The organism is Dyella sedimenti (assembly GCF_022760995.1).
In the GTDB taxonomy this organism is placed as follows: domain Bacteria; phylum Pseudomonadota; class Gammaproteobacteria; order Xanthomonadales; family Rhodanobacteraceae; genus Dyella; species Dyella sedimenti.
In genome coordinates this window covers 57,672-173,014 of record NZ_JAKWJO010000007.1, presented here as the reverse complement: position 1 = coordinate 173,014, position 115,343 = coordinate 57,672, and the positions used below count along the sequence as shown (strand labels likewise).

Below are 115,343 nucleotides of genomic sequence, written 5' to 3'. Positions count from 1 at the left end.
GTGGCGCGCTCGTTGGGATCGGGTAGGGCGGCGCGGCGCGCCGGCTCCGCGAAGCCGGCGAATGCGGCGAATTCGGCGCGCCGGCCCTCGCGCACCTGTGCCGCCAAGGTGCCGTGGTAGTCGGTGAAGTACAGGAACGGCGTGTCGCACGCCCATTCGTCGCCCATGAAGAACATCGGGATCATCGGGCACAGCGCCACCAGCGCCATCGCCGCGCGCCACCGCTCGCGCGCCACCAGGGTGACCAGGCGCTCGCCGAGCGGCCGGTTGCCGACCTGGTCGTGGTTCTGCAGGAACAGCACGAACGACTCGGGCGGCAACATGCCGCTGGGATGGCCGCGCCGGCGTCCCCGCAGGTCGCGCTGGCCCTGGAACACGAAGCCCTCGGCCAGCATGCGCATGACGTGTTCGAGCGGGCGGCGCGCGAAGTCGGCGTAATAGCCTTCGCTCTCGCCGGTGAGCAACGCGTGCAGCGCGTTGTGGCCGTCGTCGTTCCATTGCGCGGTATAGCCCGCGCCGAGCAGGCGCGCGTCGTTGCGTTCGTTCTCCAGCAACAGGTGCACATGCCTGTCCGCCGGCAGACGCGAGCGGACGCGGTCGGCGAAGCCGCGCAGGAACGACGCTGGATGGATGGTGTGCACGGCGTCCAGCCGCAGCCCGTCGAAACGGTAGTCGCGCAGCCACATCAGCGCATTGTCGATGCAGAACTCGCGCACGCGCGGACGCCGATAATCGATGGCCGGGCCCCACGGCGTGGGAATGTCGGTGCGGAAGAATCCCGGGGCATAGCGCGGCAGATCGTTGCCGCTGGGCCCCAGGTGGTTGTACACCACGTCCAGCAGCACCATCATGCCCAGCCCGTGCGCGGTGTCGACCAGGGTCTTGAGTTCCTCGGGCGAGCCGTAGCTGGCTTCCGGCGCATACGGCAGCACGCCGTCGTAGCCCCAGTTGCGCGATCCGGGGAACTCGCCCAGCGGCATCAGTTCGACGGCGGTATAGCCGGCGTCGCGCAGGGCGGGCAATTGGCGCGTCACCGCCGCGAAGCCGCCCAGGCAGCCGACGTGCAATTCGCAGATCACCGCCTCGTGCCAGGGACGCCCGCGCCATGCCGGGTGGGACCATGCGTGGTCTCCATGGTCGATCACCAGGCTGGGACCGTGCACGTCGCCCAACTGCGCGCGCGAGGCCGGATCGGGCACCGCCGCCTCGCCATCGATCAGGAAGCGATAGGCCGCACCCGGGGCAGCGGGCGCGCGCCGCGCGAACATTCCATGGCGCAAGGCACGCATCGGCAGTGTCTCGCCGTCGAGCAGCAGGGCCACCGTGCGTGCGGCCGGCGCCCACAGGCGAAATTCGGTGGTGCCATCCGCCTGTGGCCACGCGCCCCAGCTCGCGGCCGCCATCAGGCATCCTCCGCGCGGAGGATCAGGGTGGCCAGCGGCGGCAGCCTCAGCGTCAGCGATTGCGCGTAGCCATGGCTGGGCTGGGGCAGGGTGGACACCACGCCGCCGTTGCCGACGTTGGAGCCGCCGTAGAACGCGCTGTCCGTATTGCACAGCTCGCGCCATCGCCCCGGCTCGGGCACGCCCACGCGGTAGTCGTCGCGCGGCTGCGGGGTGAAGTTGCTGACGGCGAGCATGGGCGGCGCGCCTTCATTGCCGTAACGCACGAAGGCATACACGGACTGCATGGCGTCGTCGGCCACGATCCAGGCGAAGCCGCGCGGGTGGTCGTCCTCCTGGTGCAGGGCCGGTTCGTTCACCAGCAGGCGGTTGAGGTCGGCGACCAGCCGGCGCACGCCTTCGTGCATGGGATCGTCGCGCAAGCTCCAGTCGAGCTGGCCGTCGTGGTCCCATTCGCGCCAGGCCGCCAGCTCGTCGCCCATGAAAAGCAGCTTCTTGCCGGGGTGCGCCCACATGAAGCCGAAGTAGGCGCGGAGATTGGCGAAGCGCTGCCAGGCATCGCCGGGCATGCGCTGCAGCAGCGAGCCCTTGCCGTACACCACCTCGTCGTGCGAGAGCGCGAGGATGAAGCGCTCGGCATACGCATAGGTCATCCCGAACGTCAGGTCGTGATGGTGGAAGCGGCGGTAGATCGGGTTGCGGCGCAGGTAGCGCAGGCTGTCGTGCATCCAGCCCATGTTCCATTTGTAGGTGAAGCCGAGGCCGCCATCCTGCAGGCGCGCGGTGACGCCGGGCCAGGCGGTGGATTCCTCGGCGATCGTCAGCACGCCCGGATATTGTTCGGCGACCAGGCGGTTCAGTTCGCGCAGCAGGCCGATGGCTTCGAGGTTCTCGCGGCCGCCGTGATGGTTGGGAATCCACTGCCCCTCGCCGCGGCTGTAGTCGCGATAGAGCATGCTGGCAACCGCGTCGATGCGCAGGCCATCGACGTGGAAGCGGTCGATCCAGGACAGGGCGCTGCCGATCAGGTACTGCGCCACCTCGCGGCGGCCGTAGTTGTAGATCAGCGTGTGCCAGTCCTGGTGGAAGCCTTCCCGCGGGTCCGCATGCTCGTACAGCGCGGTGCCGTCGAAACGGGCCAGGCCATGCGGGTCGTCGGGGAAATGCGCGCCTACCCAGTCCACGATGATGCCCAGGCCGGCCACGTGGCAGGAATCCACGAAGCGCGCGAAGGCTTCCGGGTTGCCCAGCCGCGCGGTGGGCGCGTAGATGCCCAGCGGCTGGTAGCCCCACGAGCCGCCGAACGGATGCTCGCTTACCGGCAGCAGTTCGATATGGGTGAATCCCAGTTCCTGCACGTAGGGGATCAATTCCCTGGCCAGTTCGTCCCAGTCGGGAGGGGCGCCCTCGTGGTGATGGCGCCAGGAGGTGGCATGCACTTCATAGATGGAAAGCGGCGCGTCGCGGCGCTGGTGGCTGGCGCGCTGCGCCAGCCAATGCGTGTCGTGCCACTTGACCGACAGCGGCCCGGCCACGATCGACGCCGACGCCGGCGGGTGTTCCATCCGCAGCGCATACGGGTCCGCCTTGAGCGGCAGCAGGCTGCGCTTGCCGTCGAGCAGCTCGTACTTGTAGCGCGCCCCCGCTTCCGCGCCGGGGATGAAGATCTCCCACACGCCCGCGCGGTGGCGCAGCCGCATCACGTGCCGGCGCCCGTCCCAGCCGTTGAAGTCGCCGACCACCGAGACGCGGTGCGCATTCGGCGCCCATACGGCGAAACGCACGCCGTCCACGCCGTCCAGCGTCATGGGATGCGCGCCGAGGTGCGATTCCGGACGGTGCAGGCGGCCCTCGTGGAACGCCTGCAACGTCGCCTCGTCCAGCAGCGGCGCAAAGGCATAGGGATCGAGCAGGCGCTGGCTGGCTTTCTCCCACTGCACATGCAGCGCGTAGCGGCCCGGCGCTTCGTCGGCCGTGGCGACGAACACGCCATCGGCTGCTTCGGCGGCGGTGCCCCAAAGGCTGCCGTCCATGCGCATCACTTCCACGCGGCGCGCGAACGGCAGGCATGCCCGTACCACCCAGCCGCGCGGTGTGCGATGCGGCCCCAGCCAGGCGAAGGGGTCCGGATGATCGCCTACCGCGATGCGCGCCAGCTGGGCGGCCTCGGCGCTTTCCCGCGATGGCGCAACGTCCATGCGTGTCACCATGGTCAGGCCGCCGCGCGCCGCGCCGCCGCCTTCGCGTATAACGCACTGTACTGGCGTGCCGGCCCCTCCCAGTCGTGCCGCTGGGCCATGGCCGCGCAGCGCATGGCGTCGAGCAGTTCCGGCTCGCCGTAGATGCGGAACGCGCGCTGCAGGGCCTGGCGCAGGTCGGCGGCGCGCGGCTGCGCGAAGAGCAGGCCGGTAACGCCGTTCTCGATGGTGTCCACCAGGCCGCCCGTCGCGTGCGCGATGGGCAGGCTGCCGTAGGTCTGCGCATACATCTGGCTCAGCCCGCACGGCTCGAACCGCGACGGCATCAGCAGGAAGTCGGAACCGGCGAACATGCGCCGCGCCAGCGGTTCGCTGAAGCCGATGCAGGCGGCGACGCGGCCGCGGAAGCGCCGCGCGAGCCGCATGACCGCCGCCTCCATGTCCGCATCGCCGCTGCCGATGATGGCCAATTGCCCGCCGGCCGAGACGATCTGCGGACCGACCTCGCACACCAGGTCGATGCCTTTCTGCGCGACCATGCGCGCCACGAAGCTGAAGATCGGCCCCTCGTGGTCGTCCAGTCCCAGCTCATGCCGGAGCTGCATGCGCGCACGCTGGCAGATGGATCTCGGGTCCCCGTCGCCATCCGCCGGTAGGGCCGGATCGGTGGCCAGGTTCCAACTGCCGTCGATGCCGTTGGTGATCCCCGTCAGCCTGCCCTGCGAGGCCCGCCGCGATAGCAGCGTGTGCAGTCCCATGCCGTGCGTGGGCGTGGTGATCTGCTCGGCGTAGGTGGCGCTGACCGTGGTCAGCAGGTCCGCATGCATGAGCCCGGCATGCAGGAAGGAAATCTGCCCGTGGTAATCGGCGTCGCTGGAGCGCGCCGGGATGCCGAGGTTGGCGCGGCAGGACGCTGGGAACAGCCCCTGGTGGGCCAGGTTGTGGATGGTCAGCACCGAGGGCGTGCGGCAGCCGCTCCACCGCAGGTAGGAAGAGGCGAGCGCGGTGGGCCAGTCGTTGAGGTGGAGCAGGTCCGGGCACCAGTCGATGCCGGTGGCGCCCATCGCCATCTGCGCCGCCGCCATCGAGAGCAGGGCGAAGCGGGTGGCGTTGTCGCTCCAGTCCACGCCGGTGGGCCCGACGTAGGGCGAGCCGACGCGCTCGAACAGCGACGGCTGCCGCAGCACGTAGACATCGAGTCCGTCCCCAGTGCGCGCATGCCCGATACGGGCGGCGGGCAGGCCCGCGAAGGGCCGTGTTGAACCGACCCAGCGCAGGCTGCGGCAGCGCTCCAGCACCGCGGGATAACCGGGGATCAGCACGCGGATGTCGTGCCAGCGGGCGAGCGCGCGCGGCAGCGCCGCCGAGACGTCGCCCAGCCCGCCGGTCTTGACGAAGTCGGTCATCTCGGTGGTGACGAACAGGGCGCTGCCCTGGCCATGCCGCGGACGGGCAGGCCGGTTGGGACGGCGCTCCGGTATGCGTCGCATCGTCCCCTGGACGGCGGCGGGAGTTCGGAACGGGGTGGCGTGGGTCATGGCGCAGGGTTCTCGCACCGGTGTGCCGCATCCAGGCGACAACCGGTTTCCGTGGAAGTAGGAGCGCAGCCCGGATGCTCAAAGGGAGTGCCGAGGGCTGCGCGGTGCTGAACCCGACGCTAGGAGTTGAGGCATCAAGTGAACGTATAAGCCAGCCATAGGGAGCGTTAGTGCATGCGCATGGCTTGATGCACGCGCGCGCGACCGGCACGTCGTCGGCAACATGGCCAGCCTCGGCGTCAGGCGCCCTGCCGGCATGGACCGCGACAAGCGGCTGGTCGGCATCGTGTCCTTGAGCATCATCGCCCTGCTGGGCGAGCAGGGTGCCAGGGACACCCTTGCTGGGCGGGGTCGCCAGGGCCCATCGACGGATGGCCGACACCGCGGGGGCAGCCTGTTGCCACAGCCACGAAAACGCAGGCAACGATGCGTTGCGCTCTGTTACGTCGCCTTCCTGGCATCCTGGCCAGGCCGACTTGTCAGGATGGCGCTCGTAATGAGATGAACCAGATGATCGGCCCGTGGCGCGAATGAGGGTTGGTCGACCGCCCAGCCGAGCGCCGTTATCAGGGCGAACAGATCGTCCCCATTCATATCGGCGCGCGCCGTTCCCTCGTCCTGGGCACGGCGCAGCAGTCGCGCGCCTGCCGAGTGCACCGCCTCGCACGAGGCATAAAGGGCGGAGTCCGGGTTCGTGTGGGCGGCCGCCATCATGGCGACGACGCCCTTATAGCCTTGCGCGAAGGCCACCAATGCTCGAAACCAGGTAAGAAGTGCTTCGTCAGCCGGAGCCGACGCTTCGAGTTCGTCTGCCTTCCGCGTCAATGCGTCCAGATGGGTACACAGCAACGCTTCGAACAAGGCTTCCCGCGTGGGGAAATGACGAAGCAGCGTGGCCAACCCGACGCCGGCCCGGCGGGCAATATCGCGCATCGACGCGTCGGCACCATGCTCGGTGACGACATCGCGCGCGACCGTGAGGATTTGACTGCGATTCTTTTTTGCGTCGGCTCGCATGACTACCTTGACAAGCGGATCACTGGTCCATATATTCGGATCAGTGATCCATTTGATCGACTTGGGATCTGGATCAGTGATCCAAAAGATACAGCCTCCTTGTGTCCATGGGAACAGGGAGCCGTCCGACACAATCAAAGGTGACAGTCATGGGAAAGCTCGAAGGTAAGGTCGCGGTCATCACCGGTGGCGCTACCGGCATCGGCCGCGCCGCGGCAAAGCGGTTCATCGAGGAGGGCGCTTTCGTCTTTATCTTCGGTCGCCGGCAGGAAGCGCTCGACGCCGCCGTGGCCGACCTTGGGCCCAAGGCCCGTGCGGTGAAGGGCTCGGTCTCCGATCTGGCCGACCTAGACCGGCTCTATGCGGCGGTGAAGTCCGAGCATGGAACCCTCGACATCGTCTTCGCCAATGCCGGGGCGGGAAGCCCGCTTCGGCTCGGCGAGATCACCGCCGAGCACATTGACGAAATCTTCGACACCAACGTGAAGGGTTCGATCTTCACGGTCCAGAAGGCACTGCCCCTGATGGGCCAGGGCGGCTCGATCATCCTGACCGGATCGAGCGCCGGCACCACGGGCGCCCCGGCATTCAGCGCCTACAGCGCGAGCAAGGCGGCCGTGCGCAACCTCGCACGGACCTGGGCGGAGGACCTGAAGGGCACCGGCATCCGGGTCAACGTGCTGTCGCCCGGGCCGACGGCGACCGAGCTGGCGAAGCAAGCGCTGGGCGAGGAAGGCGTGAAAGCCTTCGGCTCGATGACTCCACTCCGGCGCATGGCCGACCCGGCTGAAATCGGGGCGGTGGCCGCCTTTCTCGCGTCGCCGGACAGCAGCTTCATGACCGCCAGCGAGGTCGCCGTCGATGGCGGCCTGGCCCAAATCTGAGAAAAATCGAATGGCACAATCACTGAATGGCAAAACCGCTCTCGTTACCGGGGCATCGCGGGGCATTGGCCGCGCCATCGCCGAACGTCTGGCAAAGGAGGGTGCGACGGTCGCGCTGACCTACAACGCCAGCAAAGCCGGCGCGGACGAGGTGGTCGCGGCCATCGGGAAAGCGGGAGGCGCGGCATTCGCGATCCACGCGGACCTCGTTGACCCGGCGACCGTCCCGTCCCTGTTCGAGAGACTCGACGACGAGTTCACCACGCGGAACGGAAGCAAAGCGCTCGACATCCTGGTCAACAACGCCGGCAATTCCGGCTGGGTCGGCTTCAAGGACGCGACGCCGGACAGTTGGGACACCCTGATGGCGGTCTATGCCCGCGCGCCCTTCTTCATCGTCCAGGCCGCCCTGGATCGTCTCGCCGATGGCGGGCGCATCATCAACATCTCTTCCGCCGCCGCCACGAAACCCGTGACAGCCGCGCCCGTCTACTCGATGGCCAAGGCGGCCATCAACAACCTGACCCAAGCGCTCGCGTCCGAGCTGGGGCCGCGCGGAATCACCGTGAATGCCGTAGCGCCGGGCTACACCCGAACGGACGTGAACGCCGCCCTCCGGGAGAATCCCGAACTCGTCAAGGCGGTCGAGGCCGAAATCGCGCTGGGACGCTTTGGCGAGCCTTCGGAAATCGCCGCCGTCGTGGCGTTCCTGGCTTCCGATGATGGCCACTGGGTGACCGGCCAGACGATCGAGGCGAGCGGCGGCTACAAGCTCTGACCGCATCGAAAAACCGAAGGAGAACATATGAGCTACGCCATCATCGGCTTCGGCAAGATCGGCCACGCGCTTGCCAAGGCGTTTGCCCGCAACGGTATCGAAGTATCCGTGGCAACCACGCGCGACCCGGCCAGCTTTGCCTCCGATGCGGCCGCGATCGGACCTACGATCATTCCCAGAACCTTGGCGGAAGCCGCCAAGGCGGACATCATCTTTTTGGCCGTCCGCTTCGAGTCGCACCCGGAGGTCGCGCAGGCGCTGCCCAACTGGAAGGGAAAGACCATCGTCGACGCGATGAACACGTTGGCCCCGCTCGGGGAACTGGATGGTCTCCCGTCCTCTGCCGTCGTCGCGAAGGCGTTCGCCGGAGCCAGGCTGGTGAAAGGCTTCAACCACCTGGTCGCTGCCGTCCTTGAGCAGGATCCGGCCGTGCATGGTGGCAGGAGGGTCGTATTCCTGGCGAGCGACGATGACGCCGCCGCCGCGGAGATCGGTGCGCTTGCGGAAAATCTCGGTTTCGCGCCGATCCAGCTTGGCAAGCTTTCGGAAGGTGGACTGCTTGTGCACGCGCGCGGCAATAGCTGGGGTCACCTGATCTTCAAGGACCTGGTCAAGTTCGACCCATGAACCCTGGCCGCAAATTTCGAAGCGATCCTGCCCATTCAGCAGGACGGGGCGTCATGGAACGGCCCGGCTCCCAAGGGTTTGAATGAAACGAAAAAGGCCACCCTGGAGGTGGCCTTTTTGCTGAGCTTGTTGGTGGGCGATGCAAGGATCGAACTTGCGACACCTGCCGTGTGAAGGCAGTGCTCTACCGCTGAGCTAATCGCCCGCCGAGCGCGCAAATATACGGGGTGCCGGATGCCAGGTCAAGCCTTGGGGGGCGGCAAAGCCGGGGCTTGGCAGTTGGCTGAAAGGTGGACGCGTACAATACCCGGTTTCCCCGTCATTCGGTCGCCGGCCATGGACCTGCTGCAGCATGAACTCAACCATATCCTCGAGGCCCTGCACCGCTTCGAGTTCACGCCCTGGAAGATGGTGGGTTACCTGGGCTCGGTGATGTTCACCAGCCGCTGGTTCGTGCAGTTGTACTACACCCGCAAGCTCGGCCGCGTGGTGATGCCGCTGTCGTTCTGGTGGCTGTCGGTGGTCGGCAGCGCGTTGCTGCTGTCCTACTTCATCTTCGGCAAGAACGACTCGGTGGGCATCCTGTCGAATTTCTTCCCGGCCTTCGTGTCGATCTACAACCTCGTCGTGCACATGCGCGAGGTACGGCGCCGCTCGCTGGTGGAAAGCGAAGTCTGAGCAATCACGCATCTGCTCTTCCTGTGGGAGCTTTGCTGTGGGAGCGCACTTTGTGCGCGACGGCCGCACGCCATCGCTCCGCAGGCTTGTCGCGCACAGGGTGCGCTCCCGCAAGAGCGGGTCAATCCGGGTCGTAGTCGAGATTGGGCGCCAGCCAGCGCTCGGCTTCCTCGCGGGTCCAGCCCTTGCGCTTGGCATAGTCCTCGACCTGTTCGCGGGTGAGCCGGCCCACCACGAAGTACTGGCTGTCCGGGTGCGAGAAATACCAGCCTGACACAGCGGCCGTGGGGTACATGGCGAAGCCGTCGGTCAAAGCGATGCCGGTGCGGGCGGTGGCGTCCAGCAGGCGGAACAGCGTGGCCTTTTCGGTGTGGTCCGGGCACGCCGGGTAGCCGGGCGCTGGACGGATGCCGCGGTAGGCCTCCTCGATCAGCGCCGCGTTGTCCAGCGTCTCGTCCGGCGCATAGCCCCAGAATTCGCGGCGCACTCGCTGGTGCAGGCGTTCGGCGAAGGCTTCCGCCAGGCGGTCGGCCAGGGCCTTGAGCAGGATCGCCGAGTAATCGTCGTGCGCGGCCTCGAAGCGCGCGACATGCGCATCGATGCCGACGCCGGCGGTGACGGCGAAGCCGCCGACCCAGTCGTGCTTGCCGGCGCTCTTGGGCGCGATGAAGTCGGACAGGCAGAAGTCCGGGCGCTCGACCGGCTTGTCGGCCTGCTGGCGCAGGTGATGCAGCACGGCGGCGCTGCCGTCCTCCTGCCGGATCTCGATATCGTCGCCCACGGAGGCGGCGGGCCAGAAGCCGATCACGCCGCGCGCGGTGAGCCACTTCTCGGCAATGAGCGTGTCCAGCATGGCCTGGGCATCGTCGAACAGCTCGCGTGCCTGCTTGCCCACGATCTCGTCGTCGAGGATGGCCGGATAACGCCCGGCCAGTTCCCAGGCGTTGAAGAACGGCGACCAGTCGATATACGCACGCAGTTCGGCAAGGTCGTAGTCGTCGAACACGGTGAGGCCGGGCTGGCTCGGCTGGGGTGGTTCGTAGCCGGCCCAGTCGGTGGTGAAGCGCTGGGCGCGGGCCTTCGACAGCGGCACCAGCGGCTTGCCGCTGCCGCGCTGGCGATGGCGCTCGCGCACTTCGGCGTATTCGGCGCGCACCTTGGCGATGAAGGTGTCCACAAGGTCCTTGCTGACCAGCGACTGGGCGACGCCGACCGCGCGCGAGGCGTCCTTCACCCATACGGTGGGTGACTTGTAGTGCGGCTCGATCTTCAGCGCCGTATGCGCGCGCGAGGTGGTGGCGCCGCCGATCATCAGCGGGATGGAGAAGTTCTGCCGCTGCATCTCGCGCGCCACCTGGCTCATTTCCTCCAGCGAGGGCGTGATGAGGCCGGACAGGCCGATGATGTCGGCGTTCTCGGCGATGGCGGTATCCAGGATCTTCTGCGTGGGTACCATAACGCCGAGATCCACTACGTCGAAGTTGTTGCAGCGGAGCACCACGCCGACGATGTTCTTGCCGATATCGTGCACGTCGCCCTTGACCGTGGCCATGACGATCTTGCCGTTGGACTTGCCGGCATCGCCCGTGCGCGCCTTCTCTTCCTCGATGTAGGGGATGAGATGCGCCACCGCCTTCTTCATCACGCGGGCGGACTTGACCACTTGCGGCAGGAACATCTTGCCGGCGCCGAACAGGTCGCCGACCACGTTCATGCCGTCCATCAGCGGGCCTTCGATCACGTCCAGCGGGCGCTTGGTCTCCCGGCGGGCGGCTTCGGTGTCCTCGACCACGTACTGGTCGATGCCATGCACCAGCGCGTGGCTGAGGCGCTCGCGCACCGGCTTCTCGCGCCAGGCCAGGTTCTCGACGACCACCTCGCCCTTCTTCGCCTTGTACCTGTCGGCGATCTCCAGCAAGCGTTCGGTGGCGTCCGCACGGCGGTTGAGCACCACGTCCTCGACGCGCTCGCGCAGTTCGGCCGGCACGTCGTCATAGATCATCAGCGCGCCGGCGTTGACGATGCCCATGTCCATGCCCGCCTTGATGGCGTGGTAGAGGAATACCGAATGGATCGCCTCGCGCACCGTGTTGTTGCCGCGGAACGAGAACGACACGTTGGAGACGCCGCCGGAGATGTGGGAATCCGGGAAGCGGCGCTTGATCTCGCGGGTGGCCTCGATGAAGTCCACCGCGTAGTTGTTGTGCTCATCGATGCCGGTGGCGATGGCGAAGATGTTGGGATCGAAGATGATGTCCTCGGGCGGGAAGTCGAGCCTGCTGGTGAGCAGTTCGTAGGCGCGCGAACAGATCTCGACCTTGCGCGCGCAGGTGTCGGCCTGGCCCTGTTCGTCGAAGGCCATCACCACCACGGCGGCGCCGTACTGCTGCACCTTGCGGGCGTGCTCCAGGAACACGTCCTCGCCCTCCTTCATCGAGATGGAGTTGACGATGCCCTTGCCCTGCAGGCAACGCAGGCCGGCCTCGATCACGCTCCACTTGGAGGAGTCGACCATCACCGGCACGCGGGCGATGTCCGGTTCGGCCGCGATCAGGTTGAGGAAGCGCGTCATCGCCGCCTCCGAATCGATCAGGCCCTCGTCCATGTTCACGTCGATGATCTGCGCGCCGCTGGCCACCTGCTGGCGCGCCACGTCCACCGCTTCCTCGTAGCGCTCTTCCTTGATCAGCTTGCGGAACTGCGCCGAGCCGGTGACGTTGGTGCGCTCGCCGACGTTGACGAACAACAGGTCGGGCGTGAGCACCAGCGGTTCGAGGCCGGCGAGTCGGGTGTAGCGAGGCATCATGTGTTGTCCTCCTCTCCCCGGCGGGGAGAGGATCGAGGTGAGGGGGCAGGGCTGGCGATGGAATTCATCCGGGCGCGCATGAAGGGGAGCGCGAGGCCAGGTTGACCCCTCGCCCCAGCCCTCTCCCCGGAAGGGAGAGGGAGTTTCATGCAGCCTCCTGCCGCTCGGCGGGCAGCCTGCGCGGCGCGACGTCGTGCACCGCCTCGGCGATGGCCTTGATATGCGCGGGCGTGGTGCCGCAGCAGCCGCCGACCAGGTTCAGCAGGCCATCGCGGGCGAAGCCGCCGATCACGGTGGCCATGTGCTCCGGCGTCTCGTCGTACTCGCCGAAGGCATTGGGCAGGCCGGCGTTGGGATGCGTGCTGACGAAGCAGGTGGCCACGTTGGCCAGGGTCTGCACGTGCGGGCGCAGGTCGGCCGCGCCGAGCGCACAGTTGAGGCCCACCGAGAGCGGCCGCGCGTGCTGCACGGAGTAGTAGAACGCCTCGGCGGTCTGGCCCGAGAGGGTGCGGCCGGAACGGTCGGTGATGGTGCCGGAGATCATCACCGGCAGGCGCGCGCCGCGCTGGCGGAACAATTCGCTCAGCGCGTACAGCGCGGCCTTGGCGTTCAAGGTGTCGAAGATGGTCTCGACCATGATGAGGTCGGCGCCGCCGTCCATCAGGCCGCCGGCCGATTCGGTGTAGTTGCCCACCAGCTCCTCGAAGGTGACGTTGCGGAAGCCCGGGTCGTTGACGTCCGGCGACAGCGAGGCGGTGCGGCTGGTGGGGCCGAGCACGCCGATCACGAAGCGCGGCTTGCCGGGCGTCCTGGCTTCCCATGCGTCGCAGGCGGCGCGGGCCAGGCGGGCGCCTTCCAGGTTCAGCTCATAGGCCAGGTGTTCCAGGTGGTAGTCGGCCTGGCTGATACGGGTGGAATTGAAGGTGTTGGTCTCGATCAGGTCCGCGCCGGCTTCGAGATAGGCCTCGTGCACGCCACGGATGATGTCCGGGTTGGTCAGCGTGAGCAGGTCGTTGTTGCCCTTGAGGTCGCAACTGCCCGGATGGTCGTGCGCGTGCGCGCTGTCGTGGCCATCCACGAAGCGCTCGCCACGGAAGGCGGTCTCGTCCAGCGCATGGCGCTGCAGCATGGTGCCCATGCCGCCGTCGAGGATCAGGATGCGTTCGCGCAGCCCGCTTTCCAGTAGGGCGACGCGCTCGGGATGCAGCCAGGGAAGCGTGCTCATGGAATGTCTCGCTTGGAATGCTTCAGGGTTTGCGTGCGAGCAGGCTGATCACTTCGAAATGCGGCGCCTTGCGCTCGCGGCTCAGGCGCGTGCAGCTGAGGACATCCAGTCCGGCGGCCTCGGCGAAGCCGCGCAGTTCGTTGGCGGCGAAGCCCAGGTTGCGATGGTCGAACGGCTCCACCACCGCGCGGTGGTCGTGCTTGCCCAGCGTCACCGCCAGCAGGCGGCCGCCGCTGCGCAGGCGGCTGGCGGCCTCGGCCACCGCCTTGGCGGGGTGTTCGGCGTAAGTGAGGGCGTGCTGCATCAGTACAAGGTCGAAGCGGCGATCGCCCAGCTCCAGCGCATGCATGTCGCCACGGCGCACTTCCACGTTGGAGAAGGACTTGAGGCGCTGGGTGGCCGCTTCCACCACGCGCTCGCTGCTGTCCACGCAGACGATGGAATGCGCGTGCGGCGCCAGCAACTCGGCGGTGATGCCGTCGCCGGAGGCGATGTCCAGTACGTCGCCGGTTTCCAGCAACTGCAGCAGGGAGCGCGCCAGGGTCTCCCAGGTGCGGCCGGGCGAGTAGTGGCGTTCCATGTCGCCTGCTACCGTGTCGGCCCAGCCAGCTTCCCGTGCGCGCTGGGACAGCACGCCGGGCAGGCGGTCGGCATCCTCGCGCAACAGGGCGTCGTCGATGCCCTCGCGCAGCGAGCCGAGCAGCGAGCGCAGGTGCTCGTCGGTCTCGCCGTTGGCGCGGTAGTAGGCTGAAACGCCCGCGCGGCGGTCGCGCACCAGGTCGGCTTCCTTGAGCTTGGCCAGGTGGGTGGACACGCGTGGCTGGGCCAGGTGGAGCACGGCGGCCAGCTCGGCCACGGTCAGCTCCTCGCGCTCCAGCAGGGCGAGCAGGCGCACGCGGGTGGGATCCGCGAGCAGGCGCAGCACGCTGGAAGCGGTGGCCAGATCCATCAGGCATCCTTATATCGCGATACAGAGATGCAATAGGCTAGGCCTGGCCGCACGGCGCGTCAAGTTCCAGGGTTTCCCTATGGTCTCCCTGTAGGAGCGCACCCAGTGCGCGACCGCGGCGTTGAAGCGTGGCAGCGGTCGCGCACTGGGTGCGCTCCTACAAAAAGCGGGCAAAGCACGGCAGCGCCGTGCTGCACCCGCACAGAGGCTTTGGGCGGGGCGGGCTAAAATGTCCGGCTTCCTCCTTTCCCCTTGGAGCCGTTCATGGATTTCCGCTTTACCGAAGACCAGCTGTCCATCCAGGCGATCGCCCGTGACTTCGCGCAGAAGCGCATCGTGCCGGTGGCGGCGGAACTGGACGCCAAGGGCGAGTTCCCGCTGGACAACATCCGCGAGATGGGCCAGCTCGGCCTGATGGGCATCGAGGTGCCGGTCGAGTATGGCGGCGCCGGCATGGACCCGATCGCCTACGTGCTGGCGATGATCGAGATCGCCGCGGCCGACGCCGCCACCGCCACCGTCATGTCGGTCAACAACTCACTGTTCTGCAACGGCATCCTCAAGCACGGCACGGAAGAGCAGAAGCAGAAGTACGTGCGTGCCATCGCGCAGGGCGAGGCGATCGGCGCTTACGCGCTGACCGAGCCGCAGTCCGGCTCCGACGCCTCGGCCATGCATACCCGCGCCACCCGGAACGCGGATGGCGACTGGGTCATCAACGGCAAGAAGAGCTGGATCACCTCCGGCCCGGTGGCGCGCTACATCATCCTGTTCGCCATCACCACGCCGGGCATCGGCGCCAAGGGCGTGTCGGCCTTCATCGTCGACACCCAGCTGCCCGGCTTCCATGCCGGCAAGAGCGAGCCCAAGCTGGGCATCCGCGCCTCGGCCACCTGCGAGATCGAGTTCTCCGACTACGTGCTGCCGAAGGAAAACCTGCTGGGCGAGGAGGGCAAGGGCTTCGCCATCGCCATGGGCGTGTTGGACGCCGGCCGTATCGGCATCGCCTCGCAGGCGGTGGGTATCGGCCGCGCCGCCTACGAGGCGACGCTGCAATGGGTGCGCGACCGCAAGGCGTTTGGCCATCCGATCGGCAGCTTCCAGATGACTCAGGCCAAGATCGCCGACATGAAGTGCCGGCTGGACGCGGCCACGCTGCTGACCCTGCGCGCGGCCTGGACCAAGGGCGAGGCGGAAAGGAACGGCGGCCGCTTCGGCACCGAGGCCTCGGTGGCCAAGCTCACCGCGTCCGAGGCGGCGATGTGGATCGCCCACCAGGCCGTGCAGATCCACGGCGGCATGGGTTATTCCAAGGAACTGCCGCTGGAGCGTTATTTCCGCGATGCCAAGATCACCGAGATCTACGAAGGCACCAGCGAGATCCAGCGCATCGTGATCGCCCGCGCGGAAACCGGCCTGCGCTGAACTCTACTTAATGTGGGAGCGCACCCTGTGCGCGACAAACCTACGGAGCGGCAACGCCGTAGCGCCGCAGTCGCGCACAGGGTGCGCTCCCACAGCGGAGGCAACCACCGACGGCACTTGGTGGGCGACGACGCGCGCGGTTTCGTCAAGGCGCGTCGGGAACTGACCGAGGAGGGCTACGTCGATTTCATGCGGTCACACTTCCGCACCGCGCAGGGCGCGCCGGCGTGGCGTTTGGCGCCCGGGGCACGATGGTTGCTTGGCATCGCGGGATAACCCTTCATCCCGAGCCGACGCCCTCATGTCCGATACCGAAGCAAAGCTGGAAGACGAAAGCATGGTCTACAAGACCCTGCTGGAATCCACCAAGGCCATTCCCTGGCGTATCCACTGGGACAGCGCGACCTTCTCCTATATCGGTCCCCAGATCGAGGCCCTGCTCGGCTGGGAACCGGCCAGCTGGGCCAGCGTGCAGGACTGGGCCGACCGCATCCATCCCGAGGACCGCGAGTGGGCGGTGAACTTCTGCGTGGCCCAATCCCAGGCCGGCGTCGACCACGAGGCGGACTACCGGGCCCTGTGCAAGGACGGCAGCTACGTGTGGATCCGCGACGTGGTGCACGTGGTGCGTCGTGAGGATGGCAGCGTGGAGGCGCTGGTCGGCTTCATGTTCGACATCAGCGAACGCAAGCGCACCGAGCAGCGCCTGATCGAGCTGCAGCGCGAGCTGGAGGCGCTGTCGTTCAAGGACGGCCTCACCGACATCGCCAACCGCCGGCGCTTCGACGCGGTGTTCGATGAGGACTGGGACGCCGCCCGGCGCAGCGGCCAGCCGCTGTCGCTGCTCATGCTCGATATCGACTACTTCAAGCAGTACAACGACCACTACGGCCACGTGCAGGGCGACTACTGCCTGAAGATGGTGGCCAAGGCGCTGGAGAAGGCGGTGCGCCGCACGCACGATTTCCTGGCGCGCTTCGGCGGCGAGGAATTCGTGCTGGTGCTGCCCGAGACCGACGCGGCCGCCGCGCGACGGGTCGCCGTGCGCTGCCAGGAGCTGATGGCGCAGGAGTGGATACCGCACGAGCGCTCGATGGCGGGCAAGGCGATCACGCTCAGTATCGGCGTGGGCACGGTCGTGCCGATGCCCAGCGACGACCGCCTGGCCTTCCTGGAACTGGTCGATCGCCGCCTCTACCAGGCCAAGCAGCGCGGCCGCAATACCGTGGTCAGCGCCGACGGCTGACGTCAGGCGCGCGCTGGCGGCGCGTCTGTGTCGCGCAGCGGCAGGATCAGGCGTGCCGCCAACAGCCCCAGCGCGCCGCCGAGCAGCGTCTGCCAGATGCGCGCGCTGAGCAGCGCCACGGAATGCTCGCCCGAGGCGGCGAGCGTCACGATCAGGGTGAAGGCGAACGCCGCGCAGGCGACGTCGTAGCGCTCGGGCAAGGCCATGGCGTAGATCACCATGGCCAGTGCGGCCAGCGTCCAGATCACCAGCGGCGCATGTTCGGCCAGCGGCAGGCAGGCCAGTCCGAGCGGCACGCCGACCAGGGTGCCGACGATGCGGCGGCGCACGCGCTGCGCGGTGCCGGTGGCGCTGCCGGCCACGACGTAAGTGCATGCGGTGATGGCCCAGGCCGATTCGCGCAGCTCGAATCGCGCATTGAGCGCCACCACGACCAGCGAGGCGAAGGCGGCCTGTATGCCCATGACGAGCGGCGCTGAAAGATGCCGGCGGCCCATGCCCACCGGCGACAGCGCGGCGACCTCGGCCGGACGCTCGGCGGGCCCGGACAGCAGGCGCGGCACGATGGACGCCACGGCGGCGATGCCGCCCGCCGCCAGGATGGCCGGCCAGTCCGTCGCCTCGGGCTGCATGCCGTAGGCCAGCAACTGGCCGATGTAGACCTGCGAGCCCAGGCCCGCGCCCAGCATGCCGTAGCGCTTGAGATAGCTGGCCAGGAAGGCGCCGCTCACCAGCACCAGCTCAGGAACGCCCCTGCCCAGCGGGGCCAGCACGGGCGATAGCAGGGCCTGCGCCAGCGAACCCAGCGTCGCGGCCAGGCAGAGCAGGGCAAGATCACGGCTGGATTGGGGCCGCGAGTGGCCCGCCTCCGACACGCTGGCCCACAAGGCGAAGCCCGCCGCCAGCGAGCCCACGGAAAGCGTGGTGTCGAAGGTGTGCGCCACGTCGTGCAGCGAACCAAGCGCCGCCGCGATGCCATAGGCAGTGACCAGCCGCAGCCCCTTGATCCGGCGATGCGTGCCGGGATCGATCCGTGCCAGCCAGTCGACGAATGGGCGCATGGAAGGCTCAAGCCGGGAAAGGGGGCCATTATGGGCGCATCGGTGACCCGGGTGCTTCTGGGCCTGCCCGAAGTCGCCGTGTGACCACAAGCTCTCTCCCTGCCCCCCTTATCTCTTGGAAATTTGAGAGGGTAGCCACCCTCGCGGAGCCTTTGAACAGACTATCAAGACTAACCCTACAACCCGGCCCCCGATACGCCTTCTCCATGTCAGGCAAAGATCGACTGGTCGCGGCCAGGGAACAAGATAGCCTCGCAAGCCACCCGGACTTGCCAGGACACGACGCGCATCGGCGAATCGTTCCATTGGCGACACGCCTACCTGCCGGGACCGTTCCATGGACAAAGAGGGGCAGAAAGCATGGAGGCTCTGTCAGGCACCCGAGACCGGGGCAGGGAGGCGCCACCGGAAAACGGCCAGCCCGCCTTCTCCGCCACCGAGGACCAGGCCCTGCAGGGCCTGGTACTGCTCGCCCAATTCCACGGCATCGCCGCCAGCGCCGAGCAACTGCGCCATGAGTCGGGCCTGGGAACCCGGCCTTTCGACGATGCCGCCCTGCTCCTTGCCGCGAAAAAGCTTGGCCTCAAGGCAAAGGTAATCAAGCAGCCCGCCGAGCGCGTAGCGCGTACGGCCCTGCCAGCGCTTGCCTTGCTGGAAGGGGCGCGTGCCTTCGTGGTGGCCAGGGTCGATGCCGACAAGGTGCTGGTTCACGATCTCGGCCTTGGCCGCCCCGTCGTCTGGACGCGAGAGGACTTCACCGCGCATTACGGTGGACGGCTGCTGGTGGTGGCCTCGCGCGCATCCGTGCAGGCGGATATGGCCAAGTTCGACTTCAGCTGGTTTATTCCGGCCGTGGTGAAGTACCGCAAGTTGTTGATCGAGGCACTGGTCTGCTCGCTATGCCTGCAACTCTTTGCCTTGGTCACGCCATTGTTTTTCCAGGTCGTGATGGACAAGGTGCTGGTACACCACGCCCTGACCACGTTGACCGTCATCACCATTGGGCTGGTCGCCATCAACCTGTTCAACGTGGCCTTGTCCGCGTTGCGCACCCACGTGTTCGCGCATACCACCAGCCGCATCGACGTCGAGCTGGGCGCCAGGCTGTTTCGGCATGTACTTGCCTTGCCGCTGGCCTACTTCGAATCCCGGCGCGTCGGCGACACCATCGCGCGCGTCAGGGAGCTGGAGAACATCCGCAACTTCCTGACCGGCCAGGCGCTGACCTCGCTGCTGGATCTGTTGTTCACCTTCGTCTTTATCGCGGTCATGCTTTTCTACAGCGGCTGGCTGACCCTGGTCGTCGTCGTCTCGCTGCCGCTCTACGCCCTGTGGTCCGCAGCCATCACGCCCGCCTTGCGCGCCCGCCTCGATGAAAAGTTCGCCAGGGGCGCCGATAACCAGTCCTTCCTGGTGGAGACCGTGTCGGGCATGGCCACCGTCAAGGCCATGGCCATCGATCCACGCATGACGCGGGCCTGGGACAACCAGTTGGCCGGTTATGTCAGCGCGGGATTCCGGGTGACACGCCTGGCCAACATCGGGCAGCAGGGCGTTCAACTGCTGCAGAAGCTGGTCACCGTCGCCATTCTCTATGGCGGCGCCCGGCTGGTGATCGATGGTTCGCTCTCGGTCGGCCAGCTCATTGCCTTCAACATGCTGTCCGGGCAGGTGGCCGCGCCCATCGTGCGCCTGGCGCAGCTTTGGCAGGATTTCCAGCAGGTCGGCATTTCGGTCGATCGCCTGGGCGACATCCTCAACACGCGGACAGAGCCGGGCGGCAGTCGTCTGGCCATGCCGCGCATCCAGGGCCGGATAACGTTCGACAACGTGGGTTTTCGCTATCGCCCCGATACGGCGGAAGTGCTGTCGGGCATCCAGCTCGACATACGGCCCGGCGAGGTCGTCGGCATCGTGGGGCGGTCCGGTTCCGGCAAAAGCACGCTTACCAAGCTGATCCAGCGCCTCTACGTACCCGAACGCGGCCGCGTGCTGGTGGATGGCACGGACCTGGCACTGGCCGATCCCGCCTGGTTGCGGCGCCAGCTCGGAGTCGTGCTGCAGGAAAACTTCCTCTTCAACCGCAGCGTGCGGGAAAACATCGCCCTGGCCGATCCAGGCATGCCGATGGAGCGCGTCATGCAGGCCGCCCGGTTGGCCGGCGCGCACGACTTCATCGTGGACCTGCCCCAGGGTTACGACACCATCGTCGGCGAGCATGGTGCAAGCCTGTCCGGCGGGCAGCGCCAGCGCGTGGCGATCGCCCGGGCCCTGGTGTCCGACCCGCGCATCCTCATCTTCGATGAAGCCACCAGCGCGCTCGACTATGAATCCGAGCGCGCCGTTATGACCAACATGCAGGCCATCTGCAAGGGCCGAACGGTGCTGATCATCGCGCACCGCCTCTCCACCGTTCGTCACGCCAATCGCATCGTGGTCATCGACAAGGGGCGCATTGTCGAAATGGGACCGCCGGCCGAGCTGCTGCGGCGGGCCGATGGCCACTTCGCACGCCTCTATCGGTTACAACAGGGGTGATGCCCATGGGCCTTCGCATCGATGCCCTGTCCGAAATATTGCGTCGCTATGGACAAGTGTTCCGCGACGCATGGCGCCAACGCCATAGCCTGCAACCAGTAAAACGCACGCGCGAGGAGCTTGCCTTCCTTCCCGCCCAGCTTGAACTGGTGGAAACGCCGCTTTCCCCGGCACCGCATTGGACCATGGGCATCATCATGGCGTTGTTCGCCACGGCCTTGCTGTGGGCTTGCCTGGGGCAGCTGGACATGGTCGCGGTGGCACCGGGCAAGACGGTCACCACCAGCCGGACCAAAACCGTACAGCCCGCGGAAACCGCCGTGGTACGGCGCATTCTCGTGCAGGATGGCCAGGTCGTGCGGCAAGGTGACCTGCTGATCGAGCTGGACACCTCGGCCACCGCCGCCGATAGCAGGAAAGCGGAGGAAGCACTGCTCAGCGCACGGCTGGCAGCGGCACGGTCTGGCGCCCTGATCGAAGCGATGGACACCGGCCAGCCACCGGCCATGGCCAACAGCGAAGGGTTGCCGGTGGAGCGCTTCGAGGCGGCACGCACGCTCGCGGCTAGCCAGTACGCCGCCTACCAGGCCAAGAAGCAGAGCCTGGAAGCGACGGTGGCGCAGAAACAGGCAGAGCTTCGTACGGTGGAATCGGCCATCGTGCCATTGGAGCAGTACCTGGAGATATCCCGGGCGCGGGTCAAGGACTACGAAGCCCTGCTGGAAAACAACTACGTTCCCAGGCAGGAATACATGCTGCGCAAGCAGGAGCGCATCAACGCCGAGCGGGACCTGGCCGGGCAGCTCAGCCGCCGGGAAGAACTGCGCTCGGCCATCGTCGGGGCACAAAGGGAACGGGTGGTCACCACCACCGACACGCGCAGGCAGTGGCAAGACGAGCTTCGCCAGGCTCAGGAACAGATTCGGCAGATGGAACCCGAGCTGGCCAAGGCGATGCAACGCGACGCCTGGATGCACCTGCGGGCTCCGGTCGACGGCACGGTGCAACAGCTCGCCATGCACACGGTAGGCGGCGTCGTGACGCCCGCCCAGCCCTTGCTTTCCATCGTGCCGGAAAACGAGCCACTGCAAGTCGAAGCCACCGTGCTCAACAAGGACATCGGCTTTGTCCGTCCCGGTCAGCGCGTCACCGTAAAGATCGAGAGCTTCCCCTACACCCGTTATGGCTATCTGGAAGGTGAAGTGGAGAGTATTTCGCATGATGCTATCAAGGACGAAAAACTGGGCCTGATCTACCAGGCCAACATTCGCCTGAAGCGCTCCACGCTCGTGGTGGATGGCGTCACCGTGAATCTCACTCCCGGCATGGCGCTGAGCGCGGAGATCAACACGGGCAAGCGACGGGTAATCGAGTTCGTCCTCGATCCCTTGGTCAGGGGCGTGTCGGAGTCGATGCGGGAGCGCTGAGGATGCTTGGTAAGGGGCCGATCATGTTGCCATCCGCGAAATGGTGTGCAGGCGCCATTTCATGGTTTGCCGTTGCCCTGTTGCTCGCCAGCTGCGGGAAGAAAGACCTCTCCCCGCCGGCAGTGAACGCCTCGCCGCACGAGAAGCTCGAATTAGTCGTAACCCCAGAAGGCGATGAGGGGGTTTACGCGGTAACTGTGAGCGCTCAATACGGAAACCTATCGAAGGATTGCAGCAATATCGATTACCGATATGGCTTGGGCGGAAATATTGATTATCCGAAAGGCAATGTGGCTATTTCGTGGAATAAGGGCACGTTTGAGATATATCGAGACTATTACGAGCCAAGAGTGACGTGCTCTTGGAAGTTGCTTGGTGTCGATATAACTATTCATGCTCTGAATGGACGCCATGCTAGTACTGGAATTTCGCAAAGAGACTTTCAAGCGGGCTTTCAATGGGAAGTCAAATGCATTTTTGGGCGATCTGACGTCGATTCATGTTTCCCTTTATCAGCTTCGCGTGAACACATGCCCGGCATTCATGTAGCCATTCGAGTGAAGTAATTAAACCAAGGAGAGATATTATGACTATTTCAACTAATGACTATGCGTATTTATCGTCAATTGTCTATAAGAACCTAACTGTTGGCCAGTTGGTGGCTGGGGTGGGAGATCGTTATGAGGTCCTCTATGTGACATCTCTTTCGACCGATGGTTATCAAGGAGCTGTTTTTAAAAATACTCGAACTGGTGAGCTCGTTGTATCCAGCCCTGGCACCGACTTCACCGACATCCACGACGTATTGGCTGACTTTGCGATGGCCAATGGCGAAGCGCCGACCCAATGGACTGATGCCAATGCCGCCATGCAATGGGCGCTCAACTACGCTGATCAAAACGGCATCAGTAGGGCGGACGTCAGCGCCACGGGACATTCCCTGGCTGGTACGGTGGCGCAGATGTTGGCAGCCGCTTACGGCGTGCATGCCGAGACCTTCAATGCCTATGGCGGCTACAACATCGCGGAGCGCTATGGCTTGAACCCCGACGCCGCCATGGGATTGGTAACCAATCATCGGGATATCTTCGATCCCATCTCGCGCCTATCTGATCAAATTGGCCAGGATGCGATGTATGCGAGCGCTGCCGAGGCCGCTGACCTATCAAGCTACGGGACGCTGAGTGAATGGCTCAAGCTTGCGGACATTGCCCGCGCACATGGCCTAGGAAACTTCTGGAACGATGCGGATGGCACACCAGGCCAGCTATTGACCAATAACTGGTGGGGCGATATCGAATCGGGCGCAATACCCGGCGCCCTTGATCGGCTTGCCAGCGACTTGAAGGCGCAGCTAGAGAAACTAGGCGGATGGCTGCCGGATATTTTCGGCTCGCTTCTTCCGCAGTTGGAAGTTGCCGCGGGCGCCATTATCTATGGCAAAACTTACCGCATCGAGCGCTACGATCCCTTGGCGCTAGACCTCGATGGCGATGGCAAGATCACGACGAGTGCCGAAAGCAACTGGGCTGGCGCCTTGTTCGACAACGACGGCGACGGTATCCGCACCGCGTCCGGGTGGGTCGGTAGCAATGACGGCCTGTTGGTGCGTGACCTGGACGGCAATGGTGCCATCGACAATGGGCGCGAACTGTTTGGCGACCAGACTGTATTGCGCAATGGTCAGCATGCCGCTACTGGCTTCGAGGCATTGGCCGATCTGGATAGCAACGGTGATGGCGTAATCGACGCATCCGACGAAGCCTTCGCCTCACTGCGCATCTGGCGCGACCGGAATGGCGACGGCATTTCCCAGGCCGGCGAGCTATCCACGTTGGACGAACTTGGCATTGTCAGCCTTTCGTTGGCGCACGCCAGCGCGAATACCTCGGTGGACGGCGGTGCCGTGGTGGGTATCGGCAGTTACACCCGCCGCAACGACGACGGCACCCTGGCCACGCAAGTGATGCAAGACTTCGAGTTCGACAACGATGCGTTGCACAGCAAGTTCGGCGATGCGGTGGAGATTCCGCCGGAACTGCAATCACTGGCGAGCATGCAAGGCATGGGCGGCCTGCGCGATTTGCGCGAAGCCTGCGCGCTATCGCCCGAACTTGCACAACTGGTACGCGGTTTTTCCGCCGTCCAAACCCGCGAAGGACAGCAAGCCCTGCTGGGCGACATCCTCCTGGCTTGGGCCGGAACCAGCCCGCTGTGGAGCAACCAGGGCATTACGCTGCATGCCTCCGGCGCCATCGAAAGCGCCAGTTCCGACAACGTCATCCGGCTGACGCCCAGCCAGAAAGTGGACCAGACAGTCACGGAGTTGGACGATGGTACCGTCCGCAAGATCCGCATCGCCCAAGTCCTGCTCGGCGAAACGCCTACCGCCGATCTGTGGTGGGGCCAAAGCAATGTCTCCGCCTACTTCAAAGTCTATGACACCTTCTTCAACGGGGCCTATCAGCAACTGGCCTTGCAGACGCGCCTGAAGCCTTACATTGATGCGGTGGGGCTGACCTTGGGCGCGGACGGTTTTGCCCTGGATTTTTCAGCGGTATTACCCCGAGTGGCGCAGGCATTCGCATCCGATAGCCTGCGCGCTACAGTCGACTTCATCGACCTATTGACGCTGGTGCCATCATTCACCGCCGATAAGGTCGATTACATGTCGGCACTAGCTTCGATGCTGGATCGTTTGGCTCAGCAGGGCCGATCGGAGGCTTTAGGGCAATCGTTTCCTCAGCGTCTGAGCCTTGGCGAATGGACCCTGATATTCGCCCCGGGAGACGGCTCTTCATTGAGTGGAGGGGCCAAGGATGATTTCCTGGTGGGTGGCGCAGGTAATGACATCCTCAACGGCGGCGCTGGCAATGATGCCCTGTATGGTGGAGCGGGTGCTGATGTACTGGATGGTGGTACAGGGCGTAATCGCCTATACGGTGGCGACGGCAACGACGTTTTGAAGGTGGACCGCTACGCCACCGACAATGTGCTGGAAGGTGGTAGGGGCGACGACACGATCTACGGCAGCGCCTATGGCGACACCTACGTGTTCAACCTGGGTGACGGCCGTGACACGATCACCGAGACGTATAGCTGGGGCGGCAAGGATGTCGTAGCGTTTGGCGAGGGTATTGTCGCCGACGATATCCAGGTCCTGCGTCGTGGCAATGACTTGCTGCTGACGCATATCAACGGTACCGACAGCATCACGATCGCCGGCTGGTTCGCTACCAGTTGGAACAGTACCGTCTTTATCGAACGCTTCGAGTTTGCCGACGGTACCGTATGGACGCCGGACACGCTGGCTGCGCGGGCCATCGTGCTTGCCGGCGCGGACGGCAGCGACACGCTGAACGGCTGGAACGGCAATGACCTTATCCAGGGCGGCGCCGGCGACGACAAGCTCAACGGCGGCGCGGGCCACGACAGCCTGTGGGGCGACGAGGGCAACGACACACTCACCGGCGGTGACGGCAATGACGACCTGCATGGCGGCATAGGCGATGATGTGCTGGACGGTGGTACAGGAAGTAACCGCCTGTACGGTGGCGACGGCAACGACACCCTGAAGGTGGACCGTTATGCCACCGACAACGTGCTGGAAGGTGGTAGGGGCGACGACACGATCTACGGCAGCGCCTATGGCGACACCTACGTGTTCAACCTGGGTGACGGCCGTGACACCATTGTCGAAACCAGTACGTACGGCGGTGTTACTGACGTGTTGGCCTTTGGCGAAGGTATCGGTGCCGATCAGTTGTGGTTCCGCCGCGACGGGCTTGATCTTGAGGTGAGTGTTATCGGTACGGACGATAGTGTGGCCATCAAGAACTGGTATTCGAGCACGAACAACCAGATCGAATGTTTCAAGACGGCCGATGGACAGGCGTTGTCGAGTGGCCAGGTGAATACGCTGGTGTCGGCCATGGCGTCGTTCTCGCCGCCGGCCATGGGGCAGATCCATTTGGCCTCGGATTATGCAAACACTCTGGCGCCTGTCATTGCCGCCAATTGGCATTGAAGGTGCGGTCATGTTGGGGGGCATGTTCACGATCTCGGCGTGACCACAAGCACCCCCTCCCAACCTCCCCCTGCACGCAGGGGTGGAGTGCCTGCACTGGCCTTGTTGGGCCTGATGTAAATGAAAAGCCCCGGTCTTGCGACCGGGGCTTTTGTCTTGCGGAAGATGCAGGTTCGATCAGGAGCCGCGGTGCGGGTCCGAGTCGAACGGTTGCATGCTGCCTGGCGCATTGCCGCCGCCGTTGCCACCTTGTGGCGGCGTGTTGCCTGGCGGTGGGTTGCCGTGGTCGCCGCCTTCGCCGCCGCCGTGCGCGTGGCGGATGCTCTGCGAGACCTCGTCCATCTTGTCGCCCAGCATGCGGCGTACCACCACGTAGAACACGGGGATCAGCAGCAGGCCCAGGAAGGTGGCGAACAGCATGCCGCCGATCACGCCGGTGCCGATGGCGTGGCGGGCGTTGGCGCCGGCGCCGGTGGAGATGAACAGCGGGAACACGCCCAGGATGAAGGCCAGCGAGGTCATCAGGATCGGGCGCAGTCGCAGGCGGGCCGCATGGACCACGCCCTCGCGCAGCGTCTTGCCTTCCTGTTGCTGCTCCACCGCGAACTCCACGATCAGGATCGCGTTCTTCGCGGCCAGGCCGATCACCGTGATCATGCCGATCTTGAAGTAGATGTCGTTGGGCAGGCCGCGCAGCATGGTGAACACCACCGCGCCCAGCACGCCCAGCGGCACCACCAGCAGCACCGACACCGGGATCGACCAGCTCTCGTACAGCGCGGCAAGGCACAGGAACACGATGAAGATGGACAGCACCATCAGCAGCATGGCCGCGTTGCCGGCGAGGATTTCCTGGTACGACTGGCCGGTCCAGTCGAAGCCGAAGCCCTTGGGCAGGTTGTCGTTGATGATGCCTTCCAGCACGCCCATGGCCTGTCCGGTGGAGTAGCCCGGACCCTCGTTGCCCACGATTTCCACCGCGGAGTAGCCGTTGTAGCGGGTCAGGGCCGGCGCGGCCATGTCCCACTTCGCCTTCACCACGCTGGCCAGCGGGATCATGTTGTTGGCCGTGGGCGAGCTGCTGGCGGTGGCGAGGGTGCTCGGCGTGTAGATGTGCTGCAGCGCCTCCGGGCCCATGCGGTAGGGCGCGTCGGCCTGCACCATCACGCGCTTCACGCGGCCGCCGTAGGAGAAGTCGTTGACGTACACCGGGGCCAGCGTGAGCTGGATCGCGTTGTAAATGTCGCTGACCGACAGGCCCATCGACTGCGCCTGCTGGCGGTCCACGCTCAGGTCCAGCTGCGGGGCGCTTTCCAGCGTGTTCGGACGCACGCCGACCAGGGCCGGGCTCTGCGCCGCCTTGGCCAGCAGGATGTTGCGGGCGTCGGTCAGTTCGTCGCGCGACTGGCCGGCACGCGCCTGCAGGTACATGTCGATGCCGCCGAACTGGCTGAGGCCGCGGATGGTGGGCAGGTTGACCACGAAGATCTGCGCGTCGCGGATGGCATGCAGCTTCATGTTGGCCTGCTGGATGAACTGCGCGGCGGTGACGTCGCGCGCGTCCCAGTCCTTCAGGCGGATGAAGTTCATGCCGGTGTTCTCGCCCTGGCCCACGAAGCTGAAGCCGGAGATCTGGAATACGCCGTCGACGGCCGGATCCTTCTGCAGCACGCCGCGGATCTCGTCCATCACGTGCTGCGTGCGCTGTAGGCTGGCGCCCGGGGGCAGCGAGACGATGGCCAGCGCATAGCCCTGGTCCTCGTCGGGCACGAAGCTGGTGGGCAGCTTGGTGAACAGGAAGCCGCACAGCAGGGCCACCAGCACGAACACGATCATCCAGCGCGGCGCATGCTTGATGGCACTGCCGATGTGGCCGGAGTAGGTGTGCGTCACCCGGTCGAACACGTTGTTGAACGCGCGGAACACGATGTTCTGCTTGTGCGTGTGCGTCGGCTTGAGCATGGTGGCGCACAGCGCCGGCGTGAACGACAGCGCCAGGAACGCCGAGAAGCCCATCGACACCGCGATGGTCAGGGCGAACTGCTTGTAGATCACGCCCGAGGCGCCCGGCTGCAGCGCGGACGGCACGAACACCGCCGCCAGCACCACGGTGATGGCCACCACCGCGCCGGTGATCTGGCCCATGGCCTTGCGCGTGGCTTCCTTCGGCGAGAGGTGTTCCTCGCTCATGATGCGCTCGACGTTCTCGATCACCACGATCGCGTCGTCCACCACGATGCCGATGGCCAGCACCATGCCGAACAGGGTCAGCTGGTTGATGGTGAAGCCGAGCGGCAGCAGGCCGAGGAAGGTGCCCAGCAGGGCGACCGGGATCACCAGGGTGGGAATCACGGTGGCGCGGATGTTCTGCAGGAACAGCAGCATCACCAGGAACACCAGGATGATCGCCTCGACCAGGGTGTTCACCACTTCCTTGATCGAGATCTTCACGAAGGTGGTGGAGTCGTACGGGGCGAACCAGGTCACGCCTTCGGGGAAGCTCTTGGCCAGCTCTTCCATCTTGGCGCGCACGGCGGTGGCCACGTCCAGCGCGTTGGCGCCGGGCAGCAGCTGCACGCCGAACGAGCCGGTGGAGATGCCGTTCCAGGTGGCGGCGAAGCCGTAGCTCTGCGGGCCGAAGTCGATGCGGGCGACGTCGCTGAGCTTCACCACCGTGCCATCGGGGTTGGCACGCAGGATGATGTTGTTGAATTCCTCTGGCGTGGTGAAGCGGCCCTCGGCCGACACGGTCACGCTGAAGCCCTGGCCATTGACCGCGGGGTCCGAACCCAGCGAGCCGGCGGCGAACTGCACGTTCTGCGCGCTCAATGCGTTGAACACGTCGGACGCGGACAGGCTATAGCCCTGCAGCTTGTCCGGGTTGATCCACACGCGCATGGCGTATTCGGCGCCGAGCTGGCGGGTGTTGCCCACGCCCGGGATGCGGCCGATCTGGTCGAGCACCTGCGAGGACACGATGTCGGTGAGCTTGTCGCCGTCGATCGCCGGGTTGGTCGAGGTCAGCGCCACGAACATCAGGAAGTCCGGGTTGCTCTTGGCCACCACCACGCCCTGCTGGTTCACCTCGGTGGGCAGGCGCGGGGTGGCCAGCGCCACCTTGTTCTGCACCTGCACCTGGGCGATGTCCGGGTCGGTGCCGGTCTCGAAGGTCAGCGTGATGGTCGCCGTGCCGCTGGAGCTGGACGAGGAGCTGAAGTACAGCAGGTGGTCGATGCCGGTGAGCTGCTGCTCGATCACCTGGGTGACGGTCTTTTCGGTGGTGTCCGCGCTCGCGCCCGGGTAGGTGGCGTTGACCGTCACCTGCGGCGGGGCGATGTTCGGATACGACTCGATGCCCATGTTCAGCACCGAGATGGTGCCGCACAGGCTGATCAGAATCGCCACCACCCACGCGAAAATGGGGCGGTCGATAAAGAAACTGGGCATGATCTAGCTCCCTGGGTTACTGCCCGTTGGCCGGCTTGCCGCCGGCCTGGGACGCGCCCGGCTTGGTGCCGGCGGCGCCGGGCGTGCCCGGGTTCTGGTTGGGTTGCCATGGGGTGGCCTTGGCCGGCGCGCCCGCCTTGACCTGCTGCAGGCCGGACACGACTACCTGGTCGCCCGCCTTCAGGCCGCTGGTCACGACCCAGTTGCTGCCGCTGGTGTCGGTGGCGGTGACGTCCTTGCGCACGACATTGCCATCGGCGCCCACCACCATGGTGTAGGCGCCCACGGTATCGCGCAGCACGGCCGCCTGCGGCACCAGGAACACGTTGTGCTGCTCGCCCAGGTTGGCGCTGATGGTCACGTACTGGCCGGGCAACAGGGTGCGGTCGGGGTTGGGCAGCACGGCGCGCAGGTTCACCGCGCCGGTGGCCGGGTTGACCGTGGTGTCGGAGAAGTCCAGCGTGCCTTCCTGGCCGTACGGCGTGCCGTCGGGCAGGGTAATCGTCACGGTGGCCTTGTTCGGCTGCGTCAGCGTGACGTTGCCGCCCGCCGCGGCGCGGCGCATCTGGTCCATGTCGGTCACGCTCATGGTGAAGTTCACGTAGAGCGGGTCGAGCTGGTCGACCGTGGTCAGCAGGGTGGCGCTGGCACCGGCATCGCTGGTGCCGTTGCCCACGACGGCGCCCTCGGTCACCTGCTGCTGGCCCGCGCGGCCGTCGATCGGCGAGGTGACGTTGGTATAGCCCAGGTTGACCCTGGCGGTGACCACCGCGGCCTCGGCCTGCTGCACGCCGGCCGCGGCCGAGCGCTCGGCCGCCTCGTCCGCGTCCAGCTGGGCGCGGGAGATGTAGCCCTGGGGAATCAGCGCGCGGTCACGCTCGGCGACCACATGGGCATTGGCGTAGGTGGCCTTGGCCGAGGCCAGCGCGGCCTGGGCGGAATTGAGCGCGGCCTGGTACGGCGCCGGGTCGATCTGGAACAGCAGTTGCCCCTGCTTGACGTCGGTGCCTTCGGTATAGACGCGCTTGAGCACCACGCCGGACACGCGGGCGCGCACGTCGGCGCTGCGGAACGCGGACAGACGGCCCACCAGGCTCTTGCGCAGCGGCTCGGTCTGCGGTTGCACCTTCACCACGCCGACTTCCGGCGGCGGCATCTGCGGCGGGCCTTGTTCCTTGCCTTTGCCACAGGCGGTCAGCGTGAGCAGGCCAAGGCACAACAGGGGTGTGCGCAGTGACGAGGACTTCATGTGGGCTCCATTCTTCTTTCTTAAGATGGTGGTCGGGGGATGCAGCACGTCGTCGCCCCTCCAGGCGAGGACAAGGGTCGAGCTGGCGTTTCGAGCGCACGACCGCCCCGCGTGCTCCCGAGCCCCTCACGGGGTAGGCCTAGGGCGGGAACGGGGACGTGGCAGTCATGGCTCAAGACAGACGAGCTTGGACTATACCGTACAGTTTACAATTTGTAGAGCCATGGCCTTGCCACCTGGCGGCCTTTCACGCCTCCCTGGGGGCGCGCCGGGCGGGTCGGCAACGACGAGGCTGTCCACGCGGGCTGGCCATTCTGTCTCAAATTCGTGAAAGAAGAATGTCCCCATGCGCGGGAGCTTATCGACATGGATGTGAGGATCATGCCAGCAATGCCGCCGCGTGGCCTGTGCCGATGGTCCGGATGGGAAGATTTCTCCCGGCGGGAGAGGGGCTAGTAACCGGCGCATGGGCGTTTCCGCTGCTGCGCCGCAGCGCATGGCCGGCGTCGCGCGCGCGGCATGCGGACTGGTATTGCTTCCGGCCCGGTGAGCGCGCGCCGGCGCGGCTGCGTGGGCAACCTGCGATGGCAGCAAGTTTTTCATCGCCATGGGAGGGCGGGAATCCACGCTCGGCGATGCATTCGCGCGGGTCACCGCGCAGGATTCGCGGGCTTTGCTGCAGGGGCGTCATGGGCCGTCGCCGGGCGAAGTGGTCTTGTCGCGAAGGTGGATATGCCATGACGCGAGGCGTATCCTTCGCGGGCTCTCACAGCCTCATTCCGTCTCCCCCACACAGTAGATGCCATGAACGCGATTCGTGCGGCCAGCAACAGCTCCTTCCCCACGGCTGTTTTCGAAGAACTGAAGCAAAGCGGATTCCCCACCCAGCGCCTTGATGAGGCGCAATTTTTTATCAGCGCTTTCTTCGCGCGCATCGCCGACGGCGACCTGGAGCTGCACACGCCCGCCGAATGGGCCGCGCTGGTGGCCGGCCTGCTGGACTTCATGCAGCAGCGCCAGCCGGGTCACGCCGCGGTGCGCGTGGTCAACCCCGAAAGCGGCCATGCCGGCCGCAGCTACATCCAGGTCGTCACGGACGACATGCCGTTCCTGGTCGACACCGTCACCATGGTGGCGGCCGAGCACCTGCAGATCCACGCGGTGATCCATCCGGTGGTCAACGCCACCCGCGATGCCGCGGGCAAGCTGCTCAAACTGGGCGCGGAGGATGCGCCGCCGGAATCGGTGATGCATTTCGAGGTGGACCGCGTGGCCGACGAGGCCGCCCAGGCCGCGCTCAAGGCGCAACTGGAAGGCTCGCTGGAGGACGTGCGCATTGCCGTGGACGACTGGGCCAAGATGCGCGACAAGGCGCTGGCCATCGCCGCCGAGCTGCCCACGCGGCAGCTGCCGCTGGATGAGGCCGCCGTGAAAGAGGCCGCCGAGTTCCTGCGCTGGCTGGCGGACGACAACTTCACCTTCCTCGGCTACCGCGAGTACGAGGTGACCGAGGCCGACGGCGAGGAAGTGCTGCGCGCCAACGAGACCTCCGGCATGGGCATCCTGCACCGCAGCGAGCGCTCGCTGGCCCCGCGCTCGCTGCGCACGCTGGTGGCGCACGACCTGCCGCAGTCCGGCGCCACCGACGCCATCATCCTGACCAAGACCAATGCGCGCTCGCACGCGCACCGGCCGGGCTACATGGACTACGTGGGCGTGCTGAAGTTCGGCCCCAACGGCAAGCCGGTGGCCGAGCAGCGCTTCCTGGGCCTGTTCACCTCCAACGCCTACATGGCCCGCCCGCAGGACGTGCCGCTGGTGCGCCAGAAATACGAGTACGTGATGGACCGCTCCGGCCTCAAGCGCGACTCGCACTCGGGCAAGGCGCTGCGCCACATACTGGAGACGCTGCCGCGCGACGAGCTGTTCCAGGCCGGCGAGGAAGAGCTCTACGCCAACGCCATGGGCACGCTGGAACTGCGCCAGCGCGCCCGCACGCGCCTGTTCGTGCGCCGCGACCGCTACGGCCGCTTCATCAGCTGCCTGGTCTACGTGCCGCGAGAGCGCTTCAACACTACGGTGCGCGAGCGCATCGAGGCGCTGCTGCGCACCGCCATGCGCGGCGAGTACCTCGATTCCTCCGTGCTGATGGGCGAGGCCGCCCTGGTGCGCCTGTACGTGGTGGTGCGCCCGAAGATCGGCGACCACGTGCAGTACGACGTGGCCGAACTGGAGAAGGGCGTGGCCGCCATCGTGCGCAACTGGCACGACGACCTGCGCGACGCGCTGGTGGCCCGGCTTGGCGACCATGACGGCGTGGTGCTGGCCAACCGCTACGCCAAGGCGCTGCCGGCGGGCTACGTGGAAGACGTCCCGCCTACCGCCGCCGCCGAGGACGTGTACCAGCTGTCGCAGCTCAAGGGCGACGATGCGGTGCGCATGTCCTTCTACCATCCCGAGGCCCGTCCCGAGGAACTGCGCTTCAAGATCTACCGCAGCGGCGGCGACATCGCCCTGTCCGAGGTGCTGCCGCAGCTGGAGAACCTGGGCCTGCGCGTGCTGACCGAGCACCTGTACGACGTGAAGGTGGGCGACGCCACGCTGTACATCCAGGACTTCGAGGTGCAGACCGCCGGCAGCCTGGCCTTCAGCGTGGAGCAGGTGGGCACGCTGTTCGAGGACGCCTTCGAACAGATCTGGCGCGGCAATGCCGAGAACGACGGCTTCAACCGCCTGGTGCTGGGCGCCAAGCTGAGCTGGCGCCAGGTCGCCATGCTGCGCGGCTACTGCAAGTACCTGCTGCAGACCGGCGTGGCCTTCTCGCAGAGCTACATGGAGGATGCCTTCAATCGCTACCCGGCCATCGCCGGCCTGCTGGTGGAGCTGTTCCTGGCCAAGTTCGACCCGCGCCGCGAAACGCTTTCGACCGAGGAACTCAAGCGCGCCGGCGACCTGCTGCGCGGCGAGATGCAGGCGCTGATCCCCGAAACCCTGCGCACCGCGCACCCTGGCCTGATCGATGGCTTGGTGGGCGCGCTGTCCATGCCGCGCGCCGAGCAGGTGACGGCGCTGGAGGAGGCCATCGGCACGTTGCTGGAAACCGTCTCCAGCCTGGACGACGACCGCATCCTGCGCAGCTTCGTGGCGCTGATCCGCGCCACCCTGCGCACCAGCTTCTTCCAGCAATGGCAGGGCGCCTACCGTCCATACATCAGCTACAAGTTCGATTCGCACCAGGTACCCGACCTGCCCAAGCCGGTGCCGTTCCGCGAGATCTTCGTCAGCGCGCCGCGCGTGGAAGGCATCCACCTGCGCTTCGGCGCGGTGGCGCGCGGCGGCCTGCGCTGGTCCGACCGCCGCGAGGATTTCCGCACCGAGGTGCTTGGCCTGGTCAAGGCGCAGATGGTGAAGAACACCGTGATCGTGCCGGTGGGCTCCAAGGGCGGCTTCTTCGTCAAGCGCCCGCCGGTGAACGGCGACCGCGACGCGCAACTGGCCGAGGGCATCGCCTGCTACCGCATGTTCATCAGCGGCCTGCTGGACATCACCGACAACCTGCTGGAAGGCAAGGTGGTGCCGCCGCACGACGTGGTGCGCCATGACAGCGACGACCCGTACCTGGTGGTGGCCGCCGACAAGGGCACCGCGACCTTCTCCGACATCGCCAACGCCATTTCCGTCGAGCATGGCTTCTGGCTGGGCGACGCGTTCGCCTCGGGCGGTTCCAACGGCTACGACCACAAGGGCATGGGCATCACCGCCAAGGGCGCGTGGGAGTCGGTCAAGCGCCATTTCCGTGCGCTGGGACGCAACAGCCAGACCGAGGACTTCACCTGCGTGGGCATCGGCGACATGTCCGGCGACGTGTTCGGCAACGGCATGCTGCTGTCGCGCCACATCCGCCTGGTGGCCGCGTTCGACCATCGCCACGTCTTCCTCGATCCGAACCCGGATACCGAGCGTTCGTTCGCCGAGCGCGAGCGCATGTTCAAGCTGCCGCGCTCGAGCTGGGACGACTACGACAGGTCGCTGATCTCCGCCGGCGGCGGCGTGTATCCGCGTACGCTCAAGTCGATCCCGATCTCGCCTGAGGTGCGCGGCGTGCTGGGCCTCAAGCCCGAGGTCACCCAGCTGGCGCCGAACGAGCTGCTCAGCGCCATCCTCAAGGCGCCGGTGGACCTGCTGTGGAACGGCGGCATCGGCACCTACGTGAAGGCCAGCAGCGAGACGCATGCCGACGTGGGCGACCGCGCCAACAACGCCTTGCGCGTCAACGGCGCCGAGCTGCGCTGCAAGGTGGTGGGCGAGGGCGGCAACCTGGGCTTCACCCAGAAGGGCCGCATCGAGGCCGCCCAGCACGGCGTGCTGCTCAACACCGACTTCATCGACAACTCGGCCGGCGTGGACACCTCCGACCACGAGGTGAACATCAAGATCCTGCTGGGCGACGCGGTGCAGCGCGGCGAACTGACGCTCGACCAGCGCAATACGCTGCTGGCCAGCATGACCGACGAGGTCGGCCAGCTGGTGCTGTGGGACAACTACCGCCAGAACCAGGCCATTACCCTGATGGAGCACCAGTCGGTGCAGCGCATCGGCTCGATGGCGCACTTCATCCGCATGCTGGAAACCGAGGGCCTGCTCGACCGCCAGGTGGAGAACCTGCCGAGCGAGTCCGAGCTGACCGAGCGCAAGACGCGCGGCATGGGCATGACGCGGCCGGAGCTGTCGGTGCTGCTGTCCTACGACAAGATCAAGCTGTACCAGCAACTGCTGGATTCGGACGTGCCGGAAGACCCGTACCTGTCCAAGGAGCTGGTGCGCTACTTCCCCGAGCCGCTGCACGGCAAGTACGCCGAGCACATGCAGCGCCATCGCCTGAAGCGCGAGATCATCGCCACCGCGGTGACCAACTCCACCATCAACCGCATGGGCGCCACCTTCATGATGCGCATGCAGGAGGACACGGGGCAGGGGCCGGCGGCCATCGCCAAGGCGTACACCGCCGCGCGCGAGATCCTCGACGCACGCGAGCTGTGGGCGCAGATCGAGGCGCTGGACGGCAAGGTCGCGGAGAACACCCAGATCGACGCCATCCTGCAGATCTGGTCGCTGCTGCGCCACACCACGCGCTGGCTGCTGAACCGCCCGGGCGGCACGCTGGATATCAACGCCAACGTGGCGCGCTACCAGGCCGGCGTCACCGAGCTGCGCGCGGCCTTGCCGGCCGCGCTCACCGAGACCGGCAAGGCGGACTTCGCCACCAGCCAGGAGAAGTGGGAAGGCCTGGGCCTGCCGCCCGAGCTGGCCTTGCGCATGGCCCGCATGCCGGAGCTGCGCGCGATGCTCGACATCGTGGAGGTGGCCCAGCAGAGCGGCCAGCCGATCGGCAAGGTGGCCACGGTGTTCTACGAGCTGGGCGAGTCGCTGGACCTGGAGTGGCTGCGCAGCCAGATCGAGGCGCTGCCGGTGGAAGGCGCCTGGCACGCCCAGGCCCGCGGTTCGCTGCTGGATGAGTTGAACCACCAGCACCGCGCGCTGGCCCTGCAGGTGCTGTCGCTGACCGGCGCCGCCAAGGACGTCTCGCCGGTGCAGGCCTGGCTGCAGCGCGACGACGCCACGCTCAGGTATACCCGCAACATGCTGGCGGAGATCCTCACCCAGAACGCGGACTACCCGATCGCTTCGGTCGCGGTTCGCCGCCTGGCCCAGCTGGCGCAGGTGCCGGTGAACCAGTAGACCCCCTCCCGACCTCCCCCGGCCAGCAGGGGAGGAGGGGAGAAGCCAAGACCGCGCCGTCCCTCCCCTGCGTGCAGGGGAGGGTTGGGGAAGGGGGCCATGCGGTGCTTTGAACAGGCCCAGGGGACGCAACCCGGCAACGGGCTTGCGCCCTTCGTCCATCTACGCTCAACTGGCGGCCCCGTTCCGACCATCCGGCCCTATGCGCTTTGCCTTCGTCGCCAGCGAAACCAACGTGGCCCAGCAGGCCCGGCGCAAGTTCGTCGACCACTATGGCGACGCGCCACCCGAGCAGGCCGACGTGATCGTGGCCCTGGGCGGCGATGGCTTCATGCTGCGCACCCTGCACGCCTATCGCGCGCTGCCGGCGCCAGCCTACGGCATGAAACTGGGGCGGGTCGGCTTCCTGATGAACAAGCATCAGCTCGACGGGCTGGAGGAACGCATCGCGCGGGCGCACGCGGCGGTGCTGTACCCGCTGGAGATGCGCACGGTGGATCGCGACGGCGAGGTGCACCACGCCCTGGCCTTCAACGAAGTGTCGCTGCTGCGCCAGAGCAACCAGGCCGCACACCTGGAGGTAAGGCTCAACGATGAGGTGAAGCTGCCCAACCTGGTCTGCGACGGCATCCTGGTCTCCACGCCGGCCGGCTCCACCGCCTACAACCTGTCCGCGCATGGCCCGATCCTGCCGCTGGACGCCAACGTGCTGGCATTGACCCCGATCAGCCCGTTCCGCCCGCGCCGCTGGCGCGGCGCGATCCTGCCGCACCGCACGCTGGTGACGATGCGCGTGCTCGATCCCAACAAGCGGCCGGTCAGCGCCACGGCCGACTACCACGAGGTGCGCGACATCCGCGAGGTGCAGATCCGCCAGTCCGAAGGACAGGGCGTGCGCCTGCTGTTCGATCCCGAGCACAACCTGGAGCAGCGCATCCTGGACGAGCAGTTCGCGCAGGATTGATGGGGTAGGGGGCTGGGACGAGTAGCGAGGGCGCACGGTTGGCGTTCAAGATGAGCGGGTGTGCCCTATTCCACGCACGCAACACTTGCAGAGCATCCGCATGTAGCGGCCTCGCTACTCATCCCTAATCCCTCGCCTCGACCCCATGTTAGATTGGCCCCCATGACCGCGTCTGACGCCCACGACCCTTCCGCCGCCACGGACAACCGCCTCGTCGTGGCGATTTCCTCGCGCGCCCTGTTCGACCTGGGCGACAGCCATGCGCTGTTCGAGCGGGACGGGCTGGATGCCTATCGCGCGTTCCAGATCGCGCACGAGGAGGAGATCCTCAAGCCCGGCGTGGCCTTTCCGCTGGTGCAGAAGCTGCTGGACCTGAACAAGCTGGCGGGCGACGTGCCGCCGGTGGAGGTGATCCTGCTGTCGCGCAACTCGGGCGACACCGGCCTGCGCATCTTCAACGCGATCCAGCACTACGGGCTGGAGATCAGCCGTGCCGCGTTCACCAGCGGGGCGCCGACCTCCGACTACATCGCGCCGTTCAAGGCCGACCTGTTCCTCTCGGCCAATGCCGAGGACGTGGGCCGGGCGCTGGCGGCGGGCGTGGCCGCCGCCACCATCCTTCCCTCCACCGCGCCGCCGCGCGCCACCGAGCAGCTGCGCATCGCCTTCGATGGCGACGCGGTGATCTTCGGCGACGAGGGCGAGCGGGTCTCGCGCGAGGAAGGGCTGGAAGCCTTCCACCGCAGCGAGCGCGAACTGGCCGACCAGCCGCTCTCGGTGGGACCGTTCCGCGGGTTCCTCACCGCCGTGCACCGGCTGCAGGCGGCGTTCCCCGCCGAGGATTCGCCGATCCGCACCGCGCTGGTCACCGCGCGTTCGGCGCCGGCGCACAAGCGGGTGATCCTCACTCTGCGGCGCTGGGGCGTGCGCATCGACGAGGCGCTGTTCCTGGGCGGGCGCGACAAGGGACCCTTCCTCGACGCCTTCGGCGCCGACATCTTCTTCGACGACTCGCCGGCCAACGTGGAATCGGCGCGCAAACACGTGGCCACCGGCCACGTGCCGCATGGCGTCAGCAACCGCTGATCCACGCCTTTAGCCTTTACCTGTGGGAGCGCACCCTGTGCGCGACAACCCGGCGGAGCGGCGGCGACATGACGCCGCGGTCGCGCACAGGGTGCGCTCCTACAGTGTGGGGCATCAGGGGACGGGGTGGCCCTTGCTGGCGGTCCAGATGGCGTACCAGTCCTCCGGCTCCAGATGGACGTCCAGGGCGGCTACCGCCTCGCGCAGGCTTTCCAGCCGGCCCGAGCCGGTGATGGGATGGGGGCGCGAGGGATGGCGCAGCACCCAGGCGAAGGCGAGCGTGGTGAGACTGATGCCGAGACGGCCGGCGATGGCTTCCATCTCGGTGCGCACCCGCATGGCCTGCGCGTCCTCGCCGGTGAACAGGCGGCCGCCTGCCAGCGGCGACCAGATCATCGGGCGCAGGCCCAACTGCTGCGCCTGGTCCAAGGTGCCGTCGTCCAGCGCGTCCATCGCCAGCGGCGACAGTTCGATCTGGTTGGTGGCCAGCGGGTGGTGCTGGTGGAGCAGCGCGAACTGGCTGGCGCTGTGGTTGGATACGCCCCAGTGCGCCACCTTGCCCTCGCGGGTGAGCGCGACGAAGGTGTCGGCCAGCGCGGCGGCGTCCATCAGGTAGTCGGGCCGGTGGATCAGCACCAGGTCGAGCCGGTCGGTGTGCAGGTTGCGCAGCGATTGTTCCACCTGCGCACGCACGTAGCCGGCCGAAGTGTCGTAGTGGCTGAGCCGGTACGGCCGCTGCGCCGAGCGCAGGCGGATGCCGCATTTGCTGACCAGTTGCATGCGCGCGCGCAGCGACGGCGCGGCTTTCAATGCTTCGCCGAACAGCGCCTCGGCCTGGTAGTCGCCATAGATGTCGGCGTGGTCGAACGAGGTAATGCCCAGTGCCAGCGCCTGCTCGATCCAGCGCACGCGCGCGGCGACGTCGAGCTTCCATTCGGCGATGCGCCACAGGCCGGCGACGATGGGGGATAGCGTGAGCGGAGAGGCGGTCGTCATGGTTCCGGCGTGCGTGGCATGGGGCGCGCAGTGTGCCAAGCAGTGCGCGCGGCCGCCAGCACCGGCGCTATTGCGGCTTGGCCTGCGCCGTCTTGGCGTCGCCGAGCTGGTCGGCCGACCAGCCGCCGCCGAGGTCGCCGATCAGCGAGACGGTGTCGAGCAGGCGCTGCTGCTTCACGCTCAGCGCGCTTTGCTCGGTGCTCAGCTGGGTGGCCAGTGCGACGGCGGCGGTGGTGTAGTCCACGGTGCCGGCCTGGTATTCGTTGAGCGCGATCTCGGCGCCGCGCGTGGCGTCCTGCACGGCGGCATCCAGCACCTGGGCCTGCTGGGCGAGGATGTGCAGGCCGGAGAGATCGTCCTCCACGTTCTTGAACGCGGTCAGCACGGTCTGCCGGTAGTTGGCCACCGAGGCCTCGTAGTCGGCGCGGGCGGCGGCGACCTCGCCGTGGCGGGCGCCGAAGTCGAACACGGTCTCGCTCACGTCGGCGCCCAGCGACCACACGTGGTTGGCCACGTGCAGCAGGCCGGCCAGCGGCGACTGCGAGAAGCCATCCGTGGCGGACAGCGAGATGGACGGGTAATAGGCGGCCACGGCGACGCCGACGGCGGCGTTCTGCGCGGCCATCTCGCGTTCGGCCACGGCGATGTCGGGGCGGCGTTGCAGCAGGGTGGACGGCACGCCGGCCGGTACCGGCGGCAACGACGGCAGCGTCGTGCCCTGCGGGATGTCGAGTTCCTCAGGGTTCTTGCCGACCAGCACGGCGATGGCGTGCACGTACTGCGCGCGGGCCACGCCCAGCGAGATCAGGCTGGCCTGGGCGTTTTCCAGTTGGGTGCGCGCGCTGATGACGTCGGAGGGCGGCACGGTGCCGGCCTTGCCCTGGTTCTCCACCACGCGAAGGTATTCCTGGTAGGCGGCGACGGTCTTCTTGAGCAGGTCGACGTTTGCGTCGGTGATGCGCAGCTCGATCACCGCGGTGGCCAGCGCGGTCTGCTCGGACAGCGTGGCGTTGGCCAGCGTGGCCTGGCTGGCCTGCGCGTTGGCCTTGTTCTCCTCCACCGTGCGGCGCACCTTGCCCCACAGGTCGGGCGCCCAGCTCACGTTGCCTTCGAGCGAACCGGAGGTGCTGACCGGACGCAGGTGTTCCACGCCGCTGCCGGCACTGCCGGCGGCCGAGCGCTGCTTGCTGCCCGAGCCGCTGATGCCGATGGCGGGGAACAGCGCGCTGCGCGCCACCTGCACCTCGGCCAGCGCGGCCTGGTAGTTGGCATAGCTCTGCGCCACGGTCTGGTTGGAGACCGACACCTGCGGTTCCAGCTCGTTGAGCAGCGGGTCGCCGAAGCCGGTCCACCAGTCGCCCTTGGGTGCCTCGGCCGAGGGCTCGGCGGCGTTCCAGCCGGGCAGGGGCTGGTATTGCGGGGGCACCGGGACGTCGGGGCGGTGGTAGTCCGGGCCGACCATGCAGCCGCCAAGCAGCAGCGCCGTCGCGACGGCCAGAGCCTTGGGGGAATGTTTGGTGTTCATGCGTTCACGTCCGAGCGGTTCCACGGCAGGCTTTCCGCCCAGCGGGCCAGGCGGGCGCGCAGGCGGTCGAGGTAGAGATAGATCACTGGCGTGGTGTACAGGGTAAAGACCTGGCTGAGGATCAGGCCGCCCATCACGGTGATGCCCAGCGGCTGGCGCAGCGAGGCGCCCTGGCCGATGCCGATGGCCAGCGGCACCGCGCCGAGCACGGCGGCGGCGGTGGTCATCATGATCGGGCGCAGTCGCACCACGGCGGCGTCGTGGATGGCCTTTTCCGGCGCCATGCCAAGGTCGCGCTGCATATGGATGGCTACGTCGATCATCATGATCGCGTTCTTCTTGACGATGCCGATCAGCAGGATGATGCCGATCATCGCGATCACCGAGAACGGCGTGCCGAAGATCAGCAGCGCCAGCGTGGCGCCGATGCCCGCCGAGGGCAGGGTGGAGAGGATGGTGATCGGGTGCACGGTGTTCTCGTACAGGATGCCCAGCACGATATAGACGGCAGCCAGCGCGGCCAGGACCAGCAGCGGCATGGTGGACATCGAGCGCGCGTACACCTGCGCCGCGCCGGCGGTGTCGCCATGGATGGAGGCCGGCATGCCTATGTCTTGCCCGGCCTGGGCGATGGCGGCGAGCGCGTCGCTGAGCGAGCCGCCGGGCGGCAGGTTGAACGAGATGGTGCCGGCCACCAGGCCGCTCTGGTGGTTCACCTGGGTGGCGGTGTGGTTGCTGACGTAGCTGGCCATGGCCGGCAGCGGCACCATGGTCTCGGCGGCGGTGCTGTCCGCGCTGCCGCTGGAGCTGCCGCCCTTGGCATTGGAGATGGCGTTGGTGAGCTGGTTCGCCTCGGCGTCGGCGTTGAGCGAGTTGGTGCCGGCTGCGCCGCCCTGCGCCGCGGCCACCGCCTGGAACGGCGTCACCGGCTTGACCAGCGCCTTGGACATCTGCGTCTGCTGGGTGCCGGTGGGATTGCCGGCCGCCGTGCTGAAGCGCATGCGGTCGAGCATCTGCGGGTACTGCCAGTACTTGGGTGCCACTTCCATCACCACGTAGTACTGGTTGAGCGCGTTATAGATGGTGGACACCGTGCGCTGGCCGAAGGCGTCGTACAGCACGCTGTCGATCTGGTTCGGCGCGAAGCCGTAGCGGGCGGCGGTGGCGCGGTCGATGTTGATGTAGATCTGCAGGCCGTTCTGCTGCAGGTCGGAGTTCACGTCGGTGAGCCGGTCGCGGTACTTGCCCAGCGCGGTCACCAGCTGCGGCACCCAGGTGTAGAGCGCATTCGGGTCGTCGCTGGTCAGCGTGTACTGGTACTCGGCGGCGGACTGGCGGCCGCCGATGTGCAGGTCCTGCGCGGCCTGCAGGAACAGCTTGGCGCCGGACACGGCATTGAGCTTGGGCCGCAGCCGGTCCACCACCTCGGCGGCGGAGATTTTGCGCTCGGCCAGCGGCTTGAGCTCGATGAACACGTTGGCGCTGTTGAGCGCGCGGCCGCCAGTGAAGCCCGCCACCGAAGCCACCGCGGGGTCCTTCTGCACGATATCCTGCAGCTGCGCCAGCTTCTTCTCCATCGCCTGGAAGGAGATGCTCTGGTCAGCGATGATCTGGCCGTTGAGGATGCCGTTGTCCTGCTCGGGGAAGAAGGTCGAGGGCACCAGCTTGACCAACAGCACGTTGAGCACGATCAGGCCCAGCAGCACCAGGATGACCAGCCGCGCATGCTCGATCACCGCGGTGAGCGAGCGCGAATAGGCCTGCTTGAAGCGCTCGAACTGGTGCTCGTACCACAGCGCCCAGCGCGCGTGCGAATGCAGCTTGCGGCGGCTCAGCACGTGGGCGGCCATGGTGGGCGTCACCGTCAGCGAGATCACCAGCGACAGCAGGATGGCGATGGAGAGGGTGACCGCGAATTCGTGGAACAACAGGCCGACGATGCCGGGCATCAGCAGGATCGGCAGGAACACCGCGATCAGCGACAGGCTCATCGAGATCACCGTGAAGCTGACCTCGGCGCTGCCGACCATCGCCGCCTCGCGCACGTCCATGCCCGACTCGACGTGGCGCACGATGTTCTCCAGCACCACCACCGCGTCGTCCACCACGAAGCCGGTGCCGATGGTCAGCGCCATCAGCGACAGGTTGTCGACGCTGTAGCCCAGCAGGTACATCGGCCCGAAGGTGCCGACGATGGACAGCGGCAACGCCACCGCGGGCACCAGGATGGCGCGCGGCGACTGCAGGAAAATGTAGACCACGCCGATTACCAGCAGCACGGCGATGAACAGGGTGCGCTCGGTGTCGTTGACCGCGGCGTTGACCGACTGCGAGCGGTCCACGGCGATGCCGACGTGCACGTTGCTGGGCAGCGTGGCCTCGATCGACGGCAGCGCCTGGCGGATCTGCGCCACTGTCTTGACGATGTTGCTGCCGGGCAGCGGATAGACGATCACCAGCACCGCATCGTGGCCGTTGTAGAGGCCGGCGTTGCGGATGTTCTCGGCCGAATCCTTCACCTGGGCCACGTCGCGCAACTGCACCGGCGAGCCGTTGCGGTAGGCGATGACCAGGTCGCGGTAGGGCGCGGCCTTGCTGATCTGGTCGTTGGACAGCACCTCGTAGCGCTGGCCGTTCTCGTCGATATGGCCCTTCACGCTGTCCGCGTTGGCGGCGCTGATGGCCGCGCGCACGTCTTCCAGGCCGATGCCGTAGCTGTTGAGCTGGTCCGGCTCCAGCTCCACGCGCACCGAGGGCAGCGCGCTGCCGCCCAGGGTGATCTGGCCCACGCCGTCGACCTGCGAGAGCTGCTGCTGGATCACCGAGTCGGCCGAATCGTAGAGCTGGGCGCGGGTCAGCGTATCGGAGGTGAGCGCCAGCACCATGATCGGCGAATCGGCCGGGTTGTATTCGCGGTAGGTCGGGTTGTTGCGCAGCGTGGTGGGCAGGTCCGCGCGCGCGGCCTGGATAGCCGCCTGCACGTCGCGCGCGGCGCCGTTGATGTCGCGGTTCAGCCCGAACTGGATGACGATGCGCGCCGAGCCCACCGTGCTCTGCGAGGTCAGCTCGGAGACGTCGGCGATGGTGCCCAGGCGCCGCTCCAGCGGCTCGGCCACGGTGGCGGCCATGATCTCCGGGCTGGCGCCGGCCATGTTGGCCTGCACCACCACCACCGGGAAGGTGATGTTGGGCAGCGGCGCGACCGGCAGGTGCAGGTACGCCAGCGCGCCCGACAGCAGGATGGCGACCGCCAGCAGGGTGGTCGCCACCGGCCGCCGGATGAACAGGCCGGGGATGTTCACGTCGCGTCCCCGGCAGGTTGCGCCGGCGCCTTGCGTCCGAAACGGTGGGCCAGGCGATCGAAGAACAGGTAGATCACTGGCGTGGTGAACAGCGTCAGCACCTGGCTAAGCGCCAGGCCGCCGATGATGGCCAGGCCCAGCGGGCGGCGCAGCTCCGAGCCGGTGCCGGTGCCCAGCAGCATCGGCAGCGCGCCCAGCATCGCGGCCAGGGTGGTCATCAGGATCGGGCGGAAACGCAGCAGGGACGCCTCGAAGATGGCCTCCTCCGGCGGCTTGCCGTGCTCGCGCTCGGCCTCCAGCGCGAAGTCCACGATCATGATCGCGTTCTTCTTGACGATGCCGATCAGCAGCACGATGCCGATGATGCCGATCACGTCCAGGTCGCTGCCGGCGATCATCAGCGACAGCAGCGCGCCGATGCCGGCCGAGGGCAGGGTGGAGAGGATCGTCACCGGATGGATGAAGCTCTCGTACAGCACGCCCAGCACGATGTAGACGGCCACCAGCGCGGCGATCAGCAGGTACACCTCGCTGGACAGCGAATCCTGGAAGGCCTGGGCGGCGCCCTGGAAGGTGGAGGTGATGGAGGAAGGCAGGTGCACCGCCTGCTCGACCTGGTTGATCTCCTCCACCGCCTTGCTGAGCGAGGCGCCCTTGGCCAGGTTGAACGAGATGGTGACGGCGGGGAACTGCGCCAGGTGGCTGATCACCAGCGGCGACTTGGTGATGTGGATGTTGGCGATGCCCTTGAGCGGCACCTGGCCGCTGCTGCTGGTCTGGCTGGGCAGGTACAGGTCACCCAGCGATTCCACCGTCGGCATGCTCTCGGGCTTGGCCACCAGGATCACGCGGTACTGGCTGGCCTGCTCGAAGATGGTGGAGACGATGCGCTGGCCCAGCGCGTCGTACAGCGCGTTGTCGATGGTGGCGGGGGTGATGCCGTAGCGCGCGGCCAGCTGGCGGTTCACCTCGACGTTGACGCTGAGGCCGTCGTTGTTGAGGTCGCTGGTGACGTCGGTGATCGAGCCGATCTGCTTCATGCGCGAGACCAGCTCGGGCACATACTGCATGAAGGCCTGCTGGCTCGGCCCGCGCAGCACGAACTGATACTGGTTGGGCGAGATCGTGGTGTCCAGCGTCAGGTCCTGCTCCGGCTGCATGTAGAGCTTGATGCCGGGCACGTTCGCCACTTCGTCGCGCAGCCGGCGCGCGATCTCGGCGGCGGTGGAGGAGCGCTCGTCGCGTGGCTTGAGGTTGATCAGGAAGCGGCCGTTGTTGAGCGTGGTGTTGGTGCCGTCGATGCCGACGTAGGAGGTGAGGCTGGTGACGTCGGGATCCTTCAGGATCGCATCGGCCAGCGCCTGCTGGCGGTTCACCATGGTGGCGTAGGACACCGAGTTGTCAGCCACGCTGATGCCCTGCAGCACGCCTACGTCCTGCACCGGGAACAGGCCCTTGGGAATCACCACGTACAGCACGATGGTCAGCGCCAGGGTGCCCACGAACACCAGCAGGGTGGTGGTCTGGTGCCTCATCACGATGGCGAGGCCGCGCTTGTAGGCGTCCAGGGTCTTGTCGAACAGCCCTTCGCTGATGCGCTCGAAGCGGCTGGGATGGCGCTCGGCCTGGGCGCGCAGCAGGCGCGCGCATAGCATCGGCACCAGGGTCAGCGACACCACCGCGGAGAGCACGATGGTCACCGCCAGGGTCACCGCGAACTCGCTGAACAGGCGGCCGATCACGCCGCCCATGAACAGCAGCGGGATCAGCACGGCGATCAGCGATACGGTCAGCGAGAGGATGGTGAAGCCGATCTGCCCGGCGCCTTCCAGCGCGGCCTCCAGCGGCGTCTTGCCTTCCTCCAGGTAGCGCACGATGTTCTCGATCATCACGATCGAGTCGTCCACCACGAAGCCGGTGGCGATGATAAGCGCCATCAGCGAGAGGTTGTCGATCGAATAGTTGAGCTGGTACATCAGCGCCAGCGTGCCGACCAGCGACACCGGCACCGAGATGCTGGGGATGATGGTGGCCGGCAGGTTGCGCAGGAACACGAAGATCACCAGCACCACCAGCACCACCGCCAGCACCAGCTCGAACGCGGCATCGGCCACCGAGGAACGGATCACGCCGGTGCTGTCCGTGACCACCTGCACCTTCATGCCGGCCGGCAGCGTCGATTCGAGCTGCGGCAGCTCGCGCATGATCTGGTTGACCGTGGCGATCACGTTGGCGCCGGGCTGGCGCTGCACGTTGAGCACGATCGCCTGGGTCTTGTTGTACCAGGCGCCCTGCTCAGTGTTCTGCGCGGCCTGGCTGACCCGCGCCACGTCGCGCAGGTAGACCGGCGCGCCGTTCTGGTAGGAGATCACCGTGTCCAGGTAATCCTTGGGATCCTGGATCTGGTCGTTGCCGTTGATGGTGTAGTCCAGGTCCGGCCCGTCGAAGTTGCCCTTGGGCTGGCTGACGTTGACGTTGGCGATCAGCGAGCGCAGGTCGTCGATGTTGAGACCGTAGCCGGCCAGCTTCTTCGGGTCAGCCTCCACGCGGATGGCCGGCACGTTGCCGCCGGCGGGCGTCACCAGGCCCACGCCAGGTACCTGCGAGATCTTCGCGCCCAGGCGGTTGTTGGCCACGTCCTGGAGCTGCGGCAGCGACATCGAGTCGGAGCTGACCGCCAGGGTGAGGATGGGCCGGTCGGCCGGGTTCACCTTGGCGTAGGTCGGCGGCGCCGGCAGGCCGGCGGGCAGCAGGCTGTTGGCGGCGTTGATCGCCTCCTGCACGTTCTGCTCGGCCACGTCGAGGTTGAGCGACAGGTCGAACTGCAGGGTGATGATCGAGGCGCCCGCCGAGCTGTTGGAGGTCATCTGCTGCAGGCCGGGGATCTCGCCCAGTTGCACTTCCAGCGGCGCGGTCACCGTGGTGGCCATTACCGTCGGGCTGGCGCCGGGATAGAAGGTCTGTACCTGGATCGTCGGGTAATCGACGTTGGGCAGCGATGACACCGGCAGGAAGCGCATGGCGACCAGGCCCACCAGCACGAGGGCGATCATCAGCAGCGAGGTGGCCACCGGCCTGAGTACGAACAGGCGGGAAATATTCATCGGACGCGTGCCCGCCGCTTACGACGAGGTGGTGGCGGAGGCGGCACGATGCTTGCCGCCCGCGTGCGACGCGGGTGCGGCGCCGGTGCTGCCGGCCGCGGCGACCTTGATCTTGGCGCCGTCGCTCAGGCGGTCCATGCCGTCGATGACCACCTCCTGGCCGGCGTGCAGGCCCGCCAGGATCACCGTGTGCTTGCCGTCGCTGGGGCCGGGCGTCACCTTCTGCACCGACACGGTCTGGTCGGCGTTGACCAGGTACACGTAGTCGCCCGGCGCGCCGGTCTGCACCGCCGGGGTGGGCACCAGCACCGCCTGGTGCAGGGTATCGACCAGCAGCTGCACGTTGACGAATTCGTTGGGGAACAGCGCCTCATCGTCATTGGCGAAGGTGGCGCGCAGGGTCACCGTGCCGGTGCTGGTGGCCATCTGGTTGCTCAGCGCGTACAGCGTGCCGGTGGCCAGCTGCCGGGTGTTGTCGCTGCTGAACACGGTGACCGGCAGCTTGGCGCCGCCGTTCACCCGCTGCAGCACCTTGCCCAGCGAATTCTGCGGCACGGTGAACTGCACCGTGGTCGGCTTCATGGTGGTGATGGTGACGATGCCCGGCGAGCTGGACTGCGTGACGTAGTTGCCCGGATCGACCAGGCGCAGGCCCACGCGGCCCGCCACCGGCGCGGTGATGTGGCAGTAGGCCAGGTCCAGCTCATCCTGCGCGATGGCGGCCTTGTCCGCCTTCACCGCCGCCTCGTCCTGCTGCACGGTGAACTTCTGGTCGGCGTAGGTCTGCTCGGCGATCGAGTTCTGCTCGTGCAGCTGGGTGTAGCGGGCGAGGTCGGCGCGGGCCTGGTCCAGGTTGGCCTGGTCCTTGGCCAGCTGCGCCTCGGCCTGCTGCTTGTTGATCTCGTACTGGCGCGGATCGATCTGGGCCAGGAACTGGCCCTTCGCCACGTCCTGGCCTTCCTGGTAGCCCACCTCGGTGAGATAGCCGCTCAATTGCGGCAGCACGTTGACGGTGGCGATCGGGGTGACGGTACCCAGCGCGCTCAGCACCTCCGGCATGTCGCCCAGGCTGGCGGTGGCCGTGCTCACCACCTGCGGCGGCATGCCCATGCGGGTCTTCTGGCCGGAGAGGAGATGGACCATGATCAGCACGATCAGCGCGACGATCACCACGGCGATAATCCACAGGCCGCGTCGCTTAGGTTGCTGGCCGGTTTTCGCGACGTCCGCACTCATGCACCATCTCCCAGGAGTTCAAGTCCACCATTCACAAAGACGAGCAAAGGCACCATCTTCGGTGGCAGCGCACCCGCCGCGCGGGCGGCCAAAAAGCTGCCGAGGCATTTATAACGACTCGCGGCCCCTGTGGTTGACCCCATCGCCGCCGGCATGACGTCCGCAGGCACCAACTGATGGCACATGCGTCGTCATGGAGGGGTGATTACGCGCGTGCCATGCGACGGTTCACACCATGCGGGCCCGCTTCCACCAGCCGGTCACGCGCTCCTCGCGCACCAGCGTGAACAGACCCGAACCGAGGATCAGCACGATGCCCGCCAGCATCGGCCAGTCCAGGCGGTCGCCGAACAGCCAGTAGCCGAAGCCGATGGCCCACAGCATCTGGCTGTACTGGGTGGGCGCCACGCGGTTGGCCGGCGCGTGGTGGGTAGCCAGCATCAGCAGTACGCCGGCGAATCCGGCGAGCAGGCCATAGCCGGCCAGCAGCAGCCATTGGTGCAGGTCGGGCCACACGAAGGCCGGCAGCATCAGCAGCCCGCCGCTGAGCAGCGGGCCGATCACGCCGGCGCCGTAGAGGCTGATGCGCTTCTCGTGCGGGCCGGCCATGCGCAGCGCCACCACCGATACCGCGCCGGACAGGCCGCAGAGCATCGCCGCGAAGTGGCCCACGCCCAGCACGCGGAAACCGGGACGCAGCACCACCAGCACGCCGACGAAGCCCACGATCACCGCCGACCAGCGCCGCCAGCCCACGTGTTCTTTCAGGAAGATGACGGACAGCAGGGTCACGAAGATCGGCAGCAGGAAGATCAGCGCGAACGCCTCGGCCATCGGCAGCGCGGTGAAGGCGATCACCGCCGAGATGTTGCAGATCGCGCCGGTGACCGCGCGTATCCACCACAGGCTGGGCTTGCGCGCATGGAACACCTCCCGGTAGCGGTCGCCCGGCTTGCGGATGAAGGGCAGGGCGCTGAGCATCAGCACCGCGCCGAAGAACACTGCCTCGTACGCAGGCAGCGTGCCGTGCAGGGATTTGACGAAGGCATCGCTGATCGCGTAGGCCGCGTAGCAGGCGAAGCCGAGCAGGACACCTTTGAACATGCGTGGTCCGGAGGGAAGCGGGGCCGCCGTCCCGGCGCCGTCGCTCGGAGCCTCGATACGCGGGATCCTGGCTGGCAGGCCAGCGGTCGGAAAGGCGCACATGGTCCCACAGCCCGCCCCGGCCGCCTACCCCGGCCTGCTGCACCCCGCCATGACCCACCGGGGAAGGGGCCGCTAGAATGCCGGTTTGCCCCATCACGGAAGTCCCGACGATGTCCGCTCGCCTCAATCCCCTCGATCTCTACGACGTCCGCGCGCTGCTGTCCGACGAGGAACGCATGGTGCAGGACGCGGTCGGCCGTTTCGTCGACGAGAAGGTGCTGCCGATCATCGGGGACTGCTTCGACCAGGCGCGCTTCCCGCGCGAACTGGTGCCGGAGATCGCCAGCCTGGGCCTGCTCGGCGCCACCATCCCCGAGACGTACGGCTGCGCCGGCATGAACGGCGTCAGCTACGGCCTGATCTGCCAGGAGCTGGAGCGCGGCGACTCGGGCCTGCGCAGCTTCGCTTCGGTGCAAAGCTCGCTGTGCATGTATCCCATCTACGCCTACGGCACGGAAGAGCAGAAGCTGCACTACCTGCCGAAGATGGCGGCGGGCGAGGTGATCGGCTGCTTCGGCCTGACCGAGCCGCATGGCGGCTCCGACCCGGCCAACATGAAGACCCATGCGCGCAAGGACGGCGGCGACTGGGTCATCAACGGCGCCAAGATGTGGATCACCAACGGCAACCTCGCGCACATCGCCATCGTATGGGCGCAGACCGAGGACGGTATCCAGGGCTTCATCGTGCCCACCGACAGTGCCGGCTTCACCGCGCAGGAAGTGCACAAGAAGATGAGCCTGCGCGCGTCGGTGACCTCCGCGCTGTTCCTGGACAATGTGCGCGTGCCGGAGGCCAACCGCCTGCCCAACGTGAAGGGCCTGAAGGGGCCGCTCGGCTGCCTCACCCAGGCCCGCTATGGCATCACCTGGGGCCCGATCGGCGCCGCGCAGGCCTGCTTGAAGGAAGTGCTCGACTACACCGGCGAGCGCGTGCTGTTCGGCCGTCCGCTGGCCTCCAACCAGGCCATCCAGGTCAAGCTGGCCGACATGGCCCGCCGCATCACCACCGCGCAGCTCCTGTCGCTGCAGCTCGGCCGCCTGAAAGACGCCGGCACCATGCAGCCCACCCAGGTGTCGCTGGCCAAGTGGAACAACTGCCGCATGGCCATCGACATCGCGCGCGAATGCCGCGACATCCTCGGCGGTGCCGGCATTACCACCGAGCATGTGGCCATCCGCCACGCGCTGAACCTGGAATCGGTCATCACCTACGAGGGCACCGAGACGGTGCACCAACTGGTGGTGGGGCGCGAGTTGACGGGCATCAATGCGTTCTGATGGTCAGTTCATGAGCCACGTCACGCCCGCGCTGTACGCCACGCTGGCCGAGATCGTGCCGGAGCTGCATGTGCACTGCGCCGATCCGTGGTGCCTGATCGGCAGCGCTGCCGTCCTGCTGGCCGGCGCGAACGCCAGCGTCGCCGATGTGGACGTGCTGGTATCGCGCGAGGATGCCGAACGCCTGATGGCGTTGTGGGCCGATCGCCGCGAGATCGCGCACGAGCCCGCCGACGGCGACCGCTTCCGCTCGCATTTCGCGCGCTTCCGTTTTCCCGGCCTGCCAGTCGAGGTGATGGGCGGGCTGGAACTCCATGACGGCGACGACTGGCGACCGGTATGGGCCGGGCGGCTGATGCTGGCGGGCCTCGACGGACTGGCCGTGCCGGTGCCTTCCGTCGATGACCAGATTCGCCTGCTCGAAAGCTTCGGGCGCGACAAGGACCGCCAAAGGGCCGCATCGCTGCGCACGCTCAACTTCCTTTCCCGGTAGGGAGAGGGAGCATTCCACTGGCTCGCTGCCACTCGTTGACGAGACGCCATGACCACCGTTCCCTATGCACTCACCGCGCGTCACAAGGGCTTCAACCGCGCCGAGATCGTCGACCGCAACTTCACCGAGTTCGTCGAGCTGTGGCAGGGCGAGGTGCATGCGCCGGGTGGCGACCATGCGCCGGTGCTGCCCGGCAGCGCGCTCGATGCGCAAGGCTTCCGCGAGCTGCTCGAATCGCAACTGGTCAGCCGCCACCTCGACCTGATGGCGCGCGTACTGCGCGTGCATAACAAGGTGTTCTATACCATCGGCTCCAGCGGCCACGAAGGCAATGCGATGGTGGCGCGGCTGACCCGCCATACCGATCCCGCGTTCCTGCACTACCGCTCCGGCGGCTTCATGGCCGAGCGTTTCCGCAAGCTGCCGGGGATGGACCCGGTGATGGACTCGGCGCTGTCCTTCGCCGCCAGCAGCGAGGACCCGGCCTCCGGCGGGCGTCACAAGGTATGGGGCAGCAAGCCGCTATGGGTATTGCCGCAGACCTCCACCATCGCCTCGCACCTGCCCAAGGCGCTGGGCACCGCCATCGCCATCGAGCAGGCGCGGCGCATCGGCCACACGCTGCCGATCCCCGACGACAGCATCGCCATCTGCTCGTTCGGCGACGCCTCGTCCAACCACGCCACCGCGCAGACCGCCTTCAATGCCGCCGCGTGGACGGCCTACCAGAAACTGCCCGCGCCGGTGCTCTACGTGTGCGAGGACAACGGCATCGGTATCTCGGTCAAGACGCCCTCGGGCTGGGTGGCCAACAACTTCCGCCATCGCGCCGACCTTGACTATTTCTTCGCCGATGGCCTGGACCTGGCCGGCGGCTACGCCCAGGTGCAGGCGGCGGTGGCGCATTGCCGCATGACGCGCCGGCCCACCTTCCTGCACCTGGCGACCACGCGGGTGATGGGTCATGCCGGCACCGATTTCGAGATCGAGTGGCGCAGCGTGGAAGAGTTGTTCGCGGTGGAGGCCAGCGACCCGTTGCTGCGCTCGGCCGAGATCGCGCTGTCCTCGGGCCTGTACACCAAGGCATCGCTGCTGGCGCTGTACGAGGCCACGCGCAGGCGCTGCTTCGAGGCCGCCGAGGAAGCGGACCGCCGCCCGCGCCTGGCCACGCTGGCGCAGGTGATGAAGCCGCTGGCGCCCTACACGCCGGCCGCGGTGAAGGCCGAGGCCGAGCGCGCCAACTACCAGGATCGCCGCCTCGCCGCGTTCGGTGGCGAGGACAAGCTGCCGGAGGCGCTGCCGCCGCGTCATCTGGCCATCCAGATCGGCCAGGCCCTGCACGACATCATGGCCAAGTATCCCGAGTCGCTGCTGTTCGGCGAGGACGTGGCGCAGAAGGGCGGCGTGTATACCGTCACCAAGGGCCTGCACAAGGCCTTCAAGGGCAGCCGCGTGTTCAACACGCTGCTGGACGAGACCATCATCCTCGGCCTGGCCCAGGGCTACGCCAACATGGGCATGCTGCCGATCCCCGAGATCCAGTACCTGGCCTACTTCCACAACGCCTGCGACCAGATCCGCGGCGAGGCCGCCTCGCTGCAGTTCTTCTCCAACGATCAGTACCGCAACCCCATCGTGATGCGCGTGGCCAGCCTGGGCTACCAGAAGGGCTTCGGCGGCCATTTCCACAACGACAACTCGATCGCCGCGCTGCGTGATATCCCCGGCCTGGTGGTGGGTTGCCCCAGCCGCGGCGACGATGCGGCCAACATGTTGCGCACACTGACCGCGCTGGCCAAGGTGGACGGCCGCGTCTGCGCCTACCTGGAACCCATCGCGCTGTACATGACCAAGGACTTGTACGAAGCCGGCGACGGCCAGTGGCAGTTCGCCTATCCCGCGCCGGGCGAGGCCATGCCGCTGGGCGAAGGCCGTGTATATCACGACGACGCCAACGACCTGGTGGTGTTCACCTTCGGCAATGGCGTGCCGATGGCGTTGCGCGCGGCGCGCACCATCGAGGCCGAGCTGGGCTGGCAGGTGCGTGTAGTCGACCTGCGCTGGCTGGCGCCGCTCAACGATGCCTTTATCGCCGCGCAGGCGAAGTCGGCCCAACGCATCATCGTGCTGGACGAAGGCCGCCGCAGCGCAGGCGTGGGCGAAGGCATCATCACCGCCATCGTCGAGGCCGGCCTCGGCGCCACGCCGTTGCAGCGCGTGGTCGGCGCCGACACCTACACGCCACTGGCCAGCGCGGCCCTGCTGGTGTTGCCGGGCGAAGCGGACGTGGTGGCCGCGGCACGCAAGCTGGCCTGATCGAACAACGGCAGCTTCCAACTGCAGGAGCGCACCCAGTGCGCGATAAACCTACGTAGCGGCGACCTCGCGGTCGCGCACTGTGCGCGTTCCTACCATCCGCGCCGAAGCCGCCACCACTCCGCCCCGCCCAGGCACACCACCAGCCACGCCAGCCCGCTCGCATAACCGGCCAGCACATCGCTGAAGTAATGCACCTGCAGCAGGATGCGGCTCACGCCGATCACCGTCACCATGGCGACGGCCGCCGCAACCACCACGCGGTGCCAACGCAGCGGCAGCAGGCGCAGCAACACATAGGCCAGCATGCCGTAGAACACCATGGCGCCGAAGGCGTGGCCGCTGGGAAAACTCCAGCCTTTCTCCATGATGAAGCCATGGTCATGCAGCGGCCGGGGGCGCTGGAACCATGCCTTCAGTGCGCTGTTGATCGGCACGATGCCGGCCATGGCGATGGTCCAGCACGTCGCCAATCGCAGTTGGCGGCGCAGCAGCAGGATGGCCAGCACCACGACCACGGCGGCGGCGACCGACCACAGGTCGCCCAGGTGCGAAACGGCGGCGACCACGCGCAGCACTGCCGGCGGCATGCCGGCCCGAAGGCTCTGCGCCAACGCGACATCGAAGCCGGGTAGTCGTTCGTCGAACTGCGCGCCGATGGCCAGCGCGGTCGCGGCAAACAGCAGGGCCGTGGCAATCAGCAGCATCGCCGCCGTGCGTCCACGGATCGCCACCGGGTGGCGTCCGCCGGCCAGCGCGGCCTGGTGCTGGCGCCGGTTCCAATGCCAGGCGAGATCACCCGCCAGCAGGGCCAGTAGCAGCAGGGCCGCCCCCAGCGGCAAGGCATGTGCCGCGATCCATTCCGCCCAGTCGTTCATGCTTGTCCTCGTGCTCGCGCCGCATGATCCCTGCTGGGCGGGGTGTCCGTCGAGCACCCGGCCGTGCCATGACTTCCCGTGCTGGCCCTGGCGAGGCTTTGCCGCGATAGTGATGCGCTTTGCTGCCCAGGAGCCGATCGATGTCCCCGCGAACCCTGTCCCCGCGCCTGGCGGGTTGTCTTGCACTGTTTGTTCTTGCGGCGCCGGCATGGGCGCAGACCACGGCCCCGGTGTCGCCGCCCGCCGCCGCGGCCGGCCTTGCGCCGCCCGGCCTGCCGGCGCAGTTGCAGGACTTCAGCGCCTACGTGGATGGCGCCCGCAAGCAGTTCGACGTGCCCGGTATCGCCGTGGCCATCGTCAAGGACGGGCAGGTGGTGCTGGAGCAGGGCTTCGGTGTGCGCGAGCTGGGCAAGCCCGAGGCGGTGGATGCGCACACGCTGTTTGCCATCGCCTCCAACACCAAGGCCTTTACCTCGGCCTCGCTGCAGATGCTGGCCGAGCAGGGCAAGCTCGACATGGACGCGCGGGTGATCGACTACCTGCCGTGGTTCCAGATGTCCGATCCGTACGTCACGCGCGAGATGCGCGTGCGCGACCTGCTGGCGCATCGCAGCGGCCTCGGCCTGGGCGCGGGCGACCTGCTGTACTGGCCGCCGACATCCTATTCCACCAGGGAAGTCGTGCAGCGCCTGCGCAACGTGCCGCTGGCCACCAGTTTCCGCAGCGCCTATGCCTACGACAACATCCTGTTCGCCGTCGCCACGCTGGTGATCGAGCAGGTATCGGGCCAGAGCTATGCCGATTTCATCCGCGAGCGCATCTTCCAGCCGGTGGGCATGGACGAGTCGCTGGTGGACATGACTTACCTGAAGAGCGGCATGGACGTGGCCACCGGCCATGCCAAGTCCGACTTCACCCAGTTGAAGCCAGTGCCGCCGATGGCCTGGACCAACAATCCGGGCGCGGGCGGCATCTATGCCAGCGTGCACGACTTGGCCAAATGGATGAATGTGCAGTTGGCGGGAGGCAAGCTGCCCGGCGGCAAGGCGCTGTTCTCCGAAAGCAGCCAGAACCAGATGTGGTCGATGCTCACGCCGATGAAGATCAGCGAGCCGCCGGTGCCGGAACTCAAGGACGCCAAGCCCCATTTCGCCGGCTACGGCGAGGGCTGGTTCCTCTCCGACTACCATGGCCAGCGCCTGGTCTGGCATACCGGCGGCTGGCCCGGCATGGTGTCGCGGGTGACCCTGGTGCCGGAATTGCACCTGGGCGTGGTGGTGCTGACCAACCAGGAATCGGGCGCCGCCTTCAACGCGGTGACCTATCGCGTGCTCGATGCCTACCTGGGCCGCGACAGGAAGGATTGGATCGCGGCCTACGCCGCGGCCGTGAAGAAATCCGAAGGCAGCGCCGACGACAGCTGGAAGGCGCACGAGATGGCGCGGGACAAGCATGGCAAGCCTTCGCTGGCGCTGGCGGGCTATGCCGGCACCTTCCGCGATCCGTGGTACGGCGACGTGGTGGTGAGCGAGCAGGGCGGCAAGCTGCGCCTCACGTTCAGCAAGACGGCGCAGCTGGCGGGCAGCATGGAGCCGTGGCAGCACGACACCTTCATCGTGCACTGGGACGACCGCTCGCTCAACGCCGATGCCTTCGTCAGCTACGCGCTGGACCCGGACGGCAAGGTGCGCGAGGTGCGCATGGCGCCGGTGTCGCCGCTGACCGATTTCAGCTTCGACTTCCAGGATTTGCGCCTGGCGCCGGCGGGCGGCGACAAGGCCCGTTGAGTCGTTGTCGTCCGGTTGTCACGTTCGGCGCGCAGGCGCCGGACGTCCAAACCGAATGCCGCATCAACGCATGAACTTGCGCCGCTGGCATGCGCCGTTCTGCGAACCGAATCACTCATCGCGCGTCATTGCGACTACCATCATGGCGACGCCGCAGGAATGGCGCGCCAGAGGGTGTGCGACTGTGGCTTTACCGATGGAGAACCGCATGAAGAAAACACTCATCGCCCTGGTGCTGGCTGGCCTGGTGGCATCCGCCAGCGTCGCAGCGTCGCCGATCCAGTACGACGACCATCACGACCACGATCGCTCCGAGCACGACCGCGACCATGATCGCCACGACAACGTGATCGTGCATGACCGTGGCGTGCATGAAGGCTGGTACCGTCGTGGCGGCTACGTCCCGGCGGAATATCGCGACCACCGCTACGTGGTGGACGACTGGCACAACCACCACCTGCGGCAGCCGCCACGCGGCTACCAGTGGGTGCGCAGCGATACGGGCGACTTCCTGCTGGTGGCCGTCACCACGGGACTGATCGCCGACATGGTGCTTTCCCATTGATGCAAGAGGCCGCGCCGCATGGCGCGGCCTTTTTTGCGCATGAACTTTCGATGCGGCCTCACGGCAGATGAACGCCGCCGGGCGCAGGGTAAGGCTGCGCCTCATGCTTGATGCATAGTCATGACGCAAGCGCTGGCGCGCTTGGGTGTCGCGGCGCCGGGGTGGCTACGGCGGCGCGGCAGGCGAGGGGGAGCACGTCCGGGATGCTAGACGGCGTCTCCATGGAATAGACGAGTGCAAGCGGAGGGATCACAGATGAAATCGTACGGTTTGATCGCAGTCTTGCTCGCGGGTCTCCTGGCGGGAACCGCCGTCCATGCGCAGCAGTCGGCCGCGCCGGCGGGCTCCACTGGACAATGCAAGGACAATACCTATACCGACCACGCCACCAAGAAAGGCGCGTGCTCGGGGCACAAGGGCGTGAAGGAGTGGTACGGCGCGCCCACCGGCGCATCGGCGCCGGCCTCCAACGCCGCCACCACGGCACCCGCGGCCGCGGCGCCGACGGCAAGCAACACCATGTCGCCAAAGACCACCGCTCCGGTGCCCGGCAGCAAGCCCAGCGGCTTCCAGCCGCCGGCCAACGCGGCGCCGGGCGGCGGCCCGGGCCTGGTGTGGATCAACGAGAGCAGCAAGGTTTATCACTGTCAGGGCGACAAGTGGTACGGCAAGACCAAGTCCGGCGCATACATGAGCGAGGCCGATGCCAAGGCCAAGGGCTATCACCCGGACCACGGCAAGGCTTGTACGCAGTAAGCGCGGCCGCATCCCATGCCAACGGAAGGGCCGGCGAATGCCGGCCCTTTCTTTCTCAGTCCAGCCGCTTGTGGAACAGCCGTATCGCCAGCGTGAGCATGACGGCGATGAAGGCCAGCAGCGCCATGCCATCCGGCCACAGGTCGCCGAGGGTCGCGCCGCGCAGCATGATGCCGCGGACCAGGCGCATGAAATGCGTGAGCGGCAGCAGCTCGGACAGCCATTGCGCGGGACGCGGCATGCCGTCGTAGGGAAACATGAAGCCCGACAGCAGGATCGACGGCAGGAATACGAAGAAGGTCATCTGCATCGCCTGGAACTGCGACTTCGCCCGCGTGGAGATCAGCAGGCCCAGCGAGAGATTGGCCAGGATCAGCAGGCTGGCGGCGATATAGACGTCCCCCAGGTGGCCGCGTATCGGCACCTGGAACAGCCATACGCCCAGCAGCAGCACCAGGCTGGTCTGCAGCAGGCCGATGGCGGCGTAGGGCAGCACCTTGCCGAGCATCAGCTCGGTGCGGCTCACCGGCGTGGTGATCAACAACTCCATGTTGCCCCGCTCGGTCTCGCGCACGATGGCCACGGCGGTGAACAGCACCATGGTCATGGTGAGGATGACGCCCACCAGCCCCGGCACGATGTTGACCGGCGAGCGCCGCTGGGGGTTGTAGAAACCCACCACGCTGACCGGCTGCTCGGCGCGCGCATGGAAGTCGTCGGGTGGGTCCAGCGGGTACTGCGCCAGTTGCGCCGCCGCGGCCTGGACCACGTTGTCGCTGCCGTCGACCATCACCTGGATGGCCTCGCGGCCATCGAGCTTGCGGCGCTCGAAATCCGTCGGTACGGCGATGCCCACGCTGATGCGGCCCTGGCGCAGCAGGTCGGTCAGTTGCTGCGGGCTCTGCACGGTGGCACGCAGCTCGATCACGCCGCTGGCCAGCATGTCCTGGATGGCCGCGCGGGAACCGGCGGTCTGTGCCTGGTCGGCCACCGCCGCGGGCAGGTGGCGCAGGTTGAGGTTGATGGCGTAGCCGAACAGCACCAGCTGCATGATCGGCATGGCCAGGATCATCGTCAGCGTCACGCGGTCGCGTCGCAGCTGGCGCAACTCCTTGACCATGATGGCCCACAGGCGGCGCGGGTTCACGCGGGCTGCTCCGCGCGGGCGCCATGCGCGCGGGTGGCGACCACGAACACATCCTCCAGGTTGGGCGGCGTGCCTTCCACCTCGCCTGACGTGCCGGCCTGGCCGAGGCAAGCGCGCAGCGCCTCCGCGCTGGCGCCGCTTTCCCGCATCAGCACGCGCAGCTCGTTGCCGATCTGCGCCACGCTCAGCACGTCGGACAGGCTGGCCAGCGTCGCCTTGGCGTGGCGCGGCGAGGCGCTGCGTACCAGGAAGGTGCGGCCGGCGAGCGTCGCGGTCAGTTCGCTGGGCGTGCCGTCAGCCACCAGGTTGCCGTTGTCGAGGATGGCCAGGCGATGGCAGCGTTCGGCCTCGTCCATGTAGTGCGTGGAGACGAGGATGGTGGTGCCCTCGTCGGCCAGCTCGAACAGCTTTTCCCAGAAGTCGCGGCGCGACTCCGGATCGACCGCGCTGGTCGGCTCGTCCAGGAACAGCAATTCCGGCGCATGCACGATGGCGCCGGCCAGGGCCAGGCGCTGCTTCTGGCCGCCGCTCAGGGTACCGGCGAGCTGGTCCTGGCGGTCGTCGAGCCGGTAGCGGCGCAGCAGGTCGTCGACGCGGCCCTTTTCCTGCTGGCGCGTCAGGCCCTGCACGGTGGCGAGGAACTCCAGGTTCTGGCGCACCGACAGGTCGTCGAACAACGAAAACTTCTGCGTCATGTAGCCGATGCGCCGCTTGAGTTGCTCGGCCTGCTGCGGCATGCGCAGGCCCAGCACCTCGATCTCGCCGCCGCTGGGCGTCAGCAGCCCGCACAGCATGCGGATGGTGGTGGACTTGCCCGAGCCGTTGGGGCCAAGGAAGCCGTATACGCAGGCGCGCGGCACGTCCAGGTTCACCGCGTTGACGGCCACCAGCGCGCCGAAGCGCTTGGTGAGGCCGCACGCGTGGATGGCCGACTCAGTCATCCGCGTGCTTTCCCGGGAACGTGGCCGATACCGGGAAGCCTTGCGGCAGGTCTTTCGCGTCCTGTCCCAGCGCGATCTCGGCGAGATAGCTCAACCGCGTGGCGTCGTCGCCGCTCAACGCGTAGTAGGGCGTGAAGCTGGGCTCGCTGCGGATCATGCGCACGGTGCCGCGGAAGTTGCGCTTGCCGTCGTGCAGCGTGACCACCGCCGCATCGCCCACCTTCACCGAGGGGCGCAGCGGCGCGGGCACGTACACGCGGGCGTACGGCGTATCGCTGGCCAGCAGGATCACCAGCGGCGTGCCGGGCTGGGCCTGGTCGCCCAGCTTGTAGGGCAGGCTGTCCACGCGCACGTCGCGTGGTGCGGTCAGGTCGAGTTTCTCCAGGTCCACCGCGCGCGAGGCGGCAGTGGCTTCCGCCGCGGCCACCGTCGCGCGTGCCTGCGCGATGTCCTCGGCGCGCGAGCCGTTCAGCAGCAGGTCGAGCGCGGCGCGGTCGGCCGCGACGGCGGCCTCGGCATTGCCCGCCGAGGCCCGGGCGCGATCGAGGTCGGCGGCGGCAACGAACTGCTGGCGGGCCAGCGCCGAGAGCCGCTGGTAGTACGCCGTGGCGTCGCGCGCCTGGGCCTGGGCACCGAGCAGGTTCGAGCGCGCCTGGCGGATCTGTTCCACACGCGGGCCGCGCACCAGTTCGAGCAGGGCCTGCCGCTGCTGTTGCAGGTCCGAGCGTGCCGCATCCAGCGCGGCCTGGGTGCGCGTGGTTTCCAGTTGCATGATGCGCGTGCCGGCCGGCACGTACTGTCCCTCGCGCACGTCGATGCGCACGATGTGCTCGGCGGCGGGCGCGGGCAGGGTGATGCGGTCGAACTCGACCGTGCCCAGCACCTCGGGCGGCGCTTCGCGGCAGGCCGACAGCGCTAGCAGGGCAAGCAGCGCGCATCCGCGCGATAGCGGCCTAGCCTTCATGCGAAGGCGCCATGCCGTGGTGGAGCAGGGCCAGGGCATGTTCGGCCAGCACGTTCATCCCCAGGTCCGTCTTGAAGAGCTCGCGCCAGATGGGCGCGCTGGCGGCGGGAAACAGGGTCAACCCGACCATCGACACCACCAGCAGGCGTGGATCGAGCCTGTCGTTGAGCTGGCCTGCGCGCTGCGCCAGCGCGAAACGCCCGGCGATCAGCTGCGGCAAGCCATCTCCGATGCGGTCCAGCAGCAGCTCACGCAGTGCACCGCCCTCGCACAGCACCTCGCGCACCCACAGCGATGGAAACCAGGGATGGGCGGCCATGATGTCGAAGAGACCGCGCACGAACGTCCGCATGAGCGCGCCGGCATCGTCGCCTGCCGTCATGAGCTTGTCGCGCAGCGCCGCGACGGCCGGCATCATGCGCTCCTCGAAAACGGCGTCGCGCAGGGCCTGTTTGCTGCCGAAGTAGTAGTGGAGCAGGGCCGGCGTTACCCCGGCCCTGCTGGCGATGCCGCGCAGTGAAGTGGCGGCGATGCCGTCGCGCACGAAGCATTCGAGGGCCGCCTCGATCAGCCGGGGGCGCTGGTCCGGGCTGTTCGTGGCGGGACGGCCGGGGGAGCGGCGGGGGCGGGGTTTCTTCGGGGGAGCCATGGGCAAAGAAATTAATTATCCATGCAATTAATTACAAGTGACGGGGGCGGTGGCGATTTGTCGCTGGTAGGCGGGCGCTGTGCGCGGGCTCCTTTTGCCTCGGTCCGCATCGTTCGTCATCCTGGCCCTACCCCCCTTCTTTTGCGGGGTGCGCCGGGACGACGAGCCATGAGGCGAAAGGTGTCGCGCACAGGGTGCGCTTCTACAAGGCTGCGTGCAGGGGTAGGAGTGCCCTCCAAGATTTTTAACAGGCGCTGAGGCCACCAGTGTGCAGCGCGCCGATTTGCGATTGTTGTCTTGGCGCAGTGTTCGTCGTCCTGACCTTCGCCGGGATGGCGGCAGGGAGCGATGCGCCCCACACATGGCCCCGGAAAGCCATCGGCCAACCACCCCAGATCCCCCGCGGACAGCCATCTGGCAGTAAGCTTGGGGGCTTCCCCAAGCCGCCAGGCGCCCCGTGTCCAGCAATTCCTTCGGCAAGCTCCTCACCGTCACCACTTTCGGCGAAAGCCACGGTCCCGCGATCGGCTGCGTGATCGATGGATGCCCGCCGGGGCTGCCGCTGGCGGCCGAAGAGTTCCGCCACGACCTGGACCGCCGCGCCACCGGCAAGAGCCGGCACACCTCGCAGCGGCGCGAGGCCGACGAGGTGGAGATCCTCTCGGGCGTGTACGAGGGCAAGACCACCGGCACGCCCATCGCGCTGCTGATCCGCAATACCGACCAGCGCAGCAAGGATTACGGCGACATCGCCCAGACCTTCCGGCCCGGCCACGCCGACTACACCTACTGGCAGAAATACGGCATCCGCGATCCGCGCGGCGGCGGGCGTTCGTCCGCGCGCGAGACCACCATGCGCGTGGCCGCCGGCGTGGTCGCCAAGAAGTGGCTGGCCGAGCGACACGGCGTGCGCGTGCGCGGCTACCTGGCGCAGATCGGCGAGATCGCGCCGGGCTCGTTCGACTGGGCGGCGGTGGAGCAGAACGCCTTCTTCTGGCCCGACGCCCATGGCGTGCCCGCGCTGGAGGCGTTCATGGACGCGTTGCGCAAGTCGGGCGACTCGGTCGGCGCGCGGGTGAACGTGGTGGCCGATGGCGTGCCGCCGGGCTGGGGCGAGCCGATCTACGGCAAGCTCGACGGCGACCTCGCCGCGGCGCTGATGTCGATCAACGCGGTCAAGGGCGTGGAGATCGGCGACGGTTTCGGCGCCGTCGCCCAGCACGGCAGCCAGCACCGCGACGAGATCACGATGGACGGCTTTGCGTCCAATCACGCTGGTGGCATCCTGGGCGGCATCAGCAGCGGCCAGCCCGTCGTGGCCTCGATCGCGCTCAAGCCCACCTCCAGCATCCTTATTCCCGGACGCAGCGTGAACCTGGCCGGCGAACCGGTCGAGGTGGTCACCAAGGGCCGCCACGATCCCTGCGTGGGCATCCGCGCCACGCCCATCGCCGAGGCGATGGTGGCGCTGGTGCTGATGGACCACGCCCTGCGCCATCGCGCCCAGTGCGGCGACGTGGGCGAGGTCGCCCCCCGCATTCCCTAGAACCATGCCGGCTCCGGTTCGGGCCGGTCCAGACAGAAGCGCATACCGATGACCGCCAAACCGAAAATCTGGGTCGCCCGCCCGCTGTTCCCCGAGGTGCTGGCGCGCCTGGCCGACTACTTCGAGGTCCAGGTCGAGCCCGAGGACCGGCCGCACGACGCCGCCGAACTCAGGCAGAAGCTGGCCGGCGTGGATGGCGCCCTGGTGGGCCTGGCCGATCGCGTGGATGCCGCCGTGATCGAGGGCAACCATCGCCTGAAAGTGGTGGCCAACCTTGGCGTCGGCTACAACAACCTCGACCTGGAGGCGCTCACCCGCGCAGGTGTGCTGGCCACCAATACGCCCGACGTGCTGACCGAGAGCGTGGCCGACTACGCCTGGGCCCTGATGCTGGCCGCGGCCCGCCGCGTGAGCGCGGCCGAGCGCTGGCTGCGGGCCGGGCATTGGCCGGGCAGCAACATGCGCTTCGACGACTGGATGGGCCTGGACCTGCACGGCCGCACGCTCGGCATCCTGGGCATGGGCCGCATCGGCCAGGCCGTCGCCCGGCGCGCGCTGGGCTTCGGCATGCCGGTGCTCTACCACAACCGCTCGCGGCTGCCCGAGGCGGTGGAGCGTGAGTGCCGCGCCATCCTGGTGGGCAAGCCGGAGCTGCTGGCCCGGGCCGATTTCCTGGTGCTGGTGCTGCCGTTCACCGCGGAAAACCGGCATGCCATCGGCGCGCCCGAGCTGGCGCAAATGAAGCGTTCGGCCCTGCTGGTCAACATCGCCCGCGGCGGCATCGTGGACGACGCGGCGCTGGCCGCCGCGCTGCGCGAGGGGAAACTGGCGGCCGCGGCGCTGGACGTGTTCGAGGGCGAGCCGGTGGTGCATCCGGACCTGCTCGCCCTGGACAACGTGGTACTCAGCCCGCACATCGCCAGCGCCAGCGGGGAAACACGGCGCGCCATGGCCCAGCTGGCGGCCGACAATGTGATCGCCGCGCTGGGCTATGGCGAGTCGGCCGGCAAGCCGCCGACGCCGCTCAATCCCGCGGTGCTGGCACATAAAGCGTGATGACTTTCACGCCCATGCGTGTCGTGGGTTGTTTTGCGCGCCGCCCCGGCTAGATTTCCGCGGATAGCGGAGATCGGTGCCGCCGGGGCGGTTTTCCGATTCCTCCAACCTGATAACGGAACATGAGCAAGAAGAGCAGCTACAAGGTGGCAATGGTCGGCGCGACGGGCGCCGTGGGTGAAACCCTGCTGGCCATTCTGGCCGAGCGCGAGTTTCCGGTCAGCGAGCTGGTGCCGCTGGCGAGCGAGCGTTCGGCGGGCGAGAAAATCACCTTCGGCGGCAAATCGGTCACCGTGAAAAACCTGGCCGACTACGATTTCGACGGCGTCGACATCGCCTTCTTCTCGGCCGGTGGCTCGGTGAGCCGCGAGCATGCGCCGCGCGCGGCAGCGGCCGGCGCGGTGGTGATCGACAACACCTCCGAGTTCCGCTACCAGGACGACATCCCGCTGGTGGTCAGCGAGGTGAACCCGCACGCCATCGCCGACTACACGACGCGCGGCATCATCGCCAACCCGAACTGCTCGACCATGCAGATGCTGGTGGCGCTGGCGCCGATCCATCGCGAGGCGGGCATCGAGCGCATCAACGTGGCGACCTACCAGTCGGTGTCCGGCGCGGGCCGCAGCGGCATGGAGGAACTGGGCAAGCAGACCGCCGCGCTGCTCAGCTTCCAGGACGTGGAAGCCAAGAAGTTTCCCAAGCAGATCGCCTTCAACGTGATCCCGCACATCGACGACTTCCAGCCCAACGGCTACACCAAGGAAGAAATGAAGATGGTGTGGGAGACGCGCAAGATCCTCGAGGACGACACCATCCAGGTGAATCCCACCGCGGTGCGCGTGCCGGTGTTCTACGGCCACGCCGAGGCGGTGCACATCGAGACGCGCGACAAGCTCAGCGCCGAGCAGGCGCGCGAGCTGCTGGAGCAGGCCGAGGGCGTCGTCGTGATGGACGAGCGCAAGGCCGGCGGCTATCCCACCCCGGTGGGCGACGCCGCGGGCCAGGACCCGGTGTACGTGGGCCGCATCCGCGAGGACATCTCGCACGAGCGCGGCCTGGACCTGTGGATCGTCGCCGACAACATCCGCAAGGGCGCGGCGCTCAACGCCGTGCAAATCGCCGAACGACTCATCGAGGATTACCTGTAATGACCAAGACGCTGTCCGGATTGGTGGTGTGTGCACTGGCGCTCGCGGCGCCGGTCCGGGCGGCGGACGCGCCCAAGCTTGCCGGCGCGCAGGCCGCCGACCAGAAGCGGCTGGACCAGGCGATCGCCCAGCAGCAGGGCCAGGTGAAGCAGTTGCAGGGCGATGTCGAACGCGAAGAGACGCGCAGCCACCAGGACGATGCCAAGCTCAAGCAGCAGGACCAGCAGATCGCCGACCTGCAGCGCCAGCTCCAGGCGCTGAAAGCCGCCCCCCAGGGGAGCAGCCATCCCTGAACCGTACCCGGCGCATGGCAATCGCGCCCGAACAAGAAGAAACTGCAGCAAGACGTTGTAAATACTGGCCGGCGCTATTGTTGATTGGCTCGTACCTAAACTAAAGTGACTCCTCGTTCTGGGGGCTGCCGCATGCCGGCGGGCCGATAAGAAGCGTCATGGGGTCGTTCGGGGGAATAACACGATGAATCGTTCGTTGAAGCTGTCGATGCTGCTGGCGCTGGCCCTGGGCAGCAGCCAGGCGGTCGCGCTGGAGCTGGGCCAGATCCAGGTGAAATCCGCCCTGGGCCAACCCCTGCTGGCCGAGATCCCGGTCAATCCCGACAGCCCGGCCGAGCTGCAGAACCTGACCGCGCGCCTGGCTTCCGCCGAGGACGCCGCCCAGGCCGGCGTCGCCGCCGGCCCCGCGGTGCCGCTGCAGTTCGCCGTGGTCGATGGCGCCAACGGCCGCAAGGTCATCCGCATCACCAGCAGCGCGCCGGTGAACGATCCCTACCTGGACCTGCTGGTCGAGGTGAACAACGCCGCCGGCAAGAGCCTGCGCGAATTCACCATCCTGCTGGATCCGCCCGGGAGCGTGGCCGGCACGCCTGCCACCCACGCTCCCGCCCAGGCGCCGGCCAAGCCGTCCCGCCGCGCTGCCCCGGCGCCGGCGGAAACCGCCAGCCAGGGTACCGCTCCCGCACCCGCCACGCCGGCACCCGTGGCCAGGCCGGTCCGTCCGGCGCGCGCCGCCGCCGCGGGCTCTTATGGCCCGGTCGAAAGCGGCCAGACCCTCTCGGGCATCGCCCACGAGACCGCGCCGGACGGCGTGGACTTCAACCAGATGCTGCTGGCCCTCAAGCAGGCCAACCCCGATGCCTTCTATCGCGACAACATCAACGCGCTCAAGAGCGGCGTGGTGTTGCGCGTACCCTCCCGCGAGGACGCCCTGGCCACTTCGGCGGCCGCGGCCCTGGCCGAAGTGCGCCGCCAGAACGGCGACTGGCGTTCCGGCGCCGCGCGCGCGCCGACCACCGTCGCCGATGCCGGCACGCGGGCCAATGCCTCCTCGTCCCCGGCTGCCGCCGGTCCGGCCGGCGACCACCTGGCGCTGGTGCCGGCCAAGGAGGGCGCCGGCAATGCCGCCCAGGGCGGCAAGGGGGGCGACCAGGCCAGCAGCAAGGGCATGGCCAGCCTGCACCAGGACCTGCTGCGCAGCCAGGAGGCGCTGACCTCCCTGCAGCAACAGGGCGACGAGCTGAAGTCGCGCCTGAAGGACCTGGAAGACATCAACGGCAAGAACCAGCGCCTGCTCTCGCTCAAGGACAACGAAATCGCCGACCTCCAGCGCCAGCTGGCTGCGGCGCGCAAGGCCGCCGGCCTGCCACCCGCCAAGGCGGCGGAAGCGCCCCAGCCGGCCGCGCCCGAGGAAACGGTGGTCAAGGCGAACGAACCTGCCGCCGCTGCCGCCGCGGGCAACGCGACGCCGCCGGCCGGTGGCGCCAGCGCCGCCACGCCGGCACCCGTCGGCGCGGCCACGGCCGCCAAGCCTGTCGCCCCGGCCAAGCCAGTGGCGAAGCCTGCGACTAAACCAGTGCCGGTGCAGGAAGAGGAGCCCTGGTACATGCAGACCTGGGCCTGGGGCGCGGGCGCGGCGGTGGTTGTGCTGCTGCTCCTGTTCGGCCTGCGCGGCCGCAGCCGCAAGCCGGCCGCCGAGACCGATGCGGCGGCGGCCGGTTCGCTGGCCGACCGCTTCGGCACGGTGCCGCCGGCCGGTCCGGCCAGCGCCGATCCGGACCAGGACGAACTGCTCGACCAACTGGCCGAGCACCCGGACGACATCGGCCTGCACCTGGAGCTGGTGAGCCTGTACTACAGCCGCCGCGACGTGGAGCACTTCGAGGCGGCCGCCGAGGCCATGCACGCCCATGTCGCCGATCCGCAGCAGCCGGAGTGGCAGGACGTGGTGCGCATGGGCGAGGACCTGGTGCCCGAGCATCCCCTGTTCGCGCACGCCGTGGTGCCGCCGCACCTTCCGGAGGAAAAGCCGCTGCTGGACGACTTCCAACTGGACCGCTACGCCGAGCGCGGCGAGGCGGACGAGTTGCCGCCGATCCCGTCGCCGCCGGCGCCGTCTTCCAAGGTCAGCGAATACCACTTCGATTTCGATCTCACCCCGCGTCCGTCGCAGCCACCGGCAAGCGCTCCCGCGTCCGAGCCCGCTCCCGCCGCGGCCGGCCACGAACCCGCCGAGGAAGAGTCCTTCGACCATGCGTCCAGTTGGGCCTTTGCCGAGCCCGCCGGGGAAGCGGGCTCGGACGGCCTGCACCACGAGGACCTGAACCACGAGTTGGGGCAGTTCAGCGACGATCCGGTCGATACCAAGCTTGACCTGGCCCGCGCCTATCTCGACATGGGCGATCCGGATGGCGCCCAGGCCATGCTGGAAGAAGTCATGCACGAAGGCACGCAGATACAGAAGGACGTGGCCAAGCGCCTGCTCGACAGCATCCACTGAGTTGCCGCCACGCTTCGATCCGCTCGGGCCGGCCACGCCGGCCCGAGTTCGTTGAGGGGCTGCTAATCTTGCCGTCTTACCCATCCGGCCCTGCTTCTTCTCCATGCGCCTCGCCCTTGGCATCGAATACGACGGCACCGAGTTCTCCGGCTGGCAGCGCCTGAGCCACGGCGACACCGTGCAGGGCGCGCTGGAGCGGGCGCTGTCGTTCGTCGCCGCGCATCCGGTGGAGGTCACCTGCGCCGGGCGCACCGACGCCGGCGTGCACGGCCGCTGCCAGGTGGTGCACTTCGATACCGAGGTCCATCGCGACATGCGCGGCTGGGTGCTGGGCGCCTGTTCCAACCTGCCGGCCAGCGTGGCCGTGCTGTGGGCGCAGCCGGTGGAGCCGGCTTTCCACGCCCGTTTCTCCGCGCGTAGCCGGCGCTACCGCTACCGCATTCTCAACCGCCCGGTGCGCGCGGCGCTGGAGGCGCGCTACGTCACCTGGGAACGCCAGCCGCTGGACGCCACGCGCATGCACGAGTCGGCGCAGGCGCTGGTCGGTGAGCATGACTTCAGCGCCTTCCGCGCGATCTCCTGCCAAGCCGCGCATGCGCGGCGCGAGGTGCGGGCGGTGAGCGTGCGGCGGGAGGAAGAACAGGTGATCGTGGAAATCGAGGCGAATGCCTTCCTGCACCACATGGTGCGCAACATCGTCGGCTCGCTGCTGCCGGTCGGCCGCGGCGAGCAGCCGGTGGCCTGGATGCGCGAGCTGCTGGAGGGACGCGACCGCGAGGTGGCCGGCCCTACCGCGCCGGCCTCGGGCCTGACCTTCCTGGGGCCGCGCTACGACGCGCAGTGGGGATTGCCGGCGGAGGTGAGCCTGTGACGCGCATCAAGTGCTGCGGCATGACCCGTGTCGAGGACGCCGTGCTGGCGGCCCGGCTAGGCGCCGACGCCATCGGCGTGGTGTTCACCGCGCGCAGCAAGCGCCGCGTGTCGCTGGAACAAGCCGCCGCCATCGTCCACGCCCTGCCGCCGTTCGTGAGCGTGGTGGCATTGTTCATGGACGATGATGCCGCGCTGGTGCGCGAGGCGATCGATGCGGTGCGGCCGGACCTGCTGCAGTTCCACGGCGAGGAACGCGACGACTGGTGCGCGCAGTTCGGCCTGCGCTACCTGAAGGCCATCGCCATGGGCGAGGGTGCCGCCGCGCTGGCCAGGCTGCGCGAGTATCCCGGCGCCGCCGGTCTGCTGCTGGACGGCCACGGTTTGGGCGAGGCCGGCGGCAGCGGCAAGGCGTTCGACTGGTCGCTGATGCCGCGTGATCTGGCGCAACCCTTGATCCTGGCCGGCGGCCTCACGGCGGGCAACGTGGGCGAAGCCATCCGCGTGGCGCGGCCGTGGGCGGTGGACGTGGCCAGCGGCGTGGAATCGGCGCCGGGCATCAAGGACCCGCGGAAGCTGGCCGATTTCATCCATGCGGTGCGCGCAGCGGCTTGAGACAGACCTTTCGCCGGTCGCGCACAGGAGGCGCTCCTACGGCAGGCACACGCACTGCTAGCATGGCGCTCCCGTCGCGCGTCCAGGTCACGCATGCCCGCCCCGATCGAAGCATTCCACTACGAAGGCCAGCCCGATGCGCTGGCACGGATCGTTGGGAGCGAACGCCCGCTGGTCATCCGTGGCCTGGTGAAGCACTGGCCGCTCGTGGCGGCGGCCACGCAGTCGGAGCGCGCCTTCGCCGACCTGCTGATGGCGCGGGACAACGGTACGCCGGTCGATGCGCTGCTGATGCCGCCCGAGGCCGAGGGCCTTGTCGGCTACCGCGACGACCTGGAGGCCTTCAACTTCAAGCATCATCGCGTATCGGTGACGCAGGCCCTGCAGCGCCTGCTGCAATACGCCGGCAGCGACGATGCGCCGGGCATCGCGCTGCAGAGCGCGCCGGTCGCCGCCTGCCTGCCGGGCCTGCTGGAAGACCACGCCTTGCCGCTGCTCGCTCCATCCATCCAGCCGCGCCTGTGGATCGGCAATCGCGTCACCACGCCGGCGCATTTCGATGAGTATCACAACATCGCTTGCGTGGTGTGCGGCGTGCGGCGCTTCACGCTGTTCCCGCCGGAACAGGTACGGAACCTCTATATCGGGCCGCTGGATTTCGCGCCCACCGGCGCGGCCATCGGCATGGCCCGGGTCGACCGGCCCGACGATCCGCGTTACCCGCGCCTGAAGCTTGCGCTGGAACAGGCGCAGGTAGCCGAGCTGGCGCCGGGCGATGCGGTCTATATCCCGCCGATGTGGTGGCACCACGTGGCCTCGCTGGGGCCACTCAATGCGCTGGTCAACTACTGGTGGAAAGCCGGGCAGGGCGTGGGCCTGGTGCCCAACACCCGGCTGGGCGGGCTGCTGCACTGCATCCTGCTGTTCAAGTCGCTGCCGCCGGCCGAGCGCGAGGCGTGGCGTGCGTTGCTCGACCATTACGTGTTCGGCGACGAGGATCCCGCCGCGCATATTCCCGAGGGGCGTCGTGGGTGGCTGGGCGAGCTGGACGCGGAACAATCCAGGAAGCTGCTCGAGCGCATCCGCCAATACCTGTAGGAGCGCACCCAGTGCGCGACCGCCAACAAGGCCGGGACATGCAGACGCTGCGGTCGCGCACTGGGTGTGCTCCTACAGAAAGGCGGTGGGGTATCCGATCGGCCCACAACGTTTTCCACAGTCCATGTGGACGCATGCGGGAAAAGCCTGTGGATAGGTGTCCTATCCGCTTGATGGCCAAGGCGCGCCGACGCGTTGGCGCGCGAATGCGCAGCGCACTATCCGCCGGCGGGCCGGCACAATTCGGCTTCCAGCCATGCCGCCAGTTTTTCCGAGCGCTCGGCCGGCAGCCGCATGGGCGTGGCCAGTACCCATTGCGAATCGGCTTCCTCGAAGCCCCATGGCGCGACCAGGCGTCCGCTGGCGAGGTCGTCGGCCACCAGGGGCTCCGGCGCGATGGCCACGCCCCGGCCGGCCGCGGCCGCTTCGATCAGATGGTAGAGGTGCGGGTACCCGTGGGCCGTTTTCAGCCCGGCGGTAGGCAGGCCGATGCGTTCGGCCCAGTCGCTCCAAGCTCGCGGACGCGACTGGGTATGCAGCAGCGGCAGGCCCAGGACGGCCTTGGGACGTTGGCGGGCCAGCCGATGTGTCCTGGCGAAGCCGGGACTCGCTACCGGGCCGATGCGCTCGCGCAGCAGCGGGCGCACGCGCCAGGCGGGCGGCCACGGTGCCTCGCCGGAAAGCACGGCGGCGTCGAGCCCGGCAAGGCTCTCGTCGAATGGCGTCTCCTGCGGCCGCAGGTGCAGCGACAGTTCGGGCAGGTCGGACATCAGGCGTTCCAGCCGGGGAATCATCCAGCGCGCCAGCAGGCTGACCGGGCAGCCGAGCACGAACGGCGCCTGGGCCGAGTCCTGCCGCAGCAGTTGGCAGGTATCGCGCAGTTGAGCGAAGGCGGCGGTGCAGGTATCGCGCAGGCGCTGGCCGGCGCCCGTGAGCGCCAGGCCACGCCCCTCGCGCTGGAACAGGGGCGTGCCCAGTTCCTCCTCCAGTGAGCGAATGTGCCGGCTCACCGCGCCATGGGTGACGTGCAGCTCGACCGCCGCGCGACTCACGCTGCCCAGCCGTGCCGCGGCCTCGAAGGCATGCAGGGCATTCAGCGAGGGCAGCGGGCGGGACATGAATAGGTGAGTTTTCCTGACGTATCGCGGCCATCATATCGCTTTTTGCCGGAGCGCCTTTCCGCTAGGGTGGCTGGCGCATTCCGCCCTGCCGAGTTCCCCCATGAGCAAGACCGACTTCAACGCCTATCCCGACGAGCACGGGCGCTTTGGCGCCTATGGCGGCAGCTACGTCGCCGAAACCCTGATGGCGCCGCTGGCCGAACTGACCGAGGCCTACCTGCGCCTGCGCGAGGACCCGGAGTTCCTGGCCGAGCTGGACCGCGACCTGACGTACTACGTGGGCCGCCCCAGTCCGGTGTACCACGCCGAGCGCCTGTCGCGGCACGTGGGCGGCGCGCGCATCGCGCTCAAGCGCGAGGACCTCAACCACACCGGCGCGCACAAGATCAACAACACCATCGGCCAGGCGCTCGTCGCCAAGCGCATGGGCAAGCCGCGCATCATCGCCGAGACCGGCGCGGGCCAGCACGGCGTGGCCAGCGCCACGGTGGCGGCGCGTTTCGGGCTGAAATGCGTGGTCTACATGGGCGCGGTCGACATCGAGCGGCAGAAGATCAACGTCTACCGCATGAAGCTGCTCGGCGCCGAGGTGGTGCCGGTGACCTCCGGTTCCAGGACGCTCAAGGACGCGCTCAACGAGGCGATGCGCGACTGGGTCACCAACGTGGCCGACACCTTCTACATCATCGGCACCGTGGCCGGGCCGCATCCGTACCCGCTGATGGTGCGCGACTTCAACGCCATCGTCGGACGCGAGGCGCGCGTGCAGGTGCGGGAGCAGTTCGGCCGCCTGCCGGACGTGATCACCGCCTGCGTGGGCGGCGGCTCCAACGCCATCGGCCTGTTCCACGCCTTCCTCAATGACGAGGGCGTGCGCATCGTCGGCGCCGAGGCGGCGGGCGAGGGCATCGCCACGGGGCACCATGCGGCGTCGCTGTCGGCGGGGCGTCCCGGCGTGCTGCACGGCAACCGCACCTATGTGCTGTGCGACGACAACGGCCAGATCACCGAGACGCACTCGGTGTCGGCCGGTCTGGACTATCCGGGCGTGGGTCCCGAGCACGCCTTTCTGAAGGACGCCGGCCGCGCGGAATACGTCGGCGTCACCGACGAGGAGGCACTTGAGGCCTTCCACCTGCTGGCGCGCACCGAGGGCATCCTCGCCGCGCTGGAATCCAGCCATGCGGTCGCGCAGGCGATCAAGCTGGCGCGCGAGTATCCGAAGGACGGCCTGGTGCTGTGCAACCTCTCCGGTCGCGGCGACAAGGACGTGCATACGATCGCCGCGCGCGAAGGAGTGCAGGTATGAGCCGCATCGATCGACGCTTTGCCGAGCTGAAGGCCGCCGGACGCACCGGCCTGGTTCCCTTCGTTACCGCCGGCGATCCTTCGCCCGCGCATACAGTCGCGCTGATGCACGCGCTGGTCGAGGCCGGCGCCGACCTGATCGAGCTGGGCGTGCCATTCTCCGACCCGATGGCCGATGGCCCGGTGATCCAGCACGCCAGCGAGCGCGCCCTCGCCAGGAACGTGGGCCTGGCCGACGTGCTGCGCTGGGTGGCCGAGTTCCGCCAGAGCGACGCGCAGACGCCCATCGTGCTGATGGGCTACCTCAATCCCATCGAGATCCACGGCTATGCGCGCTTCGCCGCCGAAGCGGTGCAGGCCGGCGTGGATGGCGTGCTGCTGGTCGATTGTCCGCTGGAGGAATCATCCGTGCTGCAGCCGCTGCGCGAGGCGGGCCTGCAGCAGATCCTGCTGGCCGCGCCGACCACCGCACCCGCGCGTATGGTGCAGTTGTGCCGGTCCGCCAGGGGTTTCCTGTACTATGTCTCGTTCGCCGGCATCACCGGCGCGGCGCGGCTGAGTACTGCCGATATCGCCGCCCGCGTGGCCGAGGTCCGGGCGCAGTCGCAGGCGCCGGTGGCCGTCGGTTTCGGTGTGCGTGACGCGGCGTCGGCCAAGGCCATCGCCGGCTTCGCGGACGCGGTGGTGATCGGCAGCGCGCTGGTGGAGCGCCTGGCGGGTGCGGAAGATGTCGGCGACATCGCCACGCGTGCCCAGGGCTTCCTGGCGCCGATCCGCAAGGCGCTCGATGCCTGAACTTGCTCCCTCTCCCGGCGGGAGAAGGTGATGCTCCACGAGGTTTGATTGATATGAACTGGCTCCAGAAAATCATGACCCCGCGTGCCCGCACGCAGCCCTCCGGCAACGGCGGCAAGGGCAAGGTGCCCGAAGGCGTGTGGGAAAAGTGCGGCGGCTGCGGCACCGTGCTGTACCGGCCGGAGCTGGAGCGCAACCTGATGGTGTGCCCCAAGTGCGGCCACCACCACACCATCGACGCGCGCGCGCGGCTCGACGCGTTCCTCGATCCCGGCTCGGCGCAGGAGCTGTGGGCGAGCATGGAGCCGAGCGATCCGCTCAAGTTCCGCGATTCCAAGAAGTACCGCGACCGCATCGTCGCGGCGCAGAAAGCCACCGGCGAGAAGGACGCGCTGCTGGCGATGAGCGGCCGCCTCAAGGGACGCCCGCTGATGGCGGTGGCGTTCGAGTTCGCCTACATGGGCGGCTCGATGGGCTCGGTGGTGGGCGAGAAGTTCACCCGCGCCGCCGAGCGCGCGCTGGCCGACCGCAGCGCGCTGGTGTGCTTCTCCGCCACCGGCGGCGCGCGCATGCAGGAATCGCTGTTCTCGCTGATGCAGATGGCCAAGACCTCGGCCGCGCTGGCGCGCCTGCGCGATGCGGGCGTGCCCTACATCAGCGTGCTGACCCATCCGACCACCGGTGGCGTATCGGCGAGTCTCGGCATGCTAGGCGACATCAACGTAGCCGAGCCCAAGGCGCTGATCGGCTTCGCCGGCCCGCGCGTGATCGAGCAGACCGTGCGCGAGACCTTGCCGGAGGGCTTCCAGCGTTCGGAGTTCCTGGTCGAGCACGGCGCCATCGACCTCATCGTCGACCGCCGCGCGATGCGCGACAAGCTGGCCGACCTGCTCGGCATTCTGCAAAAGGCGCCGCGCGTGGCGTGACCGACGGTAAGGTCATCCGTACACGAAAACAGCGCCTATGGGCGCTGTTTTTTTGCCTGTGCGCGACCCTACGCCATGTTTTCCACAGCGAATGTGGATGCGCATGGGAAAAGCCTGTGGATAGGTGGGCTATCCGTCTGACCGCAAAGCGCTTGCGACGCGCTGGCGCGCAAATGCGCAGCCACCGCCATGGGGGAGCGCACCCTGTGCGACTTATGCCACCAACCCGTGCAGCGGTAGCAGCCATAGCGACAGCGCGCCCAGCGCGCCGCCAATGGCGGTGGCGGCGATCACGTCGCTGGGATAGTGCAGGCCGAGGATCACGCGCGAGGCGCCCACCAGCGCGGTGAAGGTCAGCAGCAGCGGAGCCAGCAGGGGATACCAGGCGAGTGCGACGATGGTGAAGCTCACCGCCTGCAGCGTATGTCCCGAGGGGAAGCTGAACTCGTCCAGCGGCGGCACGTGGGCGATCACGCCGGGGCAGGCGCGGAACGGGCGCGGACGGCGCGTCCAGCGCTTGAGCAGCCGGTACAGCAGCAGGGCGGTGAGGCCGGTGAGCGCCATCTGCGCGGCGGCGAGCAGCCCGCGCCGGCCGTCGATCAGGGCCAGCACCAGCATCAGCGAATACCAGAACACGCCGTCGCCGAGGCGGCTGACGATGCCGAAGAACACGCCGACGGCACGGCGCGTGCCCCAGCGGTTGGCCGCCACGCACATGCGGCGGTCGAAGCCGAAGCGCGGGCCGGTGGTCAGCTCAGGCGTGGGCAGCGGTGGCATGGGGTTCATGCACGTTCTCCTTGGCCAGTTCACGCAACAGGTTTTCGAATTCGCGGATCACCGCGTCCGGCGAGAGGTTGGCGATGCTGACGTGGGCGGCACGGCCCATGTGGCGAATCAGGCTGGCGTTGCCGGCGAGCGTGGTGGCCGAGTCGATGAAGGCCTGCTCGTCGCCGGCATCGATGCGGTAGCCGTTATGGCCGCTCGACAGATGTTCGCGCGCGGCGCCTTCCTCGTAGGCCACCACCGGCAGGCCCGAGGCGAGCGCCTCCAGGATCACGTTGCCAAAGGTCTCGCTGAGGCTGGGAAAGGGGAACAGGTCCGCGCTGGCGTAGTGCTGGGCCAGCGCCTCGCCGCGCCGCATGCCGGCGAAGATGAAGTCCGGGTTGGCCGCCTGCAGCGCCGCGCGCGCCGGGCCGTCGCCTACCCATATGTAGCGGGCCTTGGGCACCTGTTGCTGGATGGCGCGGAAGGTGCGCACCGCCAGGTCGAGGTTCTTCTCCGGCGCGATGCGTCCCACGTACAGCACCACCGGCGTATTGCCGTCCACGCCCCAGGCCTCGCGCAGCGCCGCGCTGCGATGGCGCGGGTGGAACAGCTGCGTGTCCACCGCGCGGCGCAGCAGGCGCGCGGTATCCACGCCCAGCGCTTCCAGTTCGGCGGCCAGTGCTTCGGTGGGCACCAGGGTGGCGGCCGCGCGGCGATGGAAGCGGCGCAGATAGCCGCGCACCACCGGGGTGAGGAAGCCCACGCCGTAGTGGTCGGCATAGGTGTCGAAGCGGGTGTGGAAGCCGGTGGCAGCCGGTATGCCCAGGCGCTTGGCGGCACGGATCGCCGACCAGCCCAGCGGACCTTCGGTGGCGACGTAGATGGCGTCGGGACGCAGGCGTCCCCAACGCTCCCGCAGCGTACCGCCCGCGGGCAGGCCGAAGCGCAGGCCTGGGTAACGCGGCAGGGCGGCGCCACGGACTTCGAGGGTAACGATGCCGGGCTCGTCCTCGAACGGTTGCCGCTGGCGGGGACGGATCAGGTCGACCGTATGCCCCTGCGACGCCAGGCCGGCGGCGAGGCTGTGCACGGTCAGTGCCACGCCGTTGATCTCGGGTGGATAGGTTTCGCTGACGATGCCGATGCGCACTTGTGCTTACCGTTGGCTGGCCCTGCGCAGATTCCTCTTTTGGCGTTGCGACGGCATGGCGCGCATATGACGGCCGGGTGACGAGGATGGCGAGATGACGCCCTGGACATTGGTTTCACGGGTACACTGCGCGGACTTGTCACCGTGGAGACACGCCGATGAAACGCATGCTGCTTGCACTTGCGCTGGCCACCATGGCCGGCAGCGCCCTTGCCGCCGACGCGCCTGCCTTACCGGCGACGAAGGCTCCCGCGGGTGCCGAGGTCTACATCATCTCGCCCAAGGACGGCGCCACCGTGGGCCAGGAGGTGACCGTGCTGTTCGGCCTGAAAGGCATGGGCGTGGCGCCTGCCGGAGTGGGCAAGGAGGGCACCGGCCATCACCACCTGCTGGTGGACGTGAAGGAATTGCCGGCGGCCGGCCAGCCGATCCCGAAGGACGAGCAGCACCTGCACTTCGGCAACGGCCAGACCGAGACCACCCTCAAGCTGGCGCCGGGCACGCACACGCTGCAGCTGGAGTTGGGCGACCAGAACCACGTGCCGTTCGATCCGCCGGTGCTGTCCAGGAAGATCACCGTACACGTGAAGTGAACGGTGGCCGCCTCTCAAGGCAGGCGGCCGAAGAACACCGACACGCCCAGACTGGCCATCCAGGGCTGGGCGCGTCCCTCCACGCGGCGCCGGAACCCGCCGTCGAACTGCACGCGCCGGTTCGCCATCCATGCCAGGCCGGCGCCCGCCACGGTGCCGCGGCCCAAGCCGGGCTCGCGTACCAGGGCGACCTCGGCGTAGCCGGTGAGCGTGCCGGTGAGGGCATGGCTTTCATTGACGGCGAGGGTGGTGCGGTCGCTTGCGCCGCTGCGCACGTCCTCGAGATAGCCGCCCACCGCGTCCGCTTCGCCGACCTGCCAATTGAGGTCGGCGCCCAGCAGGTACTGGCGGCGGTCATCGCGGATGCCCGCGGCGCCATCGGTGAATTCCACGCTGCCGAGCAGGCCCCAGGTGAACGCCGCATCGCGTGGGCTGGGCGCGTACTTCAGTCCCAGCACGCTGTCGCCGCGGCCATGGAACCACCGGTCCTGGCCCGCGCCGTTCTCGTGCAGCGCATTGAACGGCGAGCTGCCCAACTGCAGCTCGAACGGCCCGCCGATGCCCAGCCGCAGCAGGCTGTCGGTGGTGTATAGCGCCTGGGTCGTGCCGGCGGCGCGGTCGCGCGTCCAGGTGGGCAGGCCCTGTTCGAGCGTGGTGTCGCCCGCCGCCAGCACCAGCGGCGTGAAGCCCAGGCCGGGGCGGTCGTAGCCGGGATTGTCCGCGTGCGCGGGCAGGGCGGCCGCCAGGCTGGATACCGCCGCGAACAGCAGGCCGGCCGGTGTCGCCGTGCGGGCGAATCGGCGCGGGTCGCGGTATCGGCTAAAATCGCTCACTTTCCCTCACGCTCCCTCGAAACCACCCCATGACCGTCCGCACCCGCTTCGCCCCCAGTCCCACCGGCTTCCTGCATATCGGCGGTGCCCGCACGGCGCTGTACTGCTGGCTGGAAGCGCGCCGGCGCGGCGGGCAGTTCGTGCTGCGCATCGAGGATACCGACCGCGAGCGCTCCACCGAAGCGGCCGTGCAGGCCATCCTGGACGGCATGCACTGGCTGGGCCTGGACGCGGACGAGGGCCCGGTCTACCAGACCGGCCGGTTGGAGCGCTACCGGCAGGTCGCCGACGAGCTGCTCAAGGCCGGCAAGGCCTACTACGCCTACGAGAGCAAGGACGAGATCGAGGCCATGCGCAACGAGGCGATGGCCAAGGGCGAGAAGCCCCGCTACAACGGCTACTACCGCGACCGCAACGAGCCGTACCGGGACGACCCGAACCGGGTGATCCGCTTCAAGAACCCGCTGGAAGGCTCGGTGGTGTTCGAGGACAAGGTGAAGGGCCGGGTGGAGTGGAGCAACGCCGAGCTGGACGACCTGGTGATCTTCCGCTCCGACGGCTGGCCCACCTACAACTTCGCCGTGGTGGTGGATGACATCGACATGGGCATCACCGAGGTGATCCGCGGCGACGACCACGTCAACAACACGCCGCGCCAGATCAACATCTACCATGCGCTGGGCGCACCGGTGCCGGCGTTCGCGCACCTGCCGATGATCCTCGGCCCCGATGGCCAGAAGCTCAGCAAGCGCCATGGTGCGGTGAGCGTGATGCAGTACCGCGACGACGGCTTCCTGCCGCACGCGCTGCTCAACTACCTGGTGCGCCTGGGCTGGTCGCATGGCGACCAGGAAATCTTCTCGCAGGAGGAGATGATCCGCCTGTTCGACATCGGCGACGTCAACAAGGCCGCCTCGCGCTTCGACGTCACCAAGCTCTCCTGGCTCAACCAGCACTACCTCAAGACCGAGGATCCCGCCTCGATCGCGCCGGAGTTCGAGTGGCATCTCACGCAGGCGGGCATCGACTTCAGCCGGGGGCCGAACCCGGCCGACGTGATCGTCGCCTTGCGCGACCGCGTGCAGACCCTGAAGGAAATGGCCGAGCGCGCCAGGATCTGGTATGGCCCCATCCTCGAATGGGACGACAAGGCCGTGGCCAAGCACCTGAAGAACGACAGCGCCGTGGCGGTGCTGGAAGCGGCCAAGGACCTGCTGGCCGAGGTCGAATGGAAGCCCGAGCCGATCCACGGCGTGATCGAGCAAGTCGCGGCCAGGCTGGAGCTGGGCATGGGCAAGATCGCCCAGCCGCTGCGCGTGGCGATGACCGGCACCCAGGTGTCGCCGTCGATCGAGCACACGGTGTACCTGGCGGGGCGCGAGGAGGCGCTGCGCCGCATCGACGACGCCATCGCCCGGGCGCGGGGCTGAGCCCGGCGGCCATGCGCGGCCTTCGCTGAACCGGCATGGACGAACTGCTCGCCAAGGCCATGCAGGGCGTCGATCCCGACGCACCCGACGCGTTCGTGCACGTCTTCGTGAACCTGATGAGGCTGGTACCGTGGGCCGCCCTGCTCTGGTGGAGCGTGGCCTTCGTCGCGGTGGGCGCGCTGCTGGGCTGGTGGCGCGGACGTACCGCCGAAGGCGTGGTGTGGGCCGCCGTGCTGGGACCGATCGGCTGGCTGGTGGTGCTGGCGCGGCCCCGGCGCCGCTCACCGCCGCCATTGCCGCGCCGCCGCTAGGTTCCCGGTCCGTACTGTGGGTGCGCACCCTGTGCACGACTGGCGGCCCGCTCCGCCAGCGGGTGGTATGATGCCGCGGAGGTGAATCCATTGAGCCAGCCCGCTACCAGCAAACCGCGCACGCATCACCACCACCATGACGACGCCATGGGCTTCGTGCGTGCAGTGGAGCACGCCAGCGAGGAACGCGGGCTGCGCCTGACGCCGCTGCGCAAGGAAGTGCTCGAACTGGTCGCTGCCGCGGGCAAGCCGGTCAAAGCCTACGACCTGCTCGACCAGTTGCGCGAACGCCACGGCAACGCGGCGCCGCCCACGGTGTACCGCGCGCTCGACTTCCTGCTCGAGCACGGCTTCATCCACAAGCTGGAATCCATCAACGCCTACGTCTCCTGCCATCACCCGGCTGAGGCGCACCAGGTGCCGTTCCTGATCTGCGACAACTGCTCCAGCGCGCAGGAAGTGTGCGACGAGCGGGTGGCCGAGCTGATCGAGGCCCAGGCCAGGACCTTCGGCTTCCGGCCACAGGCGCAGACGCTGGAAGTGCACGGGCTCTGCAAGAACTGCCGCAAGGCCTGACCCCGTCCGCCCTGGGCCGCCCAGGATGGGGCTTGCGCCTGTGCCGTTATAATGTAACATGCGCGCACCGGGCCGTTCCGCCCGACTCGCCATGCGCTCCGAACCGATGGAAGCCCGACAAGAGCACAAGACCCGCTGGTGGTCGCTGGCCGACCGCCTGGGCGCGACCGCGTCGTTCCTGTGCGCCATCCACTGCGCGGCCTTGCCGTTCGTGCTGGCGCTGCTGCCCGTGCTGGGCCTGGGCTTCCTGGCCGACCACGGCTTCGAGCGCGGCTTCGTGATGTTCGCCGGCGCACTCGCCGTGGCCACCCTGGTCAGCGCCTACCGGCACCATCGCCAGCCGCTGCCGCTGCTGCTGGCCCTGCCGGGCCTCGTGTTGCTGATCGCCGGCGTGACCTTCGCCGAGAACTATTCCATCGCGTTGCACAGCGTGCTGGTGACCTGCGGCGGCCTGCTGGTGGCGTCGGCGCATTTCGTCAACCTGCGCAAGCACCGGGCCTTCCATGCGCATTGATGGTGCGGTGCACCGTGATTGTGTAACGACCCCGGCGGTTCCTAGCATTCGCCCATGAGCATGGCCCATGCGCACACGCATGATCACCACGACCATGACCGCGCGCACGGTCATGCGCAGGAGCATGCCCACGATCATGGCCACGGCGGCATCGACGGGCGCGAACGCAAACTGATCGTCGCCTTCGTGCTGACCGCCGCGATGATGCTGGTGGAAATGGTGGGCGGCTTCTGGTCGGGTTCGCTGGCCCTGGTAGCCGATGCCGGCCACATGCTGATCGACGCGCTGGCCCTGCTGCTGGCGGTGGTGGGCGCCTGGTTCGCCCGGCGGCCGGCGGATGCGCGGCGCAGCTACGGCTATGGCCGCCTGGAAGTGCTGGCGGGCTTCGTCAACGCGCTCACCCAGTTCGTGCTGGTGGCCTTCATCGCCTACGAGGCGGTGACGCGGCTGTTCCACCCCGCGGCCATCCTGTCGGGCGTGATGCTGGTGGTCGCGGTGGCTGGCCTGCTGGTGAACCTGCTGGTGCTGCGCACGCTGCACGGCCATGCGCACGACGACGTCAACCTGGCCGGCGCCACGCTGCACGTGCTGGGCGACCTGCTGGGTTCGGTGGCGGCAGTGGCGGCCGCGCTGCTGGTGCGCTGGCTGGGCTGGAACTGGGCCGACCCGGTGCTGTCGCTGCTGGTGTCGCTGTTGATCCTCAACAGCGCGTGGCGCCTGTTGCGGCGCTCGGCCCATATCCTGCTGGAAGGCGTGCCCGAGGGCATGAATACCGGCGACGTCGCCGAGGCGCTGCGCACGGCCGATCCGTCGATCCGCGACATCCATCACCTGCATGTGTGGCAGCTGGCCTCGGGTTCGCGCATGGCGACCCTGCATGCCGAATTGCACGATGAAGCGAGCAGCGCGGCGGCGATCGGGGCGATCAACCATTTGCTGGCCGAGCGCTTCGGCATCCTGCACGTGACCGTGCAGATCGACCCTGAACCCTGCGCCGGCCAAGGGCGAGGCTGTGCCGGCCCGGGCTGCCGCTGAGGCCGTGAACAGGCTCCGATCTATTGCGCTTTGGACGGTCGCTGCTACGATGATCGGCCGTTCATCCGAAGAATCAAGGAGTTCCCCCATGGGCAAGGGCGACCGCAAGACCCGCCGTGGCAAGACCTACCGTGGCAGCTACGGCAATACCCGCGCGCATGCGCTGCAGCCGGCCGTGGCCGGCGCCAAGGCCACCGTGACCAAGCCGACCGCCGCCAAGAAGGCCGCCGCGCCGAAGAAGAAGTCGGCCTGAGATCCGCTTCGCTTCGCCAGAAAACCCCCGCCCAGGCGGGGGTTTTTTGTCAAGGGTGACGAATCCGTCACCGGACTGGATGGCGGCGGGTCAATCCAGCGATCCCTTGGGAAGGGTGCGGTCGAACAGCGTAAAGACCAGCAGGAAGGCGGAGACGCAAATCATCACGGTGGCCAGGGCATGGATGCCGCCGTCGCTGGGTTTGTGCCCGAAGAGGATGCCGAGCAGGCTCGCGGCGAAAATGGCGCCCACATACGAGAAGGTCCGTTGCAGGCCGGCCGCCGTTCCCATCTCGGAGGCCGGTGCCTGGACGTAGATCGCGGCCTGGGTGGCGGTCGACGCCATGCCCATCGGTACGCCGAAGAACATCGCGGCCGACGCGATGAACCAGACGGGGCTATCGCTGTGGATGAAGATCAGGCAGCCGCAGCCCACGAGGCTGCCGGCGGCGCCGATGACGAAGGGCGACCGGAGGCTCCGGGTCCGCGCGGCGAGCAGCGAGCACATGCCGGCGAGTACTGACATCGGCAAGGTCATCAGGCCGGCCGCGCTCGCGGAGTAGTGGGCGCTGCTTTCCAGCCATTGGGCGAAACCGTACAGAATGCAATAGGAAAGCATGAGGAACAGCATGATCCGCAGATAGGTGATGGTCAGCGGCAGGTTCCTCGCCAGCATGCGCACATCCACGAATGGCTGGCTGCGCCGCAGGGAATGCACGGCGAAGCCGATCCAGCACGCAGCGGATGCTGGCAACGTCCACCACAATGGATGGTCGAGGTTCATCAGGAAGGTCATCAGCCCTATCAGCGCGATGCCGAACAGCGCGATGCCCCGCAAGTCGATTTCCTGCACGAGCTGCGGAAAAGTCGCCGTGCGCGGCGTGTCCCTGGGAACCCAGAGCACCACCAGGCCAGCGGTCAGGAGCGCCAGCGGGATATTGACGGCGAAGATCGCATGCCAGCCGAACGTACCGGTCATGATGCCGCCCAGCAGCGGCCCGAAGGCGGTGGTCGCGATGCCGGCGAAGGACAGCGCGCCCATCGCCATTCGCGGTGGCGCCATGCCGTGGCGATCTCCCTGGGACCGGAAGATGCGCATCGCGGACGGATAGGCGCCGGAGGTTCCCACGCCGAGCAGGACGCGAACGCCCACCAATACCGCCAGCGAGGGAGCGAGCGAGCCGATGATACCGGCAAGGGCGACCAGCGCGAGGGAGATCAGGTAGATGCGACGCGGGCCAAAGAGATCGGCCAGCCGGCCCATCGTGGGCTGTGCGATCGCACTCGTCAGGTAGAGCCCGGCGATCAGCCATCCGGTCTGGGCGACGGTGGCGCCGAAGGCCACCGCGATGGGCGCCAGGGCGGTGGAGATCATCGTCGAGTTGATCGGGTTGAGCGTCGAGCCGAGCGCGAGCGGCATGACGAAGCGGAAGCCGAAATGCGATGGCTTCCGCGCCTGGGGCGTCGTGGAATGCATGAGGTCCGAAGCGGGCTACAGGTCGCCGAGCCGGCGGATGATGTCGACGGCCTCGACCAGCGTTTCCTGTTCGGCCGGGGAAAGCTGCGAGACAGCCGCCAATAGCCAGTCGCGCTTGGCGAGGCTGACTTGTTGGCGCGCCTCCAGCCCTTCGTCGGTCAAGGCATACAGGATCTGGCGGCCATCCGTAGGGTGCGACCGCCGTTCCACCAGCCCTTCCTCTTCCATTGCCGCGAGCGTTCCGCCCATGGATTGGGGTTTCACCGCCTCGGCGCGCGCGAGATCGGCCGTCGTCATGGGGCCGGCTTCTTCCAGTCGGGCCATGATGGCAACCTGGGACCAGGTGAGTTCGCGGGTATTGGAGACGGCCCGCAGGCGGCGGGTCAGTTGGCCCGTGACGGCAAGTAGGTCCGCCACGGAGGTTTCGAGGATCTTCTGGCTCTTCTCCATGGCGGGCATGGTGGCACATTGGAAGGAAAACTTACAAGTTTTCCTTCCAATGTGGGGGCCACTTCCGGCGCGGGCCGGAATACTCACGCCATCAGTGGATGCGGCTCGCCACCAAGGAATAGCTGGCGCAGCGCGTGGCTGCCGCCGATCCAGTAGCACAGCTCCGCCGGCTCGCGCAGGTTCCATACGGCGAGGTCGGCGCGTTGTCCCACTTCCAGTGTGCCGCGGTCGGCAAGGCCCAGGGCGCGGGCCGCATGCACGGTGACGCCGCGCAGGGCTTCCTCCGGGGTGAGGCGGAACAGCGTGCAGGCCATGCCTGCCGCCAGCCGCAGCGACAGCAGGGGCGAGGTGCCGGGGTTGCAGTCGGTGGCCACCGCCATCGGCACGCCGTGCTCGCGCAGGCTGACGATGGGCGGCAGTTTCGTCTCGCGCAATGCGTAGTACGCGCCGGGCAGCAGCACCGCCACCGTGCCAGTCTCGGCCATGGCGCGGATGCCGTGTTCGCCGAGGTGTTCCAGGTGGTCGGCGGACAGGCCGTGGAAGGAGGCGACCAGCGCCGCGCCATCGAGGTCGGACAACTGCTCGGCGTGCAGCTTCACCGGCAGCCCCAGTTGCGTGGCGCGCTCGAACAGGCGGCGCGTCTCGGCGGGCGTGAAACCGATGGTTTCGCAGAACGCGTCCACGGCATCGACCAGTCCCTCGGCGGCCAGCGCGGGCAGCATCGCGTCGCAGACCTGGGCGACATAGGCGTCGCGGTCGTCGCGGTATTCCGGCGGCAGCGCGTGCAGGCCCAGGAAGCTGGTGCGCACGCTGGCGCCCAGCGTCTCGCCGAGCCGGCGGGCCACGCGCAGCATGCGCCGCTCCGTCTCCAGCTCCAGGCCGTAGCCGGACTTGATCTCCAGCGTGGTCACGCCATCGGCCAGCAGGGCCCGGGCGCGCGGCAGCGACTGCGCGAACAGCTCATCCTCGCTAGCCTCGCGGGTGGCTTTGACGGTGGAGACGATGCCGCCGCCGGCGCGCGCGATCTCTTCGTAGCTGGCGCCGTTGAGGCGCAGGTCGAACTCATGCGCGCGATTGCCGCCGAACACCAGGTGGGTATGGCAGTCGATCAGGCCGGGCGTCACCAGGGCACCGCCCAGGTTGTCCACATGCATGGCGAGCGTTTCGGGCGGCGCGGACAGGGCTTCTTGCGGACCGATCCAGGCGATGCGCCCCTGATGCAGCGCCATGGCGCCATGGTCGATCCGTCCATAGGGCGCAGTGCCGGCGAAGGTGGCGAGCGTGGCGTCGACCAGCAGGCGGTCCCAGCGTGGACTCATGGGGAAGGGGGCTCGGCATCGGGGCGATCCTGCCCGGGCGGGATCGGCGTGGCCGGGTCCTCGACCACGGGACGGCCGGTCTCGCCGGGTTCGTCGCCGGCCAGGGGCGCCTCCGCCGCCCGGCGTGCCAGTTCCTGCTCGTAGCCTTCGATCAGCCGGTCGGCCAGCGCGCGGTACACCGGCTTGCGCGAGAGCAGCGAGGAGGCGCCGCGCGCCAGCAGGCAGGTCGCCATGATGGGCAAGACCATCTGCTGGTTGGCGGTCAGCTCCATCGAGATCACCGTGGCGGTCAGCGGCGCCTGCGTTACCCCCGCGAGGTAGGCGGCCATGGCGAGCAGGGCGACCGCGGTGGGATCGACGCCGGGCAGGAGGGTGGTGAGGTTGTTGCCCAGGCCCGCGCCGACCGCCAGCGCCGGGGAGAAGATGCCGCCGGGAATGCCGGCCCAGTACGAGGCGATGTTGCCCAGGAATTTCAGGATGCCGAAGCCGCTCACCGTGGCCGAATGGCCCTGGAGGATCTCCTTGGCCTGCGCATAGCCGGTGCCGTACAGGCCGGTGTGGGTGAGCTGACTCAGCAGCACCAGGGCCAGGCCGCAGCCGGCCGCGAACAGCACCGGCTGGCGCGCGCGCAGGCGTCCCATGACGCCGCGCAGGCCGCTATCGCTGGGCTGGATCAACCGCGCGAACAGGCCGCCGGCCAGGCCGCATCCGATGCCGGTGGCGAGTACCGCCCACCACGCCTTGCCCAGCGGCAGGCTGGTGTCGAAATGACCGAAGTAGGCGTAGTTGCCGAGGATGCCCAGCGAGACCATGCCCGCCACGAACACCGCGGTAAGCAGGATGCCGCTCATGCGGTGCTCGAACGAGCCGCTCATTTCCTCGATGGCGAACACGATGCCGGCCAGCGGTGTGTTGAACGCGGCGGCCAGGCCGGCGGCGGAGCCGGCGAGGATGAAGCGTCCCGCGGCGGCCGGCTCGGCGAAGCCGAAGCGCCGGCCCAGCGAGTACAGTAGCCCCGCGCCCACGTGCACGGTGGGGCCCTCGCGGCCCACCGAGGCGCCGCCCAGCAGCGCGGCCAGGGTCAGGGCCATCTTGCCGATGGCCACGCGCAGCGACAACAGGCTGTAGCGGAAATCCTCGTCCTCCACCTTGAGCGCGGCGATCGCCTGCGGAATGCCCGAGCCGCGGGTGGGCTTGAGCACGCCCTGGGTCAGCCAGGCCAGCAGGGCGAAGATCGCCGGCGTGATGACGAAGGCCCAGTAGCGATGGCGCGCGACCATGCCCTGGAAAGTGCCCGAGGCCCAGTCGGCGGCCTGCGCGAAGCCGACCGCGGCCAAGCCGACCAGGATCGCGCCGCTCCAGAACAGCACGCGCCGGCGCCACTGCGGCAGCGAGAACAGTTCCGACTCGGCCCAGCGCTGCAGGCGCTCCTGCCTGGAGGTTGGCGTGTCGCTCACGTGGATGCCTCGGACTTGCGGGTCCAGCGCGTCTCGTACAGGTCGAAGCGGCGGTCCTTGAGGTTCTGCACCGCGCCGGCGTTGCGCGCGCGTGCCAGGCTTTCCAGGTGCAGGTCGGCGAACAGCACGGTCTCGATGTTCGGCGTGGAATCGGCCGCGATGCCGTCGCGCGCGAACGGGAAGTCGCTGGGCGTCAGGATGCAGCTCTGGCCGTACTGGATGTCGAAGTTGTTCACGCCCGGCAGGTTGCCGACGTTGCCCGACAGCACCACGTAGCACTGGTTCTCGATGGCGCGGGCCTGCGAGCAGTAGCGCACGCGCAGGTAGCCCTCGCGCACGTCGGTGCAGAACGGCACGAACAGGATCAGCGCGCCCTGGTCGGTGAGGTGCCGCGCGACTTCCGGGAACTCGGAGTCGTAGCAGATCATCACCCCGATCGGGCCGCAGTCGGTCTGGATGGTGGCCGCGCTGTCGCCGCCGCTGATGTTCCACACGGTGCGTTCGCTCGGCGTGGGGTGGATCTTCTCGCGCTCGTGGATCGAGCCGTCGCGCAGGCACACGTAGCAGACATTGTGGATGTCGCCGTTGGGCTGCTCGGTGGGATGCGAGCCGGCGATGATGTTGATGTTGTAGTGCACCGCCAGGCGGCTGAACAGCTCCTTCACCTGCGGCGTGTACTGGCTCAGCTTGCGGATCGAATCGACCGGCGACAGCTCCTCGTTCTCGATCGACAGCAGCTGCAGCGTGATCAGCTCGGGAAAGGTGACGAAGTCGGCGTCGTAGTCGGCCGCGATGTCGGTGAAGTATTCGACCTGGGTGGCGAATTCCTCGAACGAGCGGATGCGCCGCTGCTGGTATTGCACCGAGGCCACCCGCACCTGGTCGGGCAGGCGCTGGGTGGAGGGGATCGAGGGAATATCCGGCTGGTTGAGCAACTGCGGATTGCGCCACACCAGGTGCGCCGCGTAGCCCAGCGACTCGTAGTCGGAGGGCACGTAGCCGCGCAGCAGGCCGATCACCTCGAACTCGTTGCTCAGCTGGAAGCTCAGGGTCGGGTCGCGACGCTTGCCTTCCACCACCGCCTGCACGTAGGCATCGGCGCTGCCGTAGCGGTGGATGTTGCGGGAGAGGCCGGGGATGCGCCCGCCGAACACGATGCCGCGCAGCTTCAGGTCGGTGCACAGGCGCTTGCGGGCCTGGTACAGGCGCTGGCCGATGCGGATGTTGCGGTAGTCCGGGTGCACCACCACTTCCATGCCGTACAGCCAGTTGCCGTCGCGGCGGTGGCGCGAGGCCATGCCGCCGCCGGTGATCTGCATCCAGGTGTGCGGACCGAGCGCGGCGGCCTCGTCGATGCGGAAGGTGGCGCAGTAGCCGACGATGCGGCCTTCGTACTCGACCACGAACTGGCCTTCGGGGAAGTGCGTCTGCTGGGAGCGCAGCATTTCCGCCGAATGGCCCCATTCGGGCGTGTACACCCGCGCGGTCAGCTCGACCAGCGCGGGCACGTCGGCGGGCATCGCCTGGCGCACCAGCAGCTTGGGGGCGTTCTCGTGGTTCTTCTTGGCCATCGGCGCATTATGCCGCAGAGGGCTGAACGACGCGGCGCGGCGGGCGAGTAGACTCACAGGCCTTTCCGCCAGGAGCCGGCCGATGGCAGACACCATTCCCACCCGCTATGTCGCCGATCGCCTGTGGACCGCGCATGGCTGGACCCGCGATGCGGGCGTGCTGGTCGACGACCGCGGACGGCTCGCCGGGCTGGCGCCGGGCGAGGGCGAGCGTCTCGGCCGCTGGGTGCTGCCGGGCATGCCCAACCTGCATTCGCACGCGTTCCAGCGCGCGATGGCCGGCCTGGCCGAGCGCAAGGGAAAAAGCGACGACAGCTTCTGGACCTGGCGCGAAACCATGTACGCCTTCGCCGCCACCATCGGCCCGGAGGAACTGCAGGCGATCGCCGCGCAACTGTACGTGGAGATGCTCAAGGCCGGCTACACCCAGGTCTGCGAATTCCACTACCTGCACCACCAGCCCGACGGCACGCCCTACGCGCAGCCCGAGGCGATGTCGCTGGCGCTGATCGAGGCGGCGCGCGAGGCCGGCATCGGCCTGACGCTGCTGCCGGTGCTGTACATGGCCGGCGGTTTCGACGGTCGTCCGCTGGCCGCGCGCCAGCGCCGCTTCGGCCATGACGTGCCTTCCTACCTGCGCCTGCTGGAGGTCCTGCGCGCGCACGAGGGCGAACGCATGCGCCTGGGCGTCGCGCTGCATTCGCTGCGCGCGGTGCCGGAGCCGGCGATGCGCCTGGTGCTGGCCGATGCGGCGGCTGGACAGGGGCCGATCCATATCCATATCGCCGAGCAGATCGGCGAGGTGCAGGATTGCCTGGCCACGCGCGGCGCGCGCCCGGTGGAGTGGTTGTTCGAGCATGCCGAGGTGGACGCGCGCTGGACGCTGGTGCACGCCACCCACCTGAGCGCGCACGAAACCTCGCGGCTCGCGCGCAGCGGCGCGGTGGCGGGCCTGTGTCCCAGCACCGAGGCCAACCTCGGCGACGGCCTGTTCCCGCTGGCCGATTACCTCGACGCGCACGGCGTGCTGGGCATCGGCTCGGACTCGCATATCTCGGTATCGCCGGTGGAGGAACTGCGTTGGCTGGAATACGGCCAGCGCCTGTCCACCCGCCATCGCAACATCGCCGCCCGCCGCCAGGGCGACAGCGTGGGCGAGACGCTGTGGGCGGCCACGCTGCGCGGTGGCGCCATCGCCTCGGGCACACCGGTCGGCGAGCTGCGCGCCGGCGCGCGGGCGGACCTGCTGGTGCTGGACGAGCAGTCGCCCCTGCTCGCCGCGCGCGACGAGGCATCGGTGATCGACAGCCTGCTGTTCGCCGGCAACGCGCCGGTGGTGCGCGACGTGATGGTCGGCGGCGAATGGGTAGTGCGTGACTTCACCCACCGCGACGAGCAGCGCATCGCGGCGCGCTACCGTTCGACGGTGGAACGTCTGGCGCAGTGCTGAGCCTCGCTGCTGCCTTGCTTGCACCTGTGGGAGCGAGGCTATCGCCTGGGGTCACACGCAAAAAAAACGGCACCGGCATGCAGGCCGGCGCCGAGTTTCTTATGCCGTGGAGTTTTTCTTCTGTGGTGATTACTGGGCCGCGCTCGAACCCGGCGCCGGATGCTGGGCCTTGAACTGCTCCCACTGCTGGCGGCGGGCCTGGCGGTCGGCCTTGAACTGGGCCAACTGGGCCTGCTGGGCCGGGGTCAGCACGGCGTAGATCTGGGCGCGGATGTTGGCGCGCTGCAGCACGCGAGCCTGGGTGGCGGCAGCCTCGGCCTGGGCCAGGCTGTTGGCGGCGGCCTGGTAGCCGGCGGCGTTCGGGGTCAGCTGGGCGAATGCCTCGCGCTGCTGGCGCAGGGCCTCGCGCTGCGACTTGCCCTGGGCGAAAGCGCCCTGGACGATCTGCTTGATGCTGGCCTTTTGGGCATCGGTCAGGTTCAGCTTGTCGAAGGCTCCGAAGGGCGCGCCGTGGCCGCCATGGCCATGCCAGCCGCCGTGCGGGCCGCCATCCTGCGCGGAAGCGATGGCGAACGGGGCGAGCGCCACGGCCGAAGCCAGCAGCAGACCAAGGGTAACGTTCTTGCGCATGGGGATTTCCTTTGTCGTTGGTGGACCCGGGCTGCCGCGGTGGGGTGGTTCGCGGTGTTCCCAGGATGGTGTCCATTGGACGGCAGCGCTACGTGTAGGTGTCTTGCGGGAAGGTAAAGAAGCGTAAAGCCGGTAGAGTTGGCACCGCCGCCGCCGCTTGAATGGCGCCGAGCCAGGAATGCCCATGCCCAAGATCCTTATTGTCGATGACGACCGTGCCCTGGCGGCCCTGCTGGCCGAGTACCTGCAACGCGAAGGCTTCACGGTGGACGTCGCCCACGACGGCGAGGGCGGCCTGGCCCAGTTGCACAACCCTGCGACCCGGCCGGACCTGCTGATCCTGGACGTGATGATGCCCGGCCGCGACGGCCTGGAAACCCTGCGTGAGCTGCGCCTGAAGCATCGCCTGCCGGTCATCATGCTGTCGGCCCGGGGCGAGCCGGTGGACCGGGTGATCGGCCTGGAACTGGGCGCGGACGACTACCTCACCAAGCCCTGCCTGCCGCGCGAGCTGCTGGCCCGCGTGCGCGCCCAGCTGCGCCGCCACACGCCGGCAGCCGCGGGCACGCTGCAGGTGGGCGTGCTGCGGCTGGAACCGTCCGAGCGCCGTGCCTACGTGGGCGAGCAGGAGCTGCCGCTCACCGGCGCGGAATTCCAGCTGCTGCTGGCGCTGGCCCAGCGCGCGGGCGAGCTGGTGGACAAGGCCACGCTCACGCGCATGGCGCTGGGACGCGAGCTGGAGCGGTTCGACCGCAGCATCGACGTGCACGTCAGCCGCGTGCGCCACAAGCTGGCGGAGGCCTCGGCGCAGGCGCCGCGCATCGAGTCAGTGCGCGGCGCGGGCTACAGCCTGGTGGCGGGGGCGGCGTGAGTCCCTTCAAGAGCTCGCTGTACTGGCGCCTGCTGATAAGCTTCTGCGCCGCCAACCTGCTGGCCTTGCTGGTCGGCGGTTTCTTCACCCAGCGCTTCATCGAATTCAGCACCGCGGTGGAGATCAACTGGTCGGCGCTGGCCCAGGGCGCCGACGAGGCGTACGAGGGCGGCGGCACGCCCGCGCTGGCCCAGTGGTCGATGCAGCAGCGCCGCGAGGGCATCGAGGCCACGCTATTCGAGAACGGGCGGGCGCTGGCGCCGATCCGCATGCCTCCGGCCGTGCTGGCCGCGCTGCCGAACTGGCTGGAGGAGCAGCGCGACATCGTGCTGCAGCCCTGGCCCAACCTCTACCTGGCCGTGCAGCAGGTGCAGGGCCAGGACGGCAAGACGCGCCAACTGGTGGCGCTGAGCCGGACCCATTCGCGGCTGCGTCCGCGCACGCGGCAGACTCTCCTGCTGGCCGTCCAGGGCGGACTGTCGCTGCTGTTCATCGGGCTGGCGGGCTGGTGGGTGGCACGCAGCGTGGCCAGGCCGGTGGATGCGATCCGCAAGGCCACGCGGCGCATGGCGGCGGGCGAGCTGTCCGCCCGCGTGGACGGCCAGGGGCGCCATGCCCATGACGAGCTGACCCACCTGGCGCGTGATTTCGACAGGATGGCCGAGCGCATCGAGGCGCTGGTCGCGCACGACCGCAGCGTGCTGCAGGACCTGTCGCACGAGTTGCGCTCGCCACTGGCGCGATTGCACCTGATCCTCGACCTGGCCCGCCGCAGCCGCGACGCTGCCGAGGCGAACCGCTACTTCGAGCAGGCCGAGCAGGAAATCAGCCGGCTGGACGACATGACCGGCGAAATGCTCGCCCTGTCGCGGCTGGAAGGCGGCATCCCGGGCGAGAACCGCGAGCCGGTGGACCTGGCCGCGCTGTTGCGTGAATGCGTGGAGCGTGCGGCGCTGGAAGCACAGGCGCGCGGCGTCGGCCTCGCCATCGAGGCGCCGGCGCCGGCCGTGGTGTCGGGCAACCCGCTGCTGCTGGAACGCGCGCTGGAGAACCTGATCGCCAACGCCATCAAGTTCAGCCCGACCGGCGGGCGCGTGGAGCTGGGCGTGCGCCAGGAGGCGCAGCAGGTAGCCTTGTCCATTCGCGACCATGGTCCGGGCGTGCCCGAGGCGGAACTGGCGTCGCTGTTCCGGCCGCTGTTTCGCGGCAGCAACGCCTCGCGCGCGGATGGCCATGGGCTGGGACTGGCCATCGTGCAGCGCGTGGTGCGCGCGCATGGCGGCGACGTGCAGGCCGGCAACGCCGAGGGTGGCGGCCTGGTGGTGACCCTGAACCTGCCGACGGCGTAGGAGCGCTCTGCGCGCGATCCACCGATGCGCGTCGCGCGCAGAACGCGCTCCTGCAGGAAGGATGTTCAGCCGCCGCCACCTTTGCCACACTCGGTACTTTGGCCCAGGGATATCCATGCGCTCGAACGCCTTCGTCGCGGTGGGGCTGGCGCTGTGCGCCGCGTTGTTCTTCACCATGACCTACGTGCTCAACCGTAGCCTGGTGGCGGGCGGTGGGCATTGGGCCTGGGCGGTGATCCTGCGCTACCTGATCACCTTGCCGCTATTGACGCTGGTGCTGCCGTGGCAGGGCGGGCTGGGCCGGTTGCCGGAGGAATTGCGGCGCCACCCGCGCGCCTGGCTGGGATGGAGCACGGTGGGCTTCGTGCTGTTCGGCGTGCCGCTGACCTGGGCGGCGGACAGCGGGCCGTCCTGGCTGGTGGCAGGTAGCTTCCAGACCACGGTGCTGGCGGGGCCATTGCTGGCGCCCCTCATCTATCGCGACCATCGGCGCCGGCTGGCCTGGCGCAGCGTGGCCATCGGCGTGCTGATCGTGGCCGGTGTGTTCGCGCTGCAATGGGGCCATGCGCAGGGTCGCCTGCGCGCGGACGACTGGCTGGCGATGGCGGCGGTGGTGTTCGCCGCCTTCATGTATCCGCTGGGTAACCGCATGCTGCTGTTGCACCTGGAACGCAGCGCAACGCCGATCGGCGCGGCGCAGCGTGTGTTCGGCATGACGCTGTGCAGCTGGCCGGCATGGCTGCTGCTGGGAATGATCGCCTGGCTGGCGCTCGGGCCGCCGACGTGGCGCGACGCGCTGCTGGCCGGTGGCGTGGCGTTGTCCTCCGGGGTGATCGCCACCGTGCTGTTCTTCCGCGCCACTGACCGCGTGCGCCGCGAACCGACCGCGCTGGCCGCGGTGGAGGCGATGCAGGCGGCGGAGTTGCTGTTCGCCACCGCGATCGGCGCGGTGTTCCTGGGCGAGGCGTGGCCGCGCGGCTGGTCCGCCCTCGGTGCGCTGATGATCGTGGCCGGCATCGCATTGTTCGGCTGGACCAGCGGCCGGGCCACCGCCGGGCATCCCGACGAGTTGCGCAGCCTGCGCACGGACCGCGGTGCCTGAAGGCGCTCGAGCTAGTGCACCGTGTCGCTGGCGGGGACGGGCGGTTCCCTGCGATCATGCCGGCCCGCGAGCGATGCCGCGCGGCGCTTTTTCCCAGGAGATTCCTTCGTGCCGCACTATGCCGGTCCCTTGCTGATGCGCCCCGAGGCCGAGGCGATGCTGGCCGCGCGCGACCGCGGCGACGGCGCATGGCATGGCTCGCTGGACCTGGGGCGCTCGAAGGGCGAGGCGTCGTTGCAAGCCGACGCCTGGCAGTGGAAGGGACGCTCCTATCCTTATCCGTCGCGATTGAAGGACCGCACCATCTACTGGTGGGACGGCGACGAGTTCGCGGCGGTGTCGCGCTACGCCAGCTCGCTCATCAAGCTGGTACCCACCGAGTGGGGCGCGCCGACCTTCGAGATCGATGGCATCAAGATGCTGCCCACCGCGAAGGCCTCGCCGTTCGAGGATGCGCGCCGCAAGGTGGCGCTGGTCGAGCCGCGCGGCAAGGCGGTGCTCGATACCTGCGGCGGGCTGGGCTATTTCGCCGCCTGCTGCCTGGAAGCGGGCGCCTCGCGCATCCACTCGTTCGAGAAGAACCCGGACGTGCTGTGGTTGCGCACGCTCAACCCGTGGTCGCCGGACCCGGATGCGAGCGGCGGCCGGTTGCAACTCGTGCAGGCGGACGTGTCGCAGGCCATCGTGCGGATCGCCGACGCCTCGGTGGATGCGCTGCTGCACGATCCGCCGCGCTTCGGCATCGCCGGCGAGCTGTACTCGCAGGCGTTCTACGACCAGCTCGCGCGCGTGCTGCGTCGCGGCGGGCGGCTGTTCCACTACACCGGCAGTCCCAACAGGCTCACCAGCGCCCGCGACGTGCCGCGCGAGGTGGCCGGGCGGCTGGAGAAGGCGGGCTTCAAGGCGCAATTGGCCCTGGACGGCGTGCTGGCGACGCGGCGCTAGGCGCTTTTGCACACCGTGGCGGGCAATGGCGCGTGGGCAACGATGCGGTTGCGCCCGTCGGTCTTGGCGCGATACAGCGCATTGTCGGCGCGGGCGATCAGCTCGTCGCTGGTGTCGGCATCGCCTTGCAGGCTGGCCACACCCATGCTGATGGTGGTCTGCAGGCTGCAGCCGCGCGAGTGCACGTGCAGGTGCTCGATGCCGTGGCGGATGCGCTCGCCGATGGCCATCGCCTGCTCGTGCGTGGCGCCCGGCAGGCACACTACGAATTCCTCGCCGCCGTAGCGGCCCAGCCAGTCCGAGGGGCGCAGCTCGTCGGCGATCGCCTCGGCGACGGCGCGCAGGCAGGCATCGCCGGCCTGGTGACCGTAGCGGTCGTTGACCGACTTGAAGTGATCCATGTCCAGGAACAGCAGGGCGAGCGGCGCCCGCTGCCGGTTCGCCTCGGCGATGGCCGCGTGCAGCCGCCGGAGCAGGGCGCGGCGGTTGAGCACGCCGGTGAGCGCGTCGTGGTCGGCCAGGTGGTGGGCCACGTCGCGCTCGCGCCGCGCGCGCAGCGACAGGTCGGCCAGGCCGATGGTGACCACGATGCTGGAGAACGCCATGGTGAAGGGAAAGCCGTATTCCAGCCAGCGGGGCTGGTCCAGGCGCAGCAGCACCTGGCAGACGCGCAGGAAGGTGAACAGCACCTGCGGCATCCAGGCGATCAGGAAGAAGCGCGCCTGGCGGCCATGGCGCGCGGCCAGCAGCACGGTGCCCAGTGACCACAGCGAGGACAGCATGAACCACAGGTTGTACGCGCTGGCCAGCCACTGCGTGCGCTCGGCGAACGGCAGGCACAGCAGCGGTATGGCGACCAGGAACGGCCAGCGCATCCAGCCCAGGATGCGCGCGGCGCGCGGCGTGATCTCGCGCAGGTTGCAGAACTCCAGGATGAAGGAGATCGACAGCGGCGCGCTCAACGCCGCGAACAGCCAGGGCGCGTGCGTGCCCAGCGGCACCAGCAGGGCGCCGCCGGGCAACTGGTAGATCTCGCCGCTGACCAGCATCTGGTAGATCAGCTGGAAGCTGGCGTAGCCGATGAAGTACACCAGCACGCGGTCGCGCAGCAGCAGCCACAGGCACAGCGCGGCCAGGATCATGGTGAACTGCACGCTGGCGAACAGCGTGGCCAGGCGCACGTGGTCCAGGTCCTCGTCCTGGTAGGTGGCCAGGTCGGCGAGCGCGGGCTTGATCGGGCGGGTGAAGCTGTCGGCGGCCACCTGCACATAGACCGGCTGGCCGGCGCGCAGGTCGTGCGGCAGTTCCAGCGCCAGGCGATGGCGTGAGAAGCGCTGCACCGCCGCGGTCTGCGCGAACCACAGCCGTTGCGGCCGGTAGTCGGGCGGGACATAGACGGTGAGCGGCACATAAGCCGCGCCGGTGAAGCTGAGCACGGGTGAGGTCGGCTGGTTCCAGTCGCGGTCCAGCACCAGCCGGTACCAGCGCTGCGTCCCGGCCGCGTTCGGCGTATAGGGCGAGCGGACCGGTGCGAACGCGGCGTCATGCGTTCCCCGCACCACATCCTCTGCCTGCGCGGCGGACGCGCGCGCGTCGGGCAGCATGCCGATCCGCAGCGCGGGCGGGCCGGCGACGGGCGACGCGGCATCCGCGCGCGGCGCGCACAGCGCCACGACGAGGCATGCGAAAAAGAGCAGCACGGGTCTGCGTTGCACCGTTCTCCCCTGTGTTGACGGCCCCCCAGCCGGTGTACGGGTCCGGCCGGCCACGCCGACGATCCCATGGGTTCCACTATGTATCACGCCGGCCGGGCGCCGGATGTACACCGTTGGTAGGAGCCGCCGCGCCGCGGGTCGATTGCCCATGCCGCAAGCCCTATGCTTACGTCTCCCCGTGGCGGTCTGGGTTGGATCATGGCAAGGCAGGATGGCGTGGACGCAGGCTCTCCCGATGGTTATCGGCCATCGCCGCCCGGCGCTGAAGCACCGGGATTCATCCGCCACGGCACGCCTCTCTTCCGCCAGGCCAACCTGGCGCTGTTCGCCGCGGGACTGGCCACCTTCGGCCTGCTCTATTGCACCCAGCCCTTGATGCCCGAGTTCAGCCGGGACTACGGCGTGAGCGCGGCCGCCGCGTCGCTGTCGTTGTCGCTGACCACCGGCGTGCTGGCCTTCGCCATGCTGTTCGCCGGCGGCGTGTCGGACGCCTGGGGGCGCAAGTCGGTGATGACCGCCTCGCTGATTTCCTCGGCGCTGCTGGTGCTGCTGACCGCGCTGGTGCCGGACTGGCACATGCTGCTGATCCTGCGCACGCTGCTGGGGCTGACCCTGAGCGGGCTGCCGGCGGTGGCCATGACCTATCTCAGCGAGGAGATGCATCCCGAATCGATCGGCCTGGGCATGGGTCTGTACATCAGCGGCAATGCGATCGGCGGCATGGGTGGGCGGCTGGTGGCCGGCGTGCTTGCCGATTTCGTGGGCTGGCGCTGGGGCGTGGCCACGGTGGGACTGATCGGGCTGGTGTCGGGACTGGTGTTCTGGCGCAGCCTGCCGCCGTCGCGGCACCACGTGCGCCACCCGCTGCAGTTGCGCGCGCTGCTCGGCCGCTTCGCGCTGGCCTTCCGCGATGCCGGCCTGCCGTGGCTGTTCGCGGAAGGCTTCCTGCTGCTGGGCGCCTTCGTCACCGTCTACAACTACATCGGCTACCGCCTGCTGGCGCCGCCGTACGGGCTGGGGCAGGCGATGGTGGGCGCGATCTTCAGCGTGTACCTGATCGGTACCTTCAGTTCGGCCTGGATGGGCCACCTGGCCGGACGGCTGGGCCGGCGCAAGGTGCTGTGGACTGCGTTCGCGCTGATGCTGCTGGGCGTGGGGCTCACCGTGCTGCGGCCGCTGCCGCTGATCGTGCTCGGCATCGTGGCGATCACCTTCGGCTTCTTCGGCGGGCATTCCATCGCCAGCAGCTGGGTGGGCCGGCGCGCCGGCCACGCCAAGGCGCAGGCCTCGTCGATGTACCTGTTCTCCTACTACATGGGTTCCAGCCTGGCCGGCGCGGGCGGCGGCCTGTTCTATGCCTCGCACGGCTGGAATGGCGTGGCCGTGTTCGTCACCGCGCTGATCGTGGCCGGCCTGCTGGTCGCCTGGCGACTGTACCGCCTGCCGCCGCTGCCGGGCCCGCCATCGCCCGGCACCGAGCCGCCGATTCCGCAATGAGCCATCGCGCTCCCCTTGTAGGAGCGCACCCGGTGCGCGACCTGCTCGTCATCCCGGCCCTCGCCCCCTTTTGTGGGGGGGCGCCGGGATGACGAGTCATGAAGCGCAAGGCGGTCGCAAGGGAGGAGCATCCCTGCGCCACCACACCAGCTACCTCGCCTCGGGCCTGAGCATGTCCTGCACCGCCTGGTAGTCGCCGTCGTTCGCGGCGGCGGGCAGGCCGAGCAGGTGGGCCATCAGCGGATAGACGTCCACGTTCGGGAACGAAGGCACCGTGGCGCCCTGGCGGAACGCCGGGCCGTGCGCCACGAACAGGGCCTGCATCTGCGGCGCCTCGTTGTCGTAGCCGTGCTCGCCCAGGCTGAGCTTGCCCTTGTGTTTGGCCACGTAGTCCGAGGTGGTGATGCGCCAGCCCACGTCGGCCAGGCACAGCAGCTGCGGCACGCGCGGGTTGCTGCCGTAGGCCAGGCGCGCCGGCACGCGCGACTTGTCCCAGCAGGTCATATGCTGCTGCGGACGTTCCAGGTGCGCCTCGATGCGGGCGAACTCGTGGCCGGGCTTCGGATTGATGCCGGCCAGCACGCCCAGGCTCACCACGTCCACCTCGTGCAGCGGCGCCAGCTTGTCCAGCAGGATACTGTGGTCGGCGGGCACCGTGGCCATGCCGTGGTCGGCCAGTATGACCAGGTTGATGCGGTCGAGCAGGCCGCGCTGGCGCAGGCCGTCGACCAGGCGCGCGAGCGCCGCGTCGGTGTCGCGCAGCGCCTGGTCGACCTGCGGCGTATCCGGACCGTAGGCGTGGCCGGCATGGTCCACTTCGTCGAAATACAGGGTGAGGAAGCCCGGGCGTTCGCCGGCGGGCAGGTCCAGCCACGCAAGGACCTGGTCCACGCGCTGCTCGGGCGTGACGCTGCCGTCGTACGGCTTCCAGTAGTCGGGATGCTTGCCGTGGATGTCCGCCTCGGAGCCGGGCCAGAACATGGTGGCGGTGCGCAGGCCGTGCTGGTCCGCCGTCTCCCACAGCGGCGTGCCTTCGTTCCACCATTGGCCGTTGCCGACCGCGGCGCGGTTGCCCAGCGAGAACTTGCCGAGCGCAGGATCGGTCATGGTGTTGTTGACGATGCCGTGGTGGTCCGGGCGCAGGCCGGTAACGATGGTGTAGTGGTTGGGAAAAGTCAGCGACGGAAACGATGGCTGCATGCCGGTGGCGCGCACGCCATCCTTCGCCAGTTGTGCCAGTGTCGGGGTGAATCCGCGTTCCAGATAGTCGCTGCGGTAGCCGTCGATGGAGATCAATAGCAGTGGCGTGGGCGCGGCCTTGGAGAGGGCGGCCTGGGCTTGGACCGGTGCCGGAGCCGGTGCCGGCTGAGTGGCGCAACCCGCACCGAATGCGGCTAGCGTGCACAGCAACAGGTGAAACGGTAATTTCATGCGTGGTTCCGTACGATGGATGCAAACGACGCATTCTTACCTAGCCGTATGACTATTACACGACCTCTGGCTTGCATGGTTCTGCTGATAGCACTCGTCCCGCTCGCATGGATGAGCGTGGCGCATGCGCAGCAGGATGCGCCAGCCGTGGCCGCGACGGCGAAGTCATCCGCGCCGCCGCCGAAGGCTGGCCACGGCAAGGCTGCCGCGGCGCCGGCCAAGGGCGTGCATGCCGGCACCAAGACCAACGGCGGGCACTATCCGCCGCGCCAGCGTGCCTCGATGGCGCAGTACCAGAACGCGGTGACGCCGCCGCTGGATACCGGACGCTAGCGCGATCCTTCCCGGCTGATGCTCAGCCTGCGTGCGCGGCGGTGCCGAACAGGTCGCCATGGGCGATGCGATCCTCCAGCGACAGCAGGTGGCGCTTGGCCGGCAGGCCGCCGCCGAAACCGGTGAGGCTGCCGTCGGCGCCGATCACCCGGTGGCACGGCACCACGATCGGCAGGGGATTGCGTCCGTTCGCGGCGCCGACCGCGCGCACCGCCTGTGGCTGTCCGATGCGGCGCGCGAGTTCGCCGTAGCTGATGGTGGCGCCATAGGGAATGCGCGTCAGCTCCCGCCACACTTCGCGCTGGAATGGCGTGCCCAGCGGTTGCAGCGGCAGGTCGAACTGCCGGCGCATGCCGGCGAAGTATTCCTCCAGCTGTTGCCGCGCAAGGGCCAGCGGCGCGATGGCGCCGCGTTGCCATGAAAGTTGCGGCGATGCCCGGTGGCGTCCCCGTTCGAACCCGATCTCGCGCAGGCCGGCTTCGCCGGCCACCAGCCGTAGCATGCCGACCGGGCTGAGCATGTCGTCGTACCAGATCGCTTGCATCACACCACCTTCGTCGTCGTTGCGGCGGCATCGCTGGCGCCGCGCCACAGGTGCATCACCGCATAGGCGCGCCAGGGACGCCACGCGTCCGCCAGCTCGGTCAGCGCGCGGGCGCCCAGCGCGGGCCCGCCGCCCGCCGCCGCGCGGCGCAGGATCAAGTCCGCGGCGGGAAATGCGTCGGGATGGCTCAGCGCGCGCATCGCCATGTAGTGCGCGGTCCATTCGCCGATGCCCGGTAGCGCCACCCAGCGCTCGATGAATGTCTCCAGCGGCTGTTCGTGGCGGAAATCGATGCGGCCGTCCAGCAACGCGCGCGCCACGCCGCGTACGGTAGCGGCGCGCGCGGAGGTGAGGCCAAGCGTGCCCAGGTCGGCATCGGCCAGCGCCTCCGGGGCGGGGAACAGCCGCTCCAGCCCGGGCAGTGGCGCGTTGGCCACCGATGTGCCGTAGCGCTGCACGATGCGCGTGGCCAGCGTGCGCGCGGCGGCCACGCTGACCTGTTGCCCGAGGATCGCGCGCACCGCGATCTCGAAGCCGTCCCAGCCGCCGGGCAGGCGCAGGCCGGGGCGCTTGCGCCACAGCGGCTTGAGCAGCTTGCTCGCCTGCAGCGCCTCGCCGATCGATTGCGGGTTCGCGTCCAGGTCGAACATGCGCCGCAATGTCGTCACCACCGGCAGCATCTGTGCCGGCTGCGGGCAATGCAGTCGCAGCCGCAGTGCGTGCTCGCCGCCCGGCCAGGCGTCCAGCCGCAGCCAGCCCGGTGCCTCGGCGTGGCCGAACACGCGCGCATAGCTGGTCTCGTCCACCGTTTCCACGCCCGGCAGGGCGCGGGTGCGCAGGAACGTGAGCATCGCGGCGAAATCGTACGGCGGCCGGTAGCCGAGCCGCAGCGTGATCGCATCGCCGTCGGTCTTGGCGGGATGGCGGCGCAGTTCGCGCGGCGACATCCGGTTCGCCTGCGCGAAGGCGGCGTTGAAACGCCGCAGGCTGCGGAAGCCGGAGGCATGCGCCACTTCCGTCACCGGCAGCGCGGTCTCGGTCAGCAATTGCTTGGCGAACAGCAGGCGCCGCGTGGTGTGCACGCTGATCGGCGGCGCGCCCAGCCGTTCCACGAACAGCCGGCGCAACTGCCGCGCGCCGAGGCCGACCCGCTCGGCCATCGCCTCGACCGACAGTTCGTCGCCATCCATCAGCTTGAGCGTGCGCGCGATCACATGGTCACCGCGCCGCCAGGCGTCGTTGCCCGGCGACAGTTCGGGGCGGCAGCGCAGGCAGGGACGAAAGCCCGCCGCCTCGGCCGCCGCGGCGCTGGCGTAGTAACGCACGTGCTGCGGCTTCGGCGGCGGCGCGGGGCAGACCGGGCGGCAGTAGATGCGCGTGCTGGTGACGGCGGTGAAGAACAGGCCGTCGAAGCGCGCGTCGCGGCTCAGTCGCGCCTGCTCGCAGATGCGTTCGTCGGGCAAGGGGGAAAGGGATGCGGCAACCATGGCCGCAGGCTAGCACCGCCGCCCGGTCCTGACTCGCCGTTTTCGGACATCGATGTTCGTCGCGACGGTGGCCGCGCCGCGTTTTGACGCGCTGCGGTTTGCGGGCGCGGGGCCGGCTCGCCACAATCGGGCTTTCCCCTCCGGCTGGGATGCTTTGCCATGAACGCACCGACCCGCATCGATACCACCCGCACCATCCGCGCGCCGCGCGGCGGCGAGCTGAGCTGCAAGAGCTGGCTGACCGAGGCGCCGTTCCGGATGCTGCAGAACAACCTCGATCCCGAGGTGGCGGAGAACCCGGCCGAGCTGGTCGTGTACGGCGGCATCGGCCGCGCCGCGCGCAACTGGGAGTGCTTCGACGCGATCCTGCGCAGCCTGCGCGAGCTGGGCGACGACGAAACCCTGCTGGTCCAGTCCGGCAAGCCGGTCGGCGTGTTCCGCACCCATCCGGATGCACCGCGCGTGCTGCTGGCCAACTCCAACCTGGTGCCGGCCTGGGCAAACTGGGAGCACTTCAACGAACTGGATCGCAAGGACCTGATGATGTACGGCCAGATGACGGCCGGGTCGTGGATCTACATCGGTTCGCAGGGCATCGTGCAGGGCACCTACGAGACGTTCGTGGAGATGGGGCGCCAGCATTACGGCGGCAGCCTCAAGGGCCGGTGGATCTTCACCGCCGGCCTCGGCGGCATGGGCGGCGCGCAACCGCTGGCCGCATCGCTGGCCGACGCCTGCTCGCTCATCATCGAATGCCAGCAGAGCCGCATCGATTTCCGCCTGAAGACGCGCTACGTGGACGAGCAGGCCGCCGGCCTGGACGACGCGCTGGCGCGCATCGCGAAGTACACCGCCGCCGGCGAGGCGAAGTCGGTCGCGCTGCTCGGCAACGCCGCCGACGTGCTGCCGGAACTCGTGCGCCGCGGCGTGCGCCCGGACGCGGTCACCGACCAGACCAGCGCGCACGATCCGGTCAACGGCTACCTGCCGGAAGGCTGGACGGTGGACCAGTGGTTCGAGCGCCGCAAGAGCGATCCGGCCGGTACCGCCAAGGCGGCCAGGCAGTCGATGAAAAAGCACGTGGAGGCGATGCTCGCGTTCCACGCGCAGGGCGTGCCCACCTTCGACTACGGCAACAATATCCGCCAGATGGCGAAGGATGAAGGCTGCGCGGACGCGTTCGCGTTCCCCGGCTTCGTGCCCGCGTTCGTGCGCCCGCTGTTCTGCCGTGGCGTGGGACCGTTCCGTTGGGTCGCGCTGTCCGGCGATCCGGAGGACATCTACAAGACCGACGCGAAGGTGAAGGAGCTGATCCCCGACGATCCGCACCTGCACCGCTGGCTGGACATGGCGCGGGAACGCATCCGCTTCCAGGGATTGCCGGCGCGCATCTGCTGGGTTGGCCTGGGCCAGCGGCACAAGCTCGGCCTCGCCTTCAACGAGATGGTGCGCAAGGGCGAGCTGAAGGCGCCGGTGGTGATCGGCCGCGACCACCTGGATTCCGGTTCGGTCGCCAGCCCCAACCGCGAGACCGAGGCGATGCGCGACGGTTCCGACGCGGTCAGCGACTGGCCGCTGCTGAATGCCATGCTCAACGTGGCCGGCGGCGCGACGTGGGTGTCGCTGCACCACGGCGGCGGCGTCGGCATGGGCTATTCGCAGCACGCGGGCGTGGTGATCGTGTGCGACGGCAGCGAGGCGGCCGATCAGCGCATCGCCCGCGTGCTGTGGAACGACCCCGGCACTGGCGTGATGCGCCACGCGGACGCAGGCTACGACCTCGCCATCGCCTGCGCGAGGGAGCAGGGGCTGAAGCTGCCGATGTTGTAGGCCTATCCATTCCCTTGTGGGAGCGCACCCTGTGTGCGACTGCGAGGCGCTCGTCGCGCACAGGGTGCGCTCCCGCAAGGGCTCGCGGCGCGCTGGTGCCGGCATGGGCGAGGGCGCATGATGGCGCCACTTCCCACGTGAGGAGGCACGCTATGCCGGTCGAGCTGAAGATGCTGGGGTGGTCGGTGGTGCTGGGGCTGGTGTATGTGCTGTTCGCGGCCACGCTGGGCACGCGGCAGCGCGGGCTGGCATGGAACGTGGGCAACCGCGAAGGCGAGCCGCCCCCGCTGTCGGGCAGCGCGGCGCGCGCCGAGCGGGCCAGCCGGAATTACCTGGAGACCTTTGTCTTCTTCGCCGCCGCCGTGCTGGCCGTGGTATTGGCCCAGCGCGGCAATGCGAACAGTGCCTGGGGCGTGCAGCTTTATTTCTGGGCGCGCCTGGTCTACCTGCCGCTGTACGCCATCGGCATTCCCTACCTGCGTACCCTGGTGTGGACGGTGTCGCTGGTGGGCATCGTGCTGGTGCTGTCGGCCTTGCTCTAGCGCCGTCAATTTGACGGATGACGGTTTTGTGGCGCCATGGTCTTGGCGGCCATGGTGGCGCCGTGCGCCTTGGCGGATACCGGCTCATTTCTGGTTATTCTTTTTATTCAAATGGTTAGGTGATTCGCGAGGGTTTTCCCCGAGCAGGAGGTTCGCAAGCGCTTGCAGCCTTGACCACTATGCAGTTCCGGCGCACCGCGCCGGGCCGCCGGCGGGGGCCGGCGGCTTTCCCGCTGATGACTGGAGAACTGCATGAACACCCATTTCGAACGTACCGGCCCGCTGGCCGAGCTTTCCAGCTACCCGCGCTGGGCCCGGGAAGTGATCGAGGCCTGCGAACCCGCCCGTCGGAGCGTGCGAGACCACGTGATGTGGGACCTGATGGTGGAAGGGAACATCGACCTGGCCACCATGCGCCACTTCATGGTGGGCACCTGGTCGCTGATCGAGCGCTTTCCCTCTTTCATGGCGCAGAGCCTGATGAAGACCCGCTACGGCCGCAGCGCCGGCGACAACCTCGCGCGCCGCTGGCTGGTGCGCAATATCCGGGTGGAGCAGAACCACGCCGAATACTGGCTGGACTGGGCCGAGGGCGCCGGCGTGGCGCGTGCCGAGGTGCTGGAGGGACGGCCCCCGCTCGGCACCCAGACCGCGGCCGAGTGGTGCCACGAGGTGTGCGGGCGCGATACGTTGGCCGCCGGCATGGCCGCCACCAACTACGCCATCGAGGGCGTTACCGGGGAATGGTCGCAAAAGGTCTATGACAGCGTGGCTTATGCCGATAGTCTTCCCGCCGGTGGCCGCAAGGCGACGCTGCGCTGGCTACAGCTTCATGCGGCCTATGACGATACCCATCCGTGGGAAGCCCTGGAGATTGTCTGTACCCTGATGGGCAACCAGCCGGCCCCGGAAGAGGTGGAACACCTGCGCGAATGCATCGAGCGCAGCTATGTCAGCCTCCACTACGGGCTGGAGCGTTGTCTGGCACAGCCGCCAGTCGAAGAGGTCGAGGAGCAGGCCGCCTGAGCCGGGCCCTGCCGCCAGCCGTGTGATGGGATGCGATGCAGCTTTGCGAAGTGGTCAGGTAAAAGGGACGCCATGGATTCCATCCGTAGCACCTCTGGCAGACCGCTGTCCCGACGCTTGAGGCCACTGGCCTACGGGCTGGTGGCCGTCATCGGCCTGATCCTGTTGTTGACCTGGGGCGCGCTCCAGGTCCAGGTCACTCTCGCCGGGTTCCTCAACGGCGAGAGTGTCTGGAGCAAGGCGCAGAAGCAGGCGGTGATCGACCTTTCCGACTATGCGGCCACCGGCCGCGCCGAACGCCTCGCCGCGTTCGACGAGAACTACGGCCTGCTGATGTCCGACGGCTGGGCGCGCGACGCCATCGCCGCCGGCCGCTACGATCCGGCCGCGGTGGAGCTGGCGTTCCAGCGTGGCAGGATCCTGCCCCCCGCCAAGCCCGGCATGATCTTCATGCTGCGCTGCTGCACCGGCGTCTCGCACATGCGCGAGGCGGTGGCTGCATGGCGCGCGGCGGACCAGCCGCTGGCTCGGCTGGGCGTGGTCGCCAGGGAATTGCGGCAGGCCTACGCGCAAGGACAGCCGGACCCCGGCTGGACCCATTGGCAGCGGCAGCGCATCGACGCGCTCAACGACGAGCTGGAACCGCTGACCAAGCGCTTCTCGCTGGAAGTGGCGCAGGGCGCCATGTGGCTGGGCCGCGTGCTGTTCCTCGGCGTGTTCTTCACCGCGTGCCTGGCCTCGCTGCTGTGGCTGCGCATGGCGCGCCGCATCCTCCTGAGCATCCGCGGCACCGAGGAGCGCTACAGCCTGCTGTACGACAGCGCCGCCGACGCCATCGTGATGGTGGACGACGCCACCGGGCGCATCCTCGGCGCCAACCGCACCGCGCTGCAATGGACCGGGCGCAGCGTGGACGCGCTGGTCGGCGCGGAGCTGTCCGAATTGTTCGTGCCGCTGCAGCATCGCGCGGACGGCGCGGTCACCGGCGAGCTGCGCGGGCCCGGCGGCCAGCGGCGTCCGGTGGAGATGCGCAGCAGCCTGGCCTACTGGGGCGCGCAGAGCGTACGCCAGTCGATCCTGCGCGACATCACCGAGCGAGTGAACCTGGAGCAGCAGCGGCGCATCGCCGCCGAGGCGCTGGCCAGCATCGCCGAGGGCGTCATCATCGCCGACGCCGAACGCCGCGTGACGCGGGTGAACGCGGCGCATATCCGCATGACCGGCTATACCGCGCCGTCCCTGCAGGGCGTGCGCTTCGACGACCTGCGCTGCCTGCCCGACGGCGATCCGCTGCCCGATGCGATCTGGGACACCATCGAGCGCGAGGGCAACTGGGTCGGCGAGGTGCGCAGCCGCCGCCTGGACGGCACCGCCTTTCCCGAATGGCTGAGCGTCAGCGCCATCCGCGACCAGAACGGGCGGATCCAGCACTACGTGGCCGTCATCAACAACATCAGCACCGCCAAGGCCAACGAGCAGCGCCTGCAATACATGGCGGCACACGACCCGCTCACCGGCCTGGCCAACCGCGCCGAGTTCGAGCGGCGCTGCGTGCAGGCGCTGGCGGCGGCCGAGCGGGCGCGCGGCATGATGGCGATACTGTTCATCGACCTGGATGCGTTCAAGGTGGTGAACGACAGCTACACGCACGCCATCGGCGACCAACTGCTGGTCAAGGTGGCCGAGCGCATCGTCTATGAACTGGGCGACCACGGGCTGGCAGGGCGCATCGGCGGCGACGAGTTCACCGTGCTGCTGGGCGAGCTGTATTCGCGCGAGCAGGCCAGCGCGCTGGCCGGTCGGCTGCTGGCCGCACTGGCGGCGCCGGTGGTGGTGGGCGACTACGAGCTGGCGCTCAGTGCGAGCATCGGCATCGCCAGCTATCCGCTGGACGGCACCGACGTGCCCACCCTGATCACCAACGCCGACGCGGCCATGTACGCGGCCAAGACCGAGGAGCGCAACGCGTTGCGCTTCTACTCGCCGCGCATGCAGGCGGACGCGCGCCGGCGCATCGCGCTGGCCTCCGAGCTGCGCCGGGCGCTGACGGAGAACGAGTTCCACCTGGTGTTCCAGCCCAGCGTGGAGATGCGCAGCGGGCGCATCGTGGCGGTGGAGGCGCTGCTGCGCTGGCAGCATCCGCAGCGCGGGCGCATCGCGCCCGGCGAGTTCATTCCCATGGCGGAGAAGCTGGGCCTGATCCGCCGCATCGACCAGTGGGTGCTGCAGGCCGCCTGCACGCAGATGAGCCAGTGGGACCGGGCTGGCGTGCCGCCGCTGCGCATGGCGGTGAACGTTTCCGCGCACTGGTTCGGCCAGGCCAATTTCGTGGACGACATCCGCGCCCTGCTGGAATCGCGGCGGCTGGCGCCGGAACGCCTGATGCTGGAGATCACCGAGGGTGCGATCCTGCGCCTCGGCGAGGAGATGGAGCGCACCCTGCGCGCGCTCAACGCGCTGGGCGTGGGCGTGGCGATCGACGACTTCGGCACCGGCTATTCGTCGATGAGCTACCTCAAGCTGCGCGCCATCGCCTACCTGAAGATCGACCAGAGCTTCGTCGCCGGCTTGCCGGACAACGACAGCGATGGCGCCATCGTCGAGGCCATGCTCACCTTGTGCCGCAAGCTGGGCATCAGTCCCATCGCCGAGGGCATCGAGACGGAAGAGCAGCACCGCTTCCTGCTGCGCGCCGGCTGCCCGGAAGGGCAGGGCTACCTCTATTCCAGGCCGGTCGAGCCGGAGGTGATCGTGCAACTGCTCGCCGCCGGGCGCCGGCAGGGCAGCGGCTCGCACTTGCGGCTGGTGCCGCCCGAGGCGTGAAGCCGGCCGGCGGCTAATGCAACTGCACCGACACCACCTCGCGGGGTGACTGGTACAGCGCCGGGAACTGCTGCTTCAGGTGAACCACCTTCGGCGCGTCGTTGAACACGATGTAGGCATCGTCCGGATGCCGCTCGGCGTAGTCCTGGTGGTAGGCCTCGGCCATGTAGAAGCCTTTCAGCGGCACCACCTGGGTCACGATCGGGTCGCCATAGACATGCGCCGCGGTGAGCTGGGCGATATAGGCGGTGGCGATCCGCTGCTGTTCCTCGTCGGCATAGAAAATCGCCGAGCGGTACTGCGTACCCACGTCCGGCCCCTGCCGGTTGAGCAGGGTGGGGTCGGTGGCCACCGAGAAGTACACCTTCAGTAGCTGGCCATAGCTGACCTTGGCGGGGTCGTAGAGAATCTTCACCGACTCGGCATGGCCGGTATCGCCGTCGCTGACACGCTCGTAATTGGCCGTGGCGGCATCGCCGCCGGCATAGCCGGCCCACACGCGCCGCACGCCCTTGACGTGCTCGAACACTGCCTGCAGGCCCCAGAAGCAGCCGCCGGCCAGCACAGCCACCTGCTCGCCTTGCCGGGGCGCGGCATCGACGGCCGGATCGGGCAGGGCGGCGCTGCCGCCGCCGGCGGAGGCCAGGCCACAGGCGCCCAGGCTGAGCAGCAGGCCGGCGAGCAGGGGAAACCAGGTAAGGCGGCGAAGGCGCATGGCGGCACTCCCGAAGCGGACGAGGACGGAACCCCGGCGGCGGGATTCCTTGCCCGTTAGTTCGCTTACGGGGCTCGTCCGGTTACCTCGATGCTGGCCCCGGCTCTTTAGAGCCTGTTCAACATCTCGGTGTTATCCAAGCTACCCCCTCCCAACCTCCCCCTGCGTGCAGGGGGAGGAGCCAAAAACGTGCGTTCTCTCGCCCCCTCCCCTGCGCGCAGGGGAGGGTTGGGGTGGGGTGCTTGTGGCCGGACGAAGATTTTGAACAGGCTCTTAGGGCGCGGCGTGCACGCGGATCACCACATCCTCGATCCGCACCACCTGGCCCGCATGGATCTTGCACGTCTTGCGCAGCTCCGGCTCGCCGTCCACCGACACCGCGCCGCTGGCAACGATGGCCTTGCCGGCGCCCCCGCTGTCGCACAGGCCCACCAGCTTCAGCAACTGGTTGAGTTCCACGTGGTCGCGGTCCAGTTCGAAATCCAGTTCGCGCATGGGCATCAGGTTTCGTCGAAGGCGCTTTCGGGCAGCGCGAAGAATACGAAGAAGGGCATGCCCTCGTCCTGCCAGTAGTCCACCGCTTCCTCCAGGATGTCGAGCAGGGTGTCGAAATCTTCCTCGCTGGCCTCGCGCATGTCCTCGGCCCGGTCCAGCAGCAGGATCACGCCGGTGGCCTTCAGCCACGACAGGTCGCGCACGCTGTCGGCCAGCGCGTCCCAGTTGCGGCCGAAATCGGCGGGCAGGCGCAGGGCGACGGTCAACTGGTCGTACAGCGTGTCGCGGCTGGCGTAGCCGGCCAGGCTGGCGCGGCATACGCGCAGGCCCTCCATGCCGGCGGCCTCGGCCAGCGGATCGAGATCCTCGGAGGTGACGAAGAAGATGCCGCCGTGCGACGGGTCGCCGAAGTCGAGATCGAACTGCGCATTCATCGGGATACCTGGAACGGGCGGAACGTGCGGTAGTGGTCGTCGGTGTAGTAGTACTCGCGGGGCGGCGTGCCGCCGGTGATGATGCGCCGCGCGCCGCGGTAGTCCAGCCCCGGCGTATCCACGGTGTACTCGTGGTAGTAGCCCTCCGGCATCGCCGGCAGGCGGTGTTCGCGGTTCTGGAACACCACGCCGTCCTGCCGATGCTCGAATGGGCCGCCGCGTGCGATGCGCGAAAGCGTATCGGACGCCTCGGGCGGCAGGAACGGCGGCAGCCCGGCCGCCGTGGCGTGCGTCGTGTCCGCGCTGGTGACGGGTGGCGTTGGCGCATGGCGGCCCCACAGCAGGGCGGCGATGGCCAGCACGGCCATCAGCAATAGGGGTTTGAAGGCGCGCATGAACGGTTGCCTGGGCGGATGGCGCGAGTGTAGAGCTTCCGTCGCCTTCCGGCATCCGGCGGCTCAGCCGCCAGCGTCCACCCGCTGTTGCAGCGTCATCGCCGCGGCCGGGTTGCGCTCCTTGGCGCTGCTGATGAAATAGACGAACACCTCGCGCGGCCCTTCCGTCGGCCGTTCCGGCGTCACATGCGGCAGTTCGGCCGGGTCCCCGCCTTCCGCCCACTGGCGCGCGCGCGTCGCCCAGGCATCGAGTTCGTCGGCGGGGTAGCCGGTATCGAGGTGCGACTGGCTGCGCATCAGCCGCGCATAGGCGAAATCGCCGGTAAGGTCCGCCAGCGATGGGTACTGTGGCGAATCGGTGAACACGGTGGGGATGCGGTGGCGGCGGGCCAGCGCGACGTACGCTTCATCGAGGAAGCTGGGATGGCGCACCTCCAGCACATGGCGCAGCGGTTGGCCGTCCAGTTCGCGCGGCAGCAGGTCGAGGAACGCCGCCAGGTCATCCGCATCGAACGGCCGCGACGGCGGCAATTGCCACAGCACCGGCCCCAGCCGGTCGCCGAATTCCGCCAGCCCGCCGAACACGAAGCCATCGATGCCGCGCGCGGTATCGGCCAGCCGCTTGCCTTCGGTGACGTAGCGTGGCGCCTTCAGCGAGAACACGAAGCCCTCCGGCGTTTCCGCCGCCCACTTCGCGTACGTCGCCGGCTTCTGCGCGCCGTAGAACGTGCCGTTGATCTCGATCGCCCGCAGCTGCCGGCTGGCGAACTCCAGTTCGCGCCGCTGCACCAGCCCCGCGGGATAGAAGTTGTTGCGCCACGGCGCGAAGGTCCAGCCGCCGATACCGGCACGAATGCGGGAGGCGGGAGTGGCTTTGCGGGTGGGGGCGAAAAGGTCGGCAGGCATGGGGGGGGATGATGCCATTGATCCTTGTTTGCCATCCGGGCAAGGAGCGTGATTGCTCTTCGCTCGTCATCCCGGCGCAGGCCGGGATGACGAGTGAAAAAGCATGGCGAGCGAGCGCCAGCCCTCATTGCCGATCAGGCCTTTCCCCCCGGGAACACTGTCGTCGAAGGCGCCCCGCCACCGCCATCCGCATGCGGCTGCATGGTCCGCACCACCATGTCCTGCGGCGTGGTCAGCGGCAGGTTGGCCTGGCGCAGGCGATCGATGATCTCGAACAACAGGTCGCTCTTCACGTTGCCGCCATCGCGCGGGTTGCCCACGTAGGCGGTGCATACGAAGGTCATCGAGCCGGAGTCGATGCTGTCCAGCTGCACGGTGGGCGCGGGCTTCTCCAGCGTGACCGGGTGGTTGCGCAGGATGTCCAGGACGATCTGCCGCACCTTGCTCGCGTCGGAGCTGAGCGGCATCGGCAGGTTGATCAGCACGCGGCCCAGGGCGTTGGCCAGGGTGACGTTGCGCACGTTCTGGGTAATCAGCTGCGAGTTGGGCACGATCATGGTGGAGCGGTCGCTGAGCTGGATCTCGGTGGCGCGCACGTTGATGCGGCGGATGTCGCCCTCCACGCCGCTGATGCTCACCCAGTCGCCCACCTTCACCGGCCGCTCGGCCAGCAGGATCAGGCCGGAGATGAAGTTCTGCACGATGGCCTGCAGGCCGAAGCCGATGCCCACCGACAATGCGCTGGCGATCCAGGCGATGCTCTGCACGTCCACCCGCAGCGTGCTCAGCACCAGCACCGCCACCAGGATGCTGCCCACATAGCCAAGCAGGGTGACGATGGAGGCCTGCATGCCCAGGTCCAGCGAGGTCTTTGGCAGCAGCTGCTGGCTCAGCCAGCGCTTGAGCAGGCGCACCACCGCGAAGCCGACCGCCAGCACCACCAGGGCCTTGAAGATGGCGGCGGGCTGGATGGTCAGCGTGCCCAGCGAGCGGCTGGAGAACAGGCGGCTGCCGCGTTCCATCAGGTCGCCGGCACCGGCGCCGTAGGGCGCCAGCACCAGCGGCAGGGCCAGCAGGAACAGGAAGGCGCGGCCCACGCCGGACAGCACGGTGGCGCCCTGTTCCAGCCGCGCGGGCGGGATGCCGAAGGTTTCCTGTATGCGCGCGCCGGTGCGCGTGGTGGGCGACAGCAGCGTCTCGCACAGGTCGTTGATCAGGTGCATCAGCAGGTACAGCGCGGCGATCATGAAGCCGCCGCGCACCATCTGCCGGGCCACGAAGAAGGCCAGCGCGATATAGCCGGTGAGCACGCCGAGCAGGGTGAGCAGGCTGCCAAGGAAGGCGCAGGCCACCAGCAGGCCGACCCACAGCGGCCGCTTGGCCGGCGTGTCGCCGTGGGCGACCAGCGCACGGCGCGCCCGCCCCATGCGCACCAGCGCGGCGGCGACCAGGCCGCCGATCAGGGTAGAGGTCAGGGCGTTGGCGGCCATCGCCAAGGCGAGGCTGGCGCTGATGTCGTTGGTGACGCGCTCGATCAGGCCGAGCAGCAATGTGCTGTAGGCCAGCAGGGTGGGAAACAGCCACAGGCGCCGGGCGAGGTCGTCGGAAATCGGCGGCAGACGCCAGGACGGGTGCCGCACGCTGAGCAGCGCGCGTCCCAGGCCCGCCATCATGGCGGTGAAGAACATCAGCCGGACCAGCGGCCACACCAGCGCATCCAGTTCCGGGTCGAACACGCCGCCCCAGTTCACTCCCAGGTAGATCAGCCAGGCGGCCAGGCCGTAGGTGAGCGTGGTGCCCAGGGCGATCAGCAGGGCCATCGCGCTGCGGCGCAGGTGGCCGGAGGGCAGGCGCTTGCTGACCAGTTCCAGGATCTGCTGCTCGATCAGCCGGCGTCCCACGGCCAGCAGCGCCACCGCGCCCAGCACGCACAGCACGAACGGCAGGCGGTTGGCCTGCCAGGCCTGCGCCAGCGCCGCCCAGACGCGGCTGCCGAGCTGGGCCAGGTTGGCGCGGTCGTCGGGGGAGCTCTGCGCCAGCCGTTTCCAGAACGACACGCTCAGCGGCGTATCGGTGCGCTGGCTGACCTGCGCCTGGAACAGGTCGCGGCGCAGCCCGGCGATCTGGGCGATCAGCTGCTGGCTTTCCAGGCTGAGCGTGCGCGCCTGCTTGATCTGGCCGTCCAGGTCGCTCTTGTCCTTGCTCAGCTGCTTGCGCTGGCTGGCCACCTCGGGCGCCTCGGCCGGCGCGCCCTTCTCCGGTGCGGGCCCGAGCACGTCCAGCTTGGCCTTCAGTGCCTCGGCCAGCGGCAGCAGGCTGGCGGTGAGCTGGTCCGCCTGCTGCTGCACGGCCTGCGCCTGGGTGCGCGCATCGGCCAGCATGTTGTCGGTGAGCTTGCCCTTGTCGGTGATGGCCTGCTTGATGTCGTCGAGCTGCGCGCTGAGCTGGTCGGGGCTGGCCAGGGCGGTTTGCGGGATCTGCGCCGGGTTCGCGGCGTTCTGTGACCAGGCGGTCGGGATGCCGGCGACGGCGAGGAACAGGATCAGCAGCAGGCGGGATGCGATAGGCATGGCGGCATGATCCGGGCCGCTGCCGGAGCGGTCAATGAATAAATGCCTTGACGATCCGTTCAGCGCACAGGCGTCACGCTTCCGGGATGCAGACGCTGGCCGACATGTCGATGGTACCGCCGTGGAGCGGCGACGTGGCCGGCGCGCGCGCCCTGCAGGTCACGCTGGCCGCGCGCGTGCGGCTGGAGGATGACCACCCGCCGTTGCGCCTCGTGGCCGGCGTCGACGTGGGCTTCGAGGAGGGTGGGGCGGTGACGCGCGCCGCCGCCGTGCTGCTGGATGCCCAGACGCTGACGCCGCTGGCCGAGGTGGTGGCGCGACAGCCCACGCAGATGCCCTACATTCCCGGCCTGCTGTCCTTCCGCGAACTGCCTGCGGTGCTGCAGGCCCTGGAGCAACTGCCGCAGCTGCCCGACCTGGTGTTCGTCGACGGCCACGGCGTGGCGCATCCGCGCGGGCTGGGCATCGCCGCGCACTTGGGCGTGGCCACCAACCTGCCGACCGTCGGCGTGGCCAAGTCCATCCTGGTGGGCACGCACGAGGCGCTCGGCCCGCTGCGCGGCGAGCGCGTGCCGCTGCACTACACGGGCAAGACGATCGGCTGGGTGCTGCGCAGCAAGGACGGCATCCGCCCGCTGGTCGTCTCGCCCGGCCACCGCGTCAGCATGCAGGCCGCGCCGGAACTGGTGCTGGCCTGCTGCACGCGCTATCGCCTGCCGGAACCGACGCGGCTGGCGGACCGGCTGGCCTCGCGCCGGGACGCCGCGCTGCGCGCCGGTCAGTCTCCTCTGATCGGCACCAGCCGGTAGCCGAACGCCGCCGCCAGCCGCGCAACGGCGGTCAGGGCGGCCGGGTCGCGCGCGGCGGGCGCGTCCACACCGCCACCGAAGCGCCAGCGCGCTCGCTCGTGCGGCACCGGTCGCGCGCTGGCCAGTCCCTGCTGTTCCAGCTCGCGCAGGAAGCGGTACACCGTGCCCAGGCTGGTGCGCGGCTCCAGCGTGCGTGCCCGGCGCATCAGTTCCACCGCATCCGGCTCGTCCTCCGCTTCGCGCAGTGACCGCCAGATCGCCAGCCGCGCCGGCGTGGCGCGCATGCCCGCCTGGAGCAGCGCCGCGTTGGCGTCGTCCATGGGCAGGGCGGCGCGTTCATGCATCCTCGCGCCCCTTGGCGATCTCCGCCGCCGCACGCTGGATGATCCCGCGCACCCGCTTCACCTCGGCCGCATTCCACGGGCCGCCATGCATCAGCAGCGCGCGCTTGAGGTTGTGCATCGCCTCGCGCAGCGCCATCGGCGCCGCCGCCCGCGCGAACAGCTTCGCGGTCTGCTTCATGCGCGACATCACCGCGTCGACCGCGTCCTTGTTCTCGGCCAGGAAGGCTTTGCCCTCCTCGGTGACGGTGTACAGCTTCTTGCCATCGCCGCTTTCCACCCGCGCATGGCCGAGTTCCTCCAGCAGGGTGAGGGTGGGATAGACCGCGCCGGGGCTAGGGGCGTAGGCGCCGTCGAACATCTCCTCGATGGTGCGGATCAGCTCATAGCCATGGCGCGGCTGCTCGGCGATCAACGCCAGCAGGATCAGCTTGAGGTCGCCGTGGCCGAATACGCGACCGCCACGGAAGCGGCCGCCCATGCCGCGCCCGCCGGCTCCCTCGTCGTCGAAGCCGCGCCCGAAGCCGCGGCCACGGCCGAAACCCATGGCTTCATGGGGCCAAGTGTCGTGGTGGTGGTGATTGTGGCCGTGGTGGCCGAAGAATGAGTGGAATCGCATGGATAGTTTACGATA

Annotated in this window: 92 protein-coding genes and 1 tRNA gene (1 of these 93 only partly in view); 49 read left to right on the top strand and 44 right to left on the bottom strand. The window is 68.2% G+C overall.

Annotated elements, in window-relative coordinates; translation table 11 throughout:
- From treZ to MJ605_RS15150, 4 genes are all read right to left on the bottom strand, one after another.
- A protein-coding gene (treZ, locus tag MJ605_RS15165) for a malto-oligosyltrehalose trehalohydrolase (protein WP_243042384.1) crosses the window boundary here: on the bottom strand, nt 1–1,403 show its 5' portion. Its footprint begins 340 nt before the window's first position; 1,403 of the gene's 1,743 nt are visible here — the first part of the coding sequence; it begins with the start codon at nt 1,401–1,403; the stop codon falls past the left edge of the window.
- Nucleotides 1,403–3,601, bottom strand: a complete 2,199-nt coding sequence (gene glgB / locus MJ605_RS15160) for a 1,4-alpha-glucan branching protein GlgB (protein WP_243042383.1) — start codon at nt 3,599–3,601, stop codon at nt 1,403–1,405. Before glgB ends, treZ begins: the two co-directional genes overlap by 1 nt.
- Before the next feature lie 14 nt (nt 3,602–3,615).
- Nucleotides 3,616–5,091, bottom strand: coding sequence for a glycogen synthase GlgA (gene glgA / locus MJ605_RS15155; protein ID WP_243042382.1), 1,476 nt, complete (start codon nt 5,089–5,091; stop codon nt 3,616–3,618).
- Nucleotides 5,092–5,580: 489 nt separating this feature from the next.
- The gene (locus MJ605_RS15150; RefSeq protein WP_243042381.1) at nt 5,581–6,156 is read right to left on the bottom strand and encodes a TetR/AcrR family transcriptional regulator; all 576 of its coding nucleotides are present in this window, start codon (nt 6,154–6,156) and stop codon (nt 5,581–5,583) included.
- A 149-nt stretch (nt 6,157–6,305) separates the two neighbouring features.
- Here MJ605_RS15150 and MJ605_RS15145 point away from each other — a divergent pair, with 149 nt between their 5' ends.
- From MJ605_RS15145 to MJ605_RS15135, 3 genes are read left to right on the top strand one after another with little or no spacing between them, the layout of a single operon-like run.
- On the top strand, nt 6,306–7,040 hold the full coding sequence (locus MJ605_RS15145; RefSeq protein ID WP_243042380.1) for an SDR family NAD(P)-dependent oxidoreductase: 735 nt from the start codon (nt 6,306–6,308) through the stop codon (nt 7,038–7,040).
- Nucleotides 7,041–7,050: 10 nt separating this feature from the next.
- Nucleotides 7,051–7,818: an SDR family NAD(P)-dependent oxidoreductase gene (locus MJ605_RS15140; protein ID WP_243042379.1), complete on the top strand. Its 768-nt coding sequence runs from the start codon at nt 7,051–7,053 to the stop codon at nt 7,816–7,818.
- Nucleotides 7,819–7,845: 27 nt separating this feature from the next.
- Nucleotides 7,846–8,445, top strand: a complete 600-nt coding sequence (locus MJ605_RS15135) for an NADPH-dependent F420 reductase (protein WP_243042378.1) — start codon at nt 7,846–7,848, stop codon at nt 8,443–8,445.
- A gap of 130 nt (nt 8,446–8,575) precedes the next feature.
- Here the strand turns inward: MJ605_RS15135 and MJ605_RS15130 are convergent.
- Nucleotides 8,576–8,650: transfer RNA gene (locus MJ605_RS15130), tRNA-Val, on the bottom strand.
- 131 nt (nt 8,651–8,781) lie between these two features.
- Between MJ605_RS15130 and MJ605_RS15125 the strand changes: the two genes are divergently transcribed.
- Complete coding sequence (locus tag MJ605_RS15125; RefSeq protein WP_243042377.1) at nt 8,782–9,123, top strand: lipid-A-disaccharide synthase N-terminal domain-containing protein; 342 nt, start codon at nt 8,782–8,784, stop codon at nt 9,121–9,123.
- Nucleotides 9,124–9,244: 121 nt separating this feature from the next.
- Here MJ605_RS15125 and metH read toward each other — a convergent pair whose 3' ends face one another.
- From metH to MJ605_RS15110, 3 genes are all read right to left on the bottom strand, one after another.
- Entirely contained in the window at nt 9,245–11,929 is a 2,685-nt protein-coding gene (metH, locus tag MJ605_RS15120; RefSeq protein WP_243042376.1) for a methionine synthase, read from the bottom strand.
- A 145-nt stretch (nt 11,930–12,074) separates the two neighbouring features.
- Nucleotides 12,075–13,154 (bottom strand): homocysteine S-methyltransferase family protein, encoded by a 1,080-nt coding sequence (locus MJ605_RS15115; RefSeq protein ID WP_243042375.1) that lies wholly within the window; start codon nt 13,152–13,154, stop codon nt 12,075–12,077.
- A 22-nt stretch (nt 13,155–13,176) separates the two neighbouring features.
- Nucleotides 13,177–14,103, bottom strand: a complete 927-nt coding sequence (locus MJ605_RS15110; RefSeq protein WP_243042374.1) for an ArsR/SmtB family transcription factor — start codon at nt 14,101–14,103, stop codon at nt 13,177–13,179.
- Nucleotides 14,104–14,367: 264 nt separating this feature from the next.
- On the opposite strand from MJ605_RS15110, the gene MJ605_RS15105 reads away from it, so the two are divergent.
- Together MJ605_RS15105 and MJ605_RS15100 are read left to right on the top strand one after the other, a co-directional pair.
- Nucleotides 14,368–15,528 carry an acyl-CoA dehydrogenase family protein gene (locus MJ605_RS15105; RefSeq protein WP_243042373.1) on the top strand — a complete coding sequence of 387 codons (1,161 nt, stop codon included), beginning with the start codon at nt 14,368–14,370 and terminating at the stop codon, nt 15,526–15,528.
- A gap of 301 nt (nt 15,529–15,829) precedes the next feature.
- Nucleotides 15,830–16,774 (top strand): GGDEF domain-containing protein, encoded by a 945-nt coding sequence (locus tag MJ605_RS15100; RefSeq protein WP_243042372.1) that lies wholly within the window; start codon nt 15,830–15,832, stop codon nt 16,772–16,774.
- 2 nt (nt 16,775–16,776) lie between these two features.
- On the opposite strand, the gene MJ605_RS15095 is transcribed toward MJ605_RS15100, so the two are convergent.
- The gene (locus MJ605_RS15095) at nt 16,777–17,835 is read right to left on the bottom strand and encodes an FUSC family protein (RefSeq protein WP_243042371.1); all 1,059 of its coding nucleotides are present in this window, start codon (nt 17,833–17,835) and stop codon (nt 16,777–16,779) included.
- Between the two features lie 360 nt (nt 17,836–18,195).
- Between MJ605_RS15095 and MJ605_RS15090 the strand changes: the two genes are divergently transcribed.
- The 4 genes from MJ605_RS15090 to MJ605_RS15075 are packed head-to-tail and all read left to right on the top strand — an operon-like array spanning nt 18,196 to nt 25,827.
- Entirely contained in the window at nt 18,196–20,373 is a 2,178-nt protein-coding gene (locus MJ605_RS15090) for a type I secretion system permease/ATPase (protein ID WP_243042370.1), read from the top strand.
- A gap of 5 nt (nt 20,374–20,378) precedes the next feature.
- Nucleotides 20,379–21,800 (top strand): HlyD family type I secretion periplasmic adaptor subunit, encoded by a 1,422-nt coding sequence (locus MJ605_RS15085; RefSeq protein ID WP_279237597.1) that lies wholly within the window; start codon nt 20,379–20,381, stop codon nt 21,798–21,800.
- A 23-nt stretch (nt 21,801–21,823) separates the two neighbouring features.
- On the top strand, nt 21,824–22,366 hold the full coding sequence (locus tag MJ605_RS15080; RefSeq protein WP_243042368.1) for a hypothetical protein: 543 nt from the start codon (nt 21,824–21,826) through the stop codon (nt 22,364–22,366).
- 20 nt (nt 22,367–22,386) lie between these two features.
- Entirely contained in the window at nt 22,387–25,827 is a 3,441-nt protein-coding gene (locus MJ605_RS15075) for a calcium-binding protein (protein ID WP_243042367.1), read from the top strand.
- 177 nt (nt 25,828–26,004) lie between these two features.
- Here MJ605_RS15075 and MJ605_RS15070 read toward each other — a convergent pair whose 3' ends face one another.
- Nucleotides 26,005–29,274: a multidrug efflux RND transporter permease subunit gene (locus tag MJ605_RS15070; protein WP_243042366.1), complete on the bottom strand. Its 3,270-nt coding sequence runs from the start codon at nt 29,272–29,274 to the stop codon at nt 26,005–26,007.
- Nucleotides 29,275–29,290: 16 nt separating this feature from the next.
- Nucleotides 29,291–30,523, bottom strand: a complete 1,233-nt coding sequence (locus tag MJ605_RS15065) for an efflux RND transporter periplasmic adaptor subunit (RefSeq protein WP_243042365.1) — start codon at nt 30,521–30,523, stop codon at nt 29,291–29,293.
- Nucleotides 30,524–31,327: 804 nt separating this feature from the next.
- On the opposite strand from MJ605_RS15065, the gene MJ605_RS15060 reads away from it, so the two are divergent.
- The 3 genes from MJ605_RS15060 (at nt 31,328) to MJ605_RS15050 (ending at nt 38,312) form a co-directional block, all read left to right on the top strand.
- A complete protein-coding gene (locus MJ605_RS15060) occupies nt 31,328–36,262 on the top strand; it encodes an NAD-glutamate dehydrogenase (RefSeq protein WP_243042364.1) in 4,935 nt (1,644 codons plus the stop codon).
- A 202-nt stretch (nt 36,263–36,464) separates the two neighbouring features.
- Nucleotides 36,465–37,226 (top strand): NAD kinase, encoded by a 762-nt coding sequence (locus tag MJ605_RS15055; protein ID WP_243042363.1) that lies wholly within the window; start codon nt 36,465–36,467, stop codon nt 37,224–37,226.
- A 162-nt stretch (nt 37,227–37,388) separates the two neighbouring features.
- Complete coding sequence (locus MJ605_RS15050) at nt 37,389–38,312, top strand: 5'-nucleotidase (RefSeq protein WP_243042362.1); 924 nt, start codon at nt 37,389–37,391, stop codon at nt 38,310–38,312.
- A 114-nt stretch (nt 38,313–38,426) separates the two neighbouring features.
- Here MJ605_RS15050 and MJ605_RS15045 read toward each other — a convergent pair whose 3' ends face one another.
- The 6 genes from MJ605_RS15045 to MJ605_RS15020 all read right to left on the bottom strand — a co-directional run bounded on the left by MJ605_RS15045 (nt 38,427) and on the right by MJ605_RS15020 (nt 49,579).
- Entirely contained in the window at nt 38,427–39,308 is an 882-nt protein-coding gene (locus MJ605_RS15045; protein WP_243042361.1) for an aldo/keto reductase, read from the bottom strand.
- Nucleotides 39,309–39,375: 67 nt separating this feature from the next.
- Entirely contained in the window at nt 39,376–40,833 is a 1,458-nt protein-coding gene (locus MJ605_RS15040) for an efflux transporter outer membrane subunit (RefSeq protein WP_243042360.1), read from the bottom strand.
- Entirely contained in the window at nt 40,830–44,135 is a 3,306-nt protein-coding gene (locus MJ605_RS15035) for an efflux RND transporter permease subunit (protein ID WP_243042359.1), read from the bottom strand. Before MJ605_RS15035 ends, MJ605_RS15040 begins: the two co-directional genes overlap by 4 nt.
- Entirely contained in the window at nt 44,132–47,239 is a 3,108-nt protein-coding gene (locus MJ605_RS15030; protein ID WP_243042358.1) for an efflux RND transporter permease subunit, read from the bottom strand. Before MJ605_RS15030 ends, MJ605_RS15035 begins: the two co-directional genes overlap by 4 nt.
- An 18-nt stretch (nt 47,240–47,257) precedes the next feature.
- Nucleotides 47,258–48,475, bottom strand: coding sequence for an efflux RND transporter periplasmic adaptor subunit (locus tag MJ605_RS15025; protein WP_243042357.1), 1,218 nt, complete (start codon nt 48,473–48,475; stop codon nt 47,258–47,260).
- Between the two features lie 228 nt (nt 48,476–48,703).
- Entirely contained in the window at nt 48,704–49,579 is an 876-nt protein-coding gene (locus tag MJ605_RS15020) for a DMT family transporter (protein WP_243042356.1), read from the bottom strand.
- Nucleotides 49,580–49,791: 212 nt separating this feature from the next.
- Here MJ605_RS15020 and MJ605_RS15015 point away from each other — a divergent pair, with 212 nt between their 5' ends.
- Genes MJ605_RS15015 through MJ605_RS15005 form a run of 3 tightly spaced genes read left to right on the top strand, consistent with a single transcriptional unit; the run spans nt 49,792 to nt 53,770 of the window.
- Nucleotides 49,792–50,961: an acyl-CoA dehydrogenase family protein gene (locus MJ605_RS15015; protein WP_243042355.1), complete on the top strand. Its 1,170-nt coding sequence runs from the start codon at nt 49,792–49,794 to the stop codon at nt 50,959–50,961.
- 10 nt (nt 50,962–50,971) lie between these two features.
- Nucleotides 50,972–51,454 (top strand): nucleotidyltransferase family protein, encoded by a 483-nt coding sequence (locus MJ605_RS15010; RefSeq protein ID WP_243042354.1) that lies wholly within the window; start codon nt 50,972–50,974, stop codon nt 51,452–51,454.
- A gap of 48 nt (nt 51,455–51,502) precedes the next feature.
- On the top strand, nt 51,503–53,770 hold the full coding sequence (locus MJ605_RS15005) for a thiamine pyrophosphate-dependent enzyme (protein ID WP_243042353.1): 2,268 nt from the start codon (nt 51,503–51,505) through the stop codon (nt 53,768–53,770).
- A gap of 92 nt (nt 53,771–53,862) precedes the next feature.
- Here the strand turns inward: MJ605_RS15005 and MJ605_RS15000 are convergent, their stop codons facing one another.
- Nucleotides 53,863–54,648: a phosphatase PAP2 family protein gene (locus MJ605_RS15000; protein WP_243042352.1), complete on the bottom strand. Its 786-nt coding sequence runs from the start codon at nt 54,646–54,648 to the stop codon at nt 53,863–53,865.
- Between the two features lie 140 nt (nt 54,649–54,788).
- Here MJ605_RS15000 and MJ605_RS14995 point away from each other — a divergent pair, with 140 nt between their 5' ends.
- The 3 genes from MJ605_RS14995 to MJ605_RS14985 all read left to right on the top strand — a co-directional run bounded on the left by MJ605_RS14995 (nt 54,789) and on the right by MJ605_RS14985 (nt 57,756).
- Nucleotides 54,789–56,435, top strand: a complete 1,647-nt coding sequence (locus MJ605_RS14995; RefSeq protein WP_243042351.1) for a serine hydrolase — start codon at nt 54,789–54,791, stop codon at nt 56,433–56,435.
- A 208-nt stretch (nt 56,436–56,643) separates the two neighbouring features.
- Entirely contained in the window at nt 56,644–57,000 is a 357-nt protein-coding gene (locus MJ605_RS14990; RefSeq protein ID WP_243042350.1) for an RcnB family protein, read from the top strand.
- Nucleotides 57,001–57,282: 282 nt separating this feature from the next.
- Entirely contained in the window at nt 57,283–57,756 is a 474-nt protein-coding gene (locus tag MJ605_RS14985) for a DUF3761 domain-containing protein (RefSeq protein WP_243042349.1), read from the top strand.
- Between the two features lie 55 nt (nt 57,757–57,811).
- On the opposite strand, the gene MJ605_RS14980 is transcribed toward MJ605_RS14985, so the two are convergent.
- From MJ605_RS14980 to MJ605_RS14965, 4 genes are read right to left on the bottom strand one after another with little or no spacing between them, the layout of a single operon-like run.
- Entirely contained in the window at nt 57,812–58,903 is a 1,092-nt protein-coding gene (locus MJ605_RS14980) for an ABC transporter permease (RefSeq protein ID WP_243042348.1), read from the bottom strand.
- Nucleotides 58,900–59,829 (bottom strand): ABC transporter ATP-binding protein, encoded by a 930-nt coding sequence (locus MJ605_RS14975; protein ID WP_243042448.1) that lies wholly within the window; start codon nt 59,827–59,829, stop codon nt 58,900–58,902. The genes MJ605_RS14980 and MJ605_RS14975 overlap by 4 nt, the downstream gene beginning before the upstream one ends.
- Nucleotides 59,830–59,836: 7 nt before the next feature.
- Nucleotides 59,837–60,808 (bottom strand): HlyD family secretion protein, encoded by a 972-nt coding sequence (locus MJ605_RS14970; protein ID WP_243042347.1) that lies wholly within the window; start codon nt 60,806–60,808, stop codon nt 59,837–59,839.
- Nucleotides 60,798–61,457, bottom strand: a complete 660-nt coding sequence (locus MJ605_RS14965; protein ID WP_279237595.1) for a TetR/AcrR family transcriptional regulator — start codon at nt 61,455–61,457, stop codon at nt 60,798–60,800. The genes MJ605_RS14970 and MJ605_RS14965 overlap by 11 nt, the downstream gene beginning before the upstream one ends.
- A gap of 457 nt (nt 61,458–61,914) precedes the next feature.
- On the opposite strand from MJ605_RS14965, the gene aroC reads away from it, so the two are divergent.
- The 8 genes from aroC (at nt 61,915) to MJ605_RS14925 (ending at nt 70,586) form a co-directional block, all read left to right on the top strand.
- Nucleotides 61,915–63,003, top strand: coding sequence for a chorismate synthase (gene aroC / locus MJ605_RS14960; RefSeq protein ID WP_243042345.1), 1,089 nt, complete (start codon nt 61,915–61,917; stop codon nt 63,001–63,003).
- A gap of 48 nt (nt 63,004–63,051) precedes the next feature.
- On the top strand, nt 63,052–64,059 hold the full coding sequence (locus MJ605_RS14955) for a 2-hydroxyacid dehydrogenase (protein ID WP_243042344.1): 1,008 nt from the start codon (nt 63,052–63,054) through the stop codon (nt 64,057–64,059).
- A 122-nt stretch (nt 64,060–64,181) separates the two neighbouring features.
- Nucleotides 64,182–65,210 (top strand): aspartate-semialdehyde dehydrogenase, encoded by a 1,029-nt coding sequence (locus tag MJ605_RS14950; RefSeq protein WP_243042343.1) that lies wholly within the window; start codon nt 64,182–64,184, stop codon nt 65,208–65,210.
- Complete coding sequence (locus tag MJ605_RS14945) at nt 65,210–65,503, top strand: hypothetical protein (protein WP_243042342.1); 294 nt, start codon at nt 65,210–65,212, stop codon at nt 65,501–65,503. The genes MJ605_RS14950 and MJ605_RS14945 overlap by 1 nt, the downstream gene beginning before the upstream one ends.
- 184 nt (nt 65,504–65,687) lie before the next feature.
- Nucleotides 65,688–68,003 (top strand): motility hub landmark protein FimV, encoded by a 2,316-nt coding sequence (locus MJ605_RS14940; RefSeq protein ID WP_243042341.1) that lies wholly within the window; start codon nt 65,688–65,690, stop codon nt 68,001–68,003.
- Between the two features lie 103 nt (nt 68,004–68,106).
- On the top strand, nt 68,107–68,874 hold the full coding sequence (gene truA / locus MJ605_RS14935) for a tRNA pseudouridine(38-40) synthase TruA (protein ID WP_243042340.1): 768 nt from the start codon (nt 68,107–68,109) through the stop codon (nt 68,872–68,874).
- Nucleotides 68,871–69,488, top strand: a complete 618-nt coding sequence (locus MJ605_RS14930) for a phosphoribosylanthranilate isomerase (RefSeq protein ID WP_243042339.1) — start codon at nt 68,871–68,873, stop codon at nt 69,486–69,488. Before truA ends, MJ605_RS14930 begins: the two co-directional genes overlap by 4 nt.
- A gap of 93 nt (nt 69,489–69,581) precedes the next feature.
- Nucleotides 69,582–70,586, top strand: coding sequence for a cupin-like domain-containing protein (locus tag MJ605_RS14925; protein WP_243042338.1), 1,005 nt, complete (start codon nt 69,582–69,584; stop codon nt 70,584–70,586).
- A gap of 218 nt (nt 70,587–70,804) precedes the next feature.
- On the opposite strand, the gene MJ605_RS14920 is transcribed toward MJ605_RS14925, so the two are convergent.
- Nucleotides 70,805–71,704, bottom strand: a complete 900-nt coding sequence (locus MJ605_RS14920) for a LysR family transcriptional regulator (RefSeq protein ID WP_243042337.1) — start codon at nt 71,702–71,704, stop codon at nt 70,805–70,807.
- Nucleotides 71,705–71,807: 103 nt separating this feature from the next.
- On the opposite strand from MJ605_RS14920, the gene trpB reads away from it, so the two are divergent.
- From trpB to accD, 3 genes are read left to right on the top strand one after another with little or no spacing between them, the layout of a single operon-like run.
- Nucleotides 71,808–73,016, top strand: a complete 1,209-nt coding sequence (gene trpB, locus MJ605_RS14915) for a tryptophan synthase subunit beta (RefSeq protein WP_243042336.1) — start codon at nt 71,808–71,810, stop codon at nt 73,014–73,016.
- Nucleotides 73,013–73,810 (top strand): tryptophan synthase subunit alpha, encoded by a 798-nt coding sequence (gene trpA / locus MJ605_RS14910; RefSeq protein ID WP_243042335.1) that lies wholly within the window; start codon nt 73,013–73,015, stop codon nt 73,808–73,810. The genes trpB and trpA overlap by 4 nt, the downstream gene beginning before the upstream one ends.
- A 53-nt stretch (nt 73,811–73,863) precedes the next feature.
- Nucleotides 73,864–74,736, top strand: coding sequence for an acetyl-CoA carboxylase, carboxyltransferase subunit beta (accD, locus tag MJ605_RS14905; protein WP_243042334.1), 873 nt, complete (start codon nt 73,864–73,866; stop codon nt 74,734–74,736).
- Between the two features lie 213 nt (nt 74,737–74,949).
- On the opposite strand, the gene MJ605_RS14900 is transcribed toward accD, so the two are convergent.
- Nucleotides 74,950–75,522 carry a phosphatase PAP2 family protein gene (locus MJ605_RS14900; protein ID WP_243042333.1) on the bottom strand — a complete coding sequence of 191 codons (573 nt, stop codon included), beginning with the start codon at nt 75,520–75,522 and terminating at the stop codon, nt 74,950–74,952.
- Complete coding sequence (locus tag MJ605_RS14895; protein ID WP_243042332.1) at nt 75,491–76,651, bottom strand: glycosyltransferase family 4 protein; 1,161 nt, start codon at nt 76,649–76,651, stop codon at nt 75,491–75,493. Before MJ605_RS14895 ends, MJ605_RS14900 begins: the two co-directional genes overlap by 32 nt.
- A 158-nt stretch (nt 76,652–76,809) precedes the next feature.
- On the opposite strand from MJ605_RS14895, the gene MJ605_RS14890 reads away from it, so the two are divergent.
- Nucleotides 76,810–77,244 (top strand): DUF4399 domain-containing protein, encoded by a 435-nt coding sequence (locus MJ605_RS14890; protein WP_243042331.1) that lies wholly within the window; start codon nt 76,810–76,812, stop codon nt 77,242–77,244.
- Between the two features lie 14 nt (nt 77,245–77,258).
- On the opposite strand, the gene MJ605_RS14885 is transcribed toward MJ605_RS14890, so the two are convergent.
- Nucleotides 77,259–78,077 carry a transporter gene (locus MJ605_RS14885; RefSeq protein ID WP_243042330.1) on the bottom strand — a complete coding sequence of 273 codons (819 nt, stop codon included), beginning with the start codon at nt 78,075–78,077 and terminating at the stop codon, nt 77,259–77,261.
- Nucleotides 78,078–78,106: 29 nt separating this feature from the next.
- Here MJ605_RS14885 and gltX point away from each other — a divergent pair, with 29 nt between their 5' ends.
- From gltX to MJ605_RS14855, 6 genes are all read left to right on the top strand, one after another.
- Nucleotides 78,107–79,507 carry a glutamate--tRNA ligase gene (gltX, locus tag MJ605_RS14880; protein ID WP_243042329.1) on the top strand — a complete coding sequence of 467 codons (1,401 nt, stop codon included), beginning with the start codon at nt 78,107–78,109 and terminating at the stop codon, nt 79,505–79,507.
- 35 nt (nt 79,508–79,542) lie between these two features.
- On the top strand, nt 79,543–79,818 hold the full coding sequence (locus MJ605_RS14875) for a hypothetical protein (RefSeq protein WP_243042328.1): 276 nt from the start codon (nt 79,543–79,545) through the stop codon (nt 79,816–79,818).
- 147 nt (nt 79,819–79,965) lie between these two features.
- A complete protein-coding gene (locus tag MJ605_RS14870) occupies nt 79,966–80,394 on the top strand; it encodes a transcriptional repressor (RefSeq protein ID WP_243042447.1) in 429 nt (142 codons plus the stop codon).
- Nucleotides 80,395–80,500: 106 nt separating this feature from the next.
- Complete coding sequence (locus MJ605_RS14865) at nt 80,501–80,908, top strand: MerC domain-containing protein (protein ID WP_243042327.1); 408 nt, start codon at nt 80,501–80,503, stop codon at nt 80,906–80,908.
- Nucleotides 80,909–80,962: 54 nt separating this feature from the next.
- A complete protein-coding gene (locus MJ605_RS14860) occupies nt 80,963–81,943 on the top strand; it encodes a cation diffusion facilitator family transporter (RefSeq protein WP_243042326.1) in 981 nt (326 codons plus the stop codon).
- An 88-nt stretch (nt 81,944–82,031) separates the two neighbouring features.
- Entirely contained in the window at nt 82,032–82,196 is a 165-nt protein-coding gene (locus MJ605_RS14855; protein ID WP_243042325.1) for a 30S ribosomal protein THX, read from the top strand.
- A 90-nt stretch (nt 82,197–82,286) separates the two neighbouring features.
- Here the strand turns inward: MJ605_RS14855 and MJ605_RS14850 are convergent, their stop codons facing one another.
- From MJ605_RS14850 to MJ605_RS14830, 5 genes are all read right to left on the bottom strand, one after another.
- The gene (locus MJ605_RS14850) at nt 82,287–83,672 is read right to left on the bottom strand and encodes an MFS transporter (protein WP_243042324.1); all 1,386 of its coding nucleotides are present in this window, start codon (nt 83,670–83,672) and stop codon (nt 82,287–82,289) included.
- 15 nt (nt 83,673–83,687) lie between these two features.
- On the bottom strand, nt 83,688–84,122 hold the full coding sequence (locus MJ605_RS14845; RefSeq protein WP_243042323.1) for a MarR family winged helix-turn-helix transcriptional regulator: 435 nt from the start codon (nt 84,120–84,122) through the stop codon (nt 83,688–83,690).
- 83 nt (nt 84,123–84,205) lie between these two features.
- On the bottom strand, nt 84,206–85,441 hold the full coding sequence (gene hutI / locus MJ605_RS14840; RefSeq protein ID WP_243042322.1) for an imidazolonepropionase: 1,236 nt from the start codon (nt 85,439–85,441) through the stop codon (nt 84,206–84,208).
- Nucleotides 85,438–86,898, bottom strand: a complete 1,461-nt coding sequence (locus tag MJ605_RS14835) for a chloride channel protein (protein WP_425601022.1) — start codon at nt 86,896–86,898, stop codon at nt 85,438–85,440. The genes hutI and MJ605_RS14835 overlap by 4 nt, the downstream gene beginning before the upstream one ends.
- A complete protein-coding gene (locus tag MJ605_RS14830; RefSeq protein WP_243042321.1) occupies nt 86,895–88,469 on the bottom strand; it encodes a carbon-nitrogen hydrolase family protein in 1,575 nt (524 codons plus the stop codon). Before MJ605_RS14830 ends, MJ605_RS14835 begins: the two co-directional genes overlap by 4 nt.
- Nucleotides 88,470–88,551: 82 nt before the next feature.
- On the opposite strand from MJ605_RS14830, the gene MJ605_RS14825 reads away from it, so the two are divergent.
- Nucleotides 88,552–89,919: a formimidoylglutamate deiminase gene (locus MJ605_RS14825; protein WP_243042320.1), complete on the top strand. Its 1,368-nt coding sequence runs from the start codon at nt 88,552–88,554 to the stop codon at nt 89,917–89,919.
- Nucleotides 89,920–90,048: 129 nt separating this feature from the next.
- Here MJ605_RS14825 and MJ605_RS14820 read toward each other — a convergent pair whose 3' ends face one another.
- Nucleotides 90,049–90,549 carry a Spy/CpxP family protein refolding chaperone gene (locus MJ605_RS14820; RefSeq protein ID WP_243042319.1) on the bottom strand — a complete coding sequence of 167 codons (501 nt, stop codon included), beginning with the start codon at nt 90,547–90,549 and terminating at the stop codon, nt 90,049–90,051.
- A gap of 184 nt (nt 90,550–90,733) precedes the next feature.
- Here MJ605_RS14820 and MJ605_RS14815 point away from each other — a divergent pair, with 184 nt between their 5' ends.
- The 4 genes from MJ605_RS14815 to MJ605_RS14800 all read left to right on the top strand — a co-directional run bounded on the left by MJ605_RS14815 (nt 90,734) and on the right by MJ605_RS14800 (nt 94,816).
- Nucleotides 90,734–91,420, top strand: a complete 687-nt coding sequence (locus MJ605_RS14815; RefSeq protein WP_243042318.1) for a response regulator transcription factor — start codon at nt 90,734–90,736, stop codon at nt 91,418–91,420.
- Nucleotides 91,417–92,769 (top strand): sensor histidine kinase, encoded by a 1,353-nt coding sequence (locus MJ605_RS14810; RefSeq protein WP_243042317.1) that lies wholly within the window; start codon nt 91,417–91,419, stop codon nt 92,767–92,769. Before MJ605_RS14815 ends, MJ605_RS14810 begins: the two co-directional genes overlap by 4 nt.
- 115 nt (nt 92,770–92,884) lie before the next feature.
- Complete coding sequence (locus MJ605_RS14805; protein ID WP_243042316.1) at nt 92,885–93,871, top strand: multidrug resistance efflux transporter family protein; 987 nt, start codon at nt 92,885–92,887, stop codon at nt 93,869–93,871.
- Nucleotides 93,872–93,979: 108 nt separating this feature from the next.
- Nucleotides 93,980–94,816 carry a class I SAM-dependent methyltransferase gene (locus tag MJ605_RS14800; RefSeq protein ID WP_243042315.1) on the top strand — a complete coding sequence of 279 codons (837 nt, stop codon included), beginning with the start codon at nt 93,980–93,982 and terminating at the stop codon, nt 94,814–94,816.
- Here MJ605_RS14800 and MJ605_RS14795 read toward each other — a convergent pair.
- The gene (locus tag MJ605_RS14795) at nt 94,813–96,531 is read right to left on the bottom strand and encodes a sensor domain-containing diguanylate cyclase (RefSeq protein WP_243042314.1); all 1,719 of its coding nucleotides are present in this window, start codon (nt 96,529–96,531) and stop codon (nt 94,813–94,815) included. The two genes, MJ605_RS14800 and MJ605_RS14795, sit on opposite strands and share 4 nt — an antisense overlap.
- A gap of 198 nt (nt 96,532–96,729) precedes the next feature.
- Here MJ605_RS14795 and MJ605_RS14790 point away from each other — a divergent pair, with 198 nt between their 5' ends.
- Nucleotides 96,730–98,028, top strand: coding sequence for an MFS transporter (locus MJ605_RS14790; RefSeq protein ID WP_243042313.1), 1,299 nt, complete (start codon nt 96,730–96,732; stop codon nt 98,026–98,028).
- A 150-nt stretch (nt 98,029–98,178) separates the two neighbouring features.
- Here the strand turns inward: MJ605_RS14790 and MJ605_RS14785 are convergent, their stop codons facing one another.
- The gene (locus MJ605_RS14785; RefSeq protein WP_243042312.1) at nt 98,179–99,459 is read right to left on the bottom strand and encodes an alkaline phosphatase family protein; all 1,281 of its coding nucleotides are present in this window, start codon (nt 99,457–99,459) and stop codon (nt 98,179–98,181) included.
- 75 nt (nt 99,460–99,534) lie between these two features.
- Here MJ605_RS14785 and MJ605_RS14780 point away from each other — a divergent pair, with 75 nt between their 5' ends.
- Nucleotides 99,535–99,792, top strand: coding sequence for a hypothetical protein (locus MJ605_RS14780; RefSeq protein WP_243042311.1), 258 nt, complete (start codon nt 99,535–99,537; stop codon nt 99,790–99,792).
- A 22-nt stretch (nt 99,793–99,814) separates the two neighbouring features.
- On the opposite strand, the gene MJ605_RS14775 is transcribed toward MJ605_RS14780, so the two are convergent.
- Both MJ605_RS14775 and MJ605_RS14770 read right to left on the bottom strand, forming a co-directional pair.
- The gene (locus MJ605_RS14775) at nt 99,815–100,336 is read right to left on the bottom strand and encodes a methylated-DNA--[protein]-cysteine S-methyltransferase (RefSeq protein ID WP_243042310.1); all 522 of its coding nucleotides are present in this window, start codon (nt 100,334–100,336) and stop codon (nt 99,815–99,817) included.
- Nucleotides 100,336–101,823, bottom strand: a complete 1,488-nt coding sequence (locus MJ605_RS14770; RefSeq protein WP_243042309.1) for a DNA-3-methyladenine glycosylase 2 family protein — start codon at nt 101,821–101,823, stop codon at nt 100,336–100,338. Before MJ605_RS14770 ends, MJ605_RS14775 begins: the two co-directional genes overlap by 1 nt.
- A gap of 159 nt (nt 101,824–101,982) precedes the next feature.
- On the opposite strand from MJ605_RS14770, the gene hutU reads away from it, so the two are divergent.
- The 4 genes from hutU to MJ605_RS14750 all read left to right on the top strand — a co-directional run bounded on the left by hutU (nt 101,983) and on the right by MJ605_RS14750 (nt 108,044).
- Nucleotides 101,983–103,653, top strand: a complete 1,671-nt coding sequence (gene hutU / locus MJ605_RS14765; protein ID WP_243042308.1) for a urocanate hydratase — start codon at nt 101,983–101,985, stop codon at nt 103,651–103,653.
- Between the two features lie 152 nt (nt 103,654–103,805).
- Nucleotides 103,806–104,195 (top strand): MAPEG family protein, encoded by a 390-nt coding sequence (locus MJ605_RS14760; protein ID WP_243042307.1) that lies wholly within the window; start codon nt 103,806–103,808, stop codon nt 104,193–104,195.
- Nucleotides 104,196–104,447: 252 nt separating this feature from the next.
- Nucleotides 104,448–105,221 (top strand): iron-containing redox enzyme family protein, encoded by a 774-nt coding sequence (locus tag MJ605_RS14755; protein WP_243042306.1) that lies wholly within the window; start codon nt 104,448–104,450, stop codon nt 105,219–105,221.
- Between the two features lie 117 nt (nt 105,222–105,338).
- On the top strand, nt 105,339–108,044 hold the full coding sequence (locus tag MJ605_RS14750; protein ID WP_345779539.1) for a putative bifunctional diguanylate cyclase/phosphodiesterase: 2,706 nt from the start codon (nt 105,339–105,341) through the stop codon (nt 108,042–108,044).
- A 13-nt stretch (nt 108,045–108,057) separates the two neighbouring features.
- Here MJ605_RS14750 and msrA read toward each other — a convergent pair whose 3' ends face one another.
- The 6 genes from msrA to MJ605_RS14720 all read right to left on the bottom strand — a co-directional run bounded on the left by msrA (nt 108,058) and on the right by MJ605_RS14720 (nt 113,559).
- Nucleotides 108,058–108,759 (bottom strand): peptide-methionine (S)-S-oxide reductase MsrA, encoded by a 702-nt coding sequence (gene msrA / locus MJ605_RS14745; protein ID WP_243042304.1) that lies wholly within the window; start codon nt 108,757–108,759, stop codon nt 108,058–108,060.
- Between the two features lie 273 nt (nt 108,760–109,032).
- Nucleotides 109,033–109,254, bottom strand: coding sequence for an RNA-binding S4 domain-containing protein (locus tag MJ605_RS14740; protein WP_243042445.1), 222 nt, complete (start codon nt 109,252–109,254; stop codon nt 109,033–109,035).
- A gap of 5 nt (nt 109,255–109,259) precedes the next feature.
- Nucleotides 109,260–109,688, bottom strand: a complete 429-nt coding sequence (locus MJ605_RS14735) for a barstar family protein (RefSeq protein ID WP_243042303.1) — start codon at nt 109,686–109,688, stop codon at nt 109,260–109,262.
- Entirely contained in the window at nt 109,685–110,083 is a 399-nt protein-coding gene (locus MJ605_RS14730; protein ID WP_243042302.1) for a guanyl-specific ribonuclease, read from the bottom strand. Before MJ605_RS14730 ends, MJ605_RS14735 begins: the two co-directional genes overlap by 4 nt.
- 63 nt (nt 110,084–110,146) lie before the next feature.
- The gene (locus MJ605_RS14725) at nt 110,147–110,989 is read right to left on the bottom strand and encodes a DUF72 domain-containing protein (protein ID WP_243042301.1); all 843 of its coding nucleotides are present in this window, start codon (nt 110,987–110,989) and stop codon (nt 110,147–110,149) included.
- Between the two features lie 134 nt (nt 110,990–111,123).
- Nucleotides 111,124–113,559, bottom strand: coding sequence for a DUF3772 domain-containing protein (locus MJ605_RS14720; RefSeq protein WP_243042300.1), 2,436 nt, complete (start codon nt 113,557–113,559; stop codon nt 111,124–111,126).
- A gap of 86 nt (nt 113,560–113,645) precedes the next feature.
- Between MJ605_RS14720 and nfi the strand changes: the two genes are divergently transcribed.
- Nucleotides 113,646–114,368: a deoxyribonuclease V gene (gene nfi, locus MJ605_RS14715; protein WP_243042299.1), complete on the top strand. Its 723-nt coding sequence runs from the start codon at nt 113,646–113,648 to the stop codon at nt 114,366–114,368.
- On the opposite strand, the gene MJ605_RS14710 is transcribed toward nfi, so the two are convergent.
- Nucleotides 114,338–114,712 (bottom strand): Fur family transcriptional regulator, encoded by a 375-nt coding sequence (locus MJ605_RS14710; protein ID WP_243042298.1) that lies wholly within the window; start codon nt 114,710–114,712, stop codon nt 114,338–114,340. The genes nfi and MJ605_RS14710 overlap by 31 nt on opposite strands.
- Nucleotides 114,705–115,328: a PadR family transcriptional regulator gene (locus tag MJ605_RS14705; RefSeq protein ID WP_243042297.1), complete on the bottom strand. Its 624-nt coding sequence runs from the start codon at nt 115,326–115,328 to the stop codon at nt 114,705–114,707. The genes MJ605_RS14710 and MJ605_RS14705 overlap by 8 nt, the downstream gene beginning before the upstream one ends.
- Between the last annotated feature and the right edge of the window lie 15 nt (nt 115,329–115,343).

Bases quoted from the DNA above. Each gene is read 5' to 3' on its own strand.
- trpB (WP_243042336.1), top strand. From the start codon at position 71,808: ATGAGCAAGACCGACTTCAACGCCTATCCCGACGAGCACGGGCGCTTT.
- MJ605_RS15115 (WP_243042375.1), bottom strand. From the start codon at position 13,154: ATGAGCACGCTTCCCTGGCTGCATCCCGAGCGCGTCGCCCTACTGGAA.
- truA (WP_243042340.1), top strand. From the start codon at position 68,107: ATGCGCCTCGCCCTTGGCATCGAATACGACGGCACCGAGTTCTCCGGC.
- MJ605_RS14785 (WP_243042312.1), bottom strand. From the start codon at position 99,459: ATGAAATTACCGTTTCACCTGTTGCTGTGCACGCTAGCCGCATTCGGT.
- MJ605_RS14830 (WP_243042321.1), bottom strand. From the start codon at position 88,469: ATGGCCAAGAAGAACCACGAGAACGCCCCCAAGCTGCTGGTGCGCCAG.
- MJ605_RS15055 (WP_243042363.1), top strand. From the start codon at position 36,465: ATGCGCTTTGCCTTCGTCGCCAGCGAAACCAACGTGGCCCAGCAGGCC.
- MJ605_RS15105 (WP_243042373.1), top strand. From the start codon at position 14,368: ATGGATTTCCGCTTTACCGAAGACCAGCTGTCCATCCAGGCGATCGCC.
- MJ605_RS15020 (WP_243042356.1), bottom strand. From the start codon at position 49,579: ATGTTCAAAGGTGTCCTGCTCGGCTTCGCCTGCTACGCGGCCTACGCG.
- MJ605_RS15065 (WP_243042365.1), bottom strand. From the start codon at position 30,523: ATGAAGTCCTCGTCACTGCGCACACCCCTGTTGTGCCTTGGCCTGCTC.
- MJ605_RS15005 (WP_243042353.1), top strand. From the start codon at position 51,503: ATGACCACCGTTCCCTATGCACTCACCGCGCGTCACAAGGGCTTCAAC.
- MJ605_RS14725 (WP_243042301.1), bottom strand. From the start codon at position 110,989: ATGCCTGCCGACCTTTTCGCCCCCACCCGCAAAGCCACTCCCGCCTCC.
- accD (WP_243042334.1), top strand. From the start codon at position 73,864: ATGAACTGGCTCCAGAAAATCATGACCCCGCGTGCCCGCACGCAGCCC.
- MJ605_RS14870 (WP_243042447.1), top strand. From the start codon at position 79,966: ATGGGCTTCGTGCGTGCAGTGGAGCACGCCAGCGAGGAACGCGGGCTG.
- MJ605_RS14860 (WP_243042326.1), top strand. From the start codon at position 80,963: ATGAGCATGGCCCATGCGCACACGCATGATCACCACGACCATGACCGC.
- MJ605_RS14850 (WP_243042324.1), bottom strand. From the start codon at position 83,672: ATGCATTCCACGACGCCCCAGGCGCGGAAGCCATCGCATTTCGGCTTC.
- MJ605_RS14710 (WP_243042298.1), bottom strand. From the start codon at position 114,712: ATGCATGAACGCGCCGCCCTGCCCATGGACGACGCCAACGCGGCGCTG.
- MJ605_RS14790 (WP_243042313.1), top strand. From the start codon at position 96,730: ATGGCAAGGCAGGATGGCGTGGACGCAGGCTCTCCCGATGGTTATCGG.
- MJ605_RS14775 (WP_243042310.1), bottom strand. From the start codon at position 100,336: ATGCAAGCGATCTGGTACGACGACATGCTCAGCCCGGTCGGCATGCTA.
- MJ605_RS15050 (WP_243042362.1), top strand. From the start codon at position 37,389: ATGACCGCGTCTGACGCCCACGACCCTTCCGCCGCCACGGACAACCGC.
- MJ605_RS14755 (WP_243042306.1), top strand. From the start codon at position 104,448: ATGAACACCCATTTCGAACGTACCGGCCCGCTGGCCGAGCTTTCCAGC.
- MJ605_RS14855 (WP_243042325.1), top strand. From the start codon at position 82,032: ATGGGCAAGGGCGACCGCAAGACCCGCCGTGGCAAGACCTACCGTGGC.
- MJ605_RS15100 (WP_243042372.1), top strand. From the start codon at position 15,830: ATGTCCGATACCGAAGCAAAGCTGGAAGACGAAAGCATGGTCTACAAG.
- MJ605_RS14720 (WP_243042300.1), bottom strand. From the start codon at position 113,559: ATGCCTATCGCATCCCGCCTGCTGCTGATCCTGTTCCTCGCCGTCGCC.
- MJ605_RS15015 (WP_243042355.1), top strand. From the start codon at position 49,792: ATGTCCGCTCGCCTCAATCCCCTCGATCTCTACGACGTCCGCGCGCTG.
- MJ605_RS14825 (WP_243042320.1), top strand. From the start codon at position 88,552: ATGGCAGACACCATTCCCACCCGCTATGTCGCCGATCGCCTGTGGACC.
- MJ605_RS14865 (WP_243042327.1), top strand. From the start codon at position 80,501: ATGGAAGCCCGACAAGAGCACAAGACCCGCTGGTGGTCGCTGGCCGAC.
- MJ605_RS15045 (WP_243042361.1), bottom strand. From the start codon at position 39,308: ATGACGACCGCCTCTCCGCTCACGCTATCCCCCATCGTCGCCGGCCTG.
- hutI (WP_243042322.1), bottom strand. From the start codon at position 85,441: ATGAGTCCACGCTGGGACCGCCTGCTGGTCGACGCCACGCTCGCCACC.
- MJ605_RS14875 (WP_243042328.1), top strand. From the start codon at position 79,543: ATGGACGAACTGCTCGCCAAGGCCATGCAGGGCGTCGATCCCGACGCA.
- MJ605_RS14760 (WP_243042307.1), top strand. From the start codon at position 103,806: ATGCCGGTCGAGCTGAAGATGCTGGGGTGGTCGGTGGTGCTGGGGCTG.
- MJ605_RS14925 (WP_243042338.1), top strand. From the start codon at position 69,582: ATGCCCGCCCCGATCGAAGCATTCCACTACGAAGGCCAGCCCGATGCG.
- MJ605_RS15025 (WP_243042357.1), bottom strand. From the start codon at position 48,475: ATGAGTGCGGACGTCGCGAAAACCGGCCAGCAACCTAAGCGACGCGGC.
- MJ605_RS14735 (WP_243042303.1), bottom strand. From the start codon at position 109,688: ATGAATGCGCAGTTCGATCTCGACTTCGGCGACCCGTCGCACGGCGGC.
- trpA (WP_243042335.1), top strand. From the start codon at position 73,013: ATGAGCCGCATCGATCGACGCTTTGCCGAGCTGAAGGCCGCCGGACGC.
- MJ605_RS15030 (WP_243042358.1), bottom strand. From the start codon at position 47,239: ATGAATATTTCCCGCCTGTTCGTACTCAGGCCGGTGGCCACCTCGCTG.
- MJ605_RS15140 (WP_243042379.1), top strand. From the start codon at position 7,051: ATGGCACAATCACTGAATGGCAAAACCGCTCTCGTTACCGGGGCATCG.
- MJ605_RS15075 (WP_243042367.1), top strand. From the start codon at position 22,387: ATGACTATTTCAACTAATGACTATGCGTATTTATCGTCAATTGTCTAT.
- MJ605_RS14815 (WP_243042318.1), top strand. From the start codon at position 90,734: ATGCCCAAGATCCTTATTGTCGATGACGACCGTGCCCTGGCGGCCCTG.
- MJ605_RS14890 (WP_243042331.1), top strand. From the start codon at position 76,810: ATGAAACGCATGCTGCTTGCACTTGCGCTGGCCACCATGGCCGGCAGC.
- MJ605_RS14945 (WP_243042342.1), top strand. From the start codon at position 65,210: ATGACCAAGACGCTGTCCGGATTGGTGGTGTGTGCACTGGCGCTCGCG.
- glgB (WP_243042383.1), bottom strand. From the start codon at position 3,601: ATGGACGTTGCGCCATCGCGGGAAAGCGCCGAGGCCGCCCAGCTGGCG.
- MJ605_RS14995 (WP_243042351.1), top strand. From the start codon at position 54,789: ATGTCCCCGCGAACCCTGTCCCCGCGCCTGGCGGGTTGTCTTGCACTG.
- nfi (WP_243042299.1), top strand. From the start codon at position 113,646: ATGCAGACGCTGGCCGACATGTCGATGGTACCGCCGTGGAGCGGCGAC.
- MJ605_RS15125 (WP_243042377.1), top strand. From the start codon at position 8,782: ATGGACCTGCTGCAGCATGAACTCAACCATATCCTCGAGGCCCTGCAC.
- MJ605_RS14920 (WP_243042337.1), bottom strand. From the start codon at position 71,704: ATGTCCCGCCCGCTGCCCTCGCTGAATGCCCTGCATGCCTTCGAGGCC.
- MJ605_RS14730 (WP_243042302.1), bottom strand. From the start codon at position 110,083: ATGCGCGCCTTCAAACCCCTATTGCTGATGGCCGTGCTGGCCATCGCC.
- metH (WP_243042376.1), bottom strand. From the start codon at position 11,929: ATGATGCCTCGCTACACCCGACTCGCCGGCCTCGAACCGCTGGTGCTC.
- MJ605_RS14990 (WP_243042350.1), top strand. From the start codon at position 56,644: ATGAAGAAAACACTCATCGCCCTGGTGCTGGCTGGCCTGGTGGCATCC.
- MJ605_RS14955 (WP_243042344.1), top strand. From the start codon at position 63,052: ATGACCGCCAAACCGAAAATCTGGGTCGCCCGCCCGCTGTTCCCCGAG.
- MJ605_RS15135 (WP_243042378.1), top strand. From the start codon at position 7,846: ATGAGCTACGCCATCATCGGCTTCGGCAAGATCGGCCACGCGCTTGCC.
- msrA (WP_243042304.1), bottom strand. From the start codon at position 108,759: ATGCGCCTTCGCCGCCTTACCTGGTTTCCCCTGCTCGCCGGCCTGCTG.
- MJ605_RS15060 (WP_243042364.1), top strand. From the start codon at position 31,328: ATGAACGCGATTCGTGCGGCCAGCAACAGCTCCTTCCCCACGGCTGTT.
- MJ605_RS15095 (WP_243042371.1), bottom strand. From the start codon at position 17,835: ATGCGCCCATTCGTCGACTGGCTGGCACGGATCGATCCCGGCACGCAT.
- MJ605_RS15010 (WP_243042354.1), top strand. From the start codon at position 50,972: ATGAGCCACGTCACGCCCGCGCTGTACGCCACGCTGGCCGAGATCGTG.
- MJ605_RS14770 (WP_243042309.1), bottom strand. From the start codon at position 101,823: ATGGTTGCCGCATCCCTTTCCCCCTTGCCCGACGAACGCATCTGCGAG.
- MJ605_RS15000 (WP_243042352.1), bottom strand. From the start codon at position 54,648: ATGAACGACTGGGCGGAATGGATCGCGGCACATGCCTTGCCGCTGGGG.
- MJ605_RS15070 (WP_243042366.1), bottom strand. From the start codon at position 29,274: ATGCCCAGTTTCTTTATCGACCGCCCCATTTTCGCGTGGGTGGTGGCG.
- MJ605_RS14940 (WP_243042341.1), top strand. From the start codon at position 65,688: ATGAATCGTTCGTTGAAGCTGTCGATGCTGCTGGCGCTGGCCCTGGGC.
- MJ605_RS15085 (WP_279237597.1), top strand. From the start codon at position 20,379: ATGGGCCTTCGCATCGATGCCCTGTCCGAAATATTGCGTCGCTATGGA.
- MJ605_RS14705 (WP_243042297.1), bottom strand. From the start codon at position 115,328: ATGCGATTCCACTCATTCTTCGGCCACCACGGCCACAATCACCACCAC.
- hutU (WP_243042308.1), top strand. From the start codon at position 101,983: ATGAACGCACCGACCCGCATCGATACCACCCGCACCATCCGCGCGCCG.
- MJ605_RS15145 (WP_243042380.1), top strand. From the start codon at position 6,306: ATGGGAAAGCTCGAAGGTAAGGTCGCGGTCATCACCGGTGGCGCTACC.
- MJ605_RS14900 (WP_243042333.1), bottom strand. From the start codon at position 75,522: ATGAACCCCATGCCACCGCTGCCCACGCCTGAGCTGACCACCGGCCCG.
- MJ605_RS14740 (WP_243042445.1), bottom strand. From the start codon at position 109,254: ATGCGCGAACTGGATTTCGAACTGGACCGCGACCACGTGGAACTCAAC.
- MJ605_RS15080 (WP_243042368.1), top strand. From the start codon at position 21,824: ATGTTGCCATCCGCGAAATGGTGTGCAGGCGCCATTTCATGGTTTGCC.
- MJ605_RS14970 (WP_243042347.1), bottom strand. From the start codon at position 60,808: ATGAAGGCTAGGCCGCTATCGCGCGGATGCGCGCTGCTTGCCCTGCTA.
- glgA (WP_243042382.1), bottom strand. From the start codon at position 5,091: ATGCGACGCATACCGGAGCGCCGTCCCAACCGGCCTGCCCGTCCGCGG.
- MJ605_RS14780 (WP_243042311.1), top strand. From the start codon at position 99,535: ATGGTTCTGCTGATAGCACTCGTCCCGCTCGCATGGATGAGCGTGGCG.
- MJ605_RS14965 (WP_279237595.1), bottom strand. From the start codon at position 61,457: ATGGCTCCCCCGAAGAAACCCCGCCCCCGCCGCTCCCCCGGCCGTCCC.
- MJ605_RS15110 (WP_243042374.1), bottom strand. From the start codon at position 14,103: ATGGATCTGGCCACCGCTTCCAGCGTGCTGCGCCTGCTCGCGGATCCC.
- MJ605_RS15150 (WP_243042381.1), bottom strand. From the start codon at position 6,156: ATGCGAGCCGACGCAAAAAAGAATCGCAGTCAAATCCTCACGGTCGCG.
- MJ605_RS14805 (WP_243042316.1), top strand. From the start codon at position 92,885: ATGCGCTCGAACGCCTTCGTCGCGGTGGGGCTGGCGCTGTGCGCCGCG.
- MJ605_RS15090 (WP_243042370.1), top strand. From the start codon at position 18,196: ATGGAGGCTCTGTCAGGCACCCGAGACCGGGGCAGGGAGGCGCCACCG.
- MJ605_RS14950 (WP_243042343.1), top strand. From the start codon at position 64,182: ATGAGCAAGAAGAGCAGCTACAAGGTGGCAATGGTCGGCGCGACGGGC.
- MJ605_RS14845 (WP_243042323.1), bottom strand. From the start codon at position 84,122: ATGGAGAAGAGCCAGAAGATCCTCGAAACCTCCGTGGCGGACCTACTT.
- MJ605_RS15040 (WP_243042360.1), bottom strand. From the start codon at position 40,833: ATGAACACCAAACATTCCCCCAAGGCTCTGGCCGTCGCGACGGCGCTG.
- gltX (WP_243042329.1), top strand. From the start codon at position 78,107: ATGACCGTCCGCACCCGCTTCGCCCCCAGTCCCACCGGCTTCCTGCAT.
- MJ605_RS14820 (WP_243042319.1), bottom strand. From the start codon at position 90,549: ATGCGCAAGAACGTTACCCTTGGTCTGCTGCTGGCTTCGGCCGTGGCG.